Source organism: Streptomyces sp. enrichment culture (genome assembly GCF_964273255.1).
Taxonomy (GTDB): Bacteria; Actinomycetota; Actinomycetes; order Streptomycetales; family Streptomycetaceae; genus Streptomyces.
The window spans coordinates 1,713,384-1,828,726 of sequence record NZ_OZ186835.1 but is presented as its reverse complement, the minus strand read 5'-3'; the positions used below and the strand labels follow the sequence as shown (position 1 = coordinate 1,828,726).

General features: G+C 71.9%; 80 protein-coding genes, 1 tRNA gene and 3 rRNA genes (2 of these 84 cut by a window edge). 61 read left to right on the top strand and 23 right to left on the bottom strand.

Features of this window, described 5'->3' with window-relative positions; all coding sequences use genetic code 11:
* Positions 1 to 1,358 carry the 3' portion of a type VII secretion integral membrane protein EccD gene (gene eccD / locus ACSU53_RS07730; RefSeq protein ID WP_437025863.1) on the top strand. Its footprint begins 154 nt before the window's first position, so the window shows 1,358 of its 1,512 coding nt (coding positions 155-1,512); its start codon lies off the left edge, out of view; its stop codon occupies positions 1,356 to 1,358.
* A gap of 767 nt (positions 1,359 to 2,125) precedes the next feature.
* Here eccD and ACSU53_RS07725 read toward each other — a convergent pair.
* The gene (locus tag ACSU53_RS07725) at positions 2,126 to 2,407 is read right to left on the bottom strand and encodes a DUF397 domain-containing protein (RefSeq protein WP_164338357.1); all 282 of its coding nucleotides are present in this window, start codon (positions 2,405 to 2,407) and stop codon (positions 2,126 to 2,128) included.
* A 345-nt stretch (positions 2,408 to 2,752) separates the two neighbouring features.
* Here ACSU53_RS07725 and rpsO point away from each other — a divergent pair, with 345 nt between their 5' ends.
* From rpsO to ACSU53_RS07700, 5 genes are all read left to right on the top strand, one after another.
* On the top strand, positions 2,753 to 3,040 hold the full coding sequence (gene rpsO, locus ACSU53_RS07720; protein ID WP_164338358.1) for a 30S ribosomal protein S15: 288 nt from the start codon (positions 2,753 to 2,755) through the stop codon (positions 3,038 to 3,040).
* 361 nt (positions 3,041 to 3,401) lie between these two features.
* Positions 3,402 to 5,633, top strand: coding sequence for a polyribonucleotide nucleotidyltransferase (locus tag ACSU53_RS07715; protein ID WP_432057820.1), 2,232 nt, complete (start codon positions 3,402 to 3,404; stop codon positions 5,631 to 5,633).
* The gene (locus ACSU53_RS07710) at positions 5,630 to 7,009 is read left to right on the top strand and encodes a M16 family metallopeptidase (protein WP_437025861.1); all 1,380 of its coding nucleotides are present in this window, start codon (positions 5,630 to 5,632) and stop codon (positions 7,007 to 7,009) included. Before ACSU53_RS07715 ends, ACSU53_RS07710 begins: the two co-directional genes overlap by 4 nt.
* A gap of 25 nt (positions 7,010 to 7,034) precedes the next feature.
* Positions 7,035 to 7,787: a 4-hydroxy-tetrahydrodipicolinate reductase gene (dapB, locus tag ACSU53_RS07705; protein WP_437025860.1), complete on the top strand. Its 753-nt coding sequence runs from the start codon at positions 7,035 to 7,037 to the stop codon at positions 7,785 to 7,787.
* A 15-nt stretch (positions 7,788 to 7,802) separates the two neighbouring features.
* On the top strand, positions 7,803 to 8,246 hold the full coding sequence (locus ACSU53_RS07700) for a hypothetical protein (RefSeq protein WP_437025858.1): 444 nt from the start codon (positions 7,803 to 7,805) through the stop codon (positions 8,244 to 8,246).
* Positions 8,247 to 8,334: 88 nt separating this feature from the next.
* On the opposite strand, the gene ACSU53_RS07695 is transcribed toward ACSU53_RS07700, so the two are convergent.
* The gene (locus ACSU53_RS07695; protein ID WP_437025856.1) at positions 8,335 to 8,889 is read right to left on the bottom strand and encodes a hypothetical protein; all 555 of its coding nucleotides are present in this window, start codon (positions 8,887 to 8,889) and stop codon (positions 8,335 to 8,337) included.
* Between the two features lie 113 nt (positions 8,890 to 9,002).
* The gene (locus ACSU53_RS07690; RefSeq protein WP_437025854.1) at positions 9,003 to 9,242 is read right to left on the bottom strand and encodes a hypothetical protein; all 240 of its coding nucleotides are present in this window, start codon (positions 9,240 to 9,242) and stop codon (positions 9,003 to 9,005) included.
* Positions 9,243 to 9,409: 167 nt separating this feature from the next.
* Here ACSU53_RS07690 and thyX point away from each other — a divergent pair, with 167 nt between their 5' ends.
* The 8 genes from thyX to ACSU53_RS07650 all read left to right on the top strand — a co-directional run bounded on the left by thyX (position 9,410) and on the right by ACSU53_RS07650 (position 19,732).
* Positions 9,410 to 10,177: an FAD-dependent thymidylate synthase gene (gene thyX, locus ACSU53_RS07685; protein ID WP_362101592.1), complete on the top strand. Its 768-nt coding sequence runs from the start codon at positions 9,410 to 9,412 to the stop codon at positions 10,175 to 10,177.
* Between the two features lie 214 nt (positions 10,178 to 10,391).
* Positions 10,392 to 11,291: a 4-hydroxy-tetrahydrodipicolinate synthase gene (gene dapA / locus ACSU53_RS07680; protein WP_437025852.1), complete on the top strand. Its 900-nt coding sequence runs from the start codon at positions 10,392 to 10,394 to the stop codon at positions 11,289 to 11,291.
* 153 nt (positions 11,292 to 11,444) lie between these two features.
* The gene (locus ACSU53_RS07675) at positions 11,445 to 13,133 is read left to right on the top strand and encodes a ribonuclease J (protein WP_437025850.1); all 1,689 of its coding nucleotides are present in this window, start codon (positions 11,445 to 11,447) and stop codon (positions 13,131 to 13,133) included.
* A gap of 494 nt (positions 13,134 to 13,627) precedes the next feature.
* A 16S ribosomal RNA gene (locus ACSU53_RS07670) occupies positions 13,628 to 15,156 on the top strand.
* Positions 15,157 to 15,472: 316 nt separating this feature from the next.
* Positions 15,473 to 18,596: ribosomal RNA gene (locus tag ACSU53_RS07665) — 23S ribosomal RNA — on the top strand.
* Positions 18,597 to 18,681: 85 nt separating this feature from the next.
* A 5S ribosomal RNA gene (gene rrf, locus ACSU53_RS07660) occupies positions 18,682 to 18,798 on the top strand.
* Together the 16S, 23S and 5S rRNA genes form the textbook arrangement of a ribosomal RNA operon.
* A gap of 114 nt (positions 18,799 to 18,912) precedes the next feature.
* On the top strand, positions 18,913 to 19,575 hold the full coding sequence (locus tag ACSU53_RS07655; RefSeq protein WP_437033070.1) for a DegT/DnrJ/EryC1/StrS family aminotransferase: 663 nt from the start codon (positions 18,913 to 18,915) through the stop codon (positions 19,573 to 19,575).
* An 84-nt stretch (positions 19,576 to 19,659) separates the two neighbouring features.
* A tRNA-Thr gene (locus ACSU53_RS07650) sits at positions 19,660 to 19,732 on the top strand.
* Between the two features lie 189 nt (positions 19,733 to 19,921).
* On the opposite strand, the gene ACSU53_RS07645 is transcribed toward ACSU53_RS07650, so the two are convergent.
* Positions 19,922 to 22,675 (bottom strand): SpoIIE family protein phosphatase, encoded by a 2,754-nt coding sequence (locus tag ACSU53_RS07645; protein WP_437025848.1) that lies wholly within the window; start codon positions 22,673 to 22,675, stop codon positions 19,922 to 19,924.
* 412 nt (positions 22,676 to 23,087) lie between these two features.
* Here ACSU53_RS07645 and ACSU53_RS07640 point away from each other — a divergent pair, with 412 nt between their 5' ends.
* The 10 genes from ACSU53_RS07640 to ACSU53_RS07595 all read left to right on the top strand — a co-directional run bounded on the left by ACSU53_RS07640 (position 23,088) and on the right by ACSU53_RS07595 (position 38,094).
* Positions 23,088 to 28,550, top strand: a complete 5,463-nt coding sequence (locus ACSU53_RS07640; RefSeq protein WP_437025846.1) for a HAMP domain-containing protein — start codon at positions 23,088 to 23,090, stop codon at positions 28,548 to 28,550.
* 328 nt (positions 28,551 to 28,878) lie between these two features.
* Positions 28,879 to 29,556, top strand: a complete 678-nt coding sequence (locus tag ACSU53_RS07635) for a response regulator (RefSeq protein WP_362096078.1) — start codon at positions 28,879 to 28,881, stop codon at positions 29,554 to 29,556.
* A 206-nt stretch (positions 29,557 to 29,762) separates the two neighbouring features.
* Positions 29,763 to 32,510 carry a DNA translocase FtsK gene (locus tag ACSU53_RS07630; protein WP_437025844.1) on the top strand — a complete coding sequence of 916 codons (2,748 nt, stop codon included), beginning with the start codon at positions 29,763 to 29,765 and terminating at the stop codon, positions 32,508 to 32,510.
* 252 nt (positions 32,511 to 32,762) lie between these two features.
* Positions 32,763 to 33,593 (top strand): helix-turn-helix domain-containing protein, encoded by an 831-nt coding sequence (locus ACSU53_RS07625; protein ID WP_437025842.1) that lies wholly within the window; start codon positions 32,763 to 32,765, stop codon positions 33,591 to 33,593.
* Between the two features lie 93 nt (positions 33,594 to 33,686).
* Positions 33,687 to 35,162 carry a 30S ribosomal protein S12 methylthiotransferase RimO gene (gene rimO, locus ACSU53_RS07620; RefSeq protein ID WP_437025840.1) on the top strand — a complete coding sequence of 492 codons (1,476 nt, stop codon included), beginning with the start codon at positions 33,687 to 33,689 and terminating at the stop codon, positions 35,160 to 35,162.
* A complete protein-coding gene (gene pgsA / locus ACSU53_RS07615; RefSeq protein WP_437025838.1) occupies positions 35,159 to 35,998 on the top strand; it encodes a CDP-diacylglycerol--glycerol-3-phosphate 3-phosphatidyltransferase in 840 nt (279 codons plus the stop codon). The genes rimO and pgsA overlap by 4 nt, the downstream gene beginning before the upstream one ends.
* Positions 35,995 to 36,540, top strand: a complete 546-nt coding sequence (locus tag ACSU53_RS07610) for a CinA family protein (RefSeq protein WP_437025836.1) — start codon at positions 35,995 to 35,997, stop codon at positions 36,538 to 36,540. Before pgsA ends, ACSU53_RS07610 begins: the two co-directional genes overlap by 4 nt.
* Before the next feature lie 109 nt (positions 36,541 to 36,649).
* The gene (locus ACSU53_RS07605; protein WP_164347000.1) at positions 36,650 to 37,030 is read left to right on the top strand and encodes a helix-turn-helix domain-containing protein; all 381 of its coding nucleotides are present in this window, start codon (positions 36,650 to 36,652) and stop codon (positions 37,028 to 37,030) included.
* A 208-nt stretch (positions 37,031 to 37,238) separates the two neighbouring features.
* Entirely contained in the window at positions 37,239 to 37,709 is a 471-nt protein-coding gene (locus ACSU53_RS07600; protein WP_192233787.1) for a Dps family protein, read from the top strand.
* 94 nt (positions 37,710 to 37,803) lie between these two features.
* Positions 37,804 to 38,094: a hypothetical protein gene (locus ACSU53_RS07595; RefSeq protein ID WP_437025834.1), complete on the top strand. Its 291-nt coding sequence runs from the start codon at positions 37,804 to 37,806 to the stop codon at positions 38,092 to 38,094.
* 271 nt (positions 38,095 to 38,365) lie between these two features.
* Here ACSU53_RS07595 and ACSU53_RS07590 read toward each other — a convergent pair whose 3' ends face one another.
* The gene (locus ACSU53_RS07590) at positions 38,366 to 39,166 is read right to left on the bottom strand and encodes an Fpg/Nei family DNA glycosylase (protein ID WP_437025832.1); all 801 of its coding nucleotides are present in this window, start codon (positions 39,164 to 39,166) and stop codon (positions 38,366 to 38,368) included.
* A 40-nt stretch (positions 39,167 to 39,206) separates the two neighbouring features.
* Positions 39,207 to 44,108 carry an ATP-dependent helicase gene (locus tag ACSU53_RS07585; RefSeq protein WP_437025830.1) on the bottom strand — a complete coding sequence of 1,634 codons (4,902 nt, stop codon included), beginning with the start codon at positions 44,106 to 44,108 and terminating at the stop codon, positions 39,207 to 39,209.
* A 169-nt stretch (positions 44,109 to 44,277) separates the two neighbouring features.
* Here ACSU53_RS07585 and ACSU53_RS07580 point away from each other — a divergent pair, with 169 nt between their 5' ends.
* Genes ACSU53_RS07580 through ACSU53_RS07570 form a run of 3 tightly spaced genes read left to right on the top strand, consistent with a single transcriptional unit; the run spans position 44,278 to position 46,348 of the window.
* Positions 44,278 to 45,288, top strand: coding sequence for an AraC family transcriptional regulator (locus ACSU53_RS07580; protein ID WP_437025828.1), 1,011 nt, complete (start codon positions 44,278 to 44,280; stop codon positions 45,286 to 45,288).
* The gene (locus ACSU53_RS07575) at positions 45,261 to 46,043 is read left to right on the top strand and encodes an AzlC family ABC transporter permease (RefSeq protein ID WP_437025826.1); all 783 of its coding nucleotides are present in this window, start codon (positions 45,261 to 45,263) and stop codon (positions 46,041 to 46,043) included. Before ACSU53_RS07580 ends, ACSU53_RS07575 begins: the two co-directional genes overlap by 28 nt.
* A complete protein-coding gene (locus tag ACSU53_RS07570; RefSeq protein ID WP_437025824.1) occupies positions 46,040 to 46,348 on the top strand; it encodes an AzlD domain-containing protein in 309 nt (102 codons plus the stop codon). Before ACSU53_RS07575 ends, ACSU53_RS07570 begins: the two co-directional genes overlap by 4 nt.
* Positions 46,349 to 46,459: 111 nt before the next feature.
* Here the strand turns inward: ACSU53_RS07570 and ACSU53_RS07565 are convergent, their stop codons facing one another.
* On the bottom strand, positions 46,460 to 47,419 hold the full coding sequence (locus ACSU53_RS07565; RefSeq protein ID WP_437025822.1) for a hypothetical protein: 960 nt from the start codon (positions 47,417 to 47,419) through the stop codon (positions 46,460 to 46,462).
* 79 nt (positions 47,420 to 47,498) lie between these two features.
* On the opposite strand from ACSU53_RS07565, the gene ACSU53_RS07560 reads away from it, so the two are divergent.
* The 4 genes from ACSU53_RS07560 to recX all read left to right on the top strand — a co-directional run bounded on the left by ACSU53_RS07560 (position 47,499) and on the right by recX (position 51,544).
* A complete protein-coding gene (locus ACSU53_RS07560; protein ID WP_362096114.1) occupies positions 47,499 to 47,693 on the top strand; it encodes a DUF3046 domain-containing protein in 195 nt (64 codons plus the stop codon).
* 59 nt (positions 47,694 to 47,752) lie between these two features.
* A complete protein-coding gene (locus ACSU53_RS07555) occupies positions 47,753 to 49,039 on the top strand; it encodes an AI-2E family transporter (protein ID WP_437025819.1) in 1,287 nt (428 codons plus the stop codon).
* Positions 49,040 to 49,555: 516 nt separating this feature from the next.
* Entirely contained in the window at positions 49,556 to 50,677 is a 1,122-nt protein-coding gene (gene recA / locus ACSU53_RS07550) for a recombinase RecA (RefSeq protein ID WP_437025818.1), read from the top strand.
* 3 nt (positions 50,678 to 50,680) lie between these two features.
* Entirely contained in the window at positions 50,681 to 51,544 is an 864-nt protein-coding gene (gene recX, locus ACSU53_RS07545; RefSeq protein WP_437025816.1) for a recombination regulator RecX, read from the top strand.
* A 648-nt stretch (positions 51,545 to 52,192) separates the two neighbouring features.
* Here recX and ACSU53_RS07540 read toward each other — a convergent pair.
* The 5 genes from ACSU53_RS07540 to ACSU53_RS07520 form a co-directional block, all read right to left on the bottom strand.
* A complete protein-coding gene (locus ACSU53_RS07540; protein ID WP_437025814.1) occupies positions 52,193 to 53,839 on the bottom strand; it encodes an FAD-dependent monooxygenase in 1,647 nt (548 codons plus the stop codon).
* Between the two features lie 253 nt (positions 53,840 to 54,092).
* Positions 54,093 to 55,004, bottom strand: coding sequence for an amino acid ABC transporter permease (locus tag ACSU53_RS07535; RefSeq protein ID WP_437025812.1), 912 nt, complete (start codon positions 55,002 to 55,004; stop codon positions 54,093 to 54,095).
* Entirely contained in the window at positions 55,001 to 55,678 is a 678-nt protein-coding gene (locus ACSU53_RS07530; protein ID WP_437025810.1) for an amino acid ABC transporter permease, read from the bottom strand. Before ACSU53_RS07530 ends, ACSU53_RS07535 begins: the two co-directional genes overlap by 4 nt.
* A gap of 116 nt (positions 55,679 to 55,794) precedes the next feature.
* Positions 55,795 to 56,640 carry a glutamate ABC transporter substrate-binding protein gene (locus ACSU53_RS07525; RefSeq protein WP_437025808.1) on the bottom strand — a complete coding sequence of 282 codons (846 nt, stop codon included), beginning with the start codon at positions 56,638 to 56,640 and terminating at the stop codon, positions 55,795 to 55,797.
* An 83-nt stretch (positions 56,641 to 56,723) separates the two neighbouring features.
* Positions 56,724 to 57,500 carry an amino acid ABC transporter ATP-binding protein gene (locus ACSU53_RS07520; protein WP_437025806.1) on the bottom strand — a complete coding sequence of 259 codons (777 nt, stop codon included), beginning with the start codon at positions 57,498 to 57,500 and terminating at the stop codon, positions 56,724 to 56,726.
* A gap of 285 nt (positions 57,501 to 57,785) precedes the next feature.
* Between ACSU53_RS07520 and ACSU53_RS07515 the strand changes: the two genes are divergently transcribed.
* Both ACSU53_RS07515 and ACSU53_RS07510 read left to right on the top strand, forming a co-directional pair.
* Positions 57,786 to 58,472 (top strand): response regulator transcription factor, encoded by a 687-nt coding sequence (locus ACSU53_RS07515; protein ID WP_362096139.1) that lies wholly within the window; start codon positions 57,786 to 57,788, stop codon positions 58,470 to 58,472.
* A 9-nt stretch (positions 58,473 to 58,481) separates the two neighbouring features.
* A complete protein-coding gene (locus ACSU53_RS07510) occupies positions 58,482 to 59,918 on the top strand; it encodes a sensor histidine kinase (protein ID WP_437025804.1) in 1,437 nt (478 codons plus the stop codon).
* On the opposite strand, the gene ACSU53_RS07505 is transcribed toward ACSU53_RS07510, so the two are convergent.
* The gene (locus ACSU53_RS07505; RefSeq protein WP_437025802.1) at positions 59,897 to 60,892 is read right to left on the bottom strand and encodes a TAXI family TRAP transporter solute-binding subunit; all 996 of its coding nucleotides are present in this window, start codon (positions 60,890 to 60,892) and stop codon (positions 59,897 to 59,899) included. The genes ACSU53_RS07510 and ACSU53_RS07505 overlap by 22 nt on opposite strands.
* 131 nt (positions 60,893 to 61,023) lie before the next feature.
* Between ACSU53_RS07505 and ACSU53_RS07500 the strand changes: the two genes are divergently transcribed.
* The 5 genes from ACSU53_RS07500 to ACSU53_RS07480 all read left to right on the top strand — a co-directional run bounded on the left by ACSU53_RS07500 (position 61,024) and on the right by ACSU53_RS07480 (position 67,145).
* Entirely contained in the window at positions 61,024 to 61,431 is a 408-nt protein-coding gene (locus ACSU53_RS07500) for a hypothetical protein (RefSeq protein ID WP_437025800.1), read from the top strand.
* Between the two features lie 122 nt (positions 61,432 to 61,553).
* The gene (locus ACSU53_RS07495) at positions 61,554 to 63,539 is read left to right on the top strand and encodes a glycoside hydrolase family 5 protein (protein ID WP_437025798.1); all 1,986 of its coding nucleotides are present in this window, start codon (positions 61,554 to 61,556) and stop codon (positions 63,537 to 63,539) included.
* A 117-nt stretch (positions 63,540 to 63,656) separates the two neighbouring features.
* On the top strand, positions 63,657 to 64,541 hold the full coding sequence (locus ACSU53_RS07490) for an NmrA family NAD(P)-binding protein (RefSeq protein WP_437025796.1): 885 nt from the start codon (positions 63,657 to 63,659) through the stop codon (positions 64,539 to 64,541).
* Positions 64,542 to 64,609: 68 nt separating this feature from the next.
* Positions 64,610 to 66,136 (top strand): tRNA (N6-isopentenyl adenosine(37)-C2)-methylthiotransferase MiaB, encoded by a 1,527-nt coding sequence (miaB, locus tag ACSU53_RS07485; protein ID WP_437025794.1) that lies wholly within the window; start codon positions 64,610 to 64,612, stop codon positions 66,134 to 66,136.
* A gap of 268 nt (positions 66,137 to 66,404) precedes the next feature.
* Positions 66,405 to 67,145: a class III extradiol dioxygenase subunit B-like domain-containing protein gene (locus tag ACSU53_RS07480; RefSeq protein WP_437025792.1), complete on the top strand. Its 741-nt coding sequence runs from the start codon at positions 66,405 to 66,407 to the stop codon at positions 67,143 to 67,145.
* Positions 67,146 to 67,373: 228 nt separating this feature from the next.
* Here the strand turns inward: ACSU53_RS07480 and ACSU53_RS07475 are convergent, their stop codons facing one another.
* Both ACSU53_RS07475 and ACSU53_RS07470 read right to left on the bottom strand, forming a co-directional pair.
* Positions 67,374 to 67,646 (bottom strand): antitoxin, encoded by a 273-nt coding sequence (locus ACSU53_RS07475; RefSeq protein WP_437025790.1) that lies wholly within the window; start codon positions 67,644 to 67,646, stop codon positions 67,374 to 67,376.
* A gap of 23 nt (positions 67,647 to 67,669) precedes the next feature.
* The gene (locus ACSU53_RS07470) at positions 67,670 to 68,038 is read right to left on the bottom strand and encodes a hypothetical protein (protein WP_437025788.1); all 369 of its coding nucleotides are present in this window, start codon (positions 68,036 to 68,038) and stop codon (positions 67,670 to 67,672) included.
* Positions 68,039 to 68,177: 139 nt separating this feature from the next.
* On the opposite strand from ACSU53_RS07470, the gene miaA reads away from it, so the two are divergent.
* From miaA to hflX, 6 genes are all read left to right on the top strand, one after another.
* Positions 68,178 to 69,116, top strand: a complete 939-nt coding sequence (gene miaA / locus ACSU53_RS07465; RefSeq protein WP_437025786.1) for a tRNA (adenosine(37)-N6)-dimethylallyltransferase MiaA — start codon at positions 68,178 to 68,180, stop codon at positions 69,114 to 69,116.
* Positions 69,117 to 69,224: 108 nt separating this feature from the next.
* Positions 69,225 to 69,728, top strand: a complete 504-nt coding sequence (locus ACSU53_RS07460) for a hypothetical protein (RefSeq protein WP_437033068.1) — start codon at positions 69,225 to 69,227, stop codon at positions 69,726 to 69,728.
* 53 nt (positions 69,729 to 69,781) lie between these two features.
* Positions 69,782 to 70,660, top strand: a complete 879-nt coding sequence (gene dapF, locus ACSU53_RS07455) for a diaminopimelate epimerase (protein WP_437025784.1) — start codon at positions 69,782 to 69,784, stop codon at positions 70,658 to 70,660.
* A 291-nt stretch (positions 70,661 to 70,951) separates the two neighbouring features.
* Positions 70,952 to 73,120 carry a RelA/SpoT family protein gene (locus ACSU53_RS07450; RefSeq protein WP_437025782.1) on the top strand — a complete coding sequence of 723 codons (2,169 nt, stop codon included), beginning with the start codon at positions 70,952 to 70,954 and terminating at the stop codon, positions 73,118 to 73,120.
* Positions 73,121 to 73,506: 386 nt separating this feature from the next.
* Complete coding sequence (locus tag ACSU53_RS07445) at positions 73,507 to 75,027, top strand: M1 family metallopeptidase (RefSeq protein ID WP_437025779.1); 1,521 nt, start codon at positions 73,507 to 73,509, stop codon at positions 75,025 to 75,027.
* Positions 75,028 to 75,255: 228 nt separating this feature from the next.
* Positions 75,256 to 76,749, top strand: a complete 1,494-nt coding sequence (gene hflX, locus ACSU53_RS07440; protein ID WP_437025777.1) for a GTPase HflX — start codon at positions 75,256 to 75,258, stop codon at positions 76,747 to 76,749.
* Positions 76,750 to 76,822: 73 nt separating this feature from the next.
* Here hflX and ACSU53_RS07435 read toward each other — a convergent pair whose 3' ends face one another.
* Together ACSU53_RS07435 and ACSU53_RS07430 are read right to left on the bottom strand one after the other, a co-directional pair.
* The gene (locus ACSU53_RS07435) at positions 76,823 to 78,058 is read right to left on the bottom strand and encodes a trypsin-like serine peptidase (RefSeq protein ID WP_437025775.1); all 1,236 of its coding nucleotides are present in this window, start codon (positions 78,056 to 78,058) and stop codon (positions 76,823 to 76,825) included.
* A 373-nt stretch (positions 78,059 to 78,431) separates the two neighbouring features.
* Positions 78,432 to 79,652, bottom strand: coding sequence for a trypsin-like serine peptidase (locus ACSU53_RS07430; protein ID WP_437025774.1), 1,221 nt, complete (start codon positions 79,650 to 79,652; stop codon positions 78,432 to 78,434).
* Positions 79,653 to 80,107: 455 nt separating this feature from the next.
* Between ACSU53_RS07430 and ACSU53_RS07425 the strand changes: the two genes are divergently transcribed.
* A complete protein-coding gene (locus tag ACSU53_RS07425) occupies positions 80,108 to 82,153 on the top strand; it encodes an ATP-dependent DNA helicase (RefSeq protein WP_437025772.1) in 2,046 nt (681 codons plus the stop codon).
* A gap of 325 nt (positions 82,154 to 82,478) precedes the next feature.
* Here ACSU53_RS07425 and lexA read toward each other — a convergent pair whose 3' ends face one another.
* Positions 82,479 to 83,258: a transcriptional repressor LexA gene (gene lexA / locus ACSU53_RS07420; RefSeq protein ID WP_437025770.1), complete on the bottom strand. Its 780-nt coding sequence runs from the start codon at positions 83,256 to 83,258 to the stop codon at positions 82,479 to 82,481.
* Between the two features lie 653 nt (positions 83,259 to 83,911).
* On the opposite strand from lexA, the gene nrdR reads away from it, so the two are divergent.
* Positions 83,912 to 84,487 (top strand): transcriptional regulator NrdR, encoded by a 576-nt coding sequence (gene nrdR, locus ACSU53_RS07415; RefSeq protein WP_437025768.1) that lies wholly within the window; start codon positions 83,912 to 83,914, stop codon positions 84,485 to 84,487.
* Positions 84,488 to 84,650: 163 nt separating this feature from the next.
* A complete protein-coding gene (locus ACSU53_RS07410) occupies positions 84,651 to 87,551 on the top strand; it encodes a vitamin B12-dependent ribonucleotide reductase (protein WP_437025766.1) in 2,901 nt (966 codons plus the stop codon).
* Between the two features lie 469 nt (positions 87,552 to 88,020).
* Here ACSU53_RS07410 and ACSU53_RS07405 read toward each other — a convergent pair whose 3' ends face one another.
* Positions 88,021 to 88,551 carry a TerD family protein gene (locus ACSU53_RS07405; protein ID WP_437033066.1) on the bottom strand — a complete coding sequence of 177 codons (531 nt, stop codon included), beginning with the start codon at positions 88,549 to 88,551 and terminating at the stop codon, positions 88,021 to 88,023.
* 167 nt (positions 88,552 to 88,718) lie between these two features.
* On the opposite strand from ACSU53_RS07405, the gene ACSU53_RS07400 reads away from it, so the two are divergent.
* The 3 genes from ACSU53_RS07400 to ACSU53_RS07390 all read left to right on the top strand — a co-directional run bounded on the left by ACSU53_RS07400 (position 88,719) and on the right by ACSU53_RS07390 (position 91,051).
* Positions 88,719 to 89,324, top strand: a complete 606-nt coding sequence (locus tag ACSU53_RS07400; RefSeq protein WP_437025764.1) for a YdbC family protein — start codon at positions 88,719 to 88,721, stop codon at positions 89,322 to 89,324.
* A 119-nt stretch (positions 89,325 to 89,443) separates the two neighbouring features.
* Complete coding sequence (locus ACSU53_RS07395) at positions 89,444 to 90,103, top strand: histidine phosphatase family protein (RefSeq protein ID WP_437025762.1); 660 nt, start codon at positions 89,444 to 89,446, stop codon at positions 90,101 to 90,103.
* A gap of 12 nt (positions 90,104 to 90,115) precedes the next feature.
* A complete protein-coding gene (locus ACSU53_RS07390; protein ID WP_437025761.1) occupies positions 90,116 to 91,051 on the top strand; it encodes an ADP-ribosylglycohydrolase family protein in 936 nt (311 codons plus the stop codon).
* 512 nt (positions 91,052 to 91,563) lie between these two features.
* Here the strand turns inward: ACSU53_RS07390 and ACSU53_RS07385 are convergent.
* A complete protein-coding gene (locus tag ACSU53_RS07385) occupies positions 91,564 to 93,111 on the bottom strand; it encodes an MFS transporter (protein ID WP_437025759.1) in 1,548 nt (515 codons plus the stop codon).
* Positions 93,112 to 93,298: 187 nt separating this feature from the next.
* Between ACSU53_RS07385 and ACSU53_RS07380 the strand changes: the two genes are divergently transcribed.
* The 3 genes from ACSU53_RS07380 to ACSU53_RS07370 all read left to right on the top strand — a co-directional run bounded on the left by ACSU53_RS07380 (position 93,299) and on the right by ACSU53_RS07370 (position 95,399).
* Positions 93,299 to 93,922, top strand: coding sequence for a TetR/AcrR family transcriptional regulator (locus ACSU53_RS07380; protein ID WP_437025757.1), 624 nt, complete (start codon positions 93,299 to 93,301; stop codon positions 93,920 to 93,922).
* An 80-nt stretch (positions 93,923 to 94,002) separates the two neighbouring features.
* Positions 94,003 to 94,704 (top strand): ribonuclease HII, encoded by a 702-nt coding sequence (locus tag ACSU53_RS07375; RefSeq protein WP_437025756.1) that lies wholly within the window; start codon positions 94,003 to 94,005, stop codon positions 94,702 to 94,704.
* A 68-nt stretch (positions 94,705 to 94,772) separates the two neighbouring features.
* Complete coding sequence (locus ACSU53_RS07370; RefSeq protein WP_437025754.1) at positions 94,773 to 95,399, top strand: hypothetical protein; 627 nt, start codon at positions 94,773 to 94,775, stop codon at positions 95,397 to 95,399.
* A 294-nt stretch (positions 95,400 to 95,693) separates the two neighbouring features.
* On the opposite strand, the gene ACSU53_RS07365 is transcribed toward ACSU53_RS07370, so the two are convergent.
* Together ACSU53_RS07365 and ACSU53_RS07360 are read right to left on the bottom strand one after the other, a co-directional pair.
* Positions 95,694 to 96,308 (bottom strand): hypothetical protein, encoded by a 615-nt coding sequence (locus ACSU53_RS07365; RefSeq protein WP_437025751.1) that lies wholly within the window; start codon positions 96,306 to 96,308, stop codon positions 95,694 to 95,696.
* Between the two features lie 412 nt (positions 96,309 to 96,720).
* Positions 96,721 to 98,886, bottom strand: a complete 2,166-nt coding sequence (locus ACSU53_RS07360) for a RecQ family ATP-dependent DNA helicase (protein ID WP_437025749.1) — start codon at positions 98,884 to 98,886, stop codon at positions 96,721 to 96,723.
* 543 nt (positions 98,887 to 99,429) lie between these two features.
* On the opposite strand from ACSU53_RS07360, the gene ACSU53_RS07355 reads away from it, so the two are divergent.
* The 7 genes from ACSU53_RS07355 to ACSU53_RS07325 all read left to right on the top strand — a co-directional run bounded on the left by ACSU53_RS07355 (position 99,430) and on the right by ACSU53_RS07325 (position 111,875).
* Positions 99,430 to 101,226, top strand: a complete 1,797-nt coding sequence (locus tag ACSU53_RS07355; RefSeq protein ID WP_437025747.1) for a DUF4192 domain-containing protein — start codon at positions 99,430 to 99,432, stop codon at positions 101,224 to 101,226.
* A 1,202-nt stretch (positions 101,227 to 102,428) separates the two neighbouring features.
* Positions 102,429 to 104,360 (top strand): glycogen debranching N-terminal domain-containing protein, encoded by a 1,932-nt coding sequence (locus ACSU53_RS07350; protein ID WP_437025745.1) that lies wholly within the window; start codon positions 102,429 to 102,431, stop codon positions 104,358 to 104,360.
* Between the two features lie 131 nt (positions 104,361 to 104,491).
* On the top strand, positions 104,492 to 105,250 hold the full coding sequence (locus ACSU53_RS07345; RefSeq protein WP_437025743.1) for an NUDIX hydrolase: 759 nt from the start codon (positions 104,492 to 104,494) through the stop codon (positions 105,248 to 105,250).
* A 113-nt stretch (positions 105,251 to 105,363) separates the two neighbouring features.
* Complete coding sequence (locus ACSU53_RS07340) at positions 105,364 to 107,643, top strand: ATP-binding cassette domain-containing protein (protein ID WP_437025742.1); 2,280 nt, start codon at positions 105,364 to 105,366, stop codon at positions 107,641 to 107,643.
* A 163-nt stretch (positions 107,644 to 107,806) separates the two neighbouring features.
* On the top strand, positions 107,807 to 108,694 hold the full coding sequence (locus ACSU53_RS07335) for a FadR/GntR family transcriptional regulator (protein ID WP_437025740.1): 888 nt from the start codon (positions 107,807 to 107,809) through the stop codon (positions 108,692 to 108,694).
* A 677-nt stretch (positions 108,695 to 109,371) separates the two neighbouring features.
* On the top strand, positions 109,372 to 110,904 hold the full coding sequence (locus tag ACSU53_RS07330) for an RNA polymerase sigma factor (protein WP_437025738.1): 1,533 nt from the start codon (positions 109,372 to 109,374) through the stop codon (positions 110,902 to 110,904).
* Positions 110,905 to 111,047: 143 nt separating this feature from the next.
* Entirely contained in the window at positions 111,048 to 111,875 is an 828-nt protein-coding gene (locus tag ACSU53_RS07325; protein WP_437025736.1) for a S1 family peptidase, read from the top strand.
* 872 nt (positions 111,876 to 112,747) lie between these two features.
* On the opposite strand, the gene ACSU53_RS07320 is transcribed toward ACSU53_RS07325, so the two are convergent.
* The gene (locus ACSU53_RS07320) at positions 112,748 to 112,978 is read right to left on the bottom strand and encodes a DUF7455 domain-containing protein (RefSeq protein ID WP_164336075.1); all 231 of its coding nucleotides are present in this window, start codon (positions 112,976 to 112,978) and stop codon (positions 112,748 to 112,750) included.
* Positions 112,979 to 113,417: 439 nt separating this feature from the next.
* On the opposite strand from ACSU53_RS07320, the gene ACSU53_RS07315 reads away from it, so the two are divergent.
* Positions 113,418 to 115,343 carry the 5' portion of a DNA gyrase/topoisomerase IV subunit B gene (locus ACSU53_RS07315; RefSeq protein ID WP_437025734.1) on the top strand. Its footprint extends 198 nt past the window's final position, so only the first 1,926 of its 2,124 coding nucleotides appear in the window; the start codon lies at positions 113,418 to 113,420; its stop codon lies off the right edge, out of view.

Here is a 115,343-nt window from a genome sequence, read left to right as displayed (position 1 = left end):
ACGTCTACCCCGAGATCCTCCGCCTCTCCCGGCAGACCGCCGAGGAGGGCGCCCCGGTCGGCTACCACCTCGTCCGCCGGGACGGGACCGTCCTCGACAGCTCCCGCTCCTTCGCGGCGCAGCGCATTCTCGACGGCGAACTCCTCACCCTGCGCCCCTTCTCCGAATCGCTCCCGCCCGCCGTCTTCGACGACGTCTCCGAAGCGGTCGCCTCCGCGGTGACCCGCGACCGCTCCCTGTGGCGCGACGACCTCACCCGCGCCGCGGGCCTGACCGGCGGCGGGGTGCTGCTCGCACTGCTCGCCTTCGTCGCCTGGACCGCCGACCCGCGGCACGACATGCACGGCCTGCCCGGCATCCTCGCGGGTGTCACCGGAGTGCTCCTCGTGGTCCTCGGCTGCGTCCGGGCCCGCGTCTACGACGACCGTGCCGCGGGCATCGCGCTCGGGCTCGGCGCACTGCCGAACGTCGGTGTGGCCGGTTCCGGCCTGCTCTCGCTGTCCGAGGGGCAGGGCATCGGCAAGCTGCAGTTCCTGCTGGCCTGCGCGGCGGTCCTGGTGGCCTCGGTGGTCCTCACCCTGTGCTCCCCGCGCGGCGACGGGCCCTTCGTCGCCTTCGCGGTCGCCTCCGGCCTCGCCCTCGCCGCCACCTTCGGGGCACTCCTCGGCGACTGGACCCCGTCCGAGACCGCCGCCCTGTGCGCCCCCGTCGCCGTCGGAGCACTGGCCTTCCTGCCGGGCATGTCCATGCGTTTCGCCCGGCTGCCCATCGGCTTCGACGCGCCGGACACCACGCAGCGCACCGCCTACGGCGCCGACCCCGAACCCCAGGAACCGGTCGACGCCGAACGCATCGGCGCGCAGGCCCGGCGCGGCCACGAGCTGCTCGTCGGCCTGGTCGGCGGCTGCGCCCTGCTGGCGGCCGGCTCGGCGCTGGTGCTCGGCTTCTCGGACGACGTCTGGGCCCAGCTGCTGGCCCTGGCCACCGGCATCGCGCTGCTGATGCGCGCCCAGCTGTTCCGCTACACCGCGCAGGTGGCCGGACTGCTGGCCGCCGGCCTCGGCTCCCTGGTGGCGCTCGGCCTCGGGCTGGCGCTCAACCCGCCGCACGCCCTGGTCCGCGACGCCCTCACCGGCGACCGGGCCGACCTGGACCTCCGTACGGTCTGGCTGGTCGCGGCCATCGCCGTGGCGGCCGCGATCATCACCGCGATCGGGCTCATGGCCTCCCGCAGCGGCCTCACGCCCTTCTGGGGCCGCTTCCTGGAGATCGCCGAGGGCTTCGTCCTGCTGACGCTGGTCCCGCTGGCACTGGCCGTCTTCGAGGTCTACCAGTCGGTGCGGTCGATGACCGGCTGACGGACGGGTGACCACCCCCGGCCGGCTCCCGGCCGGGGACATCCGGTGCACTGGGGCCGGATCCGGCCCCACCGGCGCGACCGGCCGATGCGCGAAGGCCCCCGCGAGACCGGCCGACCGGCTGACCGGTTTCACCGGGCATCCCGTCCGGCGGACGCCCCGCGCACGCCCCGCAGGTCGCGTATGCCTCGCACGCCCCGCGCGGCCGGTGAACGACGGCTACCCGGCAGACGTCCGGCCGTTGCGCGCCCGCAGCGCACGCCCCCACCAACCGCACACGCCCGCGTGCACCCGGCGGCTTCGCGCCTGTCGGTGCCGATCGGCCCCCCCAAGGCGCTACGCCCGTGCCGCAGCTTTCGGGTGGGGCACGGTCCGCTCCCATGCCCGCTGCCCGTCACCGGCCGCAAGCCGGCCGCAAGCCGGCGCCGTCGGACGCAGGGCGCTCCCTCCCCCTTCTGGCGCGGACCGGTGGCCCTGCTTCCGCCTGCCCTGGTCGCGCCACCGCGACGCCCCCTGCCGACCCTTCGGGGCGCGGCACACAGCACCCGGCGGTGCGTACACGCCCCGTAGGCCGCGCCCCCACGCGCCCGCAGCGCGGGCGCGCACCACCGCACGCCCGCACACGTCGTACTCACACGCATCGCACCGGCACCCGCAGCGCCGACACACGCCGCACCGGCGTATCCGGCGCCCCTTCACCCAGGCCCTGCAACGACGCCCTCCGGCACCTCCACCCGGACGGCGCGCCCCTGTCGCCGGGCCCCGGTTCACTCCGCCTCGGGCCCCGCCGGTTCCAGGTCGAACTCCCCGTCCCGCGCACCCAGCACGAAGGCCCGCCACTCCGCCTCCGTGTACCTGAGCACCGTGTCCGGGTCCAGGGACGACCGCATGGCCACCGCGCCACCGGGCAGGTAGGCGATCTCGACGCGCTCCTCGTGCTCCTCGGTGCCCGGCGCGCTGTGCCACTCGACGCCGGAGATGTCGAGCCCGTACAGCTCGTCCTTCTCCCGCTCCTTGCGCGCCCTGATCTCCTCAGCCGTCTCCGCCATGCCGCAGCGACCCCTTTCCCAGTGTCCGACTGTTCGACTGTCCGACTTGCTGCTGTCCCGTACTCTCCAGTGACCGTGTTCCGCGGTCCGGACATGCCCGGCGTGTCCCACGGTCGGCGCTCACCCTAGTGGCCGCGGCCCCTCCACCAGGGCGGTTCCACGGACCGTGGACAGGAGCCCGGCCACCGCCTGATAGGCTGGCCGATGGCCGTTTGTGTACGCACCCCCGGAGCGCCGCTCTGGAGGCCGCGCCCAGCGGATCCGTGCCTTCCGAGTCATGGAAGATCCCCCGAGACGAAGACCGGGGGCACTCGGTGGCCACTCACACACCATTGAGGAGTACGCGTGTCGCTCGACGCCGCTACGAAGAAGCAGATCATCTCCGAGTTCAGCACCAAGGAGGGCGACACCGGCTCCCCCGAGGTCCAGGTCGCGCTGCTGTCCCGCCGGATCTCCGACCTGACGGAGCACCTCAAGACCCACAAGCACGACCACCACTCCCGTCGTGGTCTGCTGATCCTGGTCGGTCAGCGCCGCCGGCTGCTGCAGTACCTGGCCAAGAAGGACATCGCGCGCTTCCGTGCGCTGGTCGACCGCCTCGGCATCCGTCGCGGTGCGGCGGGCGCCAAGTAGGACGGCGTGATGGGGAGCGGTTCCCAGCGGGAAAGGGGACCGCTCCCTTTGCTGTACGTGCTGTACGTGCGGAGTGTCACCACCCCTTTGTAGTGTGGTAACACAACGCCATAGGAACGACTCACCGTGACGAGCCGTGCCGCACCTGCGGTACGGACGTCACAGACGCCCCACAGGGCGTCACGACGTACGGGGAGAAGCGCACCTCGCCGCCGCCGGTCCTCGGTAGTGGCCCCCGGGCGACAGACCCGGGAGCTTCGATCGAAGACCGGCCCGCACCAGACGGAGCGCTTCTCCACCACGTCCCCGCGCCACACGGGCGTGAGGGACGAAAAGACGACATGTAACGGAGAAGACACTGGTGGAGAACGAGACCCACTACGCCGAAGCCGTCATCGACAACGGATCCTTCGGCACCCGCACCATCCGCTTCGAAACGGGCCGCCTGGCCCGCCAGGCCGCCGGTTCCGCCGTGGCCTACCTGGACGACGACACCATGGTGCTGTCGGCCACCACCGCCTCCAAGAACCCCAAGGACCAGCTCGACTTCTTCCCGCTCACGGTGGACGTCGAGGAGCGGATGTACGCGGCGGGCCGCATCCCCGGCTCGTTCTTCCGCCGTGAGGGCCGTCCCTCCGAGGACGCCATCCTCACCTGCCGCCTCATCGACCGCCCGCTGCGCCCGTCCTTCAAGAAGGGCCTGCGCAACGAGATCCAGGTCGTCGCCACGATCATGGCGCTCAACCCCGACCACCTGTACGACGTGGTGGCCATCAACGCCGCCTCCGCGTCCACGCAGCTGGCCGGACTGCCCTTCTCCGGCCCGATCGGCGGCGTCCGCGTCGCGCTGATCCGCGGCCAGTGGGTGGCCTTCCCGACGCACACCGAGCTCGAGGACGCCGTCTTCGACATGGTCGTCGCGGGCCGCGTCCTGGAGGACGGCGACGTCGCGATCATGATGGTCGAGGCCGAGGCCACCGAGAAGACCGTCAAGCTGGTCGAGGGCGGCGCCGAGGCCCCCACCGAGGAGGTCGTGGCCGCCGGTCTGGAGGCCGCGAAGCCCTTCATCAAGGTGCTCTGCAAGGCGCAGTCCGACCTCGCCGCGAAGGCCGCCAAGCCCACCGGTGAGTTCCCGATCTTCCTGGACTACCAGGACGACGTCCTCGAGGCGCTGACCGCCGCGGTCAAGCCCGAGCTCGCCCAGGCGCTCACCATCGCCGGCAAGCAGGACCGCGAGGCCGAGCTCGACCGCGTGAAGTCCCTCGCCGCCGAGAAGCTCCTGCCGGAGTTCGAGGGCCGCGAGAAGGAGATCTCCGCCGCGTACCGCGCGCTGACCAAGTCCCTGGTGCGCGAGCGCGTCATCAAGGAGAAGAAGCGCATCGACGGCCGCGGACTCACCGACATCCGCACCCTGGCCGCCGAGGTCGAGGCCATCCCGCGGGTGCACGGCTCGGCCCTGTTCGAGCGTGGCGAGACCCAGATCCTGGGCGTCACCACCCTCAACATGCTCCGCATGGAGCAGCAGCTGGACACCCTCTCCCCGGTGACCCGCAAGCGCTACATGCACAACTACAACTTCCCGCCCTACTCCGTCGGCGAGACCGGCCGCGTGGGCTCCCCCAAGCGCCGCGAGATCGGCCACGGTGCCCTCGCCGAGCGCGCCATCGTGCCGGTGCTGCCGACGCGCGAGGAGTTCCCCTACGCGATCCGCCAGGTGTCCGAGGCGCTCGGCTCCAACGGCTCGACGTCCATGGGCTCCGTCTGCGCCTCCACCATGTCGCTGCTGAACGCCGGTGTGCCGCTCAAGGCCCCGGTCGCCGGCATCGCCATGGGCCTGATCTCCCAGGAGATCAACGGCGAGACGCACTACGTCGCCCTCACCGACATCCTCGGTGCGGAGGACGCCTTCGGCGACATGGACTTCAAGGTCGCCGGCACCAAGGAGTTCGTGACCGCCCTCCAGCTCGACACCAAGCTGGACGGCATCCCCGCCTCCGTCCTGGCCGCCGCCCTCAAGCAGGCCCGTGACGCCCGCCTCCACATCCTCGACGTGATGATGGAAGCGATCGACACGCCGGACGAGATGTCCCCGAACGCGCCGCGGATCATCACCGTGAAGATCCCGGTCGACAAGATCGGTGAGGTCATCGGCCCCAAGGGCAAGATGATCAACCAGATCCAGGAGGACACCGGCGCCGAGATCACCATCGAGGACGACGGCACCATCTACATCGGTGCCGCCGACGGCCCGGCCGCCGAGGCCGCCCGCGCCACGATCAACGGCATCGCCAACCCGACGATGCCCGAGGTCGGCGAGCGCTACCTGGGCACGGTCGTCAAGACCACCACCTTCGGCGCGTTCGTCTCCCTGCTGCCCGGCAAGGACGGTCTGCTGCACATCTCGCAGATCCGCAAGCTGGCCGGCGGCAAGCGCGTGGAGAACGTCGAGGACGTGCTCGGCGTGGGCCAGAAGGTCCAGGTCGAGATCGCCGAGATCGACTCCCGCGGCAAGCTCTCCCTGATCCCCGTGATCGAGGGCGAGGACGAGTCCGGCAACGGCTCCGACGAGACGAAGGACGACGCCGCCAAGTGACGTCCCGTGGCTCCCAGGCGACGGCCCGCACCTCCCCGGAGGCGCGGGCCGTCGCCCGTACCCAAACCCTGATCAAGGGCGAGAACGGCACCGGCACCGTCCGCCGGACCACCCTCCCGGGCGGCCTGCGCATCGTCACCGAGACCCTGCCCTCGGTCCGCTCCGCGACCTTCGGCATCTGGGCGCACGTCGGCTCCCGCGACGAGACCCCGGCGCTCAACGGCGCCACGCACTACCTGGAGCACCTGCTCTTCAAGGGCACCGCCCGCCGGTCCGCGCTCGACATCTCCGCCGCCCTCGACGCGGTCGGCGGTGAGATGAACGCGTTCACGGCCAAGGAGTACACGTGCTACTACGCGCGCGTGCTCGACACCGACCTGCCGCTCGCCATCGACGTGGTGTGCGACATGCTCACCGGCTCCCTGATCCGCGAGGAGGACGTCGACGTCGAACGCGGCGCCATCCTCGAAGAGATCGCCATGACCGAGGACGACCCCGGCGACTGCGTGCACGACCTCTTCGCGCACACCATGTTCGGCGACAACCCCCTCGGCCGCCCCGTCCTCGGCACGGTCGACACCGTCAACGCCCTGACCGCCGACCGCATCCGGCGCTTCTACCGCAAGCACTACGACCCCACCCACCTGGTCGTCGCCTGCGCCGGGAACATCGACCACGCCACCGTCGTCCGCCAGGTCCGGACCGCCTTCGAAAAGGCCGGCGCGTTCCGCGACCCGGCCGCCGTCCCGATCGCCCCGCGCGGCGGACGGCGCGCCCTGCGCACCGCCGGCCGGGTCGAACTCCTCGACCGCAGGACCGAACAGGCGCACATCGTCCTCGGCATGCCCGGCCTGGCCCGCACCGACGACCGCCGCTGGGCCCTCGGCGTGCTCAACACCGCCCTCGGCGGCGGCATGTCCTCCCGCCTCTTCCAGGAGGTCCGCGAGAAGCGCGGCCTGGCCTACAGCGTGTACTCGTACACCTCCGGCTTCGCCGACTGCGGCCTGTTCGGCGTGTACGCGGGCTGCCGGCCCTCGCAGGTGCACGACGTGCTGAAGATCTGCCGCGACGAACTCGACCACGTCGCCGAACACGGCCTGCCCGACGACGAGATCGAACGCGCCGTCGGCCAGCTCCGCGGCTCCACCGTCCTCGGGCTGGAGGACACCGGCGCGCTGATGAACCGCATCGGCAAGAGCGAACTGTGCTGGGGCGAGCAGATGTCGGTCGACGACATGCTCGCCCGGATAGCCTCGGTCACCCCGGACGACGTCCGCGCCGTCGCCCGCGACATCCTGGGACGACGGCCCTCCCTGTCGGTCATCGGCCCGCTGAAGGACAAGCAGGCGGCGCGGCTGCACGACGCCGTCGCCTGACCCCTCCCGTAAGGAAGCAACGAACATGAGCAAGCTGCGCGTGGCGGTCCTCGGCGCCAAGGGCCGGATCGGGTCCGAGGCGGTACGGGCGGTCGAGGCCGCCGAGGACATGGAACTGGTGGCCGCCCTCGGCAGCGGCGACAAGCTGGAGACCCTCGTCGAGACGGGCGCCCAGGTCGCCGTCGAACTGACCACGCCCGCCTCCGTCATGGGCAACCTCGACTTCTGCGTGCGGCACGGCATCCACGCCGTCGTCGGCACCACCGGCTGGACCGACGAGCGCCTCGCCCAGCTCACGGGCTGGCTCGACCAGTTCCCGCAGACGGGGGTGCTCATCGCGCCCAACTTCTCCATCGGCGCCGTCCTCACCATGAAGTTCGCCCAGATCGCGGCGCCCTACTTCGAGTCCGTCGAGGTCGTCGAACTCCACCACCCGAACAAGGTGGACGCCCCCAGCGGCACCGCCGCGCGCACCGCCCAGCTCATCGCCGAGGCCCGCCGCAGCGCGGGCAGCGCCCCCGCCCCCGACGCCACGGTCACCGCCCTGGACGGCGCCCGCGGCGCCGACGTCGACGGCGTACCGGTGCACTCCGTGCGGCTGCGCGGACTCCTGGCCCACCAGGAGGTCCTCCTCGGCGGCGAGGGCGAGACCCTGACCGTCCGCCACGACTCCCTCCACCACAGCAGCTTCATGCCGGGCATCCTGCTCGGCGCCCGCCGCGTGGTGTCCACCCCGGGCCTGACCTTCGGCCTGGAGCACTTCCTCGACCTGAACTGAGCCCGGTCCCACCCCATGCGCGCGAAGATCTCCTACGCCCTCACGGCCGCCGTCCTGGTCGTCTACTTCGTCCTGGTCGGCAGCCGTGGCGTGCTGCTCATCCAAACCGGCACGCTGCTGACCGTCACCCTGGGCGTCGCGGTGCTGATCCTGCCGGTCATCGGCGTGTGGTTCCTGTGGAAGAACACCCAGTTCGTCCGCGACGCCAACCGGCTCGCCGCCGAACTCGACGCCGAGGGCGGGCTGCCCGTCGACGACCTGAAGCGGCTCCCCAGCGGCCGCGTCGACCGCGACAGCGCCGACGAGGTCTTCGCCCGGCGCAAGGCGGAGACGGAGGACGCCCCCGACGACTGGCGCACCTGGTTCCGCCTGGCCGTCGCCTACCACGACGCCCGGGACACCCCGCGCGCCCGCAAGGCGATGCAGCGGGCCATCAGCCTGCGCAAGGCGTCCCCCTGAGGGACACCCGTCCGTACAGGCCGCGCACACGGCCCGGGGCCCGGTCCGCGCACGGACCGGGCCCCGGCTGTGCCGGCAGGACCGGGGCTCAGCCCGGCCGGTACTCGTCGGCCCAGACCTCCACCGAGTCGGCGGCCCGGTCGAAGGCCGTCTCCCGCCCCAGGAAGTCCGCGTTGTGCGTGGTCAGCAGCGGGGCCTCGGGACCGGCCGACCGGCCCTGCCGGACGAGCAGCAGGGCCTGCCCCTGCACCGTCCGCGGCAGCCCCAGCCAGCGCACCGGCTGCTGCACGGTGCGTACCGAGGCGACCTGCTCCCAGGGGACCGTCCGCGTGGTCAGGAACACCACGTGCCGCAGCCCCCGGGCGCTCACCCACACGCCCATGCGCAGCAACCGCAGGGCGCAGACGATCCCGACCAGCGCGACGGCGAACACCATCCCCGCCGACGACACCGAGGCCGTCGCCGCGATGACGACCGCGGCGAACAGCACGAACGAGGCCAGCAGCAGCACGATCGCCGCCGCCCCCACCCTCCACGGCCCCGGACGGTACGGGCGCCGCCAGCGGTCACGGTCGTCGTAGGGCAGCGCGACGTCGTCCGCGGTCTCGAAAGCGCGGTCGGCCGTCAGGAAGGGCAGGGGCACGGCTGGTCCTCACTCGATCCATGCGTGGGCAGTGCCGGTGAGGCTACCGATCTGTGGGGTCGGTCACCACCATCGGGGTACCGATGGCGTCACCGCCGGCCGTCCCCCTCGGCTCAGCGTCCCTCGGACGCCTGTGACTGCCCGGTCCCGGGGCCGGAGGTGTCGGGGGTCAGCGCCGGCGTCCCGATGACCAGGGAACCCACGAGTCCGGCGGTGACGGTGAGCCCCAGCAGCCAGCGTCCGGCGATCTGAGCGGCGGACGGGCGCTCGCGGGGCGGGGGAGTGACGTTGCTGCGGAATCTGTCGGCCTCGGCGAGGAAGGCGAACGGCACGGGTTCACGCCGACCGAGCATCGGGTGTGTGTCTCCCTTCGGGTCGAACGAACAGCTCTCACTCCTTCATACGAACGGACGCCCCCAAAAGTGCCCGGACGCACAAAGATCCCACCGGTCGGTACAAGTCGGGCGTCTGCCGCTCCCGCCGGGACGCCCCGTAAAGTGGGCGCCGCACGCCAGACCAGATGGGAAGGACCCCCTTGAGCTCCGCCGACGATTCCCAGCCGACCCCGCCCGCCGACGTCACCCTGCGGAGCGACGTCACGGTCGAGCTGGTCAAGTCCAGCGCCTCGGACGCCGACGTCCTGTTCGCCGCCCGCGTCTCCACGCTCGGCGAGCAGTCGATCGGGGAACTGCAGAAGGACCCGGAGCGCTCCAAGGGCCTGATCAACTACCTGATGCGGGACCGCCACGGCAGCCCCTTCGAGCACAACTCGATGACCTTCCTGATCAGCGCGCCGATCTTCGTCTTCCGCGAGTTCATGCGGCACCGGGTCGGATGGTCCTACAACGAGGAGTCGGGCAGGTACCGGGAACTGCAGCCGGTCTTCTACGTCCCGGACGAGTCCCGCAAGCTGGTCCAGGAGGGGCGCCCGGGCAAGTACGTCTTCGTCGAGGGCACCACCGACCAGCACGCCACGGTGCAGCGCGTCCTGACCGAGACCTACGAGCAGGCCTACGCCGCCTACCAGAAGCTGCTGGCCGAGGGCGTCGCCCGCGAGGTCGCCCGCGCCACCCTGCCCGTGGGCCTGTACTCCTCGATGTACGCCACCTGCAACGCCCGCTCGCTGATGCACTTCCTCGGTCTGCGCACCCAGCACGAGCTGGCCAAGGTGCCGTCCTTCCCGCAGCGGGAGATCGAGATGGTCGGCGAGCGCATGGAGGCCGAGTGGGCGCGGCTGATGCCGCTCACCCACGCCGCCTTCAACGCCAACGGCCGCGTCGCCCCGTAGGCGTCCGGGGGAATGCCCCCGCCGGGCACAGATGTACGGGTCAGCCCTGCGAAGTGTCCGGATTGCGGCATTTCGCGAAGTTCATCTAGCCTGATCGAACGGACCCGGTACTGCCTGAACCCCCGAGCAGGCAGTGCCGGGATCCGCCTTTGTCCGGGGTTGTCGCATCCCCCGAGGGCAGACCCCGCCCCGCGCAACGAGTAGCGTGTAACCCATGGCTCCGACCTCCACTCCGCAGACCCCCTTCGGGCGGGTCCTCACCGCCATGGTCACGCCTTTCACGGCGGACGGCGCACTCGACCTCGACGGCGCCCAGCGGCTCGCCACCCACCTGGTGGACGCAGGCAACGACGGCCTGATCATCAACGGCACCACCGGCGAGTCGCCCACCACCAGCGATGCGGAGAAAGCCGACCTCGTACGGGCGGTCCTGGAGGCGGTCGGCGACCGCGCCCACGTCGTGGCCGGAGTCGGCACCAACGACACCCGCCACAGCATCGCGCTCGCCCGCACCGCCGAGCGCACCGGCGCACACGCCCTCCTGGTCGTCACGCCGTACTACAACAAGCCCCCGCAGGAGGGCCTCCTCCGGCACTTCACGACCATCGCCGACGCTACCGAGCTCCCGGTGATGCTCTACGACATCCCCGGCCGCAGCGGCGTCCCGATCAACACCGAGACTCTCGTCCGCCTCGCCGAGCACCCCCGGATCGTCGCCAACAAGGACGCCAAGGGCGACCTCGGCCGCGCGAGCTGGGCCATCGCGCGCTCGGACCTCGCCTGGTACTCCGGCGACGACATGCTGAACCTTCCGCTGCTCTCCGTGGGCGCGGTCGGGTTCGTCTCGGTCGTCGGTCACCTCGTCACCCCCGAGCTGCGCGCCCTGGTCGACGCGTACACCTCGGGAGACGTCCAGAAGGCCACCGAGATCCACCAGAAGCTGCTCCCCGTCTACACGGGCGTCTTCCGCACGCAGGGCGTGATGACCACCAAGGCGGCGCTCGCCCTGCAGGGCCTGCCCGGCGGACCGCTGCGGGCCCCCATGGTGGGGTGTGCGCCCGAGGAGATCGAGCAGCTCAAGATCGATCTTGCCGCCGGCGGGGTACAGCTCTGACAACGGGCTTCGCGCGCCCGCGCGCGCATCGACTTCACAACTGAACAGGCGGGCCACCGGTGCCCGCACCCCACTTCGACACCTGCTTCTGCACGAACGTCATGCGCGCCACGTGCCCACCGGTACGTGGCGCGTGTGGTTGAGGAGAGTCTTTTGAGTCATCCGCACCCTGAACTCGGCCCGCCCCCGCCGCTGCCGGAAGGCGCACTGCGCGTCACCCCGCTCGGCGGCCTCGGCGAGATCGGCCGGAACATGACCGTCCTGGAGTTCGGCGGCCGCCTTCTGATCGTCGACTGCGGAGTCCTCTTCCCGGAGGAGGAGCAGCCCGGGATCGACCTGATCCTCCCGGACTTCTCGTCCATCCGCGACCGCCTCGACGACATCGAGGGCATCGTGCTCACGCACGGCCACGAGGACCACATCGGCGGCGTCCCCTTCCTCCTCCGGGAGAAGCCGGACATCCCGCTGATCGGCTCCAAGCTCACCCTCGCCCTGATCGAGGCCAAGCTCCAGGAGCACCGCATCCGCCCCTACACCCTTCAGGTGGCCGAGGGGCACCGCGAGCGCATCGGCCCCTTCGACTGCGAGTTCGTCGCGGTCAACCACTCCATCCCGGACGCGCTGGCCGTCGCCGTCCGCACCCCCGCGGGCATGGTCGTGCACACCGGCGACTTCAAGATGGACCAGCTGCCGCTGGACAACCGCCTCACGGACCTGCACGCCTTCGCCCGGCTCAGCGAGGAGGGCATCGACCTCCTCCTGTCCGACTCGACGAACGCCGAGGTCCCGGGATTCGTCCCGCCCGAGCGGGACATCTCCAACGTCCTGCGCCAGGTCTTCGCCAACGCCCGCAAGCGGATCATCGTGGCCAGCTTCGCCAGCCACGTCCACCGCATCCAGCAGATCCTCGACGCGGCCCACGAGTACGGCCGCCGGGTGGCCTTCGTCGGCCGCTCGATGGTCCGCAACATGGGCATCGCCCGCGACCTCGGCTACCTGAAGGTGCCGCCGGGCCTGGTCGTGGACGTCAAGACGCTGGACGACCTGCCCGACCACGAGGTGGTGCTGGTCTGCACCGGTTCCCAGGGCGAGCCGATGGCGGCACTGTCCCGCATGGCCAACCGGGACCACCACCAGATCCGCATCGTCGACGGCGACACGGTGATCCTCGCGTCGTCGCTCATCCCCGGTAACGAGAACGCGGTGTACCGCGTGATCAACGGCCTGACCCGCTGGGGCGCCAACGTCGTCCACAAGGGCAACGCCAAGGTGCACGTCTCGGGCCACGCCTCCGCCGGCGAGCTGCTGTACTTCTACAACATCTGCCGCCCGCGGAACCTGATGCCGGTGCACGGTGAATGGCGCCATCTGCGGGCCAACGCCGAGCTGGGCGCCCTGACCGGCGTCCCGCACGACCGGATCGTGATCGCGGAGGACGGCGTCGTCGTCGACCTCGTCGAGGGCAAGGCGAAGATCTCCGGCAAGGTGCAGGCGGGATACGTCTACGTCGACGGCCTCTCGGTCGGCGACGTCGGCGAGCCCGCGCTGAAGGACCGCAAGATCCTCGGGGACGAGGGCATCATCTCCGTCTTCGTGGTCATCGACTCCTCCACCGGCAAGATCACGGGCGGCCCGCACGTGCACGCCCGCGGTTCCGGTATCGAGGACTCGGCCTTCAACGCCGTGATCCCCAAGATCACGGAGGTGCTGGAACGGCAGGCCCAGGACGGCGTGGTCGAACCCCACCAGATGCAGCAGCTGGTGCGGCGCACGCTGGGCAAGTGGGTGTCGGACACCTACCGGCGCCGTCCGATGATCCTCCCGGTCGTGGTGGAGGTCTGACGGTTCGTCGGCCGGCGCGGACGCGCCAACCCGGAGCGGGGCGCCCCGATTTGCATCTGGGCGCCCCGCTCCAGTACGTTTACAGCTCCCCCCGATCGGGAACCCGACTGCTTCACGCGTCGGTGCACAGCCCCTGGCGGGGTGGGGAAATCCGACTCAGAACTTCTGATAAAGTCGGAACCGCCGGAAAGGAAAGCGCGAAAAGCGTCGACCTGGAAAGCACCGAGGAAATCGGATCGGAAAGATCTGATAGAGTCGGAAACACCGAAGGGAAGCGCCCGGAGGAAAGCCCGAGAGGGTGAGTACGAAGGAAGCGTCCGTTCCTTGAGAACTCAACAGCGTGCCAAAAGTCAACGCCAGATATGTTGATACCCCGTCTCCAGCATCAGCTGGGGCGAGGTTCCTTTGAAAAACACAGCGAGGACGCTGTGAACCATCGGACTATTCCTCCGGTGGTTCCGCTCTCGTGGTGTCGACCCGATCACGGGTACACATTCACGGAGAGTTTGATCCTGGCTCAGGACGAACGCTGGCGGCGTGCTTAACACATGCAAGTCGAACGATGAACCACCTTCGGGTGGGGATTAGTGGCGAACGGGTGAGTAACACGTGGGCAATCTGCCCTGCACTCTGGGACAAGCCCTGGAAACGGGGTCTAATACCGGATACTGAACCACTTGGGCATCCTGGTGGTTCGAAAGCTCCGGCGGTGCAGGATGAGCCCGCGGCCTATCAGCTTGTTGGTGAGGTAACGGCTCACCAAGGCGACGACGGGTAGCCGGCCTGAGAGGGCGACCGGCCACACTGGGACTGAGACACGGCCCAGACTCCTACGGGAGGCAGCAGTGGGGAATATTGCACAATGGGCGCAAGCCTGATGCAGCGACGCCGCGTGAGGGATGACGGCCTTCGGGTTGTAAACCTCTTTCAGCAGGGAAGAAGCGAAAGTGACGGTACCTGCAGAAGAAGCGCCGGCTAACTACGTGCCAGCAGCCGCGGTAATACGTAGGGCGCGAGCGTTGTCCGGAATTATTGGGCGTAAAGAGCTCGTAGGCGGCTTGTCGCGTCGGTTGTGAAAGCCCGGGGCTTAACCCCGGGTCTGCAGTCGATACGGGCAGGCTAGAGTTCGGTAGGGGAGATCGGAATTCCTGGTGTAGCGGTGAAATGCGCAGATATCAGGAGGAACACCGGTGGCGAAGGCGGATCTCTGGGCCGATACTGACGCTGAGGAGCGAAAGCGTGGGGAGCGAACAGGATTAGATACCCTGGTAGTCCACGCCGTAAACGGTGGGCACTAGGTGTGGGCGACATTCCACGTCGTCCGTGCCGCAGCTAACGCATTAAGTGCCCCGCCTGGGGAGTACGGCCGCAAGGCTAAAACTCAAAGGAATTGACGGGGGCCCGCACAAGCGGCGGAGCATGTGGCTTAATTCGACGCAACGCGAAGAACCTTACCAAGGCTTGACATACACCGGAAAGCATCAGAGATGGTGCCCCCCTTGTGGTCGGTGTACAGGTGGTGCATGGCTGTCGTCAGCTCGTGTCGTGAGATGTTGGGTTAAGTCCCGCAACGAGCGCAACCCTTGTCCCGTGTTGCCAGCAAGCCCTTCGGGGTGTTGGGGACTCACGGGAGACCGCCGGGGTCAACTCGGAGGAAGGTGGGGACGACGTCAAGTCATCATGCCCCTTATGTCTTGGGCTGCACACGTGCTACAATGGCCGGTACAATGAGCTGCGATACCGTGAGGTGGAGCGAATCTCAAAAAGCCGGTCTCAGTTCGGATTGGGGTCTGCAACTCGACCCCATGAAGTCGGAGTCGCTAGTAATCGCAGATCAGCATTGCTGCGGTGAATACGTTCCCGGGCCTTGTACACACCGCCCGTCACGTCACGAAAGTCGGTAACACCCGAAGCCGGTGGCCCAACCCCTTGTGGGAGGGAGCTGTCGAAGGTGGGACTGGCGATTGGGACGAAGTCGTAACAAGGTAGCCGTACCGGAAGGTGCGGCTGGATCACCTCCTTTCTAAGGAGCACTTCTCACCGGGTCCCTCGGGACACGGTCAGAGGCCAGCATGCGAGCGAACGTCTCGCACTGGTTGCTCATGGGTGGAACGTTGACTACTCGGCACACTCAGTCGACTCGGGCTGCCAGTACTGCTCTTCGGAGCGTGGAACGCGGATCACGGGTGGTGAGGGTGTCGGGCACGCTGTTGGGTGTCTGAGGGCACGGCCGTATGGTCGATGTCTTCGGTGCCGGCCCCAGTGAACTCGAGCTGTTGCTCGGGGTGGTGGGTGGTTGGTCGTTGTTTGAGAACTGCACAGTGGACGCGAGCATCTGTGGCCAAGTTTTTAAGGGCGCACGGTGGATGCCTTGGCACCAGGAACCGATGAAGGACGTGGGAGGCCACGATAGGCCCCGGGGAGTCGTCAACCAGGCTTTGATCCGGGGGTGTCCGAATGGGGAAACCCGGCAGTCGTCATGGGCTGTCACCCGCTGCTGAACACATAGGCAGTGTGGAGGGAACGCGGGGAAGTGAAACATCTCAGTACCCGCAGGAAGAGAAAACAACCGTGATTCCGGGAGTAGTGGCGAGCGAAACCGGATGAGGCCAAACCGTATGCGTGTGAGACCCGGCAGGGGTTGCGCATACGGGGTTGTGGGATCTCTCTTCTGTTGTCTGCCGGCAACAGGACGAGTCAGAAACCGTTGATGTAGGCGAAGGACATGCGAAAGGTCCGGCGTAGAGGGTAAGACCCCCGTAGTCGAAACGTCAGCGGCTCGTTTGAGAGACACCCAAGTAGCACGGGGCCCGAGAAATCCCGTGTGAATCTGGCGGGACCACCCGCTAAGCCTAAATATTCCCTGGTGACCGATAGCGGATAGTACCGTGAGGGAATGGTGAAAAGTACCCCGGGAGGGGAGTGAAATAGTACCTGAAACCGTGTGCCTACAAGCCGTGGGAGCGTCGGACATCAGCTTGCTGGTGTCTCGTGACTGCGTGCCTTTTGAAGAATGAGCCTGCGAGTTTGCGGTGTGTTGCGAGGTTAACCCGGGTGGGGAAGCCGTAGCGAAAGCGAGTCCTAATAGGGCGTTTGAGTAGCACGCTCAAGACCCGAAGCGGAGTGATCTAGCCATGGGCAGGTTGAAGCGGAGGTAAGACTTCGTGGAGGACCGAACCCACCAGGGTTGAAAACCTGGGGGATGACCTGTGGTTAGGGGTGAAAGGCCAATCAAACTCCGTGATAGCTGGTTCTCCCCGAAATGCATTTAGGTGCAGCGTCGTGTGTTTCTTGCCGGAGGTAGAGCACTGGATAGGCGATGGGCCCTACCGGGTTACTGACCTTAGCCAAACTCCGAATGCCGGTAAGTGAGAGCGCGGCAGTGAGACTGTGGGGGATAAGCTCCATGGTCGAGAGGGAAACAGCCCAGAGCATCGACTAAGGCCCCTAAGCGTACGCTAAGTGGGAAAGGATGTGGAGTCGCAGAGACAACCAGGAGGTTGGCTTAGAAGCAGCCACCCTTGAAAGAGTGCGTAATAGCTCACTGGTCTAGTGATTCCGCGCCGACAATGTAGCGGGGCTCAAGCGTACCGCCGAAGTCGTGTCATTGCAGTACATACTCCTAACGGAGACTGTGATGGGTAGGGGAGCGTCGTGTGCCGGGTGAAGCAGCGCCGGAAGGCAGTTGTGGACGGTTCACGAGTGAGAATGCAGGCATGAGTAGCGATTCACACGTGAGAAACGTGTGCGCCGATTGACTAAGGGTTCCTGGGTCAAGCTGATCTGCCCAGGGTAAGTCGGGACCTAAGGCGAGGCCGACAGGCGTAGTCGATGGATAACCGGTTGATATTCCGGTACCCGCTGTGGAGCGTCAAACATCGAGCATCGTGATGCTAAGGCCGTGAAGCCGCCGGCTGAGTCTTCGGACGAGGTCGGAGTGGTGGAGCCGCTGAACCAAGCGGTTAGTAGGTGAGTGATGGGGTGACGCAGGAAGGTAGTCCATCCCGGGCGGTGGTTGTCCCGGGGTAAGGGTGTAGCCCGAGTGGTAGGCAAATCCGCCACTCATCAAGGGTGAGACCTGATGCCGAGCCGATTGTGGTGAAGTGGATGATCCTATGCTGTCGAGAAAAGCCTCTAGCGAGTTTCATGGCGGCCCGTACCCTAAACCGACTCAGGTGGTCAGGTAGAGAATACCGAGGCGTTCGGGTGAACTATGGTTAAGGAACTCGGCAAAATGCCCCCGTAACTTCGGGAGAAGGGGGGCCATTCCTGGTGATGGGCTTCGCGCTCTGAGCTGGGGGTGGCCGCAGAGACCAGCGAGAAGCGACTGTTTACTAAAAACACAGGTCCGTGCGAAGCCGTAAGGCGATGTATACGGACTGACGCCTGCCCGGTGCTGGAACGTTAAGGGGACCGGTTAGCTCCATTTCGGTGGGGCGAAGCTGAGAACTTAAGCGCCAGTAAACGGCGGTGGTAACTATAACCATCCTAAGGTAGCGAAATTCCTTGTCGGGTAAGTTCCGACCTGCACGAATGGCGTAACGACTTCTTGACTGTCTCAACCATAGGCCCGGTGAAATTGCACTACGAGTAAAGATGCTCGTTTCGCGCAGCAGGACGGAAAGACCCCGGGACCTTTACTACAGTTTGATATTGGTGTTCGGTTCGGCTTGTGTAGGATAGCTGGGAGACTGTGAACTCTGGACGCCAGTTCAGGGGGAGTCGTCGTTGAAATACCAGTCTGGTCGTGCTGGATGTCTAACCTGGGTCCGTGATCCGGATCAGGGACAGTGTCTGATGGGTAGTTTAACTGGGGCGGTTGCCTCCTAAAGGGTAACGGAGGCGCCCAAAGGTTCCCTCAGCCTGGTTGGTAATCAGGTGTTGAGTGTAAGTGCACAAGGGAGCTTGACTGTGAGACCGACGGGTCGAGCAGGGACGAAAGTCGGGACTAGTGATCCGGCGGTGGCTTGTGGAAGCGCCGTCGCTCAACGGATAAAAGGTACCCCGGGGATAACAGGCTGATCTTCCCCAAGAGTCCATATCGACGGGATGGTTTGGCACCTCGATGTCGGCTCGTCGCATCCTGGGGCTGGAGTCGGTCCCAAGGGTTGGGCTGTTCGCCCATTAAAGCGGTACGCGAGCTGGGTTTAGAACGTCGTGAGACAGTTCGGTCCCTATCCGCTGTGCGCGTAGGAGTCTTGAGAAGGGCTGTCCCTAGTACGAGAGGACCGGGACGGACGAACCTCTGGTGTGCCAGTTGTTCTGCCAAGGGCATGGCTGGTTGGCTACGTTCGGGAGGGATAACCGCTGAAAGCATCTAAGCGGGAAGCCTGCTTCGAGATGAGGGCTCCCACCCACTTGATGGGGTAAGGCTCCCAGTAGACGACTGGGTTGATAGGCCGGATATGGAAGCACGGTAACGTGTGGAGTTGACCGGTACTAATAGGCCGAGGGCTTGTCCTCAGTTGCTCGCGTCCACTGTGTTGGTTCTGAAACCACGAACAACCCCACACCTGTTGGTGTGGTGCGGTTGAGTGTTTCATAGTGTTTCGGTGGTCATAGCGTAGGGGAAACGCCCGGTTACATTCCGAACCCGGAAGCTAAGCCTTACAGCGCCGATGGTACTGCAGGGGGGACCCTGTGGGAGAGTAGGACGCCGCCGAACAATACGTGACAGGGTTGGACCCGGAACTTCGGTTTCGGGTCCAACCCTTTTTTGTTTCGCGTCACGTACCGTTCATGTCGCCCGACGAGCATCCGCCTCATGGGAATTGCCGCACTGCTCAGGGCCGCCGGCGTCGGCATCGGTGACGAAGTCGTCGTGCCGGCCTTCGGGAACGTGGAGATCGCCGAGGCGGTGACGACGATCGGGGCGATGCCGGTGTTCGCCGACATAGACCCGGTGACGTACGGGCTGTCCCCCGAAGCCGTCACGGATGCCCTGACTCCCCGGACCGCCGCTGTGGTGGCCGTGCACCGCTTCGGAAGGCCGGCCGACCTCGGGCGTCTGCGGGCGCTGGGGCTCCGGCACCAGCTGCTCGTCCTGGAGCACCACGAAGGCAGCGCACCCCACGACGACATAGCCCGGCGCCGGGAGCGCGCGGCCTATCTCGACGCCAGGCTCAGAGGCGTGGCGACACCGGACGGGGCTGCCGGGCACACCTACGAGCAGTACGTGGTCCGGGTGCCCGGCAACGGCCGACCGGACCGGGACGCCTTCGCACGTGCCGTACGGGCCAGGGGCGTTGCGTGCTCGGTGCCCGTCAAGACGCCCGTGCACCGGCTGCCCGGGTTCCGTCGGTGCGTGTCCCTGCCCGAGACCGAGCGGGCTGCCGACGAGACGCTGGCGCTTCCGGTGCACGCGGCCCTCACCAGACGGGACATGCAGCGCATAGCGTCCGCGTGCAATGCCCTCGGAGGTTTGCTCCAGCCGGCTTCCTGAGGGCGGCCGAGGGTGTTGGGAGCACGGTGCTGTTCGGGGTATGATCTATTCCGTTGCCGCGGGGAAGATCCCGGCCGGTAACAGGCCCCTATAGCTCAGTCGGTAGAGCGTCTCCATGGTAAGGAGAAGGTCAACGGTTCGATTCCGTTTGGGGGCTCCGACAGAAAGGCCCCGCCCGATTCACGGGCGGGGCCTTTCTCGTGTCCGTGTCCGTGTCCGTTTCCGCGTCCGTGTGTCCCCTGACCGTGACGCGAGGCGCTGGCGGGAAAGAGAGACCGCCGGACTCCCTGCCGTTCCTGGCGCAGCAGTTCCTCCCGGCGGGGTGTCCCCGCGTCTCCCCGGTTCCTCAGTCCGTGGGCAGCCCCGGAACGCGCATCGCGAGGATCGCCATGTCGTCGGACGGGGCGTCCGAGGCGAAGCGTTCCACGGCGCGCATGATGCGGGCCGCGACGGCGCCGGCGGTGAGGCCCGTGCACGTCGTGAGGACGTCGGCGAGGCCGTCGTCGCCCAGCATCCGGGAGCCCTCCCGGCGTTCGGTGACGCCGTCCGTGACGCACAGCAGGACGTCGCCCGGATCGAGGGTGACCGTCTGCTCGTAGAGCTCCAGGTCCTCCAGCACCCCCAGGAGCGGCTGGGGTTCGGCGGCCGGTTCCACGGTGCCGTCCTGCCGCAGCCGCAGGGGAAGCGGGTGACCGGCGCAGACGACCTTCAGTTCGGCGCTGCCGTCCTCCTGGGGGCGCAGCTCGCCGTACAGGAGCGTGAGGAAGCGGCTGCGCGCCCCCTCGTCGAGGATCGCGGAGTTCAGCCGTTCCAGGACGGCCGGGCCGCTGAGGCCCTCGCGGGCGAGCAGGCGCAGGGCGTGCCGGGCGAGGCCGGTGACCGCCGCCGCGTTGGGCCCCGTGCCGCAGACGTCGCCGATGGCGAACCCGTAGGCGCCGTCGCTGATCGGGAACAGGTCGTAGAAGTCGCCGCCGACCTCGTTGCCCTCGCCGGCCGCGCGGTAGATGACCTCGACCTCCACGCCTTCCACCAACGGGAGTTCCGGCGGCAGGAGGCTGCGCTGGAGCGACTGGCTGATCGCGGTGCGCTCCGAGTAGAGCCGGGCGTTGTCGAGGGCCAGGGCGGCCCTGCGGGAGAGGTCCTCGGCGAGTTCCAGGATCTCCTGGCGGAAGTGTTCGTCGGTGGGCTTGCCGAGCGTCAGTATGCCGATGACCCGGTTGCGGGCGACCAGCGGCAGGACGACGATCTCGCCGCCGACCGCGGAGGCCGTGGCGAGGGTGGGGCCGATGCCCGGGGTCACGCGGTGGTCGGGGCCGCTGAGGCCGAGGCTGCGCATGGAGGTGCGCAGGGCCGCCTGGTGGGCCACCTCGCCGGGGGCCGACCACACGCGGGCGCCGGGCGTGGGCACCGGGTCCGGCGGGGGGATCTTCGACAGCAGGGACTTGATGCCGTCGATCTGCTCCTCGTCCTCGTGCAGGACGTAGGACAGGTACGGCTCGGACGACTGGTCGGCGATCGTGTAGACGGCGCACCAGGTGGCGAGGGTGGGGACCGTCATCTGGGCCATGAGGGCCAGGGTCTGGTCGCGGTCGAGGGTGCCGGCGAGCAGGTCGGACGCCTCGACGAGGAAGCTCAGGGAGCCGCGGCGCAGCCGTTCCAGTTCGCCCAGGCGGGCCGACTCGACGGCCAGGGCGATCCGGTCGGCCGCGAACTGCAGGCGCAGCGCCTCCTCGTTGGAGTAGCGGCCGGGTGCCTCGGCGGCGACTCCGAGGGATCCGGTGAGGCGACCCTCGACCTTGAGCGGGACGGTGACGACGGAGCGCATGCCGGTGCCGTTGAGGAGGGGGACCGGGCCGTGGACGGCGGTCAGGTCGTCGTGGACGGCGGGCATGCGGGCGGAGCCGTAGCGGCCGGGGCCCGCCTCGACGGGCACGCGGGCGAAGCGCTGCCGGGCGGAGGGCAGGCCGGTGGAGGCGCGGACCTCCAGTTCGGTCTCGTCGTCGGTGGCGAGCAGCAGGAAGGCGGCGTCGCCGTCGAGCATGTCGCGGGCGCGTTCGACGGTGCGCTGGAGGAGGCCGTCGAGGTCGTCGGGTGCGGGGGAGCCGATGAAGACCTCGAACGGGTCGGTGTTCTGGCCCTCGCCGGAGGAGCCGGCGCCGTCGGAGGACGGGGAGCGCAACGGTGTCTGGAGGACCGCGCGTTCGTGGTCCCGCACGAGCAGGCACACGGTGGAGGGTTCGCCGTCGGTGTCGCGGACGCGCAGGTGGGAGGCGTACACGGGCAGGACGCGGCCGTGGGCGCCGCGGATGCCGTAGCTGCCCTCCCAGCGGGAGAGCTGGAGGGCCTCGGCGATGCCGGTGCCGGTGCCGGGGGTGTGCGGCCAGGCCGCGAGGTCGGTGAGCGGCTTGCCGGTGACCTGCTCGGCCGGGTAGCCGAACAGTTCCTCCGCGTCCTCGTTCCAGGCGGTGATCGTTCCGGCGCGGTCGATCTGCAGCACCGCGACCCGGACCCGTCCGTCGGCGAGGGGCAGCAGGTCGGGCGGCAGGGCCGGGCCGGCCGCGCGGGTGCCCACGGGGCGCTCCGGGAGGTCCAGCTGGAACCAGACGGTCTTGTGGGCGGGGGTGTACTCCACGCCCCAGCGGGAGGCCAGGGCGGCGCAGAGCTGGAGGCCGCGCCCGCCCTCCCGGTCGAGGCTGCCCATGGTGGCGAGGGAGCCCTGGACGGGGACCTCGCGCTCCGGATACCGGTCGGCCACCTCGATCCGGACGCCGTCGTCGCCGCGCAGGCAGAGCAGGTCCGCGGCGGTGCCGGCGTGCACCACGGCGTTGGTCACCAGTTCGCTGGTGAGAACGACGGCGTCGTCGACGATGTCACCGAAGCCCCAGCCCTGGAGGGTGTCGCGGACGAAGGCGCGGGCGCTCGCGACCGAGCGCCCGACGGGCTCGAAGGTGGCGGCCGCGCGCGCGGTGATCACAGAACTCCTCGACCGGTTCTCGACGGGCATGACTCCGTGGCCGACCGGCTCCGGCCGCTGTTGCGGCAGCTCGCCCGTCGGCCGTGGCTCCGGGGGGTGTTCCCCCGGGATCAGTCCGGTGGTCATTGCTGCGGCCGCCCCTCCGATGCCCGCTCGTCTCCGTCCACCGCCCAGGCCGGACGGACCGGCGTGGCTGGACAGCCGCATGCAAGGTTACTTACCTTCGCGGGTCAAGCGGATGCCGGTCTGCTGTGTTTTCGTCCGGAGGCGTCTGCCGTCCGGAGCGTGTGCGGACGGTGTGCGAAGCTGCCGAACTGTTATGGCCTGGTTCAGTGGGGGTGAAACACTGGGCAGGCTAGTCGTGAAGGTCCGGGCAGGCGGAGTTTGCTTCGCGCCGGATGGGCAGCAGCCCTTCGGGGGGCGCCCTGCCGTGCCGGGCGGACATCGCAGTAGTACAGAAATGCGCAGTAGTAACCGGTACACCGTGCGGTGATACCGGAGCACAGCGGTAACGGTCTACCCCTGCGGGAGGGACACAGTGGAGTCTGGCGCAGCGACGCGGAGCACGAAGACGCGCGCGAAGGGCGGACCGTCCTCCAGTGGCCCGGGCAAGAAGCGGTCCGGGACCACCGTGGTGGACACCGCGGCCCTGAACCGGCTCCTGGTGGCTCTGGTGGCGATGCGGGACGGCAATTTCCGCAAGCGGCTCACGGTGTCCGGCGACGGCGTGATGTCGGAGATCGCGGCGGTCTTCAACGAGGTGGCCGACCGCAATCTGCACCTGACGGGTGAGCTCGCGCGGGTGCGGCGGATGGTCGGACGTGAGGGCAAGCTCACGGAGCGGCTGGAGACGGGGGCCTGCGAGGGTTCCTGGGCGACCGCGATCGACCACTCGAACGCGCTGGTCGACGACCTGGTGCGCCCGGTGTCCGAGGTGAGCCGGGTGCTGTCGGCGGTGGCCGAGGGCGATCTGTCGCCGCGCATGGAGCTGCGGACGCAGGCGCCGGACGGCAGCGGTCATCCGCTGCGCGGGGAGTTCCTGAAGGTCGCGCGGACCGTGAACAACCTGGTCGACCAGTTGTCGACGTTCACCGACGAGGTCACGCGGGTGGCCAGCGAGGTCGGCACCGAGGGCAAGCTGGGCGGTCAGGCCCGGGTGCGCGGCATGTCCGGCTCGTGGAAGGACCTCACGGACTCGGTCAACACCATGGCGGAGCGGCTGACCGCGCAGGTGCGGGACATCGCCCTGGTGACGACGGCGGTCGCGCGCGGTGACCTGTCGCGCAAGGTGACCGTGCACGTCGAGGGCGAGATGCTCGAGCTGAAGAACACCGTCAACACGATGGTGGACCAGCTCTCCGCGTTCTCCTCCGAGGTGACGCGGGTGGCGCGCGAGGTGGGCACCGAGGGCGCGCTGGGCGGGCAGGCCCAGGTGCCCGGGGTGGCCGGCGTGTGGAAGGAGCTCACCGATTCGGTGAACACCATGGCCGGCAATCTGACGGCCCAGGTGCGGGGGATCGCCGAGGTGACGACGGCCGTCGCCAACGGTGACCTGTCCCGGAAGGTGACCGTGCCGGCCCGGGGCGAGGTCGCGCAGCTCGCCGAGACGATCAACCAGATGACCGAGACGCTGCGGATCTTCGCCGACGAGGTCACGCGGGTCGCCAACGAGGTCGGCGCCGAGGGGCGGCTGGGCGGCCAGGCGAACGTGCCGGGCGCGGCGGGGACGTGGAAGGACCTGACGGACTCCGTCAACACGGTGTTCCGGAACCTCACCACGCAGGTGCGCGACATCGCCGCGGTGACGACGGCGGTCGCCAACGGTGACCTGTCGCAGAAGGTCACGGTGGACGTGGCCGGCGAGATGCTGGAGCTGAAGAACACCGTCAACACGATGGTGGACCAGCTGTCCTCCTTCGGTGCCGAGGTCACGCGGGTGGCGCGCGAGATCGGCGTGGAGGGCGAGCTGGGCGGCCAGGCCCAGGTGCCGGGCGCGGCGGGGACGTGGAAGGACCTGACGGACTCCGTCAACACGGCGTTCCGCAACCTCACCGGACAGGTGAGGAACATCGCGCAGGTGACGACGGCGGTCGCCAACGGTGACCTGTCGCAGAAGGTCACGGTCGACGTCTCCGGCGAGATGCTGCAGCTGAAGAACACCGTGAACACGATGGTGGACCAGCTGTCGTCGTTCGCGGACCAGGTGACCCGCATGGCCCGGGACGTGGGGACCGAGGGCAGGCTGGGCGGACAGGCCCGGGTCGACGGCGTCTCGGGCACCTGGAAGGAACTGACCGACTCCGTCAACTCGATGGCGGGCAACCTGACCTCCCAGGTGCGCAACATCGCGCAGGTGACCACGGCGGTCGCGCGCGGTGACCTGTCGCAGAAGATCGACGTGGACGCGCGTGGGGAGATCCTGGAGCTGAAGAACACCATCAACACGATGGTGGACCAGCTGTCCTCCTTCGCCGACCAGGTCACGCGGGTGGCCCGGGAGGTGGGCACGGAGGGCCGTCTCGGCGGTCAGGCGCAGGTGCCCGGGGTCGCCGGGGTGTGGCGGGACCTGACGGACTCGGTGAACGGCATGGCGTCGAACCTGACCGGCCAGGTGCGCAACATCGCGCAGGTGGCGACGGCGGTGGCGCGCGGTGACCTGTCGCAGAAGATCACCGTGGACGCGCGCGGGGAGATCCTGGAGCTGAAGAACACGCTGAACACGATGGTGGACCAGCTGTCGTCGTTCGCGGAGGAGGTCACCCGCGTCGCCCGTGAGGTGGGCACCGAGGGCATCCTGGGCGGTCAGGCCGAGGTGCAGGGCGTGTCCGGCACCTGGAAGGACCTCACCCAGTCGGTGAACGGCATGGCGAACAACCTGACCCTCCAGGTGCGCAACATCGCCGAGGTCACCACCGCCGTCGCCAAGGGCGATCTGTCGAAGAAGATCACCGTCGACGCCAAGGGCGAGATCCTGGAGCTGGTCACCACCGTCAACACGATGGTCGACCAGCTGTCGTCGTTCGCCGAGCAGGTGACCCGCGTCGCCCGCGAGGTGGGCACCGAGGGCATCCTGGGCGGCCAGGCGCACGTGCCCGGCGTCACGGGCATCTGGAAGGACCTGAGCGACAACGTCAACCTGATGGCGAAGAACCTCACCACCCAGGTGCGGAACATCTCCCAGGTGTCCGCCGCGGTCGCCAACGGCGACCTGACGCGGCAGGTCAGCATCGAGGCGCGCGGTGAGGTGGCGCAGCTCGCCGACACCATCAACATCATGGTGAAGACGCTGAGCGCGTTCGCCGAGCAGGTCACCAAGGTGGCGCGCGAGGTGGGCACGGACGGCATCCTGGGCGGTCAGGCGCACGTCCCGGGGGTGGCCGGCACCTGGAAGGACCTCACCGAGTCCGTGAACCAGATGGCGTCGAACCTGACCGGTCAGGTCCGCAACATCGCCATGGTGACCACCGCCATCGCCAAGGGCGACCTGACCAAGAAGATCGACATCGACGCGCGCGGGGAGATCCTGGAGCTGAAGACGACCATCAACACGATGGTCGACCAGCTGTCCTCCTTCGCCGAGGAGGTCACCCGGGTGGCCCGCGAGGTGGGCACCGAGGGCCAGCTCGGCGGGCAGGCGCGGGTGCGGGACGTGGACGGCACCTGGCGCGACCTGACGGAGTCGGTGAACGAGATGGCCGGGAACCTGACCCGGCAGGTGCGCGCCATCGCGCGGGTGGCGACCGCCGTGACGCGCGGCGACCTGAACCTGAAGATCGACGTGGACGCGTCCGGGGAGATCCAGGAACTCCAGGACTACATCAACAAGATGATCGCCAACCTGCGCGACACCACGATCGCCAACAAGGAGCAGGACTGGCTCAAGGGCAACCTCGCCCGGATCTCCGCGCTGATGCAGGGCCGCCGGGACCTGGAGGACGTGGCCTCGCTGATCATGAGCGAGCTGACGCCGGTGGTCTCCGCCCAGCACGGCGCGTTCTTCCTGGCGATGCCCCTGGTGGACGGCGAGGACCTGCACTCCGCCGACGACGACCAGTTCGAGCTGCGGATGCTCGGCTCGTACGGGTACTCCATGGGCTCCATGCCGACGTCGTTCCGCCCCGGCGAGGGGCTGATCGGCACCGCCGCCATGGAGAAGCGCACCGTCCTCGTGGAGAACGCGCCCAGCGGCTACCTGAAGATCTCCTCGGGACTCGGGGAGGCCCCGCCCGCGCAGGTGATCGTGCTGCCGGTGCTGTTCGAGGGGCAGGTGCTCGGGGTCATCGAGCTGGCGTCCTTCACGCCGTTCACGCACATCCAGAAGGACTTCCTCAACCAGATCGCCGAGATGATCGCGACCAGCGTCAACACCATCTCGGTCAACACCAAGACGGAGCGGCTGCTGCGGCAGTCGCAGGAGCTGACCGAGCAACTGCGGGAGCGGTCGGCGGAGTTGGAGCAGCGGCAGAAGGCCCTCCAGGCGTCCAACGCCGAACTGGAGGAGAAGGCCGAGCTGCTGGCCCGGCAGAACCGGGACATCGAGGTGAAGAACACCGAGATCGAGGAGGCCCGGCAGGTCCTGGAGGAGCGCGCCGAACAGCTCGCGGTGTCGATGCGCTACAAGAGCGAGTTCCTGGCGAACATGTCGCACGAGCTGCGTACGCCGCTCAACTCGCTGCTGATCCTGGCCAAGCTGCTCGCGGACAACGCCGAGGGCAACCTCTCCCCGAAGCAGGTCGAGTTCGCCGAGACCATCCACGGGGCCGGTTCCGACCTGCTGCAGCTCATCAACGACATCCTCGACCTGTCGAAGGTCGAGGCGGGCAAGATGGACGTCTCGCCGACCCGGATCGCGCTCGTCCAGCTCGTCGACTACGTGGAGGCCACCTTCCGGCCGCTGACCGCCGAGAAGGGCCTGGACCTGTCGGTGCGGGTGTCGCCGGAGCTGCCCGCCACCCTGCACACCGACGAGCAGCGGCTGCTGCAGGTGCTGCGCAACCTGCTGTCGAACGCGGTGAAGTTCACCGACTCCGGGTCGGTCGAACTGGTCATCCGGCCCGCTCGCGACGACGTCCCGCAGCGGATCCGGGAGCAGTTGCTGGAGACCGGGTCGCTGACCGACCCGCACGCCGACCTCATCGCGTTCTCGGTGACCGACACGGGGATCGGCATCGCGGCGAGCAAGATGCGGGTCATCTTCGAGGCGTTCAAGCAGGCGGACGGGACGACCAGCCGGAAGTACGGCGGGACCGGGCTCGGGCTGTCGATCTCCCGGGAGATCGCGCAGCTGCTCGGCGGTGAGATCCACGCGCAGAGCGAGCCGGGCCGGGGTTCCACCTTCACGCTGTACCTGCCGCTGCACCCCAGCGAGCTGCCGCCCAACGGCTACCAGCAGGCGCTGCCCGCCCTGGAGGGCGGCGACCCGGTGACGTCGACGGGGCCCGAGGCGGCGGGCGACGCGCCGGCCGAGACCGCGTCGCGCCCGGAGACCGAGCAGGCCCCGGCCGCGCTGTTCCGGCGCCGCCGCAGGACCACGCCCGCGCTGGAGCAGCCGGCCGCGGCGCCGAAGCCGGAGCAGTGGCCGGGCGTGGAGCAGGAGGCGGCGCCCCGGCCGTCGCGCGGCATCCGCTTCGGCGGGCAGAAGGTGCTGATCGTCGACGACGACATCCGCAACGTGTTCGCGCTGACCAGCGTGCTGGAGCAGCACGGGCTGTCGGTGCTGTACGCGGAGAACGGCCGTGAGGGCATCGAGGTCCTGGAGCAGCACGACGACGTGGCGGTGGTGCTGATGGACATCATGATGCCGGAGATGGACGGGTACGCGACCACCACCGCGATCCGGCGGATGCCGCAGTTCGCGGGGCTGCCGATCATCGCGCTGACGGCCAAGGCGATGAAGGGCGACCGGGAGAAGGCGATCGAGTCGGGTGCCTCGGACTACGTGACCAAGCCGGTCGACCCCGATCACCTGCTGTCGGTGATGGAGCAGTGGATGGGGGGCTGAGTGGCGGCGGCCGGGGCGGTGGGGCCGCCGGCCGTGCGGTGTGCGACCGTGGAGGAGGCGTCGGTGTCGTTCCGCAGCCGCCCACGCGGTGCGCGGGAAGCCGTGTAGAAGGGCCCGATCCGGGGAACCTTCTGGTCTCCTGCCGCGTTTCCGGTGTGTGCACAGTGACATCACGGTGACAGGGTGTGGCGACGGGCGGGGTGCGGCTACGATGACCGGCACAAGGACGGGCGGCGCAAGGGAGCCGTCCCTCGGGGTGGCACCTGCCGGTGCCGTCCCAGGTCCTGCGAGTAGGGGAGGCCCCACGCCGGGGCGAGGAGGGCGGGCCATGGTGCAGAAGGCCAAGATCCTCCTGGTCGATGACCGGCCGGAGAATCTGCTGGCGCTGGAGGCGATCCTCTCGGCGCTCGATCAGACGCTGGTGCGGGCATCGTCCGGGGAGGAAGCGCTCAAGGCGCTGCTCACGGACGATTTCGCGGTCATTCTGCTGGACGTGCAGATGCCGGGCATGGACGGGTTCGAGACCGCGGCGCACATCAAGCGACGGGAGCGCACCCGGGACATCCCGATCATCTTCCTCACGGCGATCAACCACGGCCCCCACCACACCTTCCGCGGTTACGCGGCCGGGGCGGTCGACTACATCTCCAAGCCGTTCGACCCGTGGGTGCTGCGCGCGAAGGTCTCGGTCTTCGTCGAGCTGTACATGAAGAACTGCCAGCTGCGCGAGCAGGCGGCCCTGCTGCGCCTGCAGTTGGAGGGCGACGAGAAGAACGCCGACCGGCCGAAGGAGCCGGCGGGACTGCTCGCCGAGCTCTCGGCGCGGCTGGCCGCCGTCGAGGAGCAGGCCGAGGCGCTCACCAAGCAGCTCAACGACGAGGCGACCGACGCCGCCGCGGTGGCGACGGCCGCGCACCTGGAGCGGAAGCTGACGGGTCTGCGGCGCGCGCTCGACGCGCTGGAGCCGGGCGCCGGGAACGCCTCGTCCGTCTCCTCGCAGAACTGAACCGGGGCGTGGAGCCGTACAACCACCGTCGTGCGCGGAGGTGTTGCGCGTCCCACGGCACCTGGCGGGCCGTGTCCCGGGGCTCCTGGCGGGCCTGACACGCCGTCATCCGTCGCGTCACCTTCACGCCTCAACGGATGCGACACGAACGGGTGAAGCAGTGGGCACACGTGTCCCCCGGCGTCTGCGGCGGTAACCTCACACCCATGGCCTCACGTCCCTCCGCAGCCAAGAAGCCGCCCGCGAAGAAGGCGGCCGCTTCCGCGAAGGCTCCGGCGAAGAAGGCCGCGGCCAAGAAGGCCCCCGCCAAGAAGGCGCCCGCGCGCAAGGCTCCGGCGAAGAAGCCCGCCCCCGCCCCGAACCCGACCAACGGCGTCTACCGTCTCGTCCGCGCACTCTGGCTCGGCCTGGCGCACGCCGTCGGCGCGGTGTTCCGCGGCATAGGGACGGGGGCGAGGAACCTCGACCCGGCCCACCGCAAGGACGGCCTCGCCCTGCTGCTGCTCGCCATCGCCCTGATCGTGGCCGCGGGCACCTGGGCCGACCTGGAGGGACCGGTCGGCGACCTGGTGGAGATCCTGGTGACCGGCGCCTTCGGCCGGCTCGACCTGCTGGTGCCGATCCTGGTCACGGTCATCGCCGTGCGCTTCATCCGGCACCCGGAGAAGCCGGAGGCCAACGGCCGGATCGTGATCGGCCTGTCGGCCCTCGTCATCGGCGTCCTCGGACAAGTCCACATCGGGTGCGGCTCGCCCGCCCGCAGCGAGGGCATGCAGGCCATAAGGGACGCCGGCGGCCTCATCGGCTGGGCGGCGGCCACCCCCCTGTCGTCCACCATGACCGACGTCCTCGCGGTCCCCCTGCTGGTACTGCTCACGGTGTTCGGGCTGCTCGTGGTCACCGCCACCCCCGTCAACGCCATCCCGCAGCGGCTGCGGCTGCTCGGCGTGAAGCTGGGCCTGGTCCAGGACCCCGGGCCGGAGGACTTCGGCGAGGACGACCAGCGCTACGAGGAGCAGTGGCGCGAGGCGCTGCCCGCGAGCCGCCGCAGGCGGGGACCCGCCCCCGAGGAGCCCGACGCGTACGACCCCGACACGGCGGAGCAGGAGGCGCTGACCCGGCGCCGGGGCCGCCCCCGCCGGTCCGCCGTGCCGCAGCCCGACATGGACCGGCCCATGGACGCCGTCGACGTGGCCGCCGCGGCGGCCGCCGCCCTCGACGGCGCCGTGCTGCACGGGATGCCGCCCTCCCCGGTCGTCGCCGATCTCACCCAGGGCGTGCGCGTCGGGGACGGGGAGCCGACCACCCCCACGCCCGTGCCGGCCGCCCGCCCGCGACAGGACACCTCCCGCCCCGGGAAGGCCAAGCAGGAGCCGAAGGGCGACCGTCCGCCGGCCGGCGTGCTGGACATGACCAAGGCGCCGCCGCCTGAGCCCCGGGACCTGCCCGCCCGCGCGGAACAGCTCCAGCTCTCCGGCGACATCACCTACTCCCTGCCCTCCCTCGACCTGCTGACCCGCGGCGGGCCCGGCAAGGCACGCAGCGCGGCCAACGACGCCATAGTGGACGCGCTGCGGAAGGTCTTCACCGAGTTCAAGGTGGACGCCGCCGTCACCGGCTTCACCCGCGGCCCGACGGTCACCCGGTACGTGGTCGAACTCGGCCCGGCCGTCAAGGTCGAGCGGGTCACCGCCCTCACCAAGAACATCGCCTACGCCGTCGCCAGCCCCGACGTGCGCATCATCAGCCCCATCCCCGGCAAGTCCGCGGTCGGCATCGAGATCCCCAACACCGACCGCGAGATGGTGAACCTCGGCGACGTGCTGCGGCTCGCGGAGTCCGCCGAGGACGACGACCCGATGCTGGTCGCGTTCGGCAAGGACGTCGAGGGCGGCTACGTCATGGACTCGCTGGCGAAGATGCCGCACATGCTGGTCGCCGGCGCCACCGGCTCGGGCAAGTCGTCCTGCATCAACTGCCTGATCACCTCGATCATGATGCGGGCGACCCCGGAGGACGTCCGGATGATCCTCGTCGACCCCAAGCGCGTCGAGCTGACGGCCTACGAGGGCATCCCGCACCTGATCACGCCGATCATCACCAACCCCAAGCGGGCCGCCGAGGCCCTGCAGTGGGTCGTGCGCGAGATGGACCTGCGCTACGACGACCTCGCGGCCTACGGCTACCGGCACATCGACGACTTCAACCGCGCGGTCCGCGAGGGCAAGGTCGAGCCGCCCGCGGGCAGCGAGCGCGAACTCCAGCCCTACCCGTACCTGCTGGTGATCGTGGACGAGCTGGCCGACCTGATGATGGTCGCCCCGCGGGACGTCGAGGACGCCATCGTGCGCATCACGCAGCTCGCGCGGGCGGCCGGCATCCACCTGGTGCTCGCCACCCAGCGGCCCTCCGTCGACGTCGTCACCGGCCTGATCAAGGCGAACGTGCCCTCCCGGCTCGCGTTCGCCACCTCCTCGCTCGCCGACTCGCGGGTCATCCTCGACCAGCCCGGTGCCGAGAAGCTGATCGGCAAGGGCGACGGGCTGTTCCTGCCGATGGGGGCCAACAAGCCGACCCGGCTGCAGGGCGCCTTCGTCACCGAGGAGGAGGTCGCGGCCGTCGTCCGGCACTGCAAGGACCAGATGGCGCCCGTCTTCCGGGAGGACGTCGTCGTCGGGACCAAGCAGAAGAAGGAGATCGACGAGGACATCGGCGACGACCTCGACCTGCTGTGCCAGGCGGCGGAGTTGGTGGTCTCCACCCAGTTCGGGTCGACGTCGATGCTCCAGCGCAAGCTGCGGGTGGGCTTCGCCAAGGCCGGCCGGCTCATGGACCTCATGGAGTCCCGGAACATCGTCGGACCGAGCGAGGGGTCCAAGGCTCGTGACGTTCTTGTGAAGCCTGACGAGCTGGATGGCGTGCTCGCGCTGATCCGGGGGGAGTCTGAAGGGTAGGCAGTCGGGACACGGCCGTCACCCCGGCACGGCCGGGTGGACGATCGTGACTCACCCGTAAGGGATCCGTGAGCAACCGTTTCCCTGTGACGTACGTCAAGTTGAGGGAAGCAACAAAAAGCAGGAACGCCGCCGGTGTGTCGGGCCATTCCGATGGCGTACAAAGTCCGTCCGCCCGGTTGCCCCACCCTCTCGTACCCCTCCTAGACTGAACCTCCAGCACAGGCGGCTACACGCTCGAAAGGCGCCCCCGTGTCCATCGGCAACTCCCCTGAAGACGAGCGTCCGTTCGAAGACGTATCCGAGGAAGCCCGCCCCCCCGTCGGCCGTGCCCTGCAGCAGGCGCGTATCGCCGCCGGGCTCACCGTGGACGACGTCAGTACCGCCACCCGCGTCCGGATCGCCATCGTGCACGCCATCGAGGCGGACGACTTCGCGCCCTGCGGCGGCGACGTCTACGCCCGCGGGCACATCCGGACCCTGGCCCGCGCCGTCGGCCTCGACCCGGCTCCGCTGATCGCACAGTTCGAGAGCGAGCACGGTGCGCCGTCGGCACCGACCCCCGCGGCCCCGCTGTTCGAGGCGGAACGCATCCGTCCCGAGCGCCGCGGACCCAACTGGACCGCCGCCATGGTCGCCGCGATCGTCGCGGTGATCGGCTTCGTCGGCTTCACCATGGTCAACGGCGACGACGGCGGCAGGGTCGACGTGGCGGACGACACCACGCCCAGCACCTCGCCCTCGCCCGCCCCGAAGTCCAAGAAGCCCGTCGTCCCCGAGGAGCCCGAACCCTCCGACAGCGCGATCGCCGCCGCACCCCAGGACAAGGTGACGGTCCGGGTCAGCGCCGTCGACGGACCCAGCTGGATCTCCGCCAAGGGCCACAACGGCCGGATGCTCTTCGACGGCCTGCTCAAGAAGGGCGAGTCCAAGACGTTCCAGGACAGCTCGAAGATCAATCTGGTCCTCGGCGACGCCGGCCCGGTCGAGCTGTTCGTCAACGGCAAGAAGATCGAGGACGACTTCCAGTCGGGCGCCGTGGAGCGCCTCACCTACACCAAGGGCGACCCCCAGGCCGGATAGCCGGCCCGGGGGAGCGCCCCGCCGACGGGGCCGGCCGGGAGCGGTCAACCCCGTCGGCGGGGGGCGGCGCCGGGACGAAGTAGTCTTGAGCCCATGCCTGAACGCCGTACCGTCGCACTCGTCACCCTTGGCTGCGCCCGTAACGAGGTGGACTCGGAGGAGCTCGCAGGCCGTTTGGAGGCGGACGGCTGGCAGCTCGTGGAGGACGCCGAGGCCGCCGACGTCGCGGTCGTGAACACCTGTGGCTTCGTCGAGGCGGCCAAGAAGGACTCCGTCGACGCCCTCCTCGAGGCCAACGACCTCAAGGGGCACGGGAGAACGCAGGCCGTCGTGGCGGTGGGCTGCATGGCCGAGCGGTACGGCAAGGAACTCGCCGACGCCCTCCCCGAGGCGGACGGCGTGCTCGGCTTCGACGACTACGCCGACATCTCCGACCGCCTCCAGACCATCCTGAACGGCGGCATCCACGCCTCCCACACTCCGCGCGACCGGCGCAAGCTGCTGCCGATCAGCCCGGCCGAGCGGCAGGACTCCGCCACGTCCGTCGCGCTGCCCGGCCACGCCCCCGTGGACCTCCCCGACGGCCTCGCCCCCGCCTCGGGCCCCCGCGCACCCCTGCGCCGCCGCCTGGACGGCACCCCGGTCGCCTCCGTGAAGCTGGCCTCCGGCTGCGACCGGCGCTGCTCCTTCTGCGCCATCCCCTCCTTCCGCGGTTCCTTCATCTCCCGCCGCCCCAGCGACGTGCTGAACGAGACGCGGTGGCTGGCCGAACAGGGCGTGAAGGAGATCATGCTGGTCTCCGAGAACAACACCTCCTACGGCAAGGACCTCGGCGACATCCGCCTGCTGGAGTCGCTGCTGCCCGAGCTGGCGGAGGTCGACGGCCTCGAGCGGGTGCGCGTCAGCTACCTCCAGCCGGCCGAGATGCGCCCGGGGCTGATCGACGTGCTGACCTCCACCCCGAAGGTCGCCCCCTACTTCGACCTGTCCTTCCAGCACTCCGCGCCCGGCGTGCTGCGCGCCATGCGCCGCTTCGGTGACACCGACCGCTTCCTGGAACTGCTCGACACCGTCCGGAGCAAGGCGCCGCAGGCGGGTGTGCGCTCCAACTTCATCGTCGGCTTCCCCGGCGAGTCCGAGGACGACCTGGCCGAGCTGGAGCGGTTCCTCAACCACGCGCGCCTGGACGCCATCGGCGTCTTCGGCTACTCCGACGAGGAGGGCACCGAGGCGGCCACCTACGACCGCAAGCTGGACGAGGACGTCGTCGCCGACCGGCTGGCGCGCGTCTCCCGGCTGGCCGAGGAACTGGTCTCGCAGCGCGCCGAGGAGCGCGTCGGCGAGACCGTGCACGTGCTGGTGGAGTCCGTCGACGAGGAGGAGGGCGTGTACGGCCGTGCCGCGCACCAGGCTCCGGAGACGGACGGCCAGGTGCTGCTCACGAGCGGCGAGGGTGTGCGGGTCGGCCGTATGGTCGAGGCGAAGGTGGTGGGCACCGAGGGTGTCGACCTGGTGGCCGAGCCGCTGTTCCACGGCTCGCTCGCACACATCGAGGAGGCGGGCAGATGACGGGCGCCCCGGCATCCGCGGCAGGCGGCCCCTCCGGCGCGAGGAGGCCGACGGCGGCGAGTGCCGCCCCGGGAGCGGTCCCGGGGCCGGTGGCCGGACGTCCGGCGGCCCGCAGGGCCGGGGACGCGGCACCGGGGAACGACCGGCTGCCGAGCGGCGGGGCGAGCGCCTCCGGCGCGGCCGACCGCCCGGCCGACGACGCCGGCACGCGGGCCCGCGGCGGCAAGATCACGGCCGCCGCGGTCAACCAGGCCAGCGTCTGGAACATCGCCAACCTGCTGACCATGCTCCGGCTGCTGCTGGTCCCGGCCTTCGTCATGCTGATGCTGGCCGACGGCGGCTACGACCCGGCGTGGCGGTCGCTCGCCTGGGCGGCCTTCGCGATCGCCATGATCACCGACCTGTTCGACGGCCACCTGGCGCGCACCTACAACCTGGTCACCGACTTCGGGAAGATCGCCGACCCCATAGCCGACAAGGCGATCATGGGGGCGGCGCTGATCTGTCTCTCGGCGCTGGGCGATCTGCCGTGGTGGGTCACCGGCGTCATCCTCGGCCGGGAACTCGGCATCACCCTGCTGCGTTTCCTGGTCATCCGCTACGGAGTCATCCCCGCCAGCCGCGGCGGCAAGCTGAAGACCCTCACCCAGGGCGTGGCCGTCGGCATGTACGTCCTGGCGCTGACGGGGCCGCTGGCGACGCTGCGCTTCTGGGTGATGGCCGCGGCCGTGGTGCTGACCGTCGCCACCGGACTGGACTACGTGCGCCAGGCCGTGATCCTGCGCAGGCGGGGAATCGCCGAGCGCCGCGCGTCGTTGGAGGAGAAGGAAGCGTGAGTTCGACGGCCGCCCAGGTGGTGCGACTCCTCACGGTGAACGGCGGGACGCTGGCCGTGGCCGAGTCGCTCACGGGTGGCCTGGTGGCGGCGGAGATCACCGCCGTACCCGGGGCGTCCCGGGTCTTCCGTGGGTCGGTGACCGCCTACGCCACCGACCTGAAGCACCGACTGCTCGGCGTCGACGACGCCCTGCTGGCAGCGCGCGGCGCCGTGGATCCGCAGGTCGCGGCGGACATGGCGGCCGGCGTGCGCAGGGCGCTGGGCGCCGACTGGGGCATCGCCACGACCGGCGTGGCGGGCCCCGATCCCCAGGACGGGCAGGAGGTCGGGACGGTGTTCGTGGCCGTCCACGGGCCCTCCGGGACCGGTTCTGGTTCCCTCGCCGATGGAAAAGTGGAGCGACTGCGGTTGAACGGCGGCCGCGCGGAAATTCGTATGGAGAGTGTACGCAGCGTACTCGCACTGCTCCTGAGGGAGCTTGCGGACGAACAGACCGGAAATGAGCGGGCACAGGATACGGAACGGAACGGGGGGTTTTGATGTTTGCAGCCCAGAGTGAACACGACATCGCTCCCCGCACGGCCGCGGCGCGAGGCGGTACGGTGGGGCGAGAAGGATGCGGCTACACGGTCCGAGGAGGGAGCCACCGATGATTCTGCTCCGTCGCCTGCTGGGTGACGTGCTGCGTCGGCAGCGCCAGCGCCAGGGCCGTACTCTGCGCGAAGTCTCCTCGTCCGCCCGAGTCTCACTCGGCTATCTCTCCGAGGTGGAGCGGGGGCAGAAGGAGGCTTCCTCCGAGCTGCTCTCCGCAATCTGCGACGCGTTGGACGTACGGATGTCCGAGCTCATGCGGGAAGTGAGCGACGAGCTCGCCCTCGCGGAGCTGGCCCAGTCTGCTGCAGCGACCCCCAGCGAGCCCGTCACCACGCCGGTACGTCCGATGCTCGGTTCCGTCTCGGTGACCGGTGTGCCGCCGGAACGGGTGACCATCAAGGCGCCCGCCGAAGCGGTGGACGTCGTCGCCGCCTGAGCGCGGTGGCGCACCCCGCGTGGCGTGACGCTGAGAGATGCCCCGGTAGGGGCCTTTCCGGGACTCCCGGGAAGGTGCCGCCGGGGTTTTCGCTTGTCCGGACCCGCCCCGCGGGGCGCCCGCCGCGGCCGTTGTGTGCGTTTGCCGGTACGCCGCGTGGCGGTCATCGTTGAGGGAGAAGACGGTGGGGGTGACCCCGGAGGTGCGGATGTACGTCGTGAAGAGCCCGTTGTCCGATGCGAACCTGAAGACCGTGTCCGAGGCGCTGCAGGGCGCGCTCGTCGACCTGGTGGACCTCTCACTGGTGGCCAAGCAGATCCACTGGAACGTCGTCGGGCCGCGGTTCCGCTCGGTGCACCTCCAGCTCGACGAGGTGGTGACGGTCGCCCGGACCCACTCCGACACGGTCGCGGAGCGCGCCGCGGCGCTCGGTGTCTCGCCCGACGGGCGGGCCGCGACGGTCGCCGTCGGCAGCGGTATCGGGGTGACGCCGGAGGGGTGGGTCGACGACACGGCCGCGGTGGGCGCGCTGGTGGACGCCCTCGGCGCGGTGATCGCCCGGATGCGGGAACGGGTGACGTCGACCGAGGAGGCGGATCCGGTGAGCCAGGACATCCTCATCGCCGTGACCGCGGACCTGGAGAAGCAGCGCTGGATGTTCCAGGCCGGGAACGGCTGAGCGGGCTGCCCTCCGGCGCCGCCGTGGACCCGCGGCGGCGCCACGGACGCGCCCGCGGTCCGGGGCGCCGGGCGCCGGGCGGGAGGTGGCGGCCGTGACCGGGTGCATAGTGCGCCGGGGGGCCGCTGTGGGGCTGGGAGTGCTGTGGTGCTGGGCGGTGGCCCGGCTGGTGTACGCGCCCGACGCGGGCGTCCTGGAGGGTGCCGTCGCCGCCGGCGGCTGGGGGCTGAGCGTGCTGCCGGTGCACTGCGTGCCGAAGGCGGGCGCACAGGGGGCGCTCGCGGCGGGACGGTGGCGGCGGGCGTGGAACGCGGGGCGGGACGGGGGCAGGGCGGCCGGTGAGGGCCTGGGGCGTCCGCGTGCCGGCGGAACGGGCGGCCGGTGAGGGGACACCGCACCGCCGGACCGGCTCGACGCCGGCCGTGAGCCGGTGGTGGCCGTAGGGGCCGAGGGAGGGCGTCCTGGCCCTTCTCGCCGGTCGGTGGGGCCGGAGCGGCGGTGGTCGGGCAGCCCCGGGCGGTCGCGGCGGGAACGAGAGGTGTGGCCCGGCCAGGTGTGCCGCCGTCCAGGTGGAGTGCGAGACCTCGGAGGCGGTGACGCGGACGGTCCTGCCGCCGGTCAGGGGACCCGGGCCGCACGCGGGACCTGACGGGCGGTCAGCGGGCGGGCGCGGGGCCCGGCTGGCAGACGGGGCACCAGTACGTGGGGCGCTCACGGGAGCCGTCGCCCTGCTCGGCGACCCGGACGGGTGTGCCGCAGCGGCGGCAGGGACGGCGCCGGCGGCCGTACACGTACAGGTCCTCGCCCCGTCGGCCCGTGGTGGTGCGGACCGGGCGCTCGCGGTTGAACTCCAGCAGCTCCCGGGCGAGGCCCACCAGCCGGGCGGCGCGGTCGGCGGGGAGCTGCCCGGCCGGCAGCCACGGGGTGACGCCGAGCAGGAAGCAGAGCTCGCTCTTGTACACGTTGCCGATGCCGGCGAGGTTGCGCTGGTCCAGCAGGGCCTCGCCCAGCGGACGGTCGGGGTCCTTGAGGAGGTTGGCCATTGCCACGTCCGGATCCCAGTCGGGGCCGAGGAGGTCCGGACCGAGGTGGCCCACGGCGCGTTCCTCCTCGGCGGTGCGCAGCAGCTCCAGCACGGGCAGGCGGTAGCCGACGGCCGCGTGGCCGGTGTTGGCCAGGATCGCCCGGATCTGGTGGGCCGGGCCCCCGTTCCAGCGCTGCCCGGGCTCGAACACCCGCCACGAGCCGTCCATCCGCAGGTGCGAGTGCAGGGTCAGACCGCCCTCGATGCGGGTCAGCAGGTGCTTGCCGCGCGCGGTGACGTCGAGGACCGTCCGGCCGGTGAGGTCGGCGGTGGCGAAGCGGGGCACGCGCAGGTCGCTGCGGACGAGCACCCGGCCGGCCAGGGCGTCGTCCAGTCGCTTCGCGGCCTGCCAGACCGTGTCTCCTTCGGGCATGGGTCCAGGGTGGCACGCCGGGCCCCGCCCGGGCCGCCGGTCAGGGGCGCAGGCGCAGCCCGCGGGGCGTGGCGACGAAGCCGGCGCCCTCCAGGAGCGGGCCCAGCGGGGAGGTCAGGGACGGGGTGCCGTTGACGCGCTCGACCGTGACCGTGCCGAGCGAGCCCGCCCGGGCGGCTTCCGCCAGGGCCTGTGCGGCGGCCGGCAGCCGGGGGTCGTCGGCGGGCGCGCCGTCCGGGTCGGCGGGCCAGGCCAGCAGCGTCTTGCCGCCCCGTTCCATGTACAGGGTCAGTTCCCCGTCGACCAGCACCACCAGCGAACCGGCCTTGCGGCCCGGCTTGTGTCCGGCGCCGTCCGGCGGCTCTGGCCAGCCCAGGGCCGCCCCGTAGGCGTTCGCCGGGTCCGCGGCGGCCAGCACCACCGCCCGCGACGCGGTGTCCGGGCCGGTGCGACGGCCCGCGAACGGGTCGTAGGAGGAGCGCCCGCCGTTCTGCCAGGGCGGCGGGGCCTGCGTCCGGGGCCGGTCGCGCGGGGAGACGTAGTCGCCGGGAGCCGGCCGGTGCGTCCCGTCCGGTTCCCAGGGGTCCGGCCCGGCCGGGAATCCGGGCAGGTCGCCGGGGCCCGGGAACGCCCCGTGGGCGCTGTCGGATCCGGCGGCCGCGAAGGGGTCCGGGCCGGGGGCGGCGGGGACGGCGTCGCCCCGGTCGCGGGCGTTGGCCGCCGCGCGGAGGCGGTCGACCGCGCCGTCCATCGCGAACTGGGCGGCACCGAGCCCTTCCACCACGTACCCGCGGCGCGCCTGCCCGGTCTCCTCGAAGGCGGCCAGGATGCGGTACACCGCCGAGAAGCCGCCCTCGACACCCTCTGCTCCGACGGCGCCGCGGGTCACCACGCCGTGCCGGTCCAGCAGGGTGCGGGCCAGCGCGTGGGCGCGCACCGTGGGGTCCGGTTCACGGTCCGGCAGCAGCGACCAGCGGCCGCCGACGGTGGGCGGGCCGGTGCGCGCGCTGCCGCGGGCGGCGGCGGTCAGCGAGCCGTAGCGCCCGCGCGGGACCTGGCGCTTGGCGCGGTGGGCCGTGGAACCGGCGGTGCGGCCCGAGCCCAGCAGGGCCCGCAGGGGACCGAGCGTGTCGTTGGTCAGCCGCCCCGACCAGGCCAGGTCCCACAGGGCGTCGGCCAGTTGCGGGTCGGTGGCCTCGGGGTGCGTGGTGGCACGGACCTGGTCGGCGATCTGGCGGAAGAACAGGCCGTAGCCGCCCGCCAGGGTGGTCAGCACGGACTCGTGGAGCGCGGTGAGCTCCAGCGGATGCGGCGGCGGCAGCAGCAGGGGAGCCGAGTCCGCCAGGAGGAGCGAGACCCAGCCGTCCTTGCCCGGCAGCGAGCCGGCGCCGGCCCACACCACCTCGCCCGCGGCGGTCAGCTCGTCGAGCATCGCCGGGGTGTAACCCGCCACGCGGGACGGCAGCACCAGCTTCTCCAAGGCGGACGCGGGCACCGAGGCCCCCTGCAACTGCTCCACCGCGCGCACCAGGCCGTCGACGCCGCGCAGCGCGTGCCCCCTGCCGATGTGCTGCCACTGGGGGAGGAACTGGGCCAGCGCCTGGGGCGGCACCGGTTCCAGCTCCTGCCGCAGGGCGGCCAGGGAACGGCGGCGGAGCCTGCGCAGCACGGCCGCGTCGCACCACTCCTGGCCGATGCCGGCCGGATGGAACTCGCCCTGCACGATGCGGCCCGCCGCCGAGAGCCGCTGGAGCGCACCCTCGGTGACGGCCACCCCCAGGCCGAAGCGGGCCGCCGCGGTGGCGGAGGTGAACGGGCCGTGGGTGCGCGCGTACCGGGCGAGGAGGTCGCCGAGGGGGTCCCGGACCGGTTCGGTGAACGCCTCCGGCACCCCGACCGGCAGCGCCGTGCCCAGGGCGTCCCGCAGCCGTCCGGCGTCCTCGATCGCCGCCCAGTGGTCCGCCCCGGCCACGCGCACCCGGATGGCGCGCCGCGCGGACGCCAGTTCCCGCGCCCACTGCGGCTCGGCGCCCCGTTCGGCGAGCTCGGCGTCGGTGAGCGGCCCGAGCATCCGCAGCAGGTCGGCGACGCCCTCGACGTCCTTCACCCGCCGGTCCTCGGTGCGCCACTGCAGCTCCCGCTCCAGCTCGGCCAGGACGTCGGCGTCGAGGAGTTCGCGCAGCTCCGCCTGTCCGAGCAGCTCGGCCAGCAGCCGGGAGTCCAGCGACAGGGCGGCGGCGCGGCGCTCGGCGAGCGGCGAGTCGCCCTCGTAGAGGAACTGCGCCACGTACCCGAACAGCAGGGAGCGGGCGAAGGGGGACGGCTCGGGCGTGGTCACCTCCACCAACCGCACCGTACGCGCCTCCAGGTCGCCCATCAGCTCCACGAGCCCGGGAACGTCGAAGACGTCCTGGAGGCACTCGCGGACCGCTTCCAGGACGATCGGGAACGAGCCGAACTCACCGGCCACCTGCAGCAGCTGGGAGGCGCGCTGCCGCTGCTGCCACAAGGGCGTCCGGCGGCCCGGGTTGCGGCGCGGCAGCAGCAGCGCCCGGGCCGCGCACTCCCGGAACCGGGACGCGAACAGCGCCGACCCGCCCACCTGGTCGGTGACGACCTGGTCGACCTCGCCCTTGTCGAAGACGACGTCCGCAGCGCCGACGGGCGCCTGGTCCGCGTCGTACGCGGTGCCCGCCCGCGCGGGCTCCTGGTCGAGGAGGTCCAGGCCCATCAGGTCGGCGTCCGGCAGCCGCAGCACGATGCCGTCGTCGGCGTGCATCACCTGGGCGTCCATGCCGTACCGCTCGGACAGGCGCGCCCCCAGCGCCAGCGCCCACGGGGCGTGCACCTGGGCGCCGAACGGGGAGTGCACGACGACCCGCCAGTCGCCCAGCTCGTCGCGGAAGCGTTCCACGACGATGGTGCGGTCGTCCGGGACGTGGCCGCACGCCTCGCGCTGCTCGGCGAGGTACGACAGGACGTTGTCGGCGGCCCAGGCGTCCAGCCCCGCCGCGACCAGCCGGAGGCGGGCGTCCTCCGCGGACAGCGACCCCACCTCGCGCAGGAACGCGCCCACCGCGCGGCCCAGCTCCAGGGGGCGGCCCAGCTGGTCGCCCTTCCAGAAGGGGAGCCGTCCGGGCACCCCCGGGGCGGGGGAGACCAGGACGCGGTCGCGGGTGATGTCCTCGATGCGCCAGGAGCTGGTGCCCAGGGTGAACACGTCGCCCACACGGGACTCGTAGACCATCTCCTCGTCCAGCTCGCCGACCCGGCCGCCGCCCTTCTTGGGGTCGGCGCCCGCCAGGAACACCCCGAACAGGCCCCGGTCGGGGATGGTCCCGCCGGAGGTCACCGCGAGGCGCTGCGCTCCCGGGCGGCCGGTGATCTCACCCGTGACCCGGTCCCACACCACCCGGGGGCGCAGCTCGGCGAACGCGTCGGACGGGTAGCGGCCGGCCAGCATGTCCAGGACGCCCGTGAACGCCGACTCCGGCAGGGACGCGAACGGCGCCGCCCGGCGGACCAGGGCCAGCAGGTCGTCGAACTGCCAGGTGTCCATGGCGGTCATGGCGACGAGCTGCTGGGCGAGGACGTCCAGCGGGTTGGCCGGGACCCGCAGGGACTCGATGGAACCGGAGCGCATCCGCTCGGTGACCACGGCCGCCTGGACCAGGTCGCCCCGGTACTTGGGGAACACCACGCCCGTGGACTCCGCGCCCACCTGGTGGCCCGCGCGCCCGACACGCTGGAGCCCGGAGGCCACCGACGGCGGCGACTCCACCTGCACCACGAGGTCCACGGCGCCCATGTCGATGCCGAGTTCGAGGCTGGAGGTGGCGACCACGGCCGGCAGCCGGCCCGCCTTCAGGTCCTCCTCGACCTGGGCGCGCTGCTCCTTGGACACCGAGCCGTGGTGGGCCCGCGCGATGACCGCCGGCGCGCCCTGGGCGGCCCCCGAACCGCCCATCAGCTCCGCGGGGGAGTGCTGCTCGTCCAGCGGTTCCCCGGTGGCCCGCTCGTAGGCGATCTCGTTGAGCCGGTTGCACAGGCGCTCGGCCAGGCGGCGGGAGTTCGCGAAGACGATCGTCGACCGGTGGGACTGGACCAGATCGGTGATCCGCTCCTCGACGTGCGGCCAGATCGACGGGCGTTCGGCGCCCTCCGAACCGTCGGCGACGGGGGAGCCGCCCAGCTCCCCCAGGTCCTCCACCGGGACCACCACGGACAGGTCGAACTCCTTGCCCGACTCCGGCTGGACGGTCTCCACCCGGCGGCCCGGGGACAGGAACCGGGCCACCTCGTCGACCGGGCGGACCGTCGCCGACAGACCGATGCGGCGGGCCGGCTCGGGCAGCAGCTCGTCGAGCCGCTCCAGCGACAGCGCCAGGTGCGCCCCGCGCTTGGTGCCCGCGACCGCGTGCACCTCGTCCAGGATCACCGTCTCCACGCCCGACAGCGCGTCGCGCGCGGCCGAGGTCAGCATGAGGAACAGGGACTCCGGCGTGGTGATCAGGATGTCCGGCGGGCGCGTGGACAGCGCGCGGCGCTCGGCGGGCGGGGTGTCACCGGAACGGATGCCGACCTTCACCTCGGGCTCGGGCATCCCCCGGCGCACCGCCTCCTGCCGGATGCCGGTCAGCGGGCTGCGCAGGTTGCGCTCCACGTCGACGGCGAGGGCCTTCAGCGGCGACACGTACAGGACCCGGCAGCGCTTCTTCGGGTCGGCGGGCGGGGGCGTGGAGGCCAGCTGGTCCAGGGCCGCGAGGAACGCGGCCAGGGTCTTGCCGGAGCCGGTGGGGGCGACGACCAGCACGTCCGAGCCCTCGTGGATGGCCCGCCACGCCCCGGCCTGCGCCGCGGTGGGCGCGGAGAACGCCCCCGAGAACCAGCCACGGGTCGCGGGGGAGAAGCCGTCCAGGGCGTGATGCGGAGAGCCGACCATGCGTCCATCCTGCACCCGGGCACCGACAATGGCCCTGAGCTGCCCGGACGGCACGGCGCGCGCCCCCGCGGCGGGCCCGGCGCGGCCCCGGACCGAGCGCTCACCGGGCCGTGGCCGCCGGAGCGGGGGGCCCGCGCGGCCGTGGCCGGGACGGCGTGACAATGGCCGTATGGCCGAAACGGGCGGGGAGCGCGCACGGCACTGGCAGTACGAGGAACTGCCCGGTGTCGACCTGCTGCGTGCCCGGTACATCCGCAAGACGTTCGTCCGGCACACGCACGAGCACTTCGTGATCGCCGCCATCGCCGACGGCGTGGAGATCTTCCACCACGGCAACGGCGACCAGTACGCCGGTGCCGGGGCTCTCGCCCTCGTCAACCCGGACACCCCGCACACCGGCCGGGCTGGCGTGCCCGAGGGGTGGCGGTACGGCGCCGTCTACCCCTCGCCCGAGGTGGTCGGCGCCATCGCCGCCGAGACCACCAGCCTGCGCGGCACGCCCGGCTTCGTGACCCCGGTCCTGGACGACCCCTACACGGTGCGCCTGGTCCACCAGGTGCTCCGGGCCACCGACGAGGGCAACGCGCTCGCCGCCGACACCCTGCTGAAGGTCGTCGTGACCCGCCTGCTGCGGCGCAACGGCGGCAACCTGCCGCGACGGGAGGTGCGGACCGCGGGCGCCCGGACCGCGGCCCGCGCGCGGGCCCTGCTCGAGGAGCGGATGGCCGCGCCCCCGACGCTGGAGCAGCTGGCCGCCGAACTGGGAACCAGCCCGTTCGCCCTCCTGCGGGCGTTCCGGGACGCCTACGGCATGCCGCCGCACACCTGGCTCACCGACGCCCGGGTGCGGCGCGCCCGGCGGCTGCTGGACGCGGGGACGCCTCCGTCGCAGGCCGCCCTGGAGGTCGGCTTCACCGACCAACCGCACCTGAACCGGCACTTCAGCCGCATGATCGGCGTCCCGCCGGGCGCCTACCAGCGCGAGCGTCTGAACGCCGGACGGAACGAACAGGCCGGGCGGAACGAACAGACCGGAGGGACCGGAGAGACCGGACGGCACGAGCAGACCGGAGGGACCGGGGCGCCCGGTCTGCGAAGCGGGCGCAAGAACGTACAAGACGCACCGCCCGGCCTCGTCCTACCGTCCGGCGTGTGGCATCAGAACAGACAGTGGCAGTGAATCTTCCGGACACCGCGGAGGAGAAACCCGACCGCGCCGTCGTCCGGGACGCCCTCGGTGTGGGCGTGGCGGTCGGACTCTCCGGGTTCGCCTTCGGCGTGACCTCGGCGGGCAGCGGGCTGACCCTGCTCCAGACCTGCGTACTGAGCCTGCTGGTCTTCACCGGAGCCTCGCAGTTCGCCCTGGTGGGGGCCATCGCGGCGGGCGGCAGCCCGTTCACGGCGGCCGCCGGGGCGTTCTTCCTGGGCGTGCGCAACGCCTTCTACGGACTGCGCCTGTCCCAGCTGCTGGCCCTCCCGCGCGCCGTGCGGCCCTTCGCCGCCCAGTGGGTCATCGACGAGACGACCGCGGTCGCCCTCGCCCAGCCCACCCGGCGCAGCGCCCGCCTCGGCTTCGTGGTGACAGGGCTGAGCCTCTACGTGCTGTGGAACCTCACCACGCTGCTCGGCGCCCTCGGTGCCGAGGCGATCGGCGACACCGCCACGTGGGGCCTGGACGCGGCCGGCCCCGCGGTGTTCCTGGCGCTGCTCGCACCGATGCTGCGGACCACCACCGAACGTCTCGTGGCCGGGCTCGCCGTCCTGCTGGGGCTCGGTCTCCTGCCCGTCCTGCCGGCCGGGGTGCCGGTCCTGGTGGCCGCCCTCGCCGCACCGGCCGTCCTGTGGGCGCGGGGCCGTGCCCTCGGCGCCCGGGGGCGGGCCCAGGGCGCGTCGCGAGCGGGTGCGCGGGACGACGTGACCGAGGAGGACCGTTGACCATCTGGATCGCCATCGGCGTGACCGTCCTCGGCTGCTACGCCGTCAAGCTGGCCGGTCTCATGGTCCCGGCCGGTGTCCTCGAACGGCCCCTGGTGCGGCGTCTGGCGGCACTGGTCCCGGTCGCCCTGCTCGCCGCCCTCACCGCCCAGCAGACGTTCGGCGACGGGCAGGCCCTGGTGCTGGACGCACGGGCGGCGGGGCTGGGCGCGGCCGCCGTGGCCCTCGTGCTGCGGGCTCCCTTCCTGGTCGTGGTGGCGGCGGCCGTCGTGGTGACGGCGGGCGTGCGGGCCCTGGGCGGCTGAGCCACCGGCGAGCGCGGGCGGGGCGTCGGACCGGCGGGGTCCGGTCGATCCGGGGGTTATGCGCTCCCTGCGCGCCCCGGAGCACACTCCGGGGCGCGCAGGCGCTCCGCATCAGTCGACCGAGCGCCCGTACGCCCGGAGGGTGCGCAACGCGTCGATCGTCACCAGGGGGCCGGACTCCAGGGCCGGCGCCGGTGCCCAGGGACGCCACCGGACCGGCCAGCCGCCGTCCTCCTGCTGCTCGGCGGCCAGGAAGTCGAGCGAGCGTTCCATCTCCGCGTCCGTGAACCACGCCCGGGCGAGCGAGCGCGGAGCCGGCGCGTAGTCGTGCGGGAAGTGGTGCTCCCCGGGGGCGTAGCCGGGAGCGACCGGGTGGCTGTCACGGTCGTCCGGGTCGAGCACCGCGAGCCGCTGCCCGCGCACCAGCCGGCCCAGCCGGTCGGCCGCGGCCCGCGCGCGGGGACGGTCCGGGACGGAGTCCAGGAAGGCCACGGCGGCCCGCACCTCGTAGGGGTGGGACTCCGTCAGGTTCTCGACGGCGTGCCAGCAGAAGTCGGTGGCGCGGAACAGCCAGGCGTGCCACACCTCGTTGCGGTGCAGCAGGCCCACCACCGGCCCGGTGGCGAGCAGCTCGCTGGGCGGGTCGTCCACCACCGGCACGAAGGGCGCCGTCGGGTAGCCGCGCTGGACCGGGTGCACCGCCGGGAGCGCGCCGTCCGCGGTGGAGACGGACGTCAGGTACCGGCACACCTGCTCCGCGCGCCGGCCGCCGCAGCGGCCCACGGCGTCCAGGACACGCAGCGCGTGGGCGGTGTGCAGCGGCTGGCTGACCGGACCGCGCAGATCGGGCTCCAGGGCGTGGCCGTACCCGCCGTCGGGATTGCGGTAGGCGTCCAGGGCGGTCTCCACCGGGTCGGCGGCGCCGCCCCGGAAGTCGTGGGCGAAGAGCCGCTGTTCGAGCACGCGCGCGGTGAGCCAGACGAACCGCTCGGCCCGCGCGAGCGGGGTGCGCGTCCGGGACGTGGGGGGTGCCGGGGACGGTGGGGCTGTGGAAGCTCTCGTGTCGGCCATGGGTCCGACCGTAGAGCGCGGAGCGGCCCCCGCAGGCGGCCCCGGCCACCGGCCACCCCGCAGGCGGGATACTGGAGGCATGCGGTTGACGGTCTTCTGGCAGCGGATGGCGGAGCACTTCGGTGCGGGCTACGCCGACACCTTCGCGCGCGACCACGTCATGGCCGAGCTCGGCGGACGCACGGTGCACGAGGCACTGGCGGCCGGCTGGGACGCCAAGGACGTCTGGCACGTCGTCTGCTCCGTGATGGACGTTCCCCGGGAAAAGCGCTGATCGTCACAGTGACCGCCGGACGGCAGACGGCTGTCGGTGCCGTGGGCGAAACTTGATCCGTGGCACCCACTGACGAGGCCGGGCAGGCAGCCCAGCACCCCCCGACGCTCGGCGCACCCACCCCTGCCGGCCCCCCGGGCGGGCCCCCTCCGGCCGACCCCGTGGCCGGGCAGGGTTCCGGCATGCCGCGCTGGCTGCCGCGTGCCATGGTGCTCGCGCTCGCCCTCATCGCCGTGTTCCAGCTGGGCAGCTGGGCCTTCCACGAGCTGACCGGCCTGCTGATCAACATCCTCATCGCGTTCTTCCTGGCGCTCGCCGTCGAACCCGCGGTGAGCTGGATGGCGGCGCGCGGGGTGCGCCGGGGCCTGGGGACCTTCCTGGTGTTCCTCGGGGTGCTGATCGCGGCGGCGGGCTTCGTCACGCTGCTCGGGTCGATGCTCGCGGGGCAGATCATCAAGATCGTCGAGGACTTCCCGGAGTACCTCGACTCCGTCATCAACTGGATCAACGGCCACTTCCACACCGAGCTGCGGCGCGTGGACATCCAGGAGGGGCTGCTGCGGTCCGACTGGCTGCGCACCTACGTGCAGAACAGCGCCACCGGTGTCCTCGACGTCTCCGCGCAGGTGCTCGGCGGGCTGTTCCAGCTGCTGACCATCGCCCTGTTCTCGTTCTACTTCGCCGCCGACGGGCCCCGCCTGCGGCGCACCATCTGCTCCGTCCTGCCGCCGGCCCGGCAGGCCGAGGTGCTGCGCGCCTGGGAGATCGCCGTCAACAAGACCGGCGGCTACCTCTACTCGCGCGGTCTCATGGCCCTGATCTCGGGCGTCGCGCACTACATACTGCTGGAGTTCCTGGAGGTGCCCTACGCGCCGGTGCTGGCGGTGTGGGTGGGCCTGGTCTCGCAGTTCATCCCGACCATCGGCACCTACCTCGCGGGCGCCCTGCCCATGCTGATCGCCTTCACGGTCAACCCCTGGTACGCGCTGTGGGTGCTGATCTTCGTGGTGATCTACCAGCAGTTCGAGAACTACGTGCTGCAACCCAAGCTGACCTCCAAGACCGTCGACATCCACCCGGCGGTCGCCTTCGGCTCGGTCATCGTGGGGACCTCCCTGCTCGGTGCCGTCGGGGCGCTGATCGCCATCCCCGCCATCGCCACGCTCCAGGCGTTCCTGGGCGCGTACGTGAAGCGGTACGACGTCACCGACGACCCGCGCGTGCACGGCCACCGGGGGGCGGGCGCCGGACGCGGGATCGTCCGCGGTGCCGGACGGCTGTGGAGACGCCGCCCGGGGGCCGCACTCCCCGGCGACGACCGCGACGGGTCGTCGCCGGACGCCTGAACGCGGGGCCGCGGGGCCGCGGGGCCGGGAGCGCCGGGAGCGCCGGGGTGCCGGGGCGTTTGGGCTTCAGGCCCGGGGGCAGCCCGCGCCGGCGGAAGGCCGGGGGGACCGGGCGCGGTGTCCGGTGCCGAGCGGCGCGGTCGGTCCACGGCTCCTCCGTCGAGCGGCGGCGGTGCCCCGGACCCCACCCGCCACGTCGCCGCCCTGCCCCTTCCCCGGACCTCACCCGCCACGTCGCCGTCCCCTCCCTGCCCCGGACCTCACGCGCACCCCGGACCCACCCGCGGACCCGCGATCGCGATCCCGCGACACGCTCCGGGTGAGCTTGACACTGAAATCGAACATCCATTCTCATGGGGGTGCCGGTGGGGCTCGACGGTGGGTGTTCTGTTCCGGTTCGTAGGGATATGCACCCCGGTTGTCCACAGGCGGGACGTGCGTCGGGGCGCATTGTCAGTGGCAGGCGTTAGCGTCTTTGACGTGAAGCGATCGACTCAAGCAAATCGGGTGGAACCCATGGCAGGAACCGACCGCGAGAAGGCGCTCGACGCCGCGCTCGCACAGATCGAACGGCAATTCGGCAAGGGCGCGGTCATGCGCATGGGCGACCGGACGAAGGAGCCCATCGAGGTCATCCCGACCGGGTCGACCGCGCTCGACGTCGCCCTCGGCGTCGGTGGCCTGCCGCGCGGCCGCGTGGTGGAGATCTACGGCCCGGAGTCCTCCGGCAAGACGACCCTGACCCTGCACGCGGTGGCCAACGCACAGAAGGCCGGCGGCCAGGTCGCCTTCGTGGACGCCGAGCACGCCCTCGACCCCGAGTACGCGAAGAAGCTCGGCGTCGACATCGACAACCTGATCCTGTCCCAGCCGGACAACGGCGAGCAGGCCCTGGAGATCGTGGACATGCTGGTCCGCTCGGGCGCCCTCGACCTCATCGTCATCGACTCCGTCGCCGCGCTCGTGCCGCGGGCGGAGATCGAGGGCGAGATGGGCGACAGCCACGTGGGTCTCCAGGCCCGCCTCATGAGCCAGGCGCTGCGCAAGATCACCAGCGCGCTCAACCAGTCCAAGACCACCGCGATCTTCATCAACCAGCTCCGCGAGAAGATCGGCGTGATGTTCGGGTCCCCCGAGACCACGACCGGTGGCCGCGCCCTGAAGTTCTACGCCTCCGTGCGGATCGACATCCGCCGGATCGAGACGCTCAAGGACGGCACCGAGGCGGTCGGCAACCGCACCCGCTGCAAGGTCGTCAAGAACAAGGTGGCGCCGCCCTTCAAGCAGGCCGAGTTCGACATCCTCTACGGGCAGGGCATCAGCCGCGAGGGCGGCCTGATCGACATGGGCGTGGAGCACGGCTTCGTCCGCAAGGCCGGCGCCTGGTACACCTACGAGGGCGACCAGCTGGGCCAGGGCAAGGAGAACGCCCGCAACTTCCTCAAGGACAACCCCGACCTCGCCAACGAGATCGAGCGGAAGATCAAGGAGAAGCTGGGCGTGGGCGTACGGCCGGAGGAGCCCGCCGCCGAGGCCGGCCCGGACGCCGCCGATGCCGCGGCTCCGGCCGCACCCGCCGCCGTACCCGCTCCCACGGCCAAGGCAGCCAAGTCCAAGGCCGCCGCGGCCAAGAGCTGACCCGTGACCCGGCGGACCGACTGGGCCGAGTACGACATCGCTGCCTCCGACACCCCTCGTGGGGGACGAGGCGGCGACGGCCCGGTCCCGGGTGAAGGCCCGCTGCACGAGGGCCGGGCCTACCGTGCCGGCACACACGGAACCGTGCCGGACGCGGAGCAGGCCGACCGGTACGGAACGGACGGGCCGTCCGCGTACGACGCCGACGAGGGCGGGCGGCGCCGGGCGCGCGGCCGACGGGGGGACGGCCCGCGTGACGGCGGGCCGGGCGGTGGACGCGGCCGCCGACGCCGGACCTTCGGCGACGCGGCCGCGGAGGACGGGGGCACCTCCTCCTCGTCGAGGGCCGAGCGGGAGGAGCCCCCGGGGGACCCGGTCGAGCGGGCCAGGGCCATCTGCCTGCGCCTGCTCACCGGGACCCCGCGCACCCGCAAGCAGCTCGCCGACGCCCTCCGCAAGCGGGAGATCCCCGACGAGGCCGCCGAGGAGGTGCTGTCCCGGTTCGAGGAGGTCGGACTGATCAACGACAGTGCCTTCGCCGACGCCTGGGTGGAGTCCCGGCACCACGGACGCGGCCTGGCCCGGCGCGCACTCGCCCGGGAGCTGCGCACCAAGGGCGTCGATCCGACGCTGATCGACGCCGCCGTCTCCCAGCTCGACTCCGAGCAGGAGGAGACCACCGCCCGCGAGCTGGTCGCCCGCAAGCTGCGTGCCACCCGCGGGCTGGACCGCGACAAGCGGATACGCCGCCTCGCCGGCATGCTCGCCCGCAAGGGCTACCCCGAGGGCCTCGCCCTGCGGGTGGTCCGGCAGGCGCTGGAGGAGGAGGGCGAGGACACGGACTTCCTCGGGGACGCCACCGACTGAGGACACGGGTACGGCCGCCTCAAGCGGCTCCGGGGCGACACCGGCCCACCCCTTCCGGTGCCCCGCCTCTTCCGGCGCCCGCCCAGCCGTGCGGCCGCCGTGACCCCTGGTCCCACTGCGGTGCCACGGCGCTGCTCCGGCGGGGCGTGGACGCACGGGGGCGGCAGTCGGCGCGCGGGGGAAAGGGAGGAACGCGAATCAACAGGACGTGCGACACACGCGGCCCGCGTAACGGACGAGGTCCATGTGGGCCCTCCGCCAGAGGTGCACGCAGGCGTCGGTCACGGCGGGAGTACACCACGGGGCGGACTGCGCCTTCAACTCACGACCACCAGGTGACATCCGGGCAAGGGCAGGGGCAGGGCGGGTGACGGCATGTCGGCAGCATGCGTGTGGTCGTGCCGCCAAGCGCGCCATGTCACGGGCGCCGGGGCTTCGGGGCGCCGGGAGGCCGGGAGGCCGGGGCCTGGTGGCCCGCCGGAGAGCGCGCACGGAAGACCCTGTCCCGCGTCCACCCGTGACGGCAGGTCACCGACGCGGGGAGAGCCGGGAGGAGCGCGCGCCGCCCCGACTGCGCCGCCACCCGGGGCGCGCGCCGTAGCGAGTGCGCTGCCGTGGGGTGCGCGCGCCGCGTCAAGCGCCCGGCCGTCAGGGCGAGACGGTCTCCGCCTTCGCTTCCGCCTCGCTCTCCGTGCCGGCTTCCGGGCCGGAGCCCGTGTCCGCGCTCGCCGGACCGCCGAGCACCGTCTCGGCCGCCGCGTGGAGATCCGCCGGCCGGACTCCGTTCAATGCCGTGACCAGGTGCCCGTCCGGACGGACCAGCAGCACCGTGTGTGCCGCCGCCCCCGGGTACTCCTCGGCGACCAGCAGTTCCGCCGGATGCGGCAACGCCGCCACGGCGGCGGCGAGCCGGGGCATGATGCCGGCGGAGACCCAGTGCCGACGCGCCCACACGCCCGTGCCGGGGGCGATCAGCACCACGAGCAGGGCACCCCGCCCGAGCCGGTCCCGCAGGGGGACGAAGGTGCCGTCCTCCGCGGTCACGACGACATCCGTGACCGGCGCGCCGGGTGCCGTGCCGACCGGTACCGCACCCTCCAGGCCGTGCGGCGTGAGCGGCGAGGCGTCGTACGCCCCCGGGGAGCCGACGGGGCCCTGTCCCAGGTGACCGTCCATCAGGAGCGCGTCGTGCCCGCGGCCCCGCCCGGGCAGCCGGACGCGCAGCCCGCCGCCGCCGCGCAGCAGCGGCAGTGTCTGATCGGCCGCCCGCAACCGGGCGGCGACGAGGGCCCGCCGCTCGGTCTGGTAGCTGTTGAGCAGTGCCTCGTGCGGACCGTGGTGCCAGGCCAGCGCCAGTTTCCAGGCGAGGTTGTCGGCGTCGCGCAGTCCCTCGTCCAGGCCGTGCGTGCCGAGCGCACCGAGCAGGTGGGCCGCGTCCCCGGCCAGGAACACGCGGTCCGCGCGCCAGCGCCGGGCCAGCCGGTGGTGGACGGTGTGGACGCCGGTGTCGAGCAGGTCGTACGGCGGGGTCGGGCCGCCGGTCCAGCCCGCCAGGGTCTCCCGGACGAGCGTCAGGAGCACTTCCGGGGTGACCAGGTCCTTGCCGGGTGGGAGCAGCCAGTCCAGCCGCCAGGCCCCGTCCGGCAGCGGTCGCGCGGTGATCTCCCCGGCGGAGGGCCCGCCGGTGCGCCACGGCGGCAGACGGTGCAGCAGGGCCACGTCGTCCCAGGGCAGGTCGGCCCGCAGCGCCGCCACGGCGTGCCGCTCCACCGCCGTACGGCCCGGGAAGCGGATGTCCTGCAGCTTGCGCACGGTCGAGCGGGGGCCGTCGCAGCCGACGAGATAGCTGCCGCGCCACCACGTGCCCGCCGGTCCGCGGGTGTGGGCGGTGATGCCTGAAGGTTCCTGCTCCAGTGAGTCCAGGCGGCTGTCCACGGCGATCTCGACCAGCGGTTCGCCCGCCAGGGCCGCGCGCAGGGCGTGGGTCAGCTCGTGCTGGGCGATGTGCAGCGGAGCGGGTTCACCGGTGTCCTCGAAGAACACCTCGCGCATCACCTGCTTGCGCCGCATCGACCGCCATCCGGCCCAACGCGCGCCGTACGCGTCCAGGGACACCCCGGTCAGTCTCTCCAGGAGCGCCGCGGTGTCCTCGCGCAGCACGACGGTGCGCGCGAGTCGTGACTCGTCCTTGCCCGGCCCCTCGTCGAGGACCACGCAGGGCACTTCCTGACGCGCCAGCGCCAGGGCGAGCGTGAGCCCGACGGGCCCCGCTCCGACGATGATCACCGGGTCCACGGCGCTGCGTCCCCTGCTCGAAGTGACGTCCCGGGGGACAGGAATGAACAGGAAAATGGAGCAGGGTGCACGATCACACAACGTATGCAACCCATTGCCGGTGCTTGCGTCAAGTGACCGCAGCGGGTGGCGATCATGAAGGTCGCCGGAGCGTGTCACACCAATGGACTGCTCGGTACGGGCGTGTACCCGGACACGACCGTGGCCCACCGTTCACCGGTGGGCCACGATCCTCTTCCGTGTGCGGAGTGCGTCAGAGCGTCTTGCCTCCCGCGGCGCCGTCGGGGTTCGCCCCGACCTCTCCCGCGTTGAGGTCGACGACGTCCTCGGCTCCCAGCACGGCGCCCGTGCCGCGCTTGCTGCTGCGGAGCTTGTTCTCCAGCCAGGAGGCGAAGGAGGTGAGGATGAAATTGAGCACGATGAAGATGATCGCCACGACGATGAAGCTGGGGACGACGTTGGCGTAGTTCGCCGCCAGCGTGCCGCGCGAGTTCAGCAGCTCGGTGAAGCCGAGCATCACACCACCGAGCGCGGTGTCCTTCACGATCACCACGAGCTGGCTGACGATGGCCGGCAGCATCGCGGTGACGGCCTGCGGCAGCAGGATGCTCTTCATCGTCTGGCTCTTGCGCAGACCGATCGCGTAGCCGGCCTCCGCCTGGCCCTTGGGCAGCGAGAGGATGCCCGCGCGGACGATCTCGGCGAGGACCGAGGCGTTGTAGAGCACCAGTCCCGTGACGACCGCGTACAGCGGGCGGTCGGCGCTGCTGACGTCCGTGGACCGCGCGAAGAACTCGTTCGCGAACAGCATCAGGAGCAGCACCGGGATGGCCCGGAAGAACTCCACCACGACGGCGGCCGGCCCGCGGACCCACCGGTGGTCCGACAGCCGGGCGATGCCGAGGACGGCGCCCAGCGGAAGGGCGATGATCATGGACAGGAACGAGGCCTTCAGCGTGTTGGTGAGGCCGGGCAGCAGGTACGTCGTCCAGGCGTTGCCTTCGGTGAACGGCTTCCACAGGGACCAGGCCCACTGACCCTTGTCGTCCATGGCCTTGTAGGCCCACCACAGGGCATAGGCGAGAACGGCGAAGAAGACGACCGACAGGATGACATTGCGCCGCTTGGCCCGGGGGCCCGGGGCGTCGTAGAGAACGGAGGTCACCGCTTCACCGCCAGTCGCTTGCTCAGCCAGTTCAGGATCAGGCCGGTCGGCAGGGTCAATACCACGAATCCGAAGGCGAAGACGGCGCCGATGAGCAGCGTCTGAGCCTCGTTCTCGATCATTTCCTTCATCAGCAGGGCCGCTTCCGCCACACCGATGGTGGCTGCCACCGTCGTGTTCTTGGTCAGTGCGATCAACACGTTCGCCAGCGGTCCGATGACGGAGCGGAACGCCTGCGGCAGCACCACCAGGGTGAGTACCTGGGTGAAGTTCAGTCCGACGGCGCGGGCCGCCTCGGCCTGCCCGACGGGCACGGTGTTGATGCCGGAGCGCAGCGCCTCGCAGACGAAGGCCGCGGTGTAGGCGGCCAGGCCGAGAACGGCGAGGCGGAAGCCCTGGAGCGCGAAGTCGTCGGGTGCGCCCATGGTCATGCCGAAGATGTCGGCGAGACCGAGGGAGGTGAAGACGATGATCACGGTCAGCGGGATGTTCCGGACGAGGTTCACGTAGGCCGTGCCGAACCACCGCATCAGCGGGACGGGGCTGACCCGCATCGCCGCCAGCACGGTGCCCCACACCAGGGAGCCGACGCCCGAGAACACGGTGAGCTTCACCGTCATCCAGAACGCACCCAACAAGGTTGGATCGTTGTAGTCAGAAATAAAGTCGAACACGATCTCCCGCGCTTCCGGGTGTGTGGCCTATGGGGCGGACGCGGCGCGCCGCCGCCCTGATCGCGACGGACGGCGGCGTGCCTCTGAGACCCCGCGTCAGCGGGCGGTCCCTGCGCTTACTTGACGATGTTGCCGATCTTCGGCGCCTCTTCGTTCTTGTAGTCGGCCGGACCGAAGTTGTCGTCGACCGCCTTCTGCCAGGCACCGTCGCTGACCATCTTCTCCAGCGCGGCGTTCACCTTGTCGACGGTCTCGGTGTCGCCCTTCTTGACGCCGATGCCGTAGTTCTCGTTGCTGAGCTTCAGGCCGGCCAGCTTGAACTGACCCTTGTACTGCTCCTGCGAGGCGTAACCGGCGAGGATCGAGTCGTCCGTGGTCAGGGCGTCCACGGAGCCGCTCTGCAGGGCCGCGACGCACTCGGAGTACGTACCGAGCTGCTTGAGCTGGGCCTTCGGCGCGAAGTCCTTCTTGACGTTCTGCGCCGAGGTGGAACCCGTCACCGAGCACAGCTTCTTGTCGTTCAGGTCCGTGGCCTCGGTGATGTCCGAGTCCTTCTTCACCAGCAGGTCCTGGTGGGCCAGCAGGTAGGGACCGGCGAAGTCGACCTTCTCGGCGCGCTCGTCGTTGATCGAGTACGTGGCCGCGATGAGCTTCACGTCGCCGCGGGCCAGCGCGTTCTCACGGTCGGCGCTCTTGGTCTCGACCCACTCGATCTGGTCGGGCTCGTAGCCGAGCTCCTTGGCGACGTAGGTGGCGACGTCCACGTCGAAGCCGGAGAAGGAACCGTCCGGCTCCTTCAGGCCCAGGCCGGGCTGGTCGTACTTGATGCCGATCTTGATCTTCTCGCCGCCCCCGGAGGACGACGAACCGCTGTCGCCGCCGTCGTCGCCGCCGCACGCGGTGGCGGTCAGGGCGAGGGCGAAGACGACGGCCGAGGCGGCGGTGACCTTGCGGAGCTTCATGGTGCACATCCTTTGGCTGGTGAAGTGATGCGGTCCGGTCGGTGTGGCCGGTGACGCAAGTCGTCGGGGCGCGAGGCGCGCCGTCAGTGGTGCAGGATCTTCGACAGGAAGTCCTTGGCGCGGTCGCTGCGCGGATTGCTGAAGAACTGGTCCGGCGTAGCCTGTTCGACGATGCGACCGTCGGCCATGAAGACCACGCGGTTGGCGGCCGAACGGGCGAAGCCCATCTCGTGGGTCACGACGATCATGGTCATGCCGTCCCGGGCGAGCTGCTGCATGACCTCCAGCACCTCGTTGATCATCTCCGGGTCGAGCGCCGAGGTCGGCTCGTCGAAGAGCATCACCTTGGGCTCCATGGCCAGGGCGCGCGCGATGGCGACGCGCTGCTGCTGGCCGCCGGAGAGCTGCGCGGGGTACTTCTCCGCCTGCGCGCCGACGCCGACCCGGTCGAGCAGGGCGCGCGCCCGCTCCTCGGCCTTCTTCTTGTCCGTCTTGCGGACCTTGACCTGGCCCAGCGTCACGTTCTCGAGCACGGTCTTGTGCGCGAAGAGGTTGAAGGACTGGAAGACCATGCCCACGTCGGCCCGCAGCCTGGCGAGCTCCTTGCCCTCGGCCGGCACGGGCTTTCCGTCGATCGTGATCGATCCGGAGTCGATCGTCTCGAGACGGTTGATGGTGCGGCACAGGGTGGACTTCCCGGACCCGGAGGGCCCGATGACCACGACGACTTCACCTCGGGCGATCGTCAGGTCGATGTCCTGGAGTACGTGCAACGCGCCGAAGTGCTTGTTGACGCTCTTCAGGACGACCAGGTCGCCGGTCGCGGCCACATCTTCCTTGGCCACCGATACTTCGGTCATCGCTCTCAGGCTCCGTCCTCCTCGGTTTCGGAGGACAGTAGTAACCGTTCAGACCTGCGTCATTACATCTGAGGGGAATCTGAGCATCACGATCCGATAGCAATCGGACACCTGTCGTAGCACTTGTGAGCAGGGGTGATTTCGTGCGGGTAACGGTACCGAAGCGCAACCGGAACGCTCTTGACGCCGTCCTCATGCATCGGCGTGACTGCACAGTGCACGCGCGCGTGCACCCGAACTTCTACACGCATCGATCGTACGGCGGATGAACCGAGAGGGGACCGGATGAGACTGTTGCTCGTCGAGGACGACAACCACGTCGCCGCCGCCCTGTCCGCGGTGCTGGCGCGGCACGGTTTCGACGTCACTCACGCGCGCAGCGGCGAGGAGGCCCTCCAGGCGCTCGTCCCCGAGGCCGAGGGCTTCGGCGTCGTCCTGCTCGACCTGGGGCTGCCGGACCAGGACGGCTACGAGGTCTGCGGCCGGATCCGCAAGCGCACGAGCACGCCGGTGATCATGGTGACCGCCCGTTCCGACGTGCGCTCCCGCATCCACGGTCTGAATCTCGGCGCCGACGACTACGTGGTCAAGCCGTACGACACGGGCGAGCTGCTGGCGCGCATCCACGCCGTCAGCCGGCGGTCCGTCCAGGAGGAGGTCCCCGGCGGGAGCGAGAGCGAGCTGCGCCTGGGGCCGGTCCGCATCGAGCTGCCGACCCGCCAGGTCACCGTGAACGGCGCGGTGGTCCAGCTGACCCGCAAGGAGTTCGACCTGCTGGCCCTGCTCGCCCAGCGCCCCGGGGTCGTCTTCCGCCGGGAGCAGATCATCAGCGAGGTGTGGCGCACCTCCTGGGAGGGCACCGGGCGCACCCTGGAGGTGCACGTGGCCTCGCTGCGCTCGAAGCTGCGGATGCCGGCCCTCATCGAGACCGTGCGCGGCGTCGGGTACCGGCTCGTCGCGCCCGCGCCGTAGCGGGGCCGGGTGCACACGCGTCTGCTTCCGCTGCTCATCGTGCTGATGGCGGCGGTCCTGCTCGCCCTGGGCGTGCCGCTCGCCGTGAGCCTGGCCGGCGCGCAGCAGCAGAAGGTCATCGTGGACCGGATCGACGACACGGCGCGGTTCGCGGCGCTGGCCCAGTTCGTCACCGAGCCCGCCGACCCGGTCGCGGGGGACATCAACGAGCGCCAGGAGACCCTCGGCCGGGAGCTGCGCAGCTACCACGAGGTCTACGGCATCAAGGCCGGTGTCTTCTACCGCAACGACTCGCCCATGGCGCACGCGCCGGCCGACTGGTTCCTGCCCCGCACGGGCGAGGTCCGCGACGCCTTCCAGGAGGCGCTGCTCAGCCGCCGCAGCCACGACCCCGAGCAGGTGTGGCCCTGGCAGCGGCGCAACCTGGTGGTGGCCTCGCCGGTGATCCGGGACGGTGACGTGGTCGCGGTGGTGGTCACCGACTCGCCCACCGGGCAGATGCGCTCCCGCATCCTGCAGGGCTGGCTGCTGATCGCGGCGGGCGAGGCGGCGGCGATGCTGCTGGCCGTCGGTGCCGCCCTGCGGCTGACCGGCTGGGTGCTGCGGCCGGTCCGGATCCTGGACGCCACCACGCACGACATCGCCACCGGGCGGCTGAAGTCCCGCGTGGCGGTGGCCGGCGGGCCGCCGGAGCTGCGGCGGCTGGCCCGGTCGTTCAATGAGATGGCGGACCACGTGGAGAACGTGCTGGAGCAGCAGCGCGCCTTCGTCGCGGACGCCTCCCACCAGTTGCGCAACCCCCTCTCCGCGCTGCTGCTGCGCATCGAGCTGCTGGCCCTGGAGCTGCCCGAGGGCAACGAGGAGATCGCCTCGGTGCAGGCCGAGGGCAAGCGGCTGGCCCGGGTCCTGGACGACCTGCTCGGCCTGGCTCTGGCCGAGCACAGTGAGCCCCAGCTGCAGGTCACCGACATCGGCGCGCTGGCCGCCGAACGGGTGGCCGCCTGGGCGCCGACCGCCGAGGCGAAGGGCGTGCGCCTGGTCGGCACCTGCCCGCCGACCACCGCGTGGGCGGACCCGGTGGCGCTGTCCAGCGCCCTGGACGCGGTGATCGACAACGCGGTGAAGTTCACGCCGGAGGGCGAGCGGGTCGAGGTGCTGGTCACCTCCGACCGGGACACCTCCTCCGTCGTCGTCACCGACCACGGGCCCGGGCTGACCGACGAGGAGCTGACCCGGGTGGGCGACCGGTTCTGGCGCAGTGGCCGGCACCAGAACGTCAACGGCTCCGGCCTGGGCCTGTCGATCTCGCGGGCCCTGCTCACGGCGTCCGGCGGCTCGATCGAGTACGGCCATCACGCCCCGCACGGGCTGCGCGTCACGGTGACCGTGCCGCGGAACGGGTCCGACGCCCGGGAGGACCGGCCTCAGGGCTTGACGGACCGGTAGTAGCGGCGCGCGCCCTCGTGCAGCCGGAGGGGGTCGGTGTAGATGGCGGTGCGCACGTCGACCAGCTGGGCGGAGTGCACGTCCGCGCCGATGCTGTCCCGGCTCTTGAGGACGATGCGGGTCAGCCACTCGGTGATCCGCGGATCCACGTCGGTACGGGTGATCAGCAGGTTGGAGACGGCCATCGTCGGGACCGGGGCGCCGTACTGGCTGCCGGGATAGGCGGACTCGGGCATGTTGGTGGCCCGGTAGTGGCGGGTGGCACCGCCCTTGCGGTGCAGTTCGGTGACCAGGCTCGCCTCGATCGGCACGAAGCGCAGCGCCGAGTCCTCGGCCAGGTCCTTCAGACCGTCGGTGGGCAGCCCGCCCGACCAGAAGAAGGCGTCGAGGCCGTGCCCGAGGCGTTCCGGCCCGATGTCGATGCCCTCGGACGACGGCCGGATGTCGGACTCCGGGTCGATGCCGGCCGCCTCCAGGACGCGGTTGGCGATGAGCCGGACACCGGACTTGGGCGGCCCGATGGCGACCCGTTTGCCGCGCAGGTCGGAGACGGTGCGGATGTCCGAGTCGGGGGAGACCACCAGCTGCACGTAGTCGTCGTAGAGGCGGGCCACTCCGCGCAGCCGGTCCGCGCCCGGTCCGCCGCGCAGCCGGTACGTCTCCACCGCGTCGGCGGCGGCGATCGCGTAGTCGGCCTGGCCGGTCGCCACCCGCCGGAGGTTCTCCTGCGAGCCGTCGCTGGTCCGCAGCCGTATGTCGAGGTCCGGCAGGTTCCGGCCGAGCGAGGCGCGCAGCAGTTCGCCGTACTTCTGGTAGACGCCGGCGCGGGTGCCCGTGCTCATGGTCACCGTGCCGCCGGGCGGCTCCTCGGCCCAGGGCTTCTGCCACCACAGCAGCAGTCCGAGCACGAGGAGGGCGGCGACCGCGCCCCGCAGGGCCCGGCGCCTGCCGATCCGGGACAGCGCGTGGAGCATGCGGCGATCCTGCCAGCCCACCGGCCCCGCTGGCCAGGGCGGATCGCACGGGACGGGCGGAGCGGCCCGGTGGTGCGCGGGCTCCGGTCGCACGGCCGGGGGGTGTCCTCCTGGGCCGCTACAGTCGCGGCATGAGTGCATCGCCCGCCGACCTGGTGCGCGCCTTCCACCGGGCCTTCGGCCTGGACGCGCGCGACGTGCCGTCCGAGGTCCCGCCCGAACTCGCCGCCCATCGGGGCGAGCTGCTGGCGGAGGAGGCGGCGGAGGCCGTCGAGGTGTCGGTGTCCGGACCGCTGGACCGGCTGGCGCACGAGCTGGCGGACGTGGTGTACGTCGCCTACGGCACGGCACTGGTCCACGGCATCGACCTCGACGCGGTGATCGCCGAGGTGCACCGCTCCAACATGACGAAGCTCGGCCCGGACGGCAGCGTCGCCCGCCGCTCCGACGGCAAGGTGCTCAAGGGCGAGCACTACCGGGCGCCGGACGTGTCGACGGTGCTGCGGCGCCAGGGCTGGAATCCGGACGGCGGCGGCTGAGGGGGCCGGTGTGCGTGCGGAGGTCTGGACCGCTGTCGGCCCGTACGCCATCATGACGGATCCATGACAACGATGGCATCGGGCCCACGGCGCCGTCGGATCCGGCAGCGAGGGCGGTCATCGTGCACGGACTTCTCGTCAGGGCCTCACTGGCCGCGGCCCTCCTGACGGCGCCCCTGTCCCAGGCCACCGCGCCGGCGGCGCCCGGCCACCGGGACGTGACCGCCACCGCCGCCGCACCGCCCTCGGCCCCGGGCACGGTCACCGCCGCCGCACCGTCCTCCGCGCCGCGCGCGGTCACCGACGCCGAGGCCGGCTGGACCCCGCCGCTCAGCACGCGGGGCCGCTGGATCGTGGACGCCGACGGCGACCGCTTCAAGCTCCGCTCCGGGAACTGGCACGGAGCCAGCGGCACCTGGAACGGCTCCGGCAGCCGGGACGACGACGCCAACCACCACGCGGGCGAGAACGCGGGCCGGGTCCCGCTCGGCCTGGACCGCGCCCCGATGGCCGAGATCGTCGCGGGCTTCCGGGAGATCGGGATCAACAGCATCCGGCTGCCCTTCTCCAACGAGATGGTCCACGACACCGCTCCCGTCACCGACGACGCCGTCGCCGCCAACCCCTCCCTGCGCGGCCGGACCCCGCTGCAGGTGTACGACGCCGTGGTGCGCGAACTGACCGCCGCCGGTCTCGCGGTGATCCTCAACAACCACACCAACACCACCCGCTGGTGCTGCGGCGTCGACGGCAACGAACGCTGGAACGCGAGCCGCACCACCGAGCAGTGGGAGAGCGACTGGCTGTTCATGGCCCGCCGGTACCGGGACAACGACCGCGTGGTGGGCGCCGACCTGTACAACGAGGTGCGCCGCTCGGTCTGGGACGACCCGAACTGGGGGCGCGGCGACCGGCACGACTGGTTCGCCGCCTCGCAGCGCGCCGCCGACCGCATCCTCACCGAGGCGGCCCCCGACCTGCTGATCGTGGTCGAGGGCATCAACTGGACCGGCATCCCCGTCGACGGGTTCCCGCACGAGCGGCCCACCCTGGAACCGGCCCGCCACCTCTCCCACACCCTCGTCGACTCCGGCAAGCTGGTCTACTCCGCCCACTTCTACGGCTACACCGGCCCCCGGCACAGCGGCGCCACCGGCCTGGGCGAGACCAGCGACCCGCGATACCAGGACCTGACCCCGGCCGAACTGACCGACGTCGTCAACCGCCAGGCCCTGTTCGTGGCCGCCGAGACCGGCCGGCACTTCACCGCCCCCGTCTGGATCAGCGAGTTCGGCGTCGGAGGCCGCGAGGAGACCGCCGCCGCACCACGCGCCTGGTTCGAGAACTTCGTCGACCACCTGATCCGCAGCGACGCCGACTTCGCCTACTGGCCCCTGGTCGGCTGGCACGACAACCGCCGGGGCAACGGCTGGGCCCTGCTGCACTGGGACGCGGCCGGCCACCGCATGGGCGTGTACGACGGAGACGACTGGCGGGCCGCCGCCTGGAGCCGCCTGGTGCGGGCCGAGGGCCGTACCGGTCCGGTGGCCCCGGCCGCCGGCTGGTCCCAGCTCAGCCCCGACCACGGGGACTTCGTCCAGTCCCGCCGGATGCGCGCCCTGCCCGACTTCGACCCCGGCGCCCGCAAGGCCGTCTGCCCGGACGGCCGTCGCCTGCTCGGCCTGAGCCACACCGGCCGCCGCGGCCTGTGCTCGGACGTGACCGCCGGCGCCCTCGCCGCACCGGGCGGCGGGCACCGCGTGGTCGTCGACGAGCGGTACGTCGAGGCGGGCCGGGACTGGGCCGGCGGGTACACCAAGCTGCAGTGCCCCGAGGGGTACTTCATGACCGGGTACGCGGTGCGCGGCGAGGCCGTCTCCTCCGCACTCTGTTTCGAGGCGGCCCCCGGCCGGCTCGGCGGGAACGGCCGCACGGTGTGGTTCGACCGCGGGGACGACCGGGGCCCGGCCCCCAGGGGCGGCGACTTCGCCCACGGCCACTACAAGGGGCAGTGCGCCGACGGGGAGTACGCGGCCGGGATCGCCTACACCGGCCGCCTGGGCTCCTGGCGCACCCCGGACGCGCTGTACTGCCGTGCCCTGCGCTGACCGCCGTCCGCGGTCCGCACGCCCGGCCGCCGCCGGGTGAGACGGGCGCGCACGGGGATGAGCCCTCTGGCCATGGAGCGTCCCACCACCGCCGACTTGAATGACGATATGAACGCCATGAACGACACGAACGACACCATGAGCCATCGGACGCAGCACGCCGCTTTGTCATCGGCATCGGCATCGTCACCGGCATCCGCACCCATCCTCGTCATCGGCGCCACCGGCAAGACCGGCCGACGGGTCGTCGACCGTCTCCGGGCACTCGGCCGCCCCGTGCGGGCGGGCTCCCGCAGCACCGGGACCCGCTTCGTCTGGGAGGACGAGGGCACCTGGCAGGACGCCCTGGACGGTGCCTCCGCCGCGTACGTGACCTACTACCCGGACCTGGCGTTCCCCGGGGCGAAGGAGGCCGTCGGCCGCTTCGCCGCCTTCGCCGTCGCCCGGGGTGTGCGCCGACTGGTGCTGCTCTCCGGCCGGGGCGAGGAGGGTGCCGTCGCCTCGGAGGACGCCCTCAAGGCGTCCGGCTGCGACTGGACCGTGGTCCGGGCGAACTGGTTCCACCAGAACTTCAGCGAGAGCTTCTTCCTCGGACCCGTCCGCTCGGGCGAACTGGCGCTGCCCACCGGGGACGCCGTCGAACCCTTCGTGGACGCCGACGACATCGCCGACGTGGTGGCCGCCGCCCTCACCGACGGACGTCATGCCGGCCGCACCTACGAACTGTCCGGCCCCCGCCTCCTGAGCCTGCACGACGTGGCCCGCGAACTGTCGGCCGCCACCGGCCGGACCATCACCTACGTCCCGGTCGGCGCCGGCGACTACCGGGCGGCACTGCGCGAGGCGGGCGAACCGGAGGAGTTCGCCGACCTCTTCAATTTGATCGTCGACGGCCGGAACGCGAGCGTGGTGCACGGTGTCCGCGAAGCCCTCGGGCGGGAGCCGAAGGACTTCTCCGCCTACGCCCGCGAGACCGCGGCCACCGGGGTCTGGGACGCCTGATCACCGTCGTCGCGCGCGGGAGGGGAGCACCGGGGCGGAGGGCTCCGCGGAACGCCTACCCTTGAGCAATGACCAGCAGCAGCGACCGGAGCCGGGCAGTGGACGTTCGATCATCCAAGACGTACGAGATTCGCACCTACGGGTGCCAGATGAACGTCCACGACTCCGAGCGATTGGCCGGGCTGCTGGAGGACGCGGGCTACGTCCGTGCCCCGGGAGGCGCGGACGGGGAGGCGGACGTCGTCGTCTTCAACACCTGCGCCGTCCGGGAGAACGCCGACAACAAGCTCTACGGCAACCTCGGCCACCTCGCCCCCAAGAAGGCGAGCCGCCCCGGCATGCAGATCGCGGTCGGCGGCTGCCTGGCGCAGAAGGACCGCGACACCATCGTCGAGCGGGCCCCCTGGGTGGACGTCGTCTTCGGCACGCACAACATCGGCAAGCTGCCGGTGCTGCTGGAGCGGGCCCGGGTGCAGGAGGAGGCCCAGGTCGAGATCGCCGAGTCGCTGGAGGCGTTCCCCTCCACGCTCCCGACCCGCCGCGAGAGCGCCTACGCGGCCTGGGTGTCGATCTCCGTCGGCTGCAACAACACCTGCACCTTCTGCATCGTCCCGGCGCTGCGGGGCAAGGAGAAGGACCGCCGCCCCGGCGACATCCTCGCCGAGATCGAGGCCCTGGTCGCCGACGGCGTCTCCGAGATCACGCTGCTCGGCCAGAACGTCAACGCCTACGGCTCCGACATCGGCGACCGTGAGGCGTTCAGCAAGCTCCTGCGGGCCTGCGGGACCATCGACGGCCTGGAGCGCGTCCGGTTCACCTCCCCGCACCCGCGGGACTTCACCGACGACGTCATCGCCGCCATGGCCGAGACGCCCAACGTGATGCCCCAGCTGCACATGCCCCTGCAGTCCGGCTCGGACACGGTGCTCAAGGCCATGCGCCGCTCCTACCGGCAGGAGCGCTACCTGGGGATCATCGACAAGGTCCGGGCCGCCATCCCGCACGCCGCGATCAGCACCGACATCATCGTGGGCTTCCCCGGCGAGACCGAGGAGGACTTCGAGCAGACCCTGCACGTGGTGCGCGAGGCGCGCTTCGCGCAGGCGTTCACCTTCCAGTACTCCAAGCGGCCGGGCACCCCGGCCGCCGAGATGGACGGCCAGATCCCCAAGAAGGTCGTGCAGGAGCGCTACGAGCGGCTGGTGGCCCTCCAGGAGGAGATCTCCTGGGAGGAGAACAAGAAGCAGGTCGGCCGGACCCTCGAACTGATGGTCGCGGAGGGCGAGGGCCGCAAGGACGACACCACCCACCGCCTCTCCGGCCGTGCCCCGGACAACCGCCTGGTGCACTTCACCAAGCCGGACGCCGAGGTGCGCCCCGGTGACGTGGTGACCGTCGAGATCACCTACGCCGCCCCGCACCACCTCCTCGCGGAGGGCGCCGTCCTGGACGTGCGGCGCACGCGCGCCGGCGACGCCTGGGAGAAGCGCACCGCGGAGAAGAACGCCCAGCCCGCCGGCGTCATGCTCGGGCTGCCGACGATCGGTGTCCCCGAGCCGCTCCCGGCCGCGTCCGGCGGCTGCGGCCGCGACTGACCCGGGGCGTCGCCCGGGCCGGGCCCGGCCGGGTGCGGGTTCCGGAGCTCGGGCCGGCCCGGCCGGGAGGCCGCCCGAAGCCCGGGCGGCAGTACGGTCCGGCCCCCGGCGCCCGCCCGCGGTGGCACGGCCGGTCACGACCGGTCGGCGACGGCTGCCCCGAGCGGGGGCGCGGCGGGGCGCGGGCCACGGGCGGGGGACGCGGTGGGAAGCGGGCCACGGGCGTGCGGTGGGCCGGGACACCGGGGCGCGGGCTACGCTGCCGATCATGCTAGTCGCCGCCGCTGTCTGCCCCTGCCCGCCGCTGCTCGTCCCCGAGATCGCCGCGGGCGCCGCTCCCGAACTGGACGCCGCGCGCGCCGCCTGCGCGGACGCGATCGGGGTGCTCGCCGCGGCCCGCCCGGATCTGCTCGTGGTGGTCGGTCCGACGGAGGACGCCGGCCCCGAGCTCTTCCCCGGTGGCACGCAGGGCTCCTTCCGCGGCTTCGGCGTCGGGCTCGACGTACGGCTCGGGGCGCGCGCGGACGGCGACGGGAGCGCCGGTGCCCTGCCGGACGCCGGGGGGCGGGAACTCCCGCCCGCGCTGTCCGTGGGGGCCTGGCTGCTGTCCCGCAGCGGATGGGCCGGAGCCCGGGTCGAGGGCCTCGGCGTGGGGGAACCCCTCGCGCCGGAGCAGTGTGCCGACCGGGGGAGCGAGATCGGCGCCCGGGCGGAGCGGGTGGCGCTCCTCGTGATGGGCGATGCCAGCGCGTGCCGCACGCTCAAGGCGCCCGGGTACCTGGACGAGCGGGCGGCGCCGTTCGACGCCGGGGTGGCGCGGGCGCTGGAGACGGCCGACACGGCCGCCCTGCGCGCGCTGGACCCCGTCCTGGCCCGGGAACTGAAGGTGTCCGGGCGGGCCCCCTGGCAGGTGCTGGCGGGCGCGGCGGAGAACGCCGGCCTGGAGGGCGCACTGCTGTACGACGACGCCCCCTACGGGGTGGGCTACCTGGTGGCCACCTGGTCCTGACGCGGCCGGACGGGGCCCGTGCCGGCCCGTCCGGCCGGCGCGACGGACGGCGGCCGCGGACCGCCGGCCTCACCGCACCGCCGGAGGCGCGGTACCGCCGGAGGCGCGGTACCGCCGGAGGCGCGGTACCGCCGGAGGCGCGGTACCGCCGGACGCCGGGAGCGCCGCGACGCCGGGCGGCCGGAGGCACAGTGCCTCCGGCCGTCCGGCGTCGTCCTGCCCCACCGCTCAGGAAGCGGGCGGGGGCCCCGCGGGCGGCGTGGCGCCGCCGGTGCCCGCGCTGCCGGGGTCGTCCTTCTGCGCGAGCCGGTCCACGGCGTCCTTGGCCTTGCCGGTACCCGTCTGGATGCGGTCGCTGTACTTGCCCTTGGTCCGCTGGTCGACGGTCTTCGCGGCCTTGTCCAGGCCGTGCTGGATCTTGTCCCCGTGCTGCTGGGCGAGGTCGGAGACCTTGCCCTTCGCGGGGCCCAGTTTGGCCTTCAGATTGTCCATGAGACCCATGGTTCACCTTCCGTCGCGGACGTCTATGTGCGGGCGCCCTCACCGGCGTCGCTGCCGGCCGCCTCGGCGGACTGCTGCTTCGGGATCCCGATGCCGTCGGAGCCGGTGGCGGAGCCGGAGGCCGGCCCGCCGTCGGAGCCGGTGGCGGACCCGGAGGCCGGCCCGTCGTCGGACGGCTCGGGAGCCGCGGCGGACCGCTCCGCCGCCGGGACCGGCTCCGCGGTGTCCTCGGCCGCGCTGTCGGCCGCCGACTCGCCCGCAGGCCGCTCGCCGGTCTCCGTCCCCTCCTCCGCCGGGGTCCCGGCCGGCCGGGCCTCCTCCGTCTCCGTGGTTCCGGCGGCCTCGGCCGTCCCGGCCTTGGTTCTCCGAAGAAGCCGTGCAAAAACGCCCATGTCAACTCCATACGGTACTCGTGCGGGCGGCGTCCCGCGTCGTGGCGCGTGGTCCCGCGCTGCAACGGGAACGACCCGGCCCGGGCCTCGTCACGTAACTCGTTCGAGACCCGGACAGGAGGTTTGGGAGACTGGATCGGTGAGCAGCGCAGCCCCCACCCCCCGCGTCATCGCCGTCGTCGGCCCCACGGCGGCCGGAAAGTCCGATCTGGGCGTTTATCTGGCGCAACAGCTGGGCGGTGAGGTCGTCAACGCCGACTCGATGCAGCTCTACCGAGGGATGGACATCGGCACCGCCAAGCTGACGCCCGAGGAGCGCGGCGGAGTGCCGCACCACCTCCTGGACATCTGGGACGTGACCGTCACCGCCTCCGTCGCCGAGTACCAGCGCCTCGCGCGGGAACGGATCGACGCCCTGCTCGCCGAGGGGCGCTGGCCCGTCCTGGTGGGCGGTTCCGGGCTCTACGTCCGGGGAGCCGTCGACAACCTCGAGTTCCCCGGCACCGACCCCGAGGTCAGGGCCCGGCTGGAGGAGGAGCTCACTCTGCGCGGCTCCGGCGCGCTGCACGCCCGGCTCGCCGCCGCCGACCCCGAGGCCGCCCGGGCCATCCTGCCGAGCAACGGGCGCCGGATCGTCCGCGCCCTCGAGGTGATCGAGATCACCGGCCGGCCGTTCACCGCCAACCTGCCCGGTCACGACGCGGTCTACGACACCCTCCAGATCGGGGTGGACGTGGCCCGGCCCGAGCTGGACGAGCGCATCGCCCGCCGGGTCGACCGCATGTGGGAGGCCGGACTGGTGGAGGAAGTGCGCGCATTGGAGGCGCAGGGGTTGCGTGAGGGGCGTACGGCGTCGCGGGCGCTCGGCTACCAGCAGGTGCTCACGGCGCTCGCGGGCGAGTGCACCCTCGACGAGGCACGGGCGGAGACCGTGCGCGCCACCAAACGCTTCGCGCGCCGTCAGGATTCATGGTTCAGGCGCGACCCGCGGGTGCACTGGTTGAGTGGGGCCGCGGAAGACCTGGGGGAACTTCCGCAGCTCGCGCTGTCGTTGGTCGAACGACCGGTTACAGCCTGATCACGTCCTGGCATCGGGACGCCCAGGCCGTCATCCGGGCCTGTGACGGCGTGCCATCATCGAGCTTCGATCGACCAAGTGGAGTCCAAGTTGGGAGGGCGCGTGGCGATGGAGGCCGGCCCTCGCGACACCGCACACGGCACCGAACACCTCACCACCGAGCGGGGTGGACGGGAGCAGGAAACCGACCGTCTCAGCCCCGACGGGCCGGAGGAGACGCAGGGCGGTGTGACCGACGACGGCCCGGAGCCGGACGAGATGTTCGCGGGCGGCGACGAGGTCGAGGTCGAGCTGCGTCCGCAGCGCCGGCTGCGGCTGTGGCAGCTCGCCCCCATCGTCGGCCTGGCCGCGGTCGGCTCCCTGATGTTCGCCTTCCCGCTCGCCTTCGACTTCGGCGACAGCGGTGCCGTGATCGCCATGCTGGGCCTGCTGATCTGCTCCTGCTCCGCGGGGTGGGGCATGATGGCCGCCCGCCGGGTGGGGCACACCTGGCCCGGCCTGCCGTCCCGGGGCTCCGGACGCCGCCCCGACTGGCGGGTCGTGGGTGCCTACGCGGTGCTGGTCGTCGGCGTGGTCGCGCTGGCCGTCTGGCGGGTCGCCCGGCTCCGCTGACCCCGGCCGGACGGCGGTGAACGCGCCGCCGCGCCACCCCGTACGATCGAGGAATGAGCACGCGGACCGCCTTCCTCAAGGGGCACGGCACCGAGAACGACTTCGTGATCGTCCCGGATCCCGAGAACACCGTCGACCTGCCCCCGGCCGCCGTCGCCGCGCTGTGCGACCGCCGCGCGGGCATCGGCGGCGACGGACTGCTGCACGTCGTGCGGTCCGCCGCCCACCCGGAGGCGCGTGCCATGGCGGCCGAGGCCGAGTGGTTCATGGACTACCGCAACGGCGACGGCTCGGTCGCCGAGATGTGCGGCAACGGCGTACGGGTCTTCGCGCGCTACCTCCAGCACGCCGGGTACGCGGCGGAGGGGGACCTCGCGATCGCCACCCGCGGGGGCGTGAAGACCGTGCACCTCGCCAAGGACGGCGACATCACCGTCGGCATGGGCCGCGCCCTGCTCCCCGAGGGGGAGGTCACGGTGCGCGTCGGCGACCGGAGCTGGCCCGCCCGCAACGTGAACATGGGCAACCCGCACGCCGTCGCCTTCGTCGAGGACCTGGCGCACGCCGGCGACCTGCTGGCGCCGCCCCCGGTCGCCCCGGCCACCGCCTACCCGGACGGGGTGAACGTCGAGTTCGTGGCCGACCGCGGTCCGCGCCACGTGGCCATGCGGGTCCACGAGCGCGGAGCCGGGGAGACCCGTTCCTGCGGCACCGGCGCCTGCGCCGTCGCCGTGGCCGCCGCCCGCCGGGACGGCGCCGACCCCACGGTCACCGGCACCCCCGCCACGTACACCGTGGACGTCCCCGGAGGAACGCTGGTGATCACCGAACGGCCCGACGGCGAGATCGAGATGACCGGACCGGCGGTGATCGTCGCCGAGGGCTGGATCGAGCCGGAGTGGCTGGAGAAGGCACTCGGCCGAGGGCGGTGACGGCTTGACATCCCTAGGGCGTGAGCGTCTCCCGGCAGCCTTCGCGGTGCCGGGAGCCGAGTGCGGCTTCGGGATCAAGGGCGACCGGCTCACCGGTGGCGTGAAAGCGTCGCCGCGCCGTGCATCGCTCGAATGGGTGATCCGTTTCACGCTCGGCCGGAGGCGGCCGGTCGCGCATGCTGGGCTCGGTAGCATCAAGCACCGGCCCGGACGGAAGGACGCGCAGCGTCCCCCGAGCCCGAGTCCGCCCTGGGACGCCCCGTCCGCCGGTCCACGCAGCCGGAGGTGCCCATGAATGCCGAGGCCGTCGATCCCGCGATGCCGGGTGGCGCGACAGCGGGTCACGACACACCGGCGGGCGCACGCAGGAAGACCCGCCCCCGGCTCGACCTGCGCCGGCTGGGCCGCGCCGCGCTCCTCGGCCCCGCCGCCCGGGGGCGGCTCCCCGACGCCATCGGCCACGTGGTCGAGGCCCACCGCCAGCACCACCCCGACGCCGACCTCGACCCGCTGCGCCGCGCCTACCTCCTGGCGGAGTCCTCGCACCGCGGCCAGATGCGCAAGAGCGGCGAGCCGTACATCACCCATCCGCTCGCGGTGACCCTGATCCTCGCCGAACTCGGTGCCGAGACCACCACGTTGACCGCCTCGCTGCTCCACGACACCGTCGAGGACACCGATGTGACGCTGGATCAGGTGCGCGAGCAGTTCGGCGAGGAGGTCCGCTACCTCGTCGACGGCGTCACCAAGCTGGAGAAGGTCGACTACGGCGCCGCGGCCGAGCCCGAGACGTTCCGCAAGATGCTGGTCGCCACGGGCAACGACGTGCGCGTGATGTCGATCAAACTCGCCGACCGGCTGCACAACATGCGCACCCTGGGCGTGATGCGTCCCGCGAAGCAGGAACGCATCGCCAAGGTCACCCGGGACGTGCTCATCCCGCTGGCCGAACGGCTCGGCGTGCAGGCGCTGAAGACGGAACTCGAGGACCTGGCCTTCGCCATCCTGCACCCCGAGGAGTACGAGCACACCCGTCGGCTGATCCTGGCCAACGCGGACCGTACGGACGACCCCCTCGCCGAGGTCGCCGACGACGTCCGCGCGGTGCTCCGGGAGGCGGACATCACCGCCGAGGTGCTCATCCGGCCCCGCCACTTCCTCTCCGTGCACCGGGTGTCCCGCAAACGCGGCCGGCTGCGCGGCGCCGACTTCGGCCGCGTCCTCGTCCTGGTCGGCGAGGACGCCGACTGCTACGGCGTGCTGGGCGAACTGCACACCTGCATGACGCCGGTGGTCTCGGAGTTCAAGGACTTCATCGCCGTCCCCAAGTTCAACCTGTACCAGTCGCTGCACACCGCCGTCGCCCGGGAGGACGGCCAGGTCGTCGAGGTCCTCATCCGCACGCATCAGATGCACAAGGTGGCCGAGGCCGGAGTCGTCGCCCTGGGCAACCCCTACGCGGCGCCCCCGGAGGAGCAGTCGGCGCCGGACGGCGAACGCGCGGACCCGACCCGCCCCGGCTGGCTCTCCCGCCTGCTGGACTGGCAGCGGGCCGCCCCCGACCCCGACACCTTCTGGTCCACCCTGCGCGAGGACCTGTCCCAGGACCGGGAGATCACCGTCTTCCGCCCCGACGGCGGCGCCCTCGGCCTGCCCGAGGGCGCCACCTGCGTGGACGCCGCGTACGCGCAGTACGGCGAGGACGCCCACGCGTGCATCGGAGCCCGGGTCAACGGCCGCCTCGCCACCCTCGGCACCGTGCTGAAGGACGGCGACACGGTGCAGCTGCTGATGGGCCAGGACCCCGCGTCCGAACCGTCCCGGGCATGGCTCGACCACGCCCAGACCCCCGCCGCGCGGATCGCCATCCAGCGCCGGCTGGCCGCCCGCCCCGCCGAGGAGAGCGGCACCAGGACCGAGCATCCGGCCCGCCCCGCCCGGCCCGGCGCGGCCGAACCCGCCCCGGCGCCTCCCGCCGGGGAGTCGGCGGACCGCCCCCCGGCGGCGCACGCCGAGGTCCTGGCCGACCGCCCCGCCACGGCGGTACGGCTCGCCCGCTGCTGCACACCCGTCCCGCCGGACGAGATCACCGGCTTCGCCGTACGCGGCGGCGTGGTCACCGTGCACCGGGCCGAGTGCGCCGCCGTCACCCGCATGAAGGGGGCGGGGCGCGAGGAGGTCGGCGTGCGCTGGGGCGAGGGCGCCGAATGCCGGGTGACCCTGGTCGCCGAATCGTTCGTCCGGCCCCACCTGCTCGCCGACCTCACGGAGGCCATGGCCGTCGAGGGCGCCGAGATCGTCTCCGCGACCGTCGAACCACCCACCCAGCAGCAGGTGCGGCACACCTACACCGTGCACCTGCCGGACGCCGCCCACCTGCCCGCCCTGATGCGTGCCATGCGCAACGTCGCCGGGGTCTACGACGTCAGCCGCGCCCAGCCGCAGCCCTCGGGGGCCTGAGACCGCCCCGGGGCACCCGCCCCCGGGGCGCGCTCCGGTGACGTGAGCGCGGCGCAGGTGCTTCCGTGACGTGAGCGCGGCGCAGTGCTTCCGTGCGCCGGGATGCGGACGGGCCGCCGAAGCCGCCCGTGCGGCCCTACGGCATCCGCCCTTCGCCCCTCGCCTGTCGCCTGCCGCCTGTCGCCCCTCGCCCTTCGTGCGGACCGAGCCCCGGCCTGGGGCGGCGGACCGTCACCCGCTCCCGGTAGGCGGACGCCCCCGACGCCTGCCCGCTCGGGGGCCGGGCCCCGGCCCGCCGCGGGACGTCGTCCCGTCCACGCACCCGATCGGGTGCGTGGGAAGCGCGCCGTCGCCGCGGGGCGGGCGCACGCTGATAGCCGTGGGGCATGCCGCTCACCCCCGCCCACCGGGCCGCCCACGGCCGCGTCCTGCCCATCGCCGCCCCGCGTTCCCGCCGGAGGCGCACGGCCGCCGCGCTGCTGGCCTCGGCCGTCTCCGTCTGCCTGGTCGCGGCGAGCGCCCCGGCCGTCCCGCTGGGCGTCGGCGACCGCCTCTTCCCCCACCTCGGCAACCCCGGCTACGACGTGGCGTCGTACGACCTGCGGCTGGACTACTCCGGCCGCAACGACGCGCCGCTGCGGGCGGTCACCACCATCGACGCCCGGACCACCGCGGACCTCGACCGGATCAACCTCGACTTCGCCCACGGAACCGTCCACTCCGTGGACGTGGACGGCGAACCCGCCGCCTTCACCGGCGCCGGCGAGGACCTGGTGATCACCCCCGAGGACGGGCTGGAGCGGGGCGAGTGGACCCGCATCACCGTGCGGCACACCAGCGATCCGGTGAGCCCGGGAGACCGCGAGGGGGGCTGGGTGCGCACCGCGGACGGTCTCGCGATGGCCAACCAGGCCGACGCCGCGCACCTGGTGTTCCCCTGCAACGACCATCCCTCCGACAAGGCGCTGTTCACCTTCCGGATCACCGCCCCCGACGGTCACACCGCGGTCGCCAACGGTCTGCGCACCCACGTCGACCGCGCCGGGGGCGAGACCACCTGGACCTACCGGACCCGGCACCCCATGGCGACCGAACTCGCCCAGGTGTCCATCGGCCGGTCCGCCGTGGTCCACCGCGACGGCCCCCATGGACTGCCCCTGCGGGACGTGGTGCCCGCCGGGCAGCGCGAGAGGCTCGAACCGTGGCTGGCGAAGACCCCCGGGCAGATCGCCTGGATGGAGGACCGGGTCGGCCGCTACCCCTTCGAGACGTACGGGGTGCTCCTGGCCGACGCCTCGACCGGCTTCGCACTCGAGACCCAGACCCTCTCCCTCTTCGAGCGGGACCTCTTCACGGACCCGGCCTACCCGGAGTGGTACGTCGAGTCGATCATGGTGCACGAGCTGGCCCACCAGTGGTTCGGCAACAGCGTCAGCCCCGGCACCTGGTCCGACCTCTGGCTCGGCGAGGGACACGCCACCTGGTACGAGGCCCTCTACACCGAGGAGAAGGCGGGACGGTCGATGCAGGCCCGGATGAAGGCCGCCTACGAGGCGTCCGACCGGTGGCGCACCGCCGGCGGACCGCCTGCCGCCCCCGAGCCGCCGGACACCGGCCGCAAGATCGGCATCTTCCGGCCGAACGTCTACGACGGGGCCGCGCTGGTGCTCTACGCCCTGCGGCAGGAGATCGGGCGGGACGCCTTCGACCGCCTGCAACGCACCTGGGTCGGCCGCCACCGGGACGGCAACGCCACCACGGCCGACTTCGTCCGGCTCGCCTCCGAGACCGCTGGACGCGACCTCACCGCGTTCCTGCACCCCTGGCTGTACGGCGAGAAGACACCGCCGATGCCCGGGCACCCCGACTGGACGTCCGGGACGCGTGCCGCCGCCGGCGCGCGCTGACCGTGCCGGAACCGGGCGATAACACGGTGACGAGACGGGCCGTTCCGTGCGACCATCATCGGGACGGCACGGCGGGGCACACCGGGAATCCCACGGGGTACCCGTGCGTTGTGAACAGTGACGGAACACGTTCCGTGCACGCGTCTCGCAGCCGGAGCCCCGGAACTCCGGAGGCCATCCGGTCGCCGGGCGTCGCCGCAGACGGCTTCCCATCTACGTAAGGATCCAATGACCTCCTCTTCTTCCCCTTCCCAGGACACCCAGCGCCGCACGCAGAGCCACCCCGAGGGACTTCGGGCCGATGCCCTGATGGAAGAGGACGTCGCCTGGAGCTTCGAGATCGACGGAGAGCGGGACGGCGACCAGTTCGACCGCACCGAGCGCGCGGCCCTGCGCCGCGTCGCGAGCCTGTCCACCGAACTCGAGGACGTCACCGAGGTCGAGTACCGGCAGCTCCGTCTGGAGCGGGTGGTCCTCGTCGGCGTGTGGACGACCGGCACCGCCCGGGAGGCGGAGAACTCCCTCGCGGAACTCGCCGCCCTCGCCGAGACGGCCGGCGCCCTGGTGCTCGACGGCGTGATCCAGCGCCGCGACAAGCCCGACGCGTCCACCTACATCGGCTCCGGCAAGGCCGAGCAGCTGCGCGACATCGTGCTCGAGACGGGCGCGGACACCGTCATCTGCGACGGTGAGCTCAGCCCGGGCCAGCTCATCCACCTCGAGGACGTCGTCAAGGTCAAGGTCATCGACCGCACGGCGCTGATCCTCGACATCTTCGCCCAGCACGCCAAGTCCCGTGAGGGCAAGGCGCAGGTCTCGCTCGCGCAGATGCAGTACATGCTGCCGCGCCTGCGCGGCTGGGGTCAGTCGCTGTCCCGGCAGATGGGCGGCGGCAAGGGCGGCGGCCTCGCCACCCGTGGTCCCGGTGAGACCAAGATCGAGACCGACCGGCGGCGCATCCGCGAGAAGATGGCGAAGATGCGCCGGGAGATCGCGGAGATGAAGACCGGCCGCGAGATCAAGCGGCAGGAGCGCAAGCGTCACAAGGTGCCCTCGGTCGCCATCGCCGGCTACACCAACGCCGGCAAGTCCTCCCTGCTCAACCGTCTCACGGGCGCGGGCGTGCTGGTGGAGAACCAGCTGTTCGCGACGCTCGACCCGACCGTGCGCCGGGCCGAGACCCCGAGCGGCCGGCTGTACACGCTGGCGGACACCGTCGGCTTCGTACGGCACCTGCCGCACCACCTGGTCGAGGCCTTCCGCTCCACCATGGAGGAGGTCGGCGACTCCGACCTGATCCTGCACGTGGTGGACGGCTCGCACCCGGCGCCCGAGGAGCAGCTGGCGGCCGTGCGCGAGGTGATCCGGGACGTCGGAGCCACCGATGTGCCCGAGATCGTGGTGATCAACAAGGCGGACGCCGCCGATCCGCTCACCCTCCAGCGGCTGCTGCGCATGGAGAAGCGCTCCATCGCGGTCTCGGCCCGCACCGGCCAGGGCATCGAACAACTGCTGGCGTACATCGACCAGGAGCTGCCCCGCCCGTCGGTGGAGACCGAGGTGCTCGTCCCGTACACCCACGGCAAGCTGGTGGCCCGCGCGCACGACGAGGGCGAGGTGATCTCCGAGGAACACACCCCGGAGGGCACGCTGCTCAAACTGCGGGTGCACGAGGAACTCGCCGCCGAACTGGCGCCGTACGTACCGAGTCCGGCCGGCTGATCCAGCCGCCTCGTACGAGGAGGCCCGCCCCTGCTCCGGCAGGGGCGGGCCTTCGCCGTGGGTGCGGCAGGGATCACCGGCCGCCGTACGTCCGGCTCATGTTCTGGTACAGCGCCTCGGCGTCCCGGCCGAGCAGCGGGCCCGCGAGCCAGGTGTGGTCGGTCGGACCGATCGAGGTGTTGGAGACCAGGACCGTCCTGCCGTCGCGGACCCGGAACCACCCGCCGCCCGAGGAGCCGCCGGTCATCGTGCAGCCGATCCGGTACATCGTCGGCAGGTTCGCGGCGAGGGAGAACCGGCCGGGCGTGTCCAGGCACTTGAACATCCGCAGCCCGTCGTAGGGCGCCGCCGCCGGGTAGCCCCACGCGCCCATCCGGCCCGCCTCGGCGGCCGAGGGGGCGGAGAAGTCCACCTCCAGCGCGGCGCCGACGGTCTCCTCCAGGGACTCGCCGCCCTGCTCCGGCTTCACGTGCAGCACCGCATAGTCGTACGGCGCCCCGGCGCCCCCCGACTCCGAACCGCCCTGGATCCACCCGTTGGACGTCGACGCCCAGTCGGCCCACCAGTTGCCGTAGGGCGCGATCTCCGCCGAGGCGGCGTCGGTGAGTTCACCGCCGGGCTTGCCGAGGTCGTTGTACGCCGGGACGAAGACCAGGTTCCGGTACCAGCCGCCGTCGGCACCGGCGTGCACGCAGTGCCCGGCCGTCCACACCAGGTTGGACTTCCCGGGGCGGTTCACGTCCTTGACGACCGTGCCGGAACAGACGCTCGGACCGTCGGGGGAGTCGAAGAAGACCTTGCCGACGGGAGCGGCGTGGTCGTGGTACGGCGTCCTCTCGGCCTCCGCGCGCACCGGCGCGGGTTCCGGGTCGCTGACCCCCGCCGCCGCCCGTGCGTCCTTCGTCGAGACGGTCTTGTCGGCCTCCTCGGCGGAGCGCATCCGCTCCGGCTTCCACAGACCCTCGATCACCGGGTTGACGAAGTCCTCGGCCTCGCTGAGCCAGGTGTCCCGGTCCCAGTCCTTCCAGCCGCCGTCCGTCCACCGGTCGACGTCGATGCCGTGCTCCTCCAGCCGGTCCGTGAGGTCGGACGGGAGGGAGACCTTGCCGTCGGCGTCGTCCGCCGCCCGGGACGCGCCCGACGCCTGCCTGCCGCCCACCTCGTTCCCGGAGGAGCCGCCGCACGCGGTCCCGGTCAGCGCCAGGACGGCGAGGAGCCCGGTGGCGGCGAGGACGGTGCGGCGCCGTCCCGGCCGGCGAGCCGCGGACGCGGAGGCGGGCGAGGAGCCGGCTCCGGGTGGACGGGACATGGATCGGCGGGACATGGATCGGCGGGACGTGGACTGCCGGGACGTGGACTGACGGGACGTGGATGGACGGATTGACCTCATGATGTGGTGACCCCCCCGTTGGAACCGATGACCTGCGGTGCCGGGCGGGCGCGTGGCCGGCCCGGCTTCGTTGGATGGGTGCGTGTGTGTGCGTGTGCGCGCCGCGCGGTGCGCGCCCCCGAGCGCGGCACGGGCCGCTGCCGCTGCCGCGTACGCCGTGCCGCGCTCCCGGGCGCCGGGCGAGGCCCCTATGGCCCCCGGTTCGTTCGGACCACCGTGCCGGTCCCGCGGCCTGGGCCCTCTCATGGCCCGGGCCCGCGTGCCGACGCGCAGGCGGGCCCGGGGAGCCGGGTCACTGCCCGGCGAACTTCTCGCTGACCGCGTCGTACACGCCCTTGGCCTCGTCACCCAGCCGCGGACCGGCCAGCCAGCCCGACGTCACCGGACCGATGGACGTGTTGGAGACCAGCGCGGGCTTGCCGTCCGAGCCGTTGGCGATCCAGCCGCCCCCCGACGAACCGGCGGTCATGCTGCACCCGATGCGGTACATCGTCGGATCCGAGGCGGCGATGGACAGCCGGCCCGGCCGGTCCGCACAGCGGTACAGCGTCTGGCCGTCGTACGGCGGCGCGGCCGGGTAGCCGATCGCCGTCACGCTCTTCATCTCCGGCACCGCCGGGGCGTCGAAGTCGACCGGCAGTGCCGAACCGACCGTCTCCTCCAGCGACTTGCCGTTGCCGCCCTTCTCCGGCGTCACATGGATCACGGCGAAGTCGTGCGCGGCACCGTCACCGCCCGTGGAACCGCCCTGCTCGATCCACTGGTCCGAGGTCTGCGCCCAGTCGCCCCACCAGACACCGTAGGGAGCGACCTCCTCCTCGGCCGCGCCCTCCAGCTCCTTGGTGGACATGCCCGAGTCGTTGTACGACGGCACGAAGGCGATGTTGCGGTACCAGCCGCCCTTCTTGCCCGCGTGCACGCAGTGGCCGGCGGTCCACACCATGTTGGACCTGCCCGGGTTGGCCGGGTCCTTCACGACCGTCGCCGAGCACACCATGGTGCCCTCGGGCGAGTCGAAGAACACCTTGCCCGCCGTGGGGGCGTTGGCGTGGTACGACGGCGGCACCGCCTCCGCCTGCACCGGCTTCGGCGTGGGGTCGGTGACGCCCTGGTCACCGTCGATGTCGCTCTCGTCGACGCCCTGGTCCGGCTCCTCCGCGTCCCGCATGCGGTCCGGGTCCCACAGGTCCTCGATGATCGGGTTGATGAACTCGTTGGCCTCGCGCAGCCAGTCGTCCTTGCTCCAGTCCTTCCAGGCGCCGTCCCGCCACTTGTCGATGTCGATCCCGTGTTCCTTCAGCTTGTCCCGGATGTCGTCCGGGATCCGCAGCTTGCCGTCGTCGGCCGCGGCGGTCGCCGACGGTTCGGCGCTCGCGTCGGCGTCCCCCGAGTCGCAGGCGGTGGCGGTGAGCGCGAGCGCCGAGGCGAGCGCCACGGCGGTCAGGACGGGGGAGGTTCTGCGGCGCGGCCTCCCCCCTGAGCGGACGGTGAACGACGGCCGTGTGGATCGCATGATCTGACTCCCCCTGGTGTGGACGAACGTGGCGCAGTGGCCGTGCCCCCGGCCCCGGACCCGAACGAGTCCTGGCCGAACTCACGGTCCTGGGAACGGCACCACACACTATGCGGTTGCTGTGGGGGACATCCGACGGAACGGCAACGGTTCCGTCACGGCAGGGATCTTGAGGCAACGCGTGACCGCCGTACCGTCTCACGGGTTGAGCCAGGGGGTGCCGAGCGTCGTCCGTGTCCGCAGCGGGTGCGGACGAACCGGCGGGCCGGCGCGGACCGGCGGGCTCCGCCCTGGTCCGGCGCGATCCCGTGCGGTCCGTCCGGTCCGGCGCGCTCCGGGAACGGTGGCCGGTCCGGGAGGCAGCGGCCGGTCCGGGAGGCGGAGGCCGGCCCGGTCGCCTGGCCCGGACGGCGTGATCGCCCGTTGTCAGTGCCGGGCCGTAGGGTGGTCGCGCTATGACGAAGCCCTCACTCCCCGAACTCCTGCATGCCGCCGTCACCGCCGTCGGCGGCACGGAGCGCCCCGGTCAGGTGACCATGGCCGAATCCGTCGCCGAGGCGATCGACGACGGCTCCCATCTGCTGGTCCAGGCCGGCACCGGAACCGGAAAGTCACTGGGGTACCTGGTGCCCGCGCTCGCGCACGGCATGGGGACCCCGTCGGCCGAGGGCTGGGGGAGAGTGGTGGTCGCGACGGCCACCCTGGCCCTGCAGCGGCAGCTGGTGGAGCGGGACCTGCCCCGCACGGTGGAGGCACTGCACCCGCTGCTGCGCCGCCGCCCCGAGTTCGCGATGCTGAAGGGCCGGTCGAACTACCTCTGCCTGCACCGGCTCCACGAGGGCATGCCGCAGGACGAGGAGGAGGGCCTCTTCGACCAGTTCGAGGCCGCCGCGCCGACCAGCAAACTGGGCCAGGACCTGCTGCGGCTGCGCGACTGGTCCGACGACACGGAGACCGGCGACCGCGACGACCTCACGCCGGGTGTGTCCGACCGGGCCTGGTCGCAGGTGTCGGTGTCGTCCCGGGAGTGCCTGGGCGCCACCAAGTGCGCCTACGGGGCGGAGTGCTTCGCCGAGATGGCCCGGGAGCGCGCCAAGCTGGCCGAGGTGGTGGTCACCAACCACGCCCTGCTCGCCATCGACGCGATCGAGGGCGCCCCGGTGCTGCCGAAGCACGAGGTGCTGATCGTCGACGAGGCCCACGAACTGGTGTCCCGGGTGACCGGTGTCGCCACCGGTGAGCTCACCCCCGGCCAGGTGAACCGGGCCGTGCGCCGTGCCGCCAAACTGGTCAACGAGAAGGCCGCCGACCAGCTCCAGACCGCCGCCGAGGGCTTCGAGCGGCTGATGGAGCTCGCCCTCCCCGGCCGGCTCGAGGAGATCCCCGAGGACCTCGGCTACGCGCTGATGGCGCTGCGCGACGCCTGCCGCACGGTGATCTCCGCGATCGGCGGCACCCGCGACAAGTCCGTCCAGGACGAGGACGCGGTCCGCAAGCAGGCGCTGGCCTCGGTGGAGAGCGTGCACGACGTGGCGGAGCGGATCACCAACGGCTCCGAGTGGGACGTCGTCTGGTACGAACGCAACGAGTCCCGCGGCGGGAGCGCCTACCGGCCCGGCGGCGCCTCGCTGCGCGTCGCACCGATGTCCGTCTCCGGTCTGCTGCGCGAGAAGCTCTTCACCGAGCGTTCCGTGATCCTCACCTCCGCCACGCTGAAGCTGGGGGGCGACTTCAACGGGGTGGCGGCCTCCCTGGGCCTGGGGCCCGAGGGCAGTTCCGGCGAGGACCTGCCGGAGTGGAAGGGCGTCGACGTCGGTTCGCCGTTCGACTATCCCCGGCAGGGCATCCTGTACGTCGCCCGGCACCTGGCGCGCCCGGCCCGCGACGGCGACCGGGCCGACATGCTGGACGAGCTCACCGAACTGATCCAGGCGGCGGGCGGCCGCACGCTCGGACTGTTCTCCTCGATGCGGGCCGCTCAGCTGGCCGCCGAGGAGCTGCGCTCCCGCATCCCCGAGTTCCCGATCCTCCTGCAGGGCGAGGAGACGCTCGGCGAGCTGATCAAGAACTTCGCGGCCGATCCCCGGACCTGCCTCTTCGGCACGCTGTCGCTCTGGCAGGGCGTCGACGTGCCGGGACCGAGCTGCCAGCTCGTGGTGATGGACAAGATCCCGTTCCCGCGTCCGGACGACCCGTTGATGAGCGCACGCCAGAAGGCCGTGGAGGAGGCCGGCGGCAACGGCTTCATGGCGGTGGCGGCGACCCACGCCGCGCTCCTGATGGCCCAGGGGGCGGGCCGGCTGGTCCGGGCCTCGGGCGACCGCGGTGTCGTGGCGGTGCTGGACCAGCGGCTGGCGACGGCGCGCTACGGCAGCTACCTGAAGGCCTCCCTGCCCGACTTCTGGTACACCACGGACCGGAATCAGGTCAGGAAGTCGCTCGCCGCGATCGACGCGGCGGCCCGGCGGGCGGAGGCCGAGTCCGGCAGCGACGAGGCGTAGCCGGGGGCGGGGGGCGGACGTGCGGTGATCGCGGGTTAGCCTGTCGCGGCCGCGACAGGCTAACCCGCGATGCGGGGGCGCCCGGGCACCGGGGGCGGTCCGCCGTCGGCGTCTCCACAGGTCCTGTCCCGGAGCACACCGGGACGCGGCCCCCGAGGACGCTTGATGACGGCCCGCGACGACGGCACCGGACTCGGACTCCGGGCGCAGCGACCGGACTCCGGCTTCTGGCTTCGCCTTGGACAGAGCAGGACCCCGGAACCGGCGCAGGGGTCCCGGGGCCCGGTCGGGGGCGGGGCGGCGGTCGAGGCGGCCCCACGCGGGCTCAGACGCGCCGCAGGACGGCCACCACCTTGCCGAGGATGGTCGCGTCGTCGCCGGGGATCGGCTCGTAGGCCGCGTTGTGGGGGAGCAGCCAGACGTGGCCGTCCTCGCGCTTGAAGCGCTTGACGGTGGCCTCGCCGTCGAGCATCGCGGCGACGATGTCGCCGTTCTCCGCCACGGGCTGGCGCCGGACCGTGACCCAGTCGCCGTCGCAGATCGCGGCCTCGATCATGGAGTCGCCGACGACCTTGAGGACGAACAGCTCTCCGTCACCGACGAGCTGGCGCGGGAGGGGGAACACGTCCTCGACCGACTCCTCGGCGAGGATCGGGCCACCGGCGGCGATGCGGCCGACCAGCGGCACGTACGAGGCCGCGGGCTTGCCGGTGGTGTCCGTGGGCTGGACGGAGGCCGCCTGGTCGGAGCCACGGACCTCGTAGGCGCGCGGGCGGTGCGGGTCGCGGCGCAGGAAGCCCTTGCGCTCCAGTGCCATCAGCTGGTGTGCCACCGAGGAGGTGCTGGAGAGGCCGACCGCCTGGCCGATCTCCCGCATGGACGGCGGGTAGCCCCGCCGCTGCACGGAGTCCCGGATGACTTCGATCACCCGGCGCTGGCGGTCGGTGAGCCCGGAGCTGTCCGCCCGGATGCCGGGAGGTCGGCCCGGCAGGGAGCGCTTGTGCGTCTCGGGACTCGCGGCTTCGTTCATCACCTGCACCGGCTCGGGCCGGCCCTGGGGGCGGTCCTGGGCAGTGATGGTGGCACTGTCTGCGGTGGTGGTCACGTCGGCCCCTCTCGATGGTCTCCCTGCAGCACAACGGTAGTAGCTTTCGAAAGGTTGCGCCAAACACACGTTCGAGTGAAAAATCGCGAATTGTGGCGCGCGATCTCGGGTCGAGGTGTATTGGCTGCCGCGCTGCCTGTCGGACGCCGGTCGGACAAACGGGATCATTGGTGTACTCTCGCGGCCGGTGCGGTGACCCCGTCCGGTGCGGGCCCAGTCTGCCATCCGGCCCCCGGCCTTCCGGGAAGCGGCCCCGTCCTCCGCGAGCCCCGCGCGTCCGGTCGTGAGCTCCCGGGTGCCTCACCGGTCTTCCCCGGCCCGGGTACGGGCCTCTCCCGGGCCGCGTCCGGGAGCGCCGCGAGCGTCCCGCCGAGGCCGTGGCGCCGGGCTCCGCAGCCGCGCCGCGTCCCCCGGTGTGCGGAGCGCGACAGCGGGCACACGGGTGCTGGCGTGAGGGCGGAAAGCGACGCACGTGCACGGCGTGTATGTATGAGCCAATCCCCACATCTAGTGGTTGGATTGCTCAAGCAGCCCAGAAGTTGTGGTCCCCCGGGTCTTCCGGGGCTCGGAGATCGCCTATGCTGGTGCTGCTTCGTGGGGCCCGAGTGGCCCGGCGAGGCCATTGAGTCTGCTGTGAGGAGGGTTGGGATTTCATGCACTGCCCCTTCTGCAGGCACCCCGACAGCCGTGTCGTCGACAGCCGTACGACGGACGACGGCACGTCGATCCGCAGGCGCCGCCAGTGCCCCGACTGCTCCCGTCGTTTCACGACCGTGGAGACGTGCTCGCTCATGGTGGTCAAGCGGTCCGGGGTCACCGAACCCTTCAGCCGCACCAAGGTCATCAACGGCGTGCGCAAGGCGTGCCAAGGACGGCCGGTCACCGAGGACGCGCTGGCCCAGCTCGGCCAGCGGGTCGAGGAGGCGGTGCGGGCCACGGGAAGCGCCGAGCTGACCACCCACGACGTGGGGCTGGCCATACTCGGCCCGTTGCAGGAACTCGACCTCGTCGCCTACCTGCGGTTCGCCTCCGTCTACCGGGCCTTCGACTCGCTCGAGGACTTCGAGGCGGCGATCGCGGAGCTCAGGCAGGCGGAGCACCCCCACACAGACGGTGGGGACGGGGAAGGCGGCGGTGACCGCGAGGGGGCGGTCGCGGGGAGCCGGGAGAACGACAGCGGGTCCGGCGGGACCGGTCAGGTCCACGAACCCGCCCACGCCGCCGGCTGACAGCAGGGCCGGGCCCGGGGGACCCGGACCGGACGGGCCGGCCGGCGGCGGGGAAAGAAGCGGCTGCGGGCGAGGCGAGTGGTGCCCGCAGCACCAGACAGAACACCGTGCCACGGGAACATCGGGGCACTTCAGGGCGTTTTCGCCCGTACAGGGAGGCGGCATGACAGAGACGGCGAGCGGTCCGGCACGGAGTTCCCGCGCCAAGGGCGGCAAGACCGGCAAGGGGCTGCGGGTCGAGCGCGTTCACACCACCCCCGGCGTCCACCCGTACGACGAGGTGGCCTGGGAGCGCCGTGACGTCGTGATGACCAACTGGCGCGACGGCTCGGTGAACTTCGAGCAGCGCGGCGTGGAGTTCCCCGAATTCTGGTCGGTGAACGCGGTCAACATCGTCACCAGCAAGTACTTCCGCGGTGCCGTGGGCACGCCGCAGCGCGAGACCAGCCTGAAGCAGCTGATCGACCGGATCGTGAAGACGTACCGGAAGGCCGGTGAGGACCACAAGTACTTCGCCTCGCCCGCCGACGCCGAGATCTTCGAGCACGAACTGGCGTACGCCCTCCTGCACCAGATCTTCAGCTTCAACAGCCCCGTCTGGTTCAACGTGGGCACCCCGCAGCCCCAGCAGGTGTCCGCCTGCTTCATCCTGTCCGTCGACGACTCCATGGAGTCGATCCTCGACTGGTACAAGGAAGAGGGCATGATCTTCAAGGGCGGTTCCGGCGCCGGCCTGAACCTCTCCCGGATCCGCTCCTCCAAGGAACTGCTGTCCTCCGGCGGCAACGCCTCCGGCCCGGTCTCCTTCATGCGCGGTGCCGACGCCTCCGCCGGCACCATCAAGTCCGGCGGCGCCACCCGCCGCGCGGCCAAGATGGTCGTTCTCGACGTGGACCACCCGGACATCGAGGACTTCATCGAGACGAAGGTCAAGGAGGAGGAGAAGATCCGCGTCCTGCGCGACGCGGGCTTCGACATGGACCTGGGCGGCGACGACATCGCCTCCGTCCAGTACCAGAACGCCAACAACTCGGTCCGCGTGAACGACGAGTTCATGAAGGCGGTCGAGGAGGGCGGCCGCTTCGGCCTGCGCGCCCGGATGACCGGCGAGGTCATCGAGGACGTCGACGCCAAGCACCTCTTCCGCAAGATCGCCGAGGCCGCCTGGGCCTGCGCCGACCCCGGCATCCAGTACGACGACACGATCAACAACTGGCACACCTGCCCCGAGTCCGGCCGGATCACCGCGTCGAACCCGTGCAGCGAGTACATGCACCTGGACAACACGTCCTGCAACCTGGCCTCGCTGAACCTGATGAAGTTCCTCAAGGACGACGGCAAGGGCAACCAGTCCTTCGAGACCGAGCGCTTCCAGAAGGTCGTCGAGCTGGTCATCACCGCGATGGACATCTCGATCTGCTTCGCGGACTTCCCGACCCAGAAGATCGGCGAGAACACCCGCGCCTTCCGTCAGCTCGGCATCGGCTACGCCAACCTCGGCGCCCTGCTGATGGCCACCGGCCACGCCTACGACTCCGACGGCGGCCGTTCCCTGGCCGGCTCCATCACCTCCCTGATGACCGGAACCGCCTACCGCCGTTCCGCGGAACTCGCCGCGATCGTCGGCCCGTACGACGGCTACGCCCGCAACGCCGACGCCCACCAGCGCGTCATGAAGCAGCACGCCGACGCCAACGGCGCGGCCCTGCGCATGGACGACCTGGACACCCCGGTGTGGGCCGCGGCGACCGAGGCCTGGCAGGACGTCCTGCGCCTCGGCGAGAAGAACGGCTTCCGCAACTCCCAGGCCTCCGTGCTCGCCCCCACCGGCACCATCGGCCTGGCGATGTCCTGCGACACCACCGGTGTCGAGCCGGACCTCGCGCTGGTCAAGTTCAAGAAGCTGGTCGGCGGCGGCTCGATGCAGATCGTCAACGGCACCGTCCCGCAGGCCCTGCGCCGCCTGGGCTACCAGGAGGAGCAGATCGAGGCGATCGTCGCCCACATCGCCGAGCACGGCAATGTGATCGACGCCCCCGGTCTCAAGCAGGAGCACTATGAGGTGTTCGACTGCGCGATGGGCGAGCGCGCCATCTCCCCGATGGGCCACGTGCGCATGATGGCGGCGATCCAGCCGTGGATCTCCGGTGCCATCTCCAAGACGGTCAACATGCCGGAGTCGGCGACCGTCGAGGAGGTCGAGGAGATCTACTACGAGGCCTGGAAGCTCGGCGTCAAGGCCCTCGCGATCTACCGCGACAACTGCAAGGTCGGCCAGCCGCTCTCCGCCAAGAAGAAGGAGCAGGAGAAGGCCGAGGTCACCGAGAAGGCCGAGGAGACGATCCGCGCCGCGGTCGAGAAGGTCGTCGAGTACCGCCCGGTCCGCAAGCGTCTGCCCAAGGGCCGCCCCGGCATCACCACCTCGTTCACCGTCGGTGGCGCCGAGGGCTACATGACCGCCAACTCCTACCCGGACGACGGTCTCGGCGAGGTCTTCCTGAAGATGTCCAAGCAGGGCTCGACCCTCGCGGGCATGATGGACGCCTTCTCCATCGCCGTCTCGGTGGGCCTCCAGTACGGCGTGCCGCTGGAGACGTACGTCTCGAAGTTCACCAACATGCGCTTCGAGCCGGCCGGCATGACGGACGACCCGGACGTGCGGATGGCGCAGTCGATCGTCGACTACATCTTCCGCCGCCTGGCGCTGGACTTCCTGCCCTTCGAGACCCGCTCCGCCCTCGGCATCCACTCCGCCGAGGAGCGCCAGCGCCACCTGGAGACGGGGTCCTACGAGCAGTCCCTGGACGACGACGAGGTCGACGTCGAGGGTCTGGCCCAGTCGGCCCCGCGCGCCCAGGAGCTGAAGTCGGTGGCCCTGCCGAAGGCCGAGGCCGAGGCGGCCAAGCCGGCCCCGCAGCAGGCCCACACCAGCGCCGAGCTGGTGGAGATGCAGCTGGGCATCCAGGCCGACGCCCCGCTGTGCTTCTCCTGCGGCACCAAGATGCAGCGAGCCGGTTCCTGCTACATCTGCGAGGGCTGCGGCTCGACCAGCGGGTGCAGCTGACCCCGAGCGCCCTCAGGGCGTGATGTGACGGTTCAGGGCGGTGCAGCCGATCTCACGGCTGCACCGCCCTGGCACGTGTGGAAGGCATCGGCCGGTTCGCAGTGCGCAGTTCGCTGGCGGGGCAGAAGCCCTGGCGACATGCGTGTGCGGGCACCGGGGCGTGGCGGGCGACGCCCGAACCGGTGCCGCGGGTGAGGCCGGCCGGGGGACGGGCGGAGGCAGGAACGCCGCTCCGCCCCGCGGAAGGAAGCCGCTCCGACGGGCAGCGGTCGCACCGGGTGCCCTCCGTGTCCGGGGCCGACGCCAGTCGTACCGGGGCACCGACCGCCCGGGAGAGCGGGCCGTGTCCGGAGGCCGCCCTTCCGGATCTGCCCCAGGCCCGCCGTGCCCCGGAGGCCGGGAGCCGGGTGAATCACCTCAGCCCCCGGACGCCGACGCTCCCGCGGTCCGGGCGGCCCCGCCGGCGGTGTCAGGTCCTGCGGGCCGCTCCCATGACGCGGGTGAAGGTCGTCGGGTCCTCCTCGAACCCCCGGAGGGCGAAGTCGGCCTGCCAGGGGCCGGTGCCCTCCCGCCGGAACTCGGCGACCACGGCCGCCGTGGCACGGGGCACGGTGGAGAAGTCGCTCTCCGAGAGGACGTCGTACCCCTCGCGGATGCGCAGGCCGGGCCGGGCGACCCCGGCGAAGGTCAGAGGGCTGTGCTGCTGGATGACCACCCCGACGAGCACCCGCGCGTACCGCTCGTGCATCCGGTCCAGTTCCACGGTCATGACCTCGTCGAAGCCGAGACCCAGACCGTCCGTGCTGTCCCGGTTCAGGGTGATGGTGCCGTCGGGGGAGCGGCTGTCGAAGCTCACCACGTAGGCGGGGTCGCCGTACGGGTCGCTCGCCGGATAGGGGGCGGCGACGATGTCCAGATCGGTGGCGGGCCGTCCCGCCGGACTGGGGTCCCACTTCAGCGAGATCTCGATCCTGCCGAAGCCCTTGTTGAGGTCGTGCACCACTCTCCCCTTCCCCCTGACCGTGCCGCCCGCCGACCGATGCGCGTCCCCAACCGCCGGGCGGGCGCGGTGGGTTGTCCATCCTGCCACGCGCAGGCAAGGGTGTGCCGCACGGCAGTCCGTCCGAGGGTGACCGGCGCCACGTGTGCGGGCCTTACCATGGCGCGGTGCTGGTCAAGTGGATTCGCTGCACCGTGGTGGACCGCCGCGGGTTCGAGCGGGGGCAGCGGAAGTGGGCGGGGCTTCTGGGGGAGCCGGGGTTTCGCGGGCAGGGCGGGGGCTGGAGCCGGGGCCGGCCGGATGTGGCGCACGTGTTCTCGTTCTGGGAGAGCCGTGCCTTCTACGACTCCTTCATGGCCCGCTCCCACGACCGGCTCGCCACGGCCCAGTCCGGCACGTTCAAGGACGCTCAGGTCAGGCTCTTCGACCACCGGTTCGACGTGAAGACCGGCTTCGAGCCGCGTTTCACCGACGCCGACCTGCTGCGGGTGGCCCTGTGCCGCGTCCACGAGGAGCGCGCGGAGCACTACGTGCTGATGCAGGAGAAGGTGTGGAACCCGGCCATGGCCGGATCGCCCGGCATGATCCGCGGGATGTTCGGTCAGGCTCCGGGCAACGAGTTCATGGTGCTGTCGATGTGGCGGTCGGCCGCCGAGCACGGCAAGTACCGCACCGAGCGGGTGGAGCGGCTGGCCCTGCGGGCGCAGACGGAGGCCGATGTCGCGGCCCTCACCGGTGCTGTCGTGGACATGGAACCGACCTGGACGGTATGACGCCCGCAGGCTCCCGGAGGCGTCCCGGTGTGGTCCGTCGTGCAGGAAGTGTGTGACCTGTGCGGTATGACGTCCCTTCGGGTGCTCGTCCGGGCGTCACCCGATCTAGGGTCTTGAGCATGGCACGACCACGGCGCATCGTCCTTGTCCGGCACGGTGAATCAACGGGCAATGTTGACGACACCGTCTACGAGCGCGAACCCGACCACGCGCTGGCCCTCACCGAGAGGGGCCGGAGGCAGGCGCGGGAGACGGGCAAGCGCTTGCGCGACGTCTTCGGCGGTGAGCGGGTCAGCGTGTACGTCTCCCCGTACCGGCGCACGCACCAGACGTTGAGCGCCTTCGAACTCGACCCCTCGCTGATACGCGTGCGGGAGGAACCGCGACTGCGAGAACAGGACTGGGGCAACTGGCAGAACCATGACGACGTGCGCCTGCAGAAGGCGTACCGGGACGCCTACGGCCACTTCTACTACCGCTTCGCCCAGGGCGAGTCCGGTGCCGACGTCTACGACCGGGTCGGCGGCTTCCTGGAGAGCCTGTGGCGCAGTTTCGAGGACCCTCACCACCCCCCGAACGTCCTGATCGTGACGCACGGCCTCGCGATGCGGCTGTTCTGCATGCGCTGGTTCCACTGGACGGTGGCGGAGTTCGAGTCGCTGTCGAACCCCAGGAACGCCGAGATGCGCATGCTCGTTCTGGGGGAGAACGGCAAGTACACCCTCGATCGGCCCTTCGAGCGGTGGCGGGACCCGGAGCCGTACGGGATCACTGGATAAGGTGGCTGGGCGATGACCGCTGACTCCTCTTCCGCCGTGCGCCTGGAGCGCGCCCTGGTCAGTCTGCGTGGACTGTCGGTGGGGGACGCGCTGGGCGCGCAGTTCTTCGTGCCCGTGCACCATTCCCTCCTCAGGAGCCGGACCCTCCCCCCGGCGCCGTGGCGGTGGACCGACGACACCGAGATGGCCTGTTCCGTCGTCGCCGTGCTCACCGCGTACCGGCGGATCGACCAGGACGCGCTGGCCCGGTCCTTCGCCGAGCGCCATGACGCCGACCGGGGGTACGGCCGGACGGTCAGCCGGCTGCTGGGGCGGGTCCGCGACGACGGGGACTGGCGGGAGCCGGCCGCGCAGCTCTTCAACGGGCAGGGCTCCTGGGGCAACGGCGCCGCGATGCGGATCGCCCCGCTGGGCGCCTGGTACGCGGACGATCCCGAGCAGGCCACCCACCAGGCGGAGATCTCCGCCTACCCGACGCATCAGCACCGGGAGGCCGTGGTCGGCGCGATGGCGGTCGCCGCCGCGGCTGCCCTGGTCGCCGGGGCCGACGGGCCGCCCGGGCCGGAGGCCCTGCTGGACGGCGTGATCGGCCTGATCCCGGCCCGCAGCGCGGTCGGCGCGGGACTGCGCCGGGCCCGGGACATGCTCGACTACGGCGACGCGGCGACCGTCGCGGCCGTCCTCGGCTGTGGGCGGCGCACCACCGCCCACGACACGGTGCCCTTCGCGCTCTGGTCGGCCGCACGCTCCCTGGACGACTACGCGGACGCCTTCTGGACGACCGCCCAGGCCGGCGGTGACGTGGACACCACGTGCGCCATCGTGGGCGGGGTGGTGGCCGCAGGGGAGGCGGGGACGCCCCCCGCGGAGTGGCTGAGCGGGACCGAGGCGCTGCCCGAGTGGTTGGACGGGGCCCTGCCGGAGCGGCTGGACGCACCGAACTCCTGATCACTCGTATGCGTGACAGTCCGTGTGTGCCGGGAACTCTCTGTGACCGTTCGCCCGTTGTGAGGTCGACAGCGGCGTGCCGACGGCACCGTGCGGAGAGCAGACAGGGGCAGCCGACAGGGACAGCGGACAGCCGACAGGGGGCAGCCGACAGCGGACAGGGGGCAGCGCGCACCGGGTCGCGGTGTGCCGGAGGACACGCGTGAGGTGGGCGGGCGATGAGAGCAGGGAAAGACGGGCGACGGCGGCCACGGTGACGGGGTGACGGCTGGCAGGAAGGGGAGTGGCGGGGAGAGGGGGCGAGTGGCGTGAGTGTGCTGTGCGGCGGTGCCGTGTGCCTGCCGGTCCGCGGGCGCGCCCTGCCGCGTGCGGTGGACCGGTCGGGGCGTCCGGTCGCGCCCGGTGGCGGGCGGTTCCGCCTCCACCACCTGTCGCACGACGGCCCCGGTGGCTCCCCGAGGCCCGGGACGGGTCTCGGGGAACAGCCGGGTCCGGCGCGCGAGGGGCGTGTGTCAGCCGAGCCCGGGCCCTGCCGTTCCGGACAGCGCCTCCAGGTCGCTCCTGCGGACACGGATCACGAACCACGCGGTGGCCAGTGCCAGTACGGCCATCGCCGCGGCGGGGACGAAGGCCTGCGCGATGCCCTCGGTCAGCACCTCGTGCCCCCAGGGTGCCGGAAGCTGCTGCGTGCGGGCGAACTCCGCCTGCTGCTGCGGCGTCCCTTCGGCGAGGAAGCGCGGGATCTGCTGCTGCGCCTCGTCCCGGCTGGCGGAACCGAACACCGTGGTCAGGAGGGCCAGGCCCACCGAGCCGCCCACCTGCTGGGTGGCGTTGAGCAGTCCGGAGGCCGCTCCCGCCTCGTGCTGGGCCACGCCGGCGACGGCGGTGAGGGTCAGGGTCACGAAGTTCAGACCCATGCCGAGGCCGAAGACGAGCATCGGTCCGAGGACGCCGGTGACGTAGGAGCTGTCCGGGGTGATCAGGGTCTGCCACGCCAGCCCGAGCGCCGCGAGGGTCGAACCGACCAGCATGAAGGGCTTGGGACCGAACACGGGCAGGAAGCGCTGCGACACCCCCGCGCCCAGTGCGATCACCACGGTGACCGGCAGGAAGGCCAGCCCGGCCTCGATCGGGCTGTAGCCGAGCACGTTCTGAACGAAGAGGACGATGTAGAAGAACATGCCGAACATCGCCGCGGACAGGCTCAGCATGATCACGTAGGTGCCGGAGCGGTTGCGGTCGGCGAACATCCGCAGCGGGGTGATCGGTTCCCTGGCCCGGGACTCGATGAGGGCGAAGGCGGCCAGCAGGACCGCGGCGGCGGTGAAGGAGCCGATCGTGAGGCCGTCCCGCCAGCCCTCGTCCGCCGCTCTGATGAAGCCGTAGACGAGGGAGGCCATGCCGGCGGTCGAGGTGACGGCGCCCGCGATGTCGAACCGGCCGGTGTGGCGTTCCGACTCATTGATGTACAGCGGCGCGAGCACGGCGATCAGGACGCCGATCGGCACGTTGACGAAGAGCACCCAGCGCCAGTCGAGCCACTCGGTCAGCATGCCGCCGGCGAGCAGGCCGATGGCACCGCCGCCGGCGGAGACCGCGGCGAAGACGCCGAAGGCCCGGTTTCGTTCCGGGCCCTCGGGAAACGTGGTGGTGATGAGCGCCAGCGCGGTGGGCGAGGCGATGGCACCGCCGGCACCCTGCAGGACGCGGGCGACCAGCAGTTGCCAGGGCTCCTGGGCGAAGCCGCCGAGCAGCGACGCGAAGGTGAAGAGCAGGATGCCGGTCATGAACACCCGGCGCCGGCCCAGGATGTCCCCCGCCCGGCCGCCGAGCAGCAGCAGGCCGCCGAAGGTGAGGGTGTAGGCGCTGACCACCCAGGTCAGATCGGTGGTGCTGAAGTCGAGCGCGGTCTGGATGTGCGGCAGCGCGATGTTCACAATCGTGACATCGAGTACCACCATCAGTTGGCTCGCCGCGATCACGGCGAGCGCGAGCCCGGGATGTCCGCCCCGGCGGGCCGCTCCCGGCTTGCGGTCCTGGAGCAATGGAGAGGTTCTCACTATGGATCCCCCACAGGTCGTTCAGTGAACGCTTGCGTTCACTGTTGGTCTCAACGGTAGGAGCTCCCTGACAGTGAACGCAAGCGTTCACTTGATGGGGTGTCGTCCGGCGCGTCCCCGTCTGTGGCCGCACGACGCCCCCGCATCCCCGGAATGCCCGCTTCCACTGCTCGTTGGAGAGAGTCAGATGGACACTTCGAGCTGGGCCGACGCCCAGGCCCGGACCCCCGCCTCCCGCCGCCGCGGTGCGGTCCTGGAGCGCGCGATCCTCGACGCCGCCCTGGATCAGCTCAGCACGGTCGGATGGAACGGCCTGACCATGGAAGGGGTCGCCGCCGGCGCCCAGACCGGCAAGGCGGCCGTCTATCGGCGCTGGTCCTCCAAGGAGGACCTGGTGGCGGACGCCCTGCGGGCCGGACTGCCGCCCTTCGACGCGGCGCCGGACGTCGGCAGCGTGCGCGAGGACCTGCTGACGCTCTGCATCCGGACGCGCGACGCGATGTTCTCCCGGTCCGGACTCGCCCTGCGCTCGGTGATTCACGAATGCGACACCACCCAGGCCGACCGCTTCCACGCGGTCATCTTCGAGGGGGTCGTCGAGCCTACCCTCGCCATGCTGCGCGAGGTGATCGAGCGAGGTGTGGAGCGGGGAGAGGTGCGCCGCGACGCGGCCAACGACTACGTGTGCGACGCGATTCCGGCGATGATGATGTACCGCACGAAGATGTGCGGGAGTGAATGGACGGACAGGGATCTGACCGAAATGATCGACCAGTTGATGGTTCCGCTGCTGCGGCCGGACGCCGGCTGACGCCCGCTCCCGGCGGCCCGCGGGCCGCCGGGGGAGGCGGGTGTCGCGGCCCGCGTCGGGCGGCGTACGCTAAGGGCGCCATGCCGTACGAACCACCCACCCACACCGTCGAGCGCTCACTCCGCGCCACGACCGGGGCGAAGATCATTGCAGGTGTCGACGAGGTGGGGCGCGGCGCGTGGGCCGGGCCGGTCACCGTCTGCGCGGCCGTCACCGGACTGCGCCGACCCCCCGAGGGGCTCACCGACTCCAAGCTGCTGACCGTCAAGCGCCGCACCGAACTCGCGGAGACGCTGCGGGCCTGGGTGACGTCGTACGCCCTCGGGCACGCGTCCCCCGAGGAGATCGACGAGATGGGGATGACGGCCGCCCTGCGGCTGGCGGCGGTCCGCGCCCTGGACGCGCTGCCGGTCCGGCCCGACGCGGTGATCCTCGACGGCAAGCACGACTACCTCGGGTCGCCCTGGAAGGTCCGGACGGTCATCAAGGGCGACCAGTCGTGCGTGGCGGTCGCCGCCGCCTCGGTGATCGCCAAGGTTCAGCGCGACAAAATGATGGCCGAACTGGGCCTCGACCATGCAGACTTCGGTTTTGCGGACAACGCCGGGTATCCGTCGCCCGTGCACAGGGCCGCACTGGAGGTCCGGGGACCCACTCCGTACCACCGGATGTCGTGGGCGTATCTTGATGCGCTGCCCCAGTGGCGGCACCTCAAGAAGGTCCGCACCTGGACCGAGGAGAGCGTTCCGGCGATCGACGGTCAGCTCGGTTTCGAGTTCTGACGATTCCGTTCGCACTCATGTGCCACCCGGCGGCGCGAGCCGTACCAACGTTTGATAAAAAACAGCCCATGCCTCTCATTCCCGAGGAGCCTCAGATTCACGAGAGTGCCCAGGGTCCCCGCGCCACGCCGGCCAGCGGCCGCACCGCGCCGACCCCCCGTCCCGTACCCGGTCCCCGCCCTGCGGCTCCGCGTCCCGGCCGTCCCGGACCGCACCGGTCCGCACCGCCGGCGCAGCGCACGGCGCGTGACGCGACCGCCACGGCCAAGCCGGGCCCTTCCGCCCCGGCCGCAGCCGACGCGCCCACCGCACAGGTCCAGTTGATCCCGGCGTCCGCCGAGGGGGCGCTCGACGCCGCCGAGGAGGCCGTGGACCTGCTGCTCGACTCGGGCCGTGCCCCGGGTGACGTGCTGGTGATCACCACCGGCGAGCCGCACCCGTGGGCCACCCACGAACTGTCCTTCGGCGAAGCCTCCTACTGGGCCCAGCACGACGCGGGCGACGACGTCTTCTACGCCGACGCCGCCGTCGCGCACCGTGCCGCGTCCCGGCCCGTCGTCGTGGTCGCCGTCAACGGCGGTCCCGAACCGGCCGCCGTGACCGCCCTGTCGGCCGCCCACGCCAAGTCGGGTGCCCTGCTGATCGTCTGCGGCGACCCGCAGCGCATCAACGCGGTGCTCGGCGCGGGAGTCTGAGCCACCCGCCCCGGCATCCACGGACGCCGGGGCCGGGGGCGCGCCGCAGGCGAGCCCGCGGCAAGGACCTGGCCGCCCGCGCCTCGCGGGTGAGGGCGCCTGGTGCCCTGCCGCCGCCACGTCCGCGGTGTCGCGCCGCGTGGTGTGCCCGCCGCCGCACGGCCGCGTCCGGCAGCCCTCCGACGGAGCCGCGGGGCGCGAGCATTCCGGTGGGGGGGCGCGCAGCGTGCGGCTCTCGGCACGGTTGCCCGGAACCGGCACCTGACCTCGTACCGCGGTCGCCGGGCGGGGGACCTAGCGCGCGGCTGCCCGGCGCATGACCTCCGAGGCGACGCCGCCGGTCCGGGGTATGCGCGGAGGTGCCTCCGACAGGGCCACCGGCTCGGGTGCCGAACCGGCGCTGGGACGGCGGCCGCCCCGGCCCTCGCCCAGTACCTGCCAGCCGTCACGTGTCAGCGTGATGTAGGCGCCGCAGCGCAGCCCGTGCAGCGTGCAGGCGTCCCGCAGGCCCCACATCCACGCACCGTCCTCCTCGGTCCACCGCGCGTCCCCCTCCCGGCAGTACAGGAGTACCGCGGTGCGCACCGGAGTGCGGCGCCGCAGGTCGTGCGGGATGACCCGGCGCAGCTGCGCGAGCAGGGCGTTGCGGAACATCCAGCCGTCCGCGGGGGCCGGCCGACGGGTGAACGAGGCGCTCGCGCACAGCCGTTCGTCCGGGTCGAGCACGGCGACGACCGCGGTCGCGGGCCCGGGGCGGTGCCGGGCGTGCAGGCCACTGACGACCTCACGGGGGTTGCGCAGCAGCGGGATTCCCGCGGCGGCCCACTCCGCGGGTTCGAGCACACGGTGGGCGGATGCGGCGGGCGCGGACAGCGATGCCGCCGAGGACGGAGCGAATCCGAAGGTCACGGTCCTCCCTTCGGCTACGCCCACAGCGGGCGGGGTCGGATTCGGGGAGCGCGCACGCAACAGCGCCCTACCTGGGCGGCAGACGGGCCGTGCGGGTGCGGACCTCAATTCTTCCTGTCGAACTGAGCCGCGGCAACGAGCAATTGGGGCAGCGGACCGTTATCGGATGATGCGCGGCTAATATCCCCGCCCCTGCTCTCCGGCTTCCGCACGGCCGGCGGCCGGCCCCGGATCGTTCCTATGCCCTGCGAGTGCGGGGCGTCCAGAGGCGTGCACGCAGCGTTCCGTACACCGGCGACCGGCGACCGGCGACCCGCGATCGGCCGCGACCGGCGGCGACGCGGTGACCTGGGCCGTCCCGGGCCCGCCGCCGAGCCCGGGACGGCCCGGACCACCGAGCCGACGGGTCGGCTCAGCCCTGCACCGCCAGGACCAGCGGCAGCACTCCGGGAGCCCCCGCCCGCCGCAACAGGCGCGCCGCGACAGCGAGCGTCCAGCCCGTCTCCGTGTAGTCGTCGACGAGCAGCACCGGGCCTTCGCCCTTCCCCAGGGCCTCGGCCAGCGCCGGCGGTACGGCCAGCGCCCCGTCCAGGGCCTTCAGGCGCTGGGCACTGTTGCTGCGGGACGCCGGGAACGCCTCGCCGGTGTACTCCAGCGAGCCCAGCAGCGGCAGCCTGCCCACCTCCGCGATCCGCGCGCCCAGGGACTCGATCAGCGCGGGGCGGCTGCGCGAGGCGACGGTGACCACACCGACCGGCCGCGCCACGGCGTCCGCGCCGCCCGACGCCCACCCTCCGGGCCCCCTCGCCCAGTCGGCCAGCACGCCGACCACGGCCTTGGCCACGTCGTCCGGAACCGGACCGTCCGGCGCACCGGGGGCGAGCAGCGGGCGCAGCCGGTTGCCCCAGCCGATGTCCGACAGGCGTCCCAACGCCCGCCCCTGAGCGGGGAGGTCCCCCGCGGGGATGCGCCCCTTGAGGTCCATGCCGATGGCCGGCAGCCCGGTGGGCCACATGCGCCGCGGCTCCACCTCGACACCGGCCCGGCCGAGGTCCGTGCGGGCCGCCTCCAGTGCGGCAGCGGACGCCTCGGCGGAGTGGCGGACTCCCGCGCAGTTGTCGCAACGGCCACAGGGCTTGGCGGCCTCGTCGTCCAACTGGCGCTGCAGGAACTCCATCCGGCAGCCGGTGGTCGTCGCGTACTCCCGCATCGCCTGCTGCTCGGCCTTGCGCTGCCGCGCCACCCAGGCGTACCGCTCGGCGTCGTACGTCCACGGCTGCCCCGTGGCGGTCCACCCGCCCTTGACCCGGCGCACGGCCCCGTCCACGTCGAGGACCTTCAGCATGGTCTCCAGACGGGACCGCCGCAGTTCCACGAGCGGTTCGAGGGCGGGCAGCGACATCGGCCGGTCGGCGCGCGCCAGGATGTCCAGGGTGCGGCGGACCAGTTCCTCCGACGGGAAGGCGAGGGAGGCGAAGTACTCCCAGATCGCCTCGTCCTCCCGGCCCGGCAGCAGCAGCACCTCGGCGTGCCGGACCCCGCGCCCGGCGCGGCCGACCTGCTGGTAGTAGGAGATCGGGGAGGAGGGCGAGCCGAGGTGGACCACGAACCCCAGGTCGGGCTTGTCGAAGCCCATCCCGAGCGCGGACGTGGCGACCAGCGCCTTCACCTTGTTGGCGAGCAGGTCCTCCTCCGCCTGCTGCCGTTCGGCGTTCTCCGTCTTGCCGGTGTACGCGGCGACCGTGTGGCCGCGCTGCCGCAGGAAGGCGGTGACCTCTTCCGCGGCCGCCACGGTCAGGGTGTAGACGATGCCCGAACCCGGCAGCTCGTCCAGGTGGTCGGCGAGCCACGCCATCCGGTGCGCCGCGTCCGGCAGGTGCAGCACGTGCAGGCTCAGGCTGTCCCGGTCCAGCGGGCCGCGCAGCACGAGCGCGTCCGTCGATCCTCCCGTGCCCAGTTGTTCCGCCACGTCGGCCGTCACCCGCGCGTTGGCCGTCGCGGTGGTCGCGAGCACCGGAACGCCCGCGGGCAGGTCCGCCAGCATGGTGCGCAGCCGGCGGTAGTCCGGACGGAAGTCGTGGCCCCAGTCGGAGATGCAGTGTGCCTCGTCCACCACCAGGAGCCCGGTGGCCGCGGCCAGTTCGGGCAGGACCCGGTCGCGGAAGTCCGGGTTGTTCAGCCGCTCGGGGCTGACCAGGAGCACGTCGACGGCTCCGGCACCGATCTCCTCCTGGACGGTGTCCCACTCCTCGACGTTCGACGAGTTGATGGTGCGCGCCCGGATGCCCGCCCTCGCGGCCGCCTCGACCTGGTTGCGCATCAGGGCGAGCAGCGGCGAGACGATGACCGTGGGGCCACTGCCCCGGGACCGCAGCAGTGACGTGGCCACGAAGTAGACCGCGGACTTGCCCCACCCGGTGCGCTGCACGACCAGCGCCCGGCGCTTCTCGGCGACCAGCGCCTCGATCGCCCGCCACTGGTCCTCGCGCAGCCGGGCCTCGCCCGACGCGTCCCCGACGAGACGGGCGAGGACCGTGTCGGCGGCGGTCCGGAGATCCGCGTTGTTCGTGTGCTCCATGCCTCCATACAACAGGACGGCACTGACGGACGGGTCGCCGAGCGGTGCGGAGGCGCCGGCGCGGCCCGGTGGGCCGCCCCGCTTATGGCGTGCCCCTGATCAAAGTTATCCACAGGGTAAGCGGACGATTGCGATCCGCGAGATCGTCCTCACATGACGCATCACATCGAAACGACCGGATCCCCCGAAAACGGCGACAAGACCGACCGCTGCGCCGACGACATCGACCGCCGGCCCGCCGCAGACGACCGCCGGCCCGCCGCAGACGACCGCCGGCCCACCACTGACGACCGCCGCCTGGGCGCAGACGACCGCCGCCCCGCCGCTGACGACCGCCGTCCCGCCGTGGACGATCGGCGGCCCGGCGCCGGCGGGGGCCACCTCGGCGCTGATGGACGTCGGTCGGCAGGTGACGACCGGCGGCTCGCGGGGAGCGACGACCTCTCCGGGGACGGCGGCCGTCCGCGCGGAGGGGGAGGCGGGGTCGGGTCGGGGCAGGACGGTGCGGCGGGTCCTGCGGCTCGGGAAGGCACCGGGGCTCCCGTGGAGCCGGCTGCGCACGCCGACCCCGGGCCCCCGCTCCCGCCTGACGGGGGAGGACGGCCCCCGCTTCCCGCGCCGGACATCGCCTGCACCGCCTACCAGGGCCATGGCGACAGGCAGCAGATCACGCTGCGCAGCCCCGCCGAACTCGTCGACGCGCTGCCCTATCTCCTCGGCTACCGGCCCGAGGACAGCATCGTTCTGGTGACGCTGCACGAGAAGGACGGGCAGGGCCGGTTCGGCGGCCGCGCCCGCCTCGGCATTCCGGCCGACCGCGACGACTGGCCGTCGGCCGCGCGGCAGCTGGTCCGCGGCCTGGTACTCGGGAGCACCCGGCGCGGGACCCCGCCGGAACAGATGATCCTCTTCCTCTGCAGGGAGCCGGAGCGCGGGGCCTCCGGCCGGGAGGTCAAGGAACACCTCGCCCCGCTGGCCCACGCCCTGCGCGTCGAGTGCGGTGCCCTCGACGTCCCGGTGGTGGAGGCGTTGTGCGTCTCCGACGGCCGCTTCTGGTCGTACTGCTGCGACAACCAGGAGTGCTGCCCCGCCGCGGGCACCCCCATGGGCCTGGCCGGCACCTCCGTACTGGCCGCCGCGGCCACCTATGCCGGACTCCAGGTCCGCGGCACCCTGCGCGAGCTCCGCGCCCGCCTCCAGCCGAGGGAGGGCTTCGCGACCGCCGACCAGGAGGCCGCCCTCGACGCGGCCGGGCTGGAACTGGTGCCCCGCATCCTCGACGAGGCGGGCCGCGTCGAGGTGGCCGACGAGACCCTGCGCCTCGCCGAGCGGATCCTGCGCCGCTTCGCCGCCGCCCCGCCCGCCACGGGCGCCCTCCCGGCGGACCTGCGGGACGACGAACTGATCCGCCACGACGAGGCCGCGACCCTGATCCTCGGCCTCCAGGACCGGACCACACGCGACCGCGCGGCGGAGTGGATGGAGGGCGACGACGCAGCCCCGGCCCTCCGCCTGTGGCGAGCACTGGCCCGCCGGTGCAGCGGCCCGTACGGCGAACACGCCGCCGCTCCCCTGACCCTCGCCGGGTGGGTCGCCTGGTCCACCGGCGACGAACTGGAAGCCCGCGAGGCCTTCGCCATGGCCCTCGGCGCGGACCCCGACTATCTCTTCGCCCGGCTCTTGCACCAGGCCTGCAACGAGGGCCTCGACCCCGAGTCGGTCCGGCGCTGCCTGCGCTCGGAGCGGTCCGCCCGGGCCGACGGCCGTGGCGGTGCTGGTGGCGGTGACGTTGGCCATGGCGGTGAGGGGCACGGCAGGAGCACAGGGGCGAGTGGCCCCGCGCTCCCCGGGAATGCCGGCGCGCCCGGCGGAGGCGTCGGGGGAGTTGGGGGAGCCGCCGGTGCCGCGGAGGCCGGTGGTGCTGGAAAGACCGGTGGTGCAGGGGGGATCGGTGGTACCGGGGAGGCCGGGGCCGGAGCCCTCGACGCCCGGGACGCGGCGCCGCACCGTCGGCGTGAGGGGCGGGAGCCGGGGCCCGGAGGCACGTCGCCCCGACGCCGCACGCGAACCGACGGCCGCCGTCCCAGTGCGCGCATCCCCCGCCAGCGTGCGTGGGCGGGCGCCACGCACCCGGGGGGCGGTGCACGGGGCGGGCTCCGCCCGGGCGCCGCGACGGACGGCGGCACCCGCCCGGCGGGGACACACCCCGGAACACCGGGTCGGGGGACCTCCCGCCGTCCCAGGGGAGGTGCCGGAGGCGCTGCGGGCGAGGCAGGCGCGCCGCGCACGCCGGGAGGGGCGTGGCAGCACGGAACCGAGGGCGGTGAAAGTCAGCGTTGAGGGAGAGGAAAAGGGGAGCGACCGGTGCGGGCCGGACCGTCAGCAGCCCTGGACATGTGGGCGCGGAGCGTGACTCCGTCGCAGGGCCTTCCGGTGCGCTGGGAGCGTCGTGGAAGCGGAGAGAGCGGCCGGGACGCATGCCCCGGCTGGGGCCGGGTGCCTCACGAGCCGGGACGGGTGTGGGGTGGGGACGGCACGAGTCGTGGTGGTGTGCAGGGATGACCGGTGGGGAGTCGGTGCTGTGGTCCGGTCGGTCGCCGCGACTCGGTGGTGGGCTCGACGACCGGGAGGCTGTCGCCGGTGTGCTCCGGGGTGGGTGCTTGACCGGTCCGACGGGTCCGACGACCCGACCGGCCCGACCCGCGCGTACGGCGGGGGCGACCGGGCGGGGCAGCGCCGGCGTGCCGCTCCGCCGAGGCGTGCCCCGACGCCCGGCCGCCCCGCCGAGTCGCCCCCGCCGTCCCACCGCCCCGCCGTCCCTCCGCCCCCGGCAGGCGGCCGCTGGCGGCGGCCGTGCGTGACCCGGGGAGGGCGGCACCGTTGACCGGAGGGGCGGGGCGTCCTCACCCGGGCTGGGACGCCGACCCGCCCCAGCCCGGCCGGAGCTCGCCGCTGCGTCGGCCGCGTCCGAGCCCCCGAGCGCAGAGGAACCCCAGACGTGCAGCAGTCACCCTCAACCGCCCCGGCGGACGACCACCGTTCCGCGAACGGGTCGGCTCCGGCGCTCGCCGGCCGACGCGGGATCGCGGAGCCGGCCGGACGCCCGAGCCGCCCCGCCGACGCCACGGCCTCGCACCCCGGCGAGCAGTACGTCGGTGCGGCGCCCCGGGAACGCGGCCCCGGCCGCACCGGGACGCCGGCCGCACCGGACGACCTGGCCCGGCCTGCCCTCCCGTCCGGTGCCGGTGCACAGGGGAGATCGCCCGGGATGCCCCGGCCGGGGGGCGCACCGAGCTGGGCCCGGGAGCGCTTCGGCCCGGCCGGTGGCATTCAGGACCCCGCCCCGTGCCCGTCCGCAGCGCCCCACCACACCACTGTCCGGCTCCCGCGGCCCGACCGTCCCATCGACCCGCACCCGTCCGCCCCCACCGCCCCGGCCACGGCCGGACCGGTGGGGACGCCCCCCGGCCACCCCTTCCGCCGCCGCAGGTCACCGGCCGACGCCCGGCAGCGCGCCCCGCCTGCTCGCGGAGCTGCCGGCGGTGCACACCACCCTGACCGGTGTCGCCCTCCCCGGTCTCGTCATCTCCACGGAGCAGGGACAGCTGACCGGAGACGGGCTGGAAGGGTTCTACCGGGCCGGCATCCGGCTGCTGGCCCGCTGCCGGGTCCGGGTGGCGGGGCGCGAACCGCTCATGGTGCAGGCCCGGACGATCGGCGCCGACCGGGTGCGGTCCGTGGGAACCCTCAGGGCCTCGGGGCAGTCGGGACCGGACCCGGACGTCCTGGTCGAACGGATCCACTCCGCGGACGGTACGGAGCGGATCACGCTCCACAGTGCCGCCCCGCACCCACTGCGGCTCCCGGTCGAGGTGGCACTCGGTACCGACCTGGCCGACCTCGCGGCGATCGCCTCCGGGGACGCGGGGCCGGAACTGCCCGCCCACGTCCACACCTCCGGGCTGCGCTGGTCCGGCGGCACCCGCAGCGCGACGGTCACGGCCGAACCCCCGCCCGCCGACGCCCTGGCCTGCGCGGGTGTGCTGCGCTGGGAACTCGAACTGCCCCCGGGCGGCAGGGCGAGCGTGCTCCTGCGGGTGCGCCCCGGCGGAGGGGCGCCCCTGCGTGCCGTCGGGTACGGGGCCACCAGCCCGCTCGCACCCGCACGGGCGACCGGTGACGACCAGCGGGTCGCCGCGCTGCTGCGGACCAGCCTCGCCGACCTCCGGTCCCTGCTGCTGCGCGACCCCGTCAACCCGTCTGACACCCATCTCGCGGCCGGTGCTCCCTGGCGCTGCGGCCCGGCGCCCGCCGACGCACTCGCCGCCGCCCGCATGGCGCTCCCGCTGGGCACCGGCCTGGCCGCGGGAACCCTGCGCATGCTCGCCCGTACCCAGATGCCCGGACCGGGCCCGCGCGCCGGGATGATCCCCGGGCCGCGCAGGGACGCCGGCCCGCACGTGCCCCCGAGCTGCACCGGGACGGAGGCCACCCTCCTCTTCCCCGTCCTGCTGGCGGAGGCCCGCCGCTGGGGCCTGCCCGAGCAGGACACCGAACAGTTGCTGCCCGCCGCCGAACGCTGTCTGACCTGGCTGCGCAACACCGTGCGCGACGGTCTCTACCTGCCGGACCCGCAGCCCGGCGGACCGTGCCGCGCCGAGACGCAGGCGCACGCCCACCGTGCGGCCCTGCTCGGCGGCGACCTGCTCGACGCCTTCGGCAGACCGGGCGGTGCGGAACTGCGGCAGTGGGCCGGTGCCGTGCGGACCGCCTTCCGAGACGACTTCTGGGCCGACGCCCCGGGCGGGGGCCGGCCCGCCGCGGTCCGTGCGGGCGACGGCCGTCCGGTTCCGCACGCGGGCGCCGCGGCCGTGCACCTGCTCGACACCGGCCTCCTCGCCCGCGGTGAGCTCGCCCCCGGGCTGCTCGGCCACACCGACACCGGGCACCTGGCCCGGATGCTGGGCGGACCCGGCATGGACTCCGGCTGGGGGCTGCGCGGACTGGCCGTCCGGGACCCGGGATACAACCCCTTCGGTCACCGGTCCGGTGCCGTGCGGGTCCACGAGACCGCCCTCGCAGTGGCGGGACTCGCCGCCGCCGGCCACGAGGCGGAGGCGGCGTCGCTGCTGCAGGGCCTGCTCGCGGCGGCAGCGGAGTTCGACCACCGGCTGCCGGAGAGGTACGCCGGGGAGCAGCGGACGGAGGGGGGCGCACCGCTGCCGCACCCGGCGGCCTGCCGCCCCGCCGCCCCGGCGGCGGCGTCCGCGCTGCTGCTGCTGACCACCGTCGCGGGCATCCGTCCCGACGCCCCCGCCGGCACCGTGTCCCTGCACCCGATGCGCAGCGCCCCGATCGGTGAAGTGGGTCTTACCGGACTGAACATCGCCGGAGCACCGTTCTCCGTGCGGGTCGGCCGACTCGGTGTCGCCGTGGTCGAGGAGGCCGCCGACGGCCTTCAGCTGGGCGTCTGACCTGCCCCGACGGGCCGGGTCAGGGCCGCGGGGTCCGGAACGCGGTGACCGTTCGGGACCGATGATGATCAATCGTGGGTGGGGTCCGCGAAGGGAGTGCTTATCGTCAGTGAGACGACTATGATCGCGGCATGCCCTACGACCCGTCAGCCTTCCCGCCCTTCGCCGTCACCGTGGACCTGGTCGTGCTGACCGTGCGCCGTCATGCGCTGTGTGCGCTGGCGATCCGCAGGGGCGAGCCCCCTTTCCAGGGGCGCTGGGCCCTTCCGGGCGGGTTCGTACGGGCCGATGAGGACCTGGCCCAGGCGGCGGCGCGCGAACTGGCCGAGGAAACCGGCCTGCACGTGCACGACCCCGGCGCCCCGGTCCAGGACAACGGGGCCCACCTCGAGCAACTCGCCACGTACGGCGACCCGAAGCGCGACCCCCGGATGCGGGTCGTCAGCGTCGCGCACCTCGCCCTCGCCCCCGATCTGCCCGCCCCCCGGGCCGGCGGCGACGCGGCCAACGCCCGCTGGGCGCCGGTCGAGGAGTTGCTGCTGCTGGGCGGCTACGGCCGGGACGACGACCAGGTCGCCCCCCTCGCCTTCGACCACGCGCAGATCCTCGCGGACGGGGTGGAGCGCGCTCGCTCGAAGATCGAATACTCGTCCCTGGCCACGGCGTTCTGCCCGCCCGAGTTCACCGTCGGAGAACTCCGGCGGGTCTACGAGGCAGTGTGGGGAGTGGCCCTCGACCCGCGCAACTTCCACCGCAAGGTCACCGGCACCCCCGGCTTCCTCGTCCCGACCGGCGGAACGACCACCCGCCAGGGCGGACGGCCCGCCCAGCTCTTCCGGGCCGGCGGAGCCACGCTGCTCAACCCGCCGATGCTGCGCCCCGAGGTGTGACGCCGGGCCCGCAGGGCCTGCCCCGACCTCACGTCCGGTCCCATGAGGGTCCCTTGTTCCGCCGGGCCCCGCGGTGCCCGAAAAACCCCTTATGGCGCGCTATCTTGCTTCGGGTGATCGAGGCCATCGGACTGACCAGCAACCCCCGCAAAGAGCTTCCGCCCGCCGTCGACGACGTCTCCTTCGAGGCGCACGCCGGTCGCGTCACCGCGCTGCTCGGAGCACCGGGCGCGGGCAAGACCACGGCACTCAGACTCCTGCTCGGACTCCAAGGCGGCCGGGGCGTCGCCCACTTCAGAGGGCGTCCGCTGCACCGGATCCCCCAGCCCGCGAGCGAGGTGGGCGTCCTGCTCGGTGACGTGCCGGGCCACCCCGCGCGTACGGTCCGGGGGCACCTGCACATGCTGTGTGCCGCCGTCGGCGCGCCGGGTGACCGTGCCGACGAAGTCCTCGAAGCGGTCGGCCTGGTGAGCCTGCGCGACGCACGCCTCGGCACGCTCTCCCGGGGCGCCGACCGACGTCTGGGTCTCGCGTGCGCCCTGCTGGCCGATCCGCACACGCTCGTGCTCGACCAGCCCACCCGTGGTCTCCCCCCACGCGATCACCGGTGGCTGCACGCCCTGCTCCGGGCCCACGCGGAACAGGGCGGCACCGTCCTCTGCACGACGGCCGACCCCAAGGAGGCGGCGCGCATCGGCGATCACGTGGTCACCCTCGACGGCGGGAGGGTCGTCGCCGACCAGGACGGCGCCGAGTTCTCCCGCACCCGGCTGCGCCCCCGGGTCGCCGTCCGCAGCCCACATGCGGCCCGCCTCTCCGTGCTCCTCAGGAGGGAGGCCCGCACCGCGCGGCGTTCCGTGGAGGTCGTGCCCGAGGGCGGCAACCGCCTCTGCGTCTACGGGAGTACGTGCGCGGACGTGGGCGAGATCGCGTTCCGCAACGGCATCGTCGTGCACCAACTGGCTGACGAGGTGGGCGACATGGGTCCAGGAGCCGGTGACGACCGTCCCGCCGCCCACGCCGAAGCGGCCTCGGACGGCGGCGCGACCCCGGACGACGGTCCGGCCTCCGTGGGGTCGGCGCAGGGACCCGGGTCCGCTCCGGAGAAGGGCCCCGCACCCGAACCGGTGCCGGAACCGCCCAACGGCCCCGAGCGGGAACAGGAACGGCAGCGGAATCGGGAAGCGGAGCCGGAGCCCGGTCCCGGCCCGGAGGCCGAGGCTGCCCCACGGTCGGACCCGGGGCCGAAGCCTGGACGGTCCGGGCAGGACCCCGCACCGGGCCTCGGGGCGGAGCCCCGTCCCGGCCCCGAGGCACCGCAGGCGCCGGAACCATCGCCTGCCCCTGCCCCTGCCCCTGCCCCTGCCCTTGCTCCTGTTCCTTCCCCACTCCCTTCCTCTTCCTCTTCCCCTTTCCCATCCCCTGTCTCCACGGTGGCCGCCGTAGCTGCCGAGTCGTCCCCCGGCCGGTCGCCGGAGCAGGACGTGGGTCGTGGGGCCGCGGCTCCCGCACCGGCTGGAGAGCCGCGACCCGCAGCCCCCTCCCGCAACCCCCTCGCGGGAGGCACCGGCACGGCACCGACGGGTCCGGTCCGGCTTCCGCCTCCCCTCTCCGTCCGTCCCGCCCCCGCGCCGCTGCGCCCCCTCCGTTACGAAATCCGCCGCGCCGTGGGCACCGGCACCGGCTGGAAGCTCGTCGTCGCGGTGATCCTCGTGTCCGCGCTCACCGCCGTGGTGCTGGCCCGGATCGGGCACACCCCGCAGCCGCGGCTGCTCGCCGCCTGGCCGAGGGAACTGCCCTTGCCCCCGGCCGCGATCGGAGCGGGTCTGCTCGGGGCGCTGGCCTTCGGCGAGGAGTTCCGCCATCCCGTACTGGCGGCGGACCGCGGCACCGTGTCCCGGCGGCTGGGCCTGCTCCTGGCCAAGCTGCTCGTGGCCTCGCTCACCGCGCTGCCGCTGGCCGTCCTGACCGTCGTCTGCGACGCGCAGGTGCTGTCGCTCGTCCACGGACCGGAGTTCGCCGGGGTGCCCGCCGACTGGCCCGTGCTGAGTGCGGGTTGGCTCGGCCTCGTGACCGGGTGCGCCTGGGCCGGGGTCCTCGGCGCGGGCCTCTTCCGCTCGACCACCGCCGGGCTCGCCGTGGTCGTCGCCGTGCCCCTGCTCGTCGTGCCGGCCCTGGAATGGGTGACGCGGGGCACGCAGGTGCGAAGTGCGGTCGGGTTTCCGCAGCGGGTCCGGGAGGCGCTGCCGCTCCGCTGGCCCTTCGGAGGAGAGCAGTATCTGGACGGGGCGCTGCGCATGGTCGGTCAACCCGTCGGTGGTGCCCTGGTGTTGTCGGTGGGGGCTCTGGCCTGCGCGTTCGTGCTGAGCACCCGGCGCGGCCGGGTCCGATGACGACTGTCCGTGTCCCTGCTGTTACGGCCGTGCGCACAACTCCCCATGGAAAGCCCATTTCTTTCCGATAAGGCGTCAATTGCGACGGGGTGAGCGATCACCCTTTCGTGTGCTTTTCACCAAAGCCCTCAAGGGAGTTGGGGACCGCGCCGACAAAGGATGCGTGAGTACCCTTGCGCACACCATGATGACCACCGCCCGCTCCGCCGACTCCGGCCTCGCGAACCCGGGCGAACTCGACCGCTACCCCTTCGCGGAGGCCCCCGTCGCCGACCGCGTCGGGCCCCCTGTCTGGGACGGAGCGGACCCTGAGCTGGCCCGTGTCGGCCGGCGCGCCGCGGGCAGCCGCGGGCGCGGACTGCACGGACAACTGGTCCAGCAGCTGGGACAGATGATCGTCTCGGGGGATCTGGGCGCCGACCGGCCCCTCGTCCCCGAGGAGATCGGCCAGCGTTTCGAGGTGTCCCGTACCGTCGTCCGCGAGTCGCTCCGGGTGCTGGAGGCCAAGGGTCTCGTCAGTGCCCGCCCCAACGTGGGCACACGGGTGCGACCGGTCAGTGACTGGAACCTGCTCGACCCGGACATCATCGAGTGGCGGGCCTTCGGACCCCAGCGGGACGACCAGCGCCGTGAGCTCAGTGAGCTGCGCTGGACGATCGAGCCCCTGGCCGCCCGCCTGGCCGCCGGGCACGGGCGGGAGGACGTGCAGCAGCGCCTGACCGACATGGTGGAGATCATGGGGCACGCCATGGGCCAGGGCGACGCCCTCACGTTCGCCCGGGCCGATGCCGAGTTCCATTCGCTGCTCATCCAGGTCGCCGGCAACCGGATGCTGGAGCACCTGTCCGGCATCGTGACCGCCGCCCTGCACGTCTCCGGAGGTCCGGTCACGGGCTGTGAGCGGCCGACGGAGGCGTCGCTGGCCCACCACGGCCGGATCGTCGACGCCCTCGCCGGCGGCGACGGTCCCGCGGCCGAGGCGGCCATGCGCCAGCTGCTCACGGTCCACCCCGAGGTGGAACGCGTGGTGCCCGCGCCCCGCGAGCACTGACCGCGTTGCCCTGACGGCGGAACCCGGCGCGCCACCCCCCTCCTGTGGCGGCACCGGGCCGGCCGTCCCCCGTCGGTGCCCGTGCGGCCGTGGTCGGTCCCGCGGGCGCCGGCGGAGCCCCGGCCCCCGTCCGGGAGTCCGGGCCCCGCAGTACCCGCCCCGGGCGTCGGCCTCCGCCGAGCGCGCTGAGCCCCGCCGCGTGCACGAGCCACGCCGAAGGGACCGAGTCCCGCCGAGCGGACCGAGTCCCGCCGAGTGCACGGGGCTCGGTCGGTGTCCGGACCCTCGACCGGTGGCCGTGGACCCGGCGGGCGTCGGCCAGAGGTCCGCGGCCCTCCCTGTTCCTGGTGCCCGGAGGCATACCGGAGCCCGTGACGGGCAGTCGGTGACCGGACGGGCCAGAGCTGCCTCCGCTTCTGATCACACATGTCGCTGTATGGCAGTTTTTGCATGTTTATGGGGTGTGACTCGGGCCACGCGGAACGGGCGTAACGCTCCCGAGCAGAACGCGATGACCTAATTGGTGGCAGCCACGGAGGGAATACGGACGCCGATGACGGCGCTGTGCTCTCCCGGTCCCCACCCGCACCGTCGGCCCAATCCCCAAGTCGGCGGTCGGCTCCTGTTCGACGTGGACGGGGCCGGAAGCCGTTTTCCAACGTTCCGAGAGGTTGTTCGTGTCGGCCAGCACATCCCGTACGCTCCCGCCGGAGATCGCCGAGTCCGTCTCTGTCATGGCGCTCATTGAGCGGGGAAAGGCTGAGGGGCAGATCGCCGGCGACGACGTGCGTCGGGCCTTCGAAGCTGACCAGATTCCGGCCACTCAGTGGAAGAACGTACTGCGCAGCCTCAACCAGATCCTCGAGGAAGAGGGTGTGACGCTGATGGTCAGTGCCGCAGAGCCCAAGCGCACCCGCAAGAGCGTCGCAGCGAAGAGCCCCGCCAAGCGGACCGCCACCAAGACGGTCGCGGCGAAGTCGGCGACCCCTCGGAAGGCCACCGCCACCGCCGCCACCCCGGCGGCGCCTGCCGCGGACGAGGCCGGCGACGAGGAGGTGCCCGCCAAGAAGACCGCGGCCAAGAAGACGGCCGCGAAGAAGACGGCCGCGAAGAAGACCGCGGCCAAGAAGACCGCCGCGAAGAAGACGGCGGCCAAGAAGGACGCCGTCGAGCCGGGCGACGAGGAAGCCATCGAGGAGACCAAGCCCGCGGAGGAGCCCGAGGGCACCGAGAACGCCGGCTTCGTGCTCTCCGACGAGGACGAGGACGACGCGCCCGCCCAGCAGGTCGCCGCCGCCGGTGCCACCGCCGACCCGGTCAAGGACTACCTGAAGCAGATCGGCAAGGTCCCGCTGCTCAACGCCGAGCAGGAGGTCGAGCTCGCCAAGCGCATCGAGGCGGGTCTGTTCGCCGAGGACAAGCTGGCCAACTCCGACAAGCTGGCGCCCAAGCTCAAGCGCGAGCTGGAGATCATCGCCGAGGACGGCCGCCGCGCCAAGAACCACCTCCTGGAGGCCAACCTCCGTCTGGTGGTCTCCCTGGCGAAGCGCTACACCGGCCGCGGCATGCTGTTCCTGGACCTGATCCAGGAGGGCAACCTCGGTCTGATCCGCGCGGTCGAGAAGTTCGACTACACCAAGGGCTACAAGTTCTCCACGTACGCCACCTGGTGGATCCGGCAGGCGATCACCCGCGCCATGGCCGACCAGGCCCGCACCATCCGTATCCCGGTGCACATGGTCGAGGTCATCAACAAGCTGGCGCGCGTCCAGCGCCAGATGCTCCAGGACCTGGGCCGCGAGCCCACCCCGGAGGAGCTGGCCAAGGAACTCGACATGACCCCCGAGAAGGTCATCGAGGTCCAGAAGTACGGCCGCGAGCCCATCTCCCTGCACACCCCGCTGGGCGAGGACGGCGACAGCGAGTTCGGTGACCTCATCGAGGACTCCGAGGCCGTCGTCCCGGCCGACGCCGTCAGCTTCACGCTTCTGCAGGAGCAGCTGCACTCCGTCCTCGACACCCTGTCCGAGCGCGAGGCGGGCGTCGTCTCCATGCGCTTCGGTCTCACCGACGGTCAGCCGAAGACCCTCGACGAGATCGGCAAGGTGTACGGGGTCACGCGCGAGCGCATCCGCCAGATCGAGTCCAAGACCATGTCGAAGCTGCGTCACCCGTCGCGCTCCCAGGTGCTGCGCGACTACCTCGACTAGGTCACGGCCCACTCGGACGCACGGCCACACGAAGGCCCGGCCCCCACTGCGGGGCCGGGCCTTCGTACGGTTCCGCGGGTGCGGGGCCGCGCACGGTGGATCACCCTGGGTGTCCAACGATCACCCCAGTGTGAGGAGTGCGCATGCGTCGTCGCCTTGCCCGGGCCCTGTCCCGGCCACTGGTTCTCGCGGCCGCGGCAGCCGCGATACCGCTGACCACGGCCGCCCCCGCGGCAGCCGACAGCATCGTCGTCGGCGGCTTCCCCGTCGACGTGTCGGAGGGGCCCTGGACGGTCGCGCTGTCCAGCCGTGACCGGTTCGGAGGTACCCGGGCCGGACAGTTCTGCGGGGGAGTGGCCGTGGGCAGGACCACCGTGCTCACCGCGGCGCACTGCATGGACCGGAACGTGCTCGGGGCGTCGCCGGACCGAGTGCGGGACCTCAAGGTCATCACCGGACGCACGGACCTGCTCTCCGAGGAAGGCCAGGAGATCGCCGTCCGGTCCACCTGGGTGAACCCGGGGTACGACGCCGGCACCAACTCGGGCGACTTCGCCGTGCTCAGCCTGGCCGAGGCGCTTCCGGAGGGCTCCGTGATCGGCATGGCCGCCGCCGGGGACCCCGCCTACCGGGCGGACACCCGCGCCACCGTCTACGGATGGGGCGACACCACGGGCGGCGGCTCCTACGCCGGGAGCCTGCACGCGGCGCGGGTCCGCGTCCTGCCCGACCAGCTGTGCCGGGCCGCGTACCCGGGCAGCGCCGACGGCGCCTACCGGGCCGACACCATGCTGTGCGCCGGTGAGGTCGCGGGCGGGCGGGACGCCTGCCAGGGGGACAGCGGGGGGCCGCTGGTGGCCGAGGGGCGGCTGATCGGCCTGGTGTCCTGGGGGAGCGGCTGCGGCTGGGCCGGCAGCCCGGGGGTGTACACGCGCGTGTCCGACGTTCTGCGGACGCTCGGCTGGGGCTGAGGGCCCCGTCGCGGACCGTGGGCCCTCGCAGCCGCCGTCAGGGCGATGCACGACGGGTTCCCGCGCGGTCCGGCTCCCTCCGGTGGCGAGCGCCGAGCAGTGAAGGCGGATGGCGCGCCCCGGCGGTCGGGAGCCCTGCGCGGTGTCGGACGGAGCCGGTCAGGGCCCCGGCCGCCGTTCGCTGAGGGTGCCTGCCGTCACGGTCCCGGCGGTCGCTCCGCCGGGAGTGTGACGGCAGGCCGCGGGTGCGAGCGCCTCGTCATTCGTCCCCGCGACAGGAACCGGAAGGACCGAGTAGCCCCGACGGCAGCGGCCGCAGGGACTGTCAGCGCACAGCCCGCCCGCACTCCGGGCCGCAGCGCGGGGAAAGGGCAGGCTGATCGTCGACGTCGAGGCCAAGCAGGCCATGCGTGGGGAGGGCAGGAGCTGCACCGCGTCGCGGGGAGGGCGTGGGCGGCGCTGTGACGGCGCAGGCGCCATCGAGTCCCCGAGCAGGACAAGGAGCTGCGCTGCGCCTCCGGGGCGGCCGAGACCGGCTGCGAAGCCCCGGCTCGTCAGGAGCAGCTGGGGGCGTCGCTCCGGGCCGGCGGCTGCCCACTCACGTCGGGTGGGCGCGTCCGTGGGACCGGAACCGGCAGAGCCGCTGTCGGGCCCACGGTGTGAGGAGTCGGGCGCTCCTGGTCACGGCGCCGGGCGGCGGCCGTCGGCCGGACCGGACCCGAGGGTCGTGACCTGCGGGAGCGCGGTAGGTCAGGTGGATGGTGGGGCTGAGCAAGCGCACGCGCGCCGATGAGCCGGGCGGCCACCTCCGATGGGGAGGTGGCCGCCCGTGGGCCGGCCTGTGCCGGTCTGGCTCGTCGGGTGCGCGAGTGTCAGCGCTCTTCGGCGGAAGCGGTCGCCGAAGGGGACGTCAGACGCTCGGTCTCGTCCTGTATCTCAGCGGCGATCTTCTTGAGTTCCGGCTCGAACTTGCGGCCGTGGTGGGCGCAGAAGAGCAGTTCTCCGCCGCTGAGCAGGACGACGCGCAGGTATGCCTGGGCGCCGCAGCGGTCGCAGCGATCGGCGGCCGTCAGCGGGCTCGCGGGGGTCAGAACAGTAGTCACGTCGCCTCTTCTCTAGCTCGACGAGCTGTCGTACCAGGGTCAACATCCAACCAGCCCTAAACGTTCCCGCTCGGGGCTTCTTCTCGAAAAATCTTTCCGAGTGGTCGGTTGTTGCCGGTTGGCGGCGAATGTGCCGTATTGCGTGTCTGATGTGTCGTACGGATTCGCGTCGTCTTCGGGTGGTCGGCCCTCCCGGCTGGGTTGCCGGTCGTTCATGAGGACGTGCCCGGAGCCTAAATGGTTCATGCCTCCAAGGGAACGTGATGTGTGCTTCACCCCATCGAGGGATCGAACAGGCATGCGACTCTGGACTAGGGTGTCCGGGGACGAGGGTGGCGTGACAACGGCTCTATCAGGCCTCGGTACCCTCTCACCGGTGACTGAAGCGCCGCCCTTACCCCTGAGGGCCCCATTCGAAATTCAGCGAGGAGCGAACCGCGTGACCGCCGAGACGTCCGTGCCGTCCACAGCTCTGCTGGCAGGAGCAGACCGCGACGGTGGCAATTACACCGCTCGGCATCTGCTCGTCCTCGAGGGGCTCGAGGCCGTGCGCAAACGCCCGGGCATGTACATCGGCTCGACCGACAGCCGCGGTCTGATGCACTGCCTCTGGGAGATCATCGACAATTCCGTGGACGAGGCCCTCGGCGGATACTGCGATCACATCGAGGTCGTCCTCCACGACGACGGTTCGGTGGAGGTCCGGGACAACGGCCGCGGCATCCCCGTCGACGTCGAGCCCAAGACCGGCCTGTCCGGCGTGGAGGTCGTCCTGACCAAGCTGCACGCCGGCGGCAAGTTCGGCGGCGGCTCCTACGCCGCCTCCGGCGGTCTGCACGGCGTCGGCGCCTCCGTCGTCAACGCGCTGTCCGCCCGGCTGGACGTGGAGGTCGACCGCGCCGGGCACACGCACGCGATCAGCTTCCGGCGCGGAGTCCCCGGCGCGTTCTCGGGAGCGGGGCCGGACGCGAAGTTCGAGGCCGGCAGCGGCCTGCGCAAAGCCAAGAAGATCCCCAAGAGCCGCAGCGGCACGCGTGTCCGCTACTGGGCCGACCGGCAGATCTTCCTGAAGGACGCCAAGCTCTCCCTGGAGACGCTGCACCAGCGGGCCCGGCAGACCGCGTTCCTGGTGCCCGGCCTGACCATCGTGGTCCGGGACGAGTACGGCCTCGGCGACGGCGGAAGCAAGGGGGAGGAATCCTTCCGCTTCGACGGCGGCATCAGCGAGTTCTGCGAGTTCCTGGCCTCCGACAGGCCCGTCTGCGACACCCTCCGCTTCAGTGGCCAGGGCACCTTCAAGGAGACCGTGCCCGTGCTGGACGACCGCGGCCAGATGACGCCCACCGAGGTCACCCGGGAGCTCGGCGTCGACGTCGCGCTGCGCTGGGGCACCGGCTACGACACGACGGTGCGGTCGTTCGTCAACATCATCGCCACCCCCAAGGGCGGCACCCACGTCGCCGGTTTCGAGCAGGCCGTCGCCAAGACGATGAACGAGGCGCTGCGCGCCAAGAAGCTGCTGCGCGTCGCCGAGGACGACATCGTCAAGGACGACGCCCTGGAGGGCCTCACCGCGGTCGTCACCGTGCGGCTGGCCGAGCCGCAGTTCGAGGGCCAGACCAAGGAGGTCCTCGGCACCTCGGCCGCCCGCAGGATCGTGAACAACGTGGTCTCCAAGGAGCTCAAGGCGTTCCTGACCTCCACCAAGCGCGACGCGGCCCAGCAGGCCCGGGTGGTCATGGAGAAGGCGGTGGCCGCGGCCCGGACCCGGATCGCCGCCCGCCAGCACAAGGACGCCCAGCGCCGCAAGACGGCCCTGGAGACCTCCTCGCTGCCCGCCAAGCTGGCCGACTGCCGCAGCGACGACGTCGAGCGCAGCGAGCTGTTCATCGTCGAGGGCGACTCGGCGCTCGGTACGGCGAAGCTGGCCCGCAACTCCGAGTTCCAGGCGCTGCTGCCGATCCGCGGCAAGATCCTCAACGTCCAGAAGTCGTCCGTGACGGACATGCTGAAGAACGCCGAGTGCGGGGCGATCATCCAGGTCATAGGAGCCGGGTCGGGACGGACCTTCGACATCGACACCGCCCGCTACGGCAAGATCATCATGATGACCGACGCCGACGTGGACGGCTCCCACATCCGCACCCTGCTCCTGACGCTCTTCCACCGCTACATGCGGCCCATGGTCGAGTCGGGCCGGGTGTTCGCCGCCGTGCCGCCGCTGCACCGGATCGAGCTCGTCCAGCCCAAGAAGGGCCAGGACAAGTACGTCTACACGTACTCCGACCGGGAGCTGCGCGACAAGCTCATGGAGTTCCAGAGCAAGGGCGTCCGCTACAAGGACTCGATCCAGCGCTACAAGGGC

Bases quoted from the DNA above. Each gene is read 5' to 3' on its own strand.
- ACSU53_RS07410 (WP_437025766.1), top strand. From the start codon at position 84,651: ATGACAGAGACGGCGAGCGGTCCGGCACGGAGTTCCCGCGCCAAGGGC.
- ACSU53_RS07565 (WP_437025822.1), bottom strand. From the start codon at position 47,419: ATGGCCGACACGAGAGCTTCCACAGCCCCACCGTCCCCGGCACCCCCC.
- dapF (WP_437025784.1), top strand. From the start codon at position 69,782: ATGAGCACGCGGACCGCCTTCCTCAAGGGGCACGGCACCGAGAACGAC.
- ACSU53_RS07525 (WP_437025808.1), bottom strand. From the start codon at position 56,640: ATGAAGCTCCGCAAGGTCACCGCCGCCTCGGCCGTCGTCTTCGCCCTC.
- ACSU53_RS07700 (WP_437025858.1), top strand. From the start codon at position 7,803: ATGCGCGCGAAGATCTCCTACGCCCTCACGGCCGCCGTCCTGGTCGTC.
- dapB (WP_437025860.1), top strand. From the start codon at position 7,035: ATGAGCAAGCTGCGCGTGGCGGTCCTCGGCGCCAAGGGCCGGATCGGG.
- thyX (WP_362101592.1), top strand. From the start codon at position 9,410: ATGGGAAGGACCCCCTTGAGCTCCGCCGACGATTCCCAGCCGACCCCG.
- ACSU53_RS07475 (WP_437025790.1), bottom strand. From the start codon at position 67,646: ATGGGTCTCATGGACAATCTGAAGGCCAAACTGGGCCCCGCGAAGGGC.
- ACSU53_RS07325 (WP_437025736.1), top strand. From the start codon at position 111,048: ATGCGTCGTCGCCTTGCCCGGGCCCTGTCCCGGCCACTGGTTCTCGCG.
- ACSU53_RS07515 (WP_362096139.1), top strand. From the start codon at position 57,786: ATGAGACTGTTGCTCGTCGAGGACGACAACCACGTCGCCGCCGCCCTG.
- recA (WP_437025818.1), top strand. From the start codon at position 49,556: ATGGCAGGAACCGACCGCGAGAAGGCGCTCGACGCCGCGCTCGCACAG.
- hflX (WP_437025777.1), top strand. From the start codon at position 75,256: ATGACCTCCTCTTCTTCCCCTTCCCAGGACACCCAGCGCCGCACGCAG.
- nrdR (WP_437025768.1), top strand. From the start codon at position 83,912: ATGCACTGCCCCTTCTGCAGGCACCCCGACAGCCGTGTCGTCGACAGC.
- ACSU53_RS07425 (WP_437025772.1), top strand. From the start codon at position 80,108: ATGACGAAGCCCTCACTCCCCGAACTCCTGCATGCCGCCGTCACCGCC.
- ACSU53_RS07445 (WP_437025779.1), top strand. From the start codon at position 73,507: ATGCCGCTCACCCCCGCCCACCGGGCCGCCCACGGCCGCGTCCTGCCC.
- rimO (WP_437025840.1), top strand. From the start codon at position 33,687: ATGCCTGAACGCCGTACCGTCGCACTCGTCACCCTTGGCTGCGCCCGT.
- ACSU53_RS07345 (WP_437025743.1), top strand. From the start codon at position 104,492: ATGCCCTACGACCCGTCAGCCTTCCCGCCCTTCGCCGTCACCGTGGAC.
- ACSU53_RS07645 (WP_437025848.1), bottom strand. From the start codon at position 22,675: ATGACCACCGGACTGATCCCGGGGGAACACCCCCCGGAGCCACGGCCG.
- ACSU53_RS07480 (WP_437025792.1), top strand. From the start codon at position 66,405: ATGCTAGTCGCCGCCGCTGTCTGCCCCTGCCCGCCGCTGCTCGTCCCC.
- ACSU53_RS07360 (WP_437025749.1), bottom strand. From the start codon at position 98,886: ATGGAGCACACGAACAACGCGGATCTCCGGACCGCCGCCGACACGGTC.
- ACSU53_RS07375 (WP_437025756.1), top strand. From the start codon at position 94,003: ATGCCGTACGAACCACCCACCCACACCGTCGAGCGCTCACTCCGCGCC.
- ACSU53_RS07605 (WP_164347000.1), top strand. From the start codon at position 36,650: ATGATTCTGCTCCGTCGCCTGCTGGGTGACGTGCTGCGTCGGCAGCGC.
- ACSU53_RS07520 (WP_437025806.1), bottom strand. From the start codon at position 57,500: ATGACCGAAGTATCGGTGGCCAAGGAAGATGTGGCCGCGACCGGCGAC.
- ACSU53_RS07560 (WP_362096114.1), top strand. From the start codon at position 47,499: ATGCGGTTGACGGTCTTCTGGCAGCGGATGGCGGAGCACTTCGGTGCG.
- dapA (WP_437025852.1), top strand. From the start codon at position 10,392: ATGGCTCCGACCTCCACTCCGCAGACCCCCTTCGGGCGGGTCCTCACC.
- ACSU53_RS07430 (WP_437025774.1), bottom strand. From the start codon at position 79,652: ATGCGATCCACACGGCCGTCGTTCACCGTCCGCTCAGGGGGGAGGCCG.
- ACSU53_RS07690 (WP_437025854.1), bottom strand. From the start codon at position 9,242: ATGCTCGGTCGGCGTGAACCCGTGCCGTTCGCCTTCCTCGCCGAGGCC.
- ACSU53_RS07460 (WP_437033068.1), top strand. From the start codon at position 69,225: ATGGAGGCCGGCCCTCGCGACACCGCACACGGCACCGAACACCTCACC.
- ACSU53_RS07435 (WP_437025775.1), bottom strand. From the start codon at position 78,058: ATGTCCCGTCCACCCGGAGCCGGCTCCTCGCCCGCCTCCGCGTCCGCG.
- ACSU53_RS07500 (WP_437025800.1), top strand. From the start codon at position 61,024: ATGAGTGCATCGCCCGCCGACCTGGTGCGCGCCTTCCACCGGGCCTTC.
- pgsA (WP_437025838.1), top strand. From the start codon at position 35,159: ATGACGGGCGCCCCGGCATCCGCGGCAGGCGGCCCCTCCGGCGCGAGG.
- ACSU53_RS07630 (WP_437025844.1), top strand. From the start codon at position 29,763: ATGGCCTCACGTCCCTCCGCAGCCAAGAAGCCGCCCGCGAAGAAGGCG.
- ACSU53_RS07590 (WP_437025832.1), bottom strand. From the start codon at position 39,166: ATGCCCGAAGGAGACACGGTCTGGCAGGCCGCGAAGCGACTGGACGAC.
- ACSU53_RS07370 (WP_437025754.1), top strand. From the start codon at position 94,773: ATGCCTCTCATTCCCGAGGAGCCTCAGATTCACGAGAGTGCCCAGGGT.
- ACSU53_RS07450 (WP_437025782.1), top strand. From the start codon at position 70,952: ATGAATGCCGAGGCCGTCGATCCCGCGATGCCGGGTGGCGCGACAGCG.
- ACSU53_RS07395 (WP_437025762.1), top strand. From the start codon at position 89,444: ATGGCACGACCACGGCGCATCGTCCTTGTCCGGCACGGTGAATCAACG.
- ACSU53_RS07635 (WP_362096078.1), top strand. From the start codon at position 28,879: ATGGTGCAGAAGGCCAAGATCCTCCTGGTCGATGACCGGCCGGAGAAT.
- ACSU53_RS07390 (WP_437025761.1), top strand. From the start codon at position 90,116: ATGACCGCTGACTCCTCTTCCGCCGTGCGCCTGGAGCGCGCCCTGGTC.
- ACSU53_RS07585 (WP_437025830.1), bottom strand. From the start codon at position 44,108: ATGGTCGGCTCTCCGCATCACGCCCTGGACGGCTTCTCCCCCGCGACC.
- miaB (WP_437025794.1), top strand. From the start codon at position 64,610: ATGACCAGCAGCAGCGACCGGAGCCGGGCAGTGGACGTTCGATCATCC.
- ACSU53_RS07470 (WP_437025788.1), bottom strand. From the start codon at position 68,038: ATGGGCGTTTTTGCACGGCTTCTTCGGAGAACCAAGGCCGGGACGGCC.
- ACSU53_RS07505 (WP_437025802.1), bottom strand. From the start codon at position 60,892: ATGCTCCACGCGCTGTCCCGGATCGGCAGGCGCCGGGCCCTGCGGGGC.
- ACSU53_RS07380 (WP_437025757.1), top strand. From the start codon at position 93,299: ATGGACACTTCGAGCTGGGCCGACGCCCAGGCCCGGACCCCCGCCTCC.
- ACSU53_RS07490 (WP_437025796.1), top strand. From the start codon at position 63,657: ATGAACGACACGAACGACACCATGAGCCATCGGACGCAGCACGCCGCT.
- ACSU53_RS07600 (WP_192233787.1), top strand. From the start codon at position 37,239: ATGTACGTCGTGAAGAGCCCGTTGTCCGATGCGAACCTGAAGACCGTG.
- ACSU53_RS07580 (WP_437025828.1), top strand. From the start codon at position 44,278: ATGGCCGAAACGGGCGGGGAGCGCGCACGGCACTGGCAGTACGAGGAA.
- ACSU53_RS07725 (WP_164338357.1), bottom strand. From the start codon at position 2,407: ATGGCGGAGACGGCTGAGGAGATCAGGGCGCGCAAGGAGCGGGAGAAG.